Here is a 93,489-nt window from a genome sequence, read left to right on the forward strand (position 1 = left end):
AGCGAGGTGACCGCGGCCGGGATGTCGGCGACCGCCCAGTGCCAGAAGCCGGAGGCGGTCGGCGCGTCCGGATCGAAGACGGTGACCGCGAAACTCTTGGTCTCGGCGGGGAATCCGCTCCACGACAGCTGCGGCGACACATCCTTGCCGCCCGCGCCGAACACCCCGCTGACCTGATCGTTGCCGAACGGCTGGCCGTCGGTCACATCGGAGGAGGTGAGGGTGAAGCCCGGCAGGTCGGGCAGCGGCGCGTAGGGGTTGTAGTCGTAATCGGGCACGGGTGAGTCCTTTCGCGAGTCAGCTGTGCAGCAGGAAGTGTTCCAGCACGCGGGTGCCGAATTCGAGGGATTCCACCGGAACCCGTTCGTCGACACCGTGGAACAGTGCGGTGAAGTCCAGCTCCGGCGGCAACTGCAGCGGTGCGAAGCCGAAGCACCGAATTCCCAAGGTGGCGAACGCTTTCGCGTCGGTGCCACCGGAGAGCATATAGGGCACGGTACGCCCGTTCGGGTCGTGGGCGAGGATGGCGGCGTTCATGGCGTCCACCAGGTGTCCGTCGAATGTCGTTTCGTAGGAGTCGAGCTTGGTGATCCATTCGCGCTCCACATCCGGGCCGATGAGCGCGTCGACCTCGCGCTCGAATTCGGCTTGTCGGCCCGGCACCACCCGGCAGTCCACCACCGCCTCGGCGGTCTGCGGGATCACATTGGCCTTGTAGCCCGCCCGCAGCATGGTCGGGTTGGCGGTATCGCGCAGCGTCGCGCCGATGATGCGGGAGATGGTGCCCAGCTTCGCCAGCTGCCCTTCGATATCCGGGCTGGCCGGATCGAATTCGAGCCCGGACTCCTCGGCGACGGCGGCCAGGAATTCCGCCACCGAATCCGATACCACCAGCGGGAAGGTGTGCGTGCCGAGCCGCGCCACCGCCTGGGCCAGGATGGTGACGGCATTGTCCTCGTGCAGGAAGGAGCCGTGTCCGGCGCGGGCCTTGGCGCGCAAACGCATCCAGCCCAAACCCTTTTCGGCGGTCTCCACCAGGTACAGCCGCCGGTCGGTGCCGTCGGCCTTGGGCACGGTGAGCGAGAAGCCGCCGACCTCGCCGACCGCCTCGGTGACGCCGTCGAACAGGTCGGGCCGGTTGCGCACCAGCCACTGCGACCCCCACTTGCCGCCGTTCTCCTCGTCGGCGAGGAACGCCCACACGATATCGCGCGGCGGTACGGTGCCCGCCATCTTGAACTGGCGGGCGATGGCCAGCATCATGCCGACCATATCCTTCATATCGACCGCGCCGCGGCCCCACACGTAGCCGTCGCGCACCGCGCCGGAGAACGGGTGCACACTCCAGTCGGCGGCCTCCGCGGGCACCACGTCGAGGTGCCCGTGCATCATGAGCGCCCCGCGCGAGGAGTCCGCGCCTTTCAACCGCGCGAACACATTGCCGCGGCCCGGCGCACCCGATTCCACGTACTCGGTGACGTATCCGGCCTGTTGCAGCTGATCGGCCACCCATTGCGCGCATTCACGCTCGCCCTTGGTGGTTTCCAGTTCGCCGGTGTTGGAGGTGTCGAAGCGGATCAGCGTGCTGACCAGATCGACCACTTCGGAGACGGCGCGGGAGGTGCTGGGTTCGACGGTTTCGGACACGTCCCCTTTCCTACCACTCCGGTAGGGGTGGATGCTGCGCGGTGGCCGCGTCCACGGTGAGCCGCCGCGTCAGCGATAGAGCCGCAGCGTGGCGGTGAGCGTGGCCAGCAATGGTTCCAAGCGCTGGTCCTGGATGCGTCGTTCCAGCACCTCGAGATTCAGTCGGGGCGCACGGGCCCAGCGTTGCGCCATCAGGGCTTGGGCGTCGACGTCGGCCCCGGCCAGCACCCACAGCAGCGGCGGCCACAGCCGCGCGGCCTGCGCGATGGTCGGCAGCATGTGCAGGGTCGCCGGATCGAGTTGGGAGAGCCGGGCGCCCGCGTGGCGGCGCACCTCCCCGGGGGTGCGGGCCAGCAGTTCCAGCATGCCCCGCCAGAGTGCCACCTCGGTGCAGCCCTCGCAGGCGGTGACGAGCTGGTCGGCCACGTCGCCGATTCCGGGGTTGAGCGCCAAGCGCAGCAGCGCGGGCGTATGCAGCTGCCCGGTGAAGCGCAGCACGTCGGGCGTGCCGCCGGCGGCGACGACGGTGGTGATCAGGTCCGCGATGGCCGAGGGCGGCGTCGAGGCGAGCAGGATGTCGCCCACGGCCGCGATCACGTCGTCGTCGCAGCGCGCGAAGACCGACAGCGCCGCCAGCCGCAGTTCCTTGGACCCGTCCACGACCGTGCCCAGCATGGCGGGCAGCCGGGTGCCCCCATCCAGCAGTTGCCGCACGACGGCGCTGACCGCCGCACCCGAGTACGCGTAGGCGGCCGAGCGGATGAGGCCCTCGTCGTCGGGCACCCCCTCCTCCACCGCGCGCACCAATTCCGGTGTGGCGTAGGCGAGGAACGGTCCGGCGGTGACGTAGTCGCGGCGCACCAGCATCTCGTTCACGATGCGCACCACCGGTTCCGGCGGTGCGACGTCGGCGAGTTGTCCGACGGTGCGCGGGTCCAGATACGGCGCGCAGTCGGCGGCGTAGGACACCTCGAGCAGCCGCACCGCTTCGGCGGCCTTGCGCGGGTAGCGCACTCCCACCGCGCCCGCCGCCCGTCCGGTCATGACCGGCGGCACCACGTGCTGCACGATCGGAATGGAGATGCGCAGCGGAATGATGGGCACCAGCTTGCTCATGCGGTCGAAGACCGGGTTGTGCTGTTCGAACAGCGTGCGCGAGATGCGATCTTGCAGTTCGTGCAGGCGTTGCGCGCCCAGCTTCTCGAGATGGGCGAGCCGTTCCACGGGGACGTGCAGGGTGCGGGCGAGCAGGATGAGTTGGGCGCGTACCACGAAATCCGTCATAGGCCGAGCCGGGTCGCGCGTCGTCGGTCGAATTCGACTGTGGCGGACATCGTTTCCCCGTCCTCCGACCGTCTGGGTCGGTTCCCGTCGGCAACGGCCCCGATCATAGATCCGCCCGTCGCCGAAAATGCCCAAACCGCCCAGACTTGGCATTCATCACTAACCGCCCGCTCGGTCCCTGGGCGATATGCCGCTGGCGAACCGCCGCCGATCCCGCCCTCCGACCACGCTCAGGAGGCCAGGTGCGGTACGCGCTCCGCGCCGATGCGGTCGATGCGGCGGCGGCCCCAGTCCGCGAGCGGGGCCAGTGCGATGTTGAGCGCGGTGCCTTCGGCGGTGAGGGTGTATTCGACCCGGGGCGGGATCTCCGGATACACCTCGCGGTGGATCAGCCCGTCCGCCTCCATCTCACGCAACTGCTGACCGAGCATCTTCTCCGAGACGCCGGGCAGGCCACGGCGGAGCTCGCCGAAGCGACGGGTGCCGTGCTCGGCGAGCTCCCACAGAATGAGCGATTTCCACTTGCCGCCGACCACGTCCATGGCGGCGTCGATACCGCAGAAATATGGTCCGAATCTCTTCTCGCCCATGCCTACCCTCGCTACCTCGTCACCTACCTCGTGGTAGGTGCCTGACCGAATAGTGCGTTCTTGTGGGCCAACGCGGGCGGGAGCACTCTGGATTCCGGCGCGCCGACAAACCCCACTCGAATCTATTAAGGAGAGCCGCGATGGCGGACAACCAGCATCCCCCGGTCACCGTTCTGGGCCTCGGCGCCATGGGCTCGGTCCTGGCCGAGGCCCTGCTGAAGGGCGGGCGCAGCACCACGGTGTGGAACCGCAGCGCGGGCAAGGCCGCCGACCTGGTGGCCGCGGGAGCGACCGAGGCGGCGTCGGTCGCGGAGGCGGTGCGGGCGGGTGAGGTGATCATCGCGGTCCTGCTCGACCATGCCTCGGTGCACGAACAGCTCGATCCGGTGGCGGCCGAACTGCGCGGCAAGCAGTTGATCAACCTCACCAGCACCGCACCAGCGGAATCGCGGGAGCTGGCGCGGTGGGCGGCCGCGCACGGCATCGACTTCCTCGACGGCGGCATCATGGCGATTCCGCCCATGATCGGCCAGCCGGGGTCGTCGCTGCTCTACAGCGGATCGCAGGCGGTGTTCGACCGTCAGCGCGAGACCTTGGAACTGTTCGGCTCCGTCGAGTACTTCGGCACCGACGCCGGAATGGCAGCGCTGTTCGACTTCGCCCTGCTGGCGAATATGTACGCGATGTTCGGCGGTTTCTTCCACGCCGCGGCCATGGTCGGCTCGGCGGGCGTGTCCGCCGAGGAGTTCGGCCACCGCGCCCAGGCGTGGCTGACGGCCATGGCGCACGGACTGCCGGAGTACGGCCGCACCATCGACTCCGGTGACTTCCGCGCCGACGTCCAGCACCTGGCCTTCCAGAAGGCCGCCGTCGACGCCATCGCCCGCGCCAGCCGGGACGCCGGTGTGGCCTTGGATGTCATCGCGCCGCTGCGCAATCTCATCGACCGCCAGGTCGCCGACGGGCACGGTGCGCTCGCCTTCGAGCACACCGTCACCCAACTGCGCTGAACCCGAAGCGCCCGACGCCGAAGCGCCCGACGCCGAAGTGCCCGCCGGGAGCGTGTCAGCGGCTGTACGGTCCGCACTCGAAAGGGTGCAGACCGCACACACGCATCCGGGCGGTGGCCGACACGGCCGCGCAGGCGGCAAACGATACGGCCACAGCCGACACGGCTGCGGCCACCGTCGTCAGTGCACCAGGTGCAGGGTGGCGGTCAGTGCCGTGAGTTCCTCGTCCAGCTCGTGCTCGCGGATCCGCTGCTCCACCCCGCGGCGTTCCGGTTCCGGCAGCGTCGACCAGGTTTCGCCGATGCGGGACTGCGCGCTGGCCTCGGCGGCGGCCAGCACCCGCAGCAGCGGCGGCCACAGCTCGGTCGCGCCGGTGACGGCCGGGAGCCGCGCGAGCGTCGCGGTGTCGAAGTCGCCGAGTCGGGTGCCGATGCGACGGGCGGTGTCCGGCTCGACGTGTTCGGCCAGCGCCAACAGGCCCCGCCACTGGTCGTGTTCGGCACACCCGTCCAGCACGTCGACGACGGTCGTGACGGTGGCGGTGTCGCGCATGATCGGATTGCCCGCCAGCACCGCCAGCGCCGCGGGGTTCAGGTGGGCGATGAACCGCAGGGTCTCCGGCACCGCCTCGGCCGCCACGAAGGTGGTGACGAGGTCCGCGATCTCCTCGGGCGTGCCGACCTCGAAGAGGATGTCGCCGATGGCGGCGATCACGTCGGAGTCGGTGCGCGCGAACACCGACAGCGCCGCCAGCCGCAGTTCGGCGGGCCCGCTCACGATGGTCTGGATCAGCCGGGGGATGCGCTGTGTCGGGCCGTCCAGCAGATGCCGCACGATGACGCTGATGCTCTCGCCCGAATACGAGTAGGCCGCCGACCGGATGAGCCCCTCGTCGTCGTGCACCCCGTGTTCGACAGCTTCGATCAACTGCGGGGTGGCGTAGGCGAGGAACGGCCCGGCGGTGATGTAGTCGCGCCGCCGCAGGATCTCGTTGACGATGCGCACCACCGGTTGCGGCGGCGCGACATCGGCGAGCCGTCCCACCGTGTGCGGGTCCATGTATGGCGCGCCGTCGGCGGCATAGGCCGGATCGAGGATGTCGAGCGCCTCGACCGCCTTGCGCGGATGGTCCACGCCGATCGCGCCCGCCGCGCGACCGGCCATCACCGGCGGCACCAGCCGCTGCACCAGCGGCAGTGAAATGCTGAGCGGGACAACCGGTACCAGCATGCTCAGCCGCGAGAAGGTGGCATTGTGCCGGTCGAAGATGACGCGCGCCATGCGTTCCTGCAGTTCGTGCAACCCCTGTGCGCCCAGCTTCTCCAGATGGGTCAGTCGTTCCGCGGGTACGTGCAGCGTCCGGGCCAGCAGGATGGTCTGCGCCCGGGTGACCAGATCACTCATCAGCCCAACCGATTCCCGAACATGATCTTCTTGGCCGCGGTCTTCAACGGCCACGGCAGCGCGCTGACGGTCTTGTCGACGGCCTCCACCATGGCGGCCTGTTCGGTCCGCTGCGCCTGCTTGAACAGCTCCAGCAGATCGGCGATCTCCGCCTCCGACAGCGCGTCGAGCGAGGCCAGCGGCCCACCCAATTCCCGCTCGAGTTCGGCTCTGGCACTCATATCATTCCCCGTTCCCCGATGAACCGGATCACTCCGTGCCCCTACTTGATCACAAAACCATCGCGCCGACAATCGCTGCGCACACCGGCGCACACCGGTCGTGGGCGTGATACTGGGTTGCGTCCGAACCGATTTCGCACAGGAGCGCGGCGATGACCACACCGTCCGAGAACCCCTACGGAACGCCGACCACCGACGGCCCGCGGCCGATCGGCAAACGCCAGGACCTCTTCAACAGCGTCGTTCGCGGGCTGCTGCGGGTCCCGCTGCTGTCCGGACTCGTCGGCAAGCGGCTGGCCACCCTGCATGTGAAGGGCCGAAAGTCCGGCAGGGTCTACGACATCCCCATCGCCTACACCCGTCACGACGGGCAACTCCTCGTGGGCACCAATCTGCGGCCCTGGGTCAAGAATCTGCGCGGCAATGTCCCCGTGGAGGTTTCCCGGGGTGGCTCCCCCACGCCGATGATCGCCGACGTCGCCGAGGACGAGCGGTCTGTCATGGAGCTGTTCGAGATCGTCGCCCGCGACAACAAGCAGAACGCCGCCTTCAACGGCATCGGCTACAACCCCGACGGCTCCCCCTGCAAAGCCGACATCTACCAGACCTGGCAACAGGGCGGCGTCGTCATCCGCCTCACCCCGCTGACGTAGCCGGGCACGGTGGACCCGTGCCCGCGCCGGTCATTTGTTGAAGAAGATCCCCGCGATATCGGCGTTCTTGATCGGGGTGTCGGCATTGGCCTGCACCGAGCACAGGGCCTGGACCGCGGCCATGGTGAAGTCGACCGAGGTGCCGGTGGGCTCGTTCTCGGTATTGGTCTGCTGCTTGATGAATTTGGTGACGGTGACGCGTTGGGTGTCGGCGTCCTGCGCGAGATAGTCGCTGCACTTGGTGTCGCCGCCCTTGTTGAGGGCGCGCTCGACGTCGGAGCAGCCGCTGAGCAGGGCGACGCCGAGAACGAGGACCGCCGCGGCGGCCGTCGTCGTGGTCTTCATGTTCGTTCCTCTGGTTCACCGCGCGGCGGTGGGGTCCCGCCGCGATCGCCCGCCAGCGTAAACGCACCGCACCCACGCGTGCGCGCACGCCGCGCGGGGAAGCGGCGGCGACGTGCGAGGACCGCACCATCCGCGCGGCGGTGTGTCGCGGGACCCCGGCCGAACGGCGCGTCGTGGCCGCTACGTCGCCCCGCGCGCGGCGGAGTGTCGGTTCAGGGGCGGTGGCCGGGGGATTCGGCGGCGCAGGCGGCGCGCCAGACGCGGGCTTCGCTGCTGTTGCCCATCCGTTCCAGCACTTCGGCGAGTCCGCTCATGGCGCGGGCGTCGCCGTGGTCGGCGGCCATCCGCCACCAGTGCGCGGCGTCGGCGTACTCGCCGCGGCGGTAGCGAACGACGCCGAGATCCCAGGCGGCTCCGATATGGCCGAATCCGGCGGCCTGGGTCCACAGTTGGCACGCCTGGTCTTCCTCGCCGCGCCCGTGCATGGCCACGCCCAGGTCGTAGAGGGCGTCGCGGTAGCGGCTGGCGTCGGCGGCCGGGCGGGGTTCGGGGAGGGCGGCGGCGGTGCCGGTGCACAGTTCCACGACGAGTTCGGTGAAGTTCGGCGCGCCGACGCCGGTGCTGCACCGCAGCACCGTGGCGGCGGGCGTGCGTTCGACGAGCATGCCGTAGTTGCCGGTCCAGGACACGGTGGTGTCGGTGTCGTCGACCCAGACGGGGGTGAGCGAGAACGATCCCGTGCCGTCGGTGTGGCACAGCCGCAGAGCGACTCCCCCGGTCATGGCGTCGCTCCAGACATCGACGCCGGGCAGCCGCCGCCCGTCCAGTACGACGTGCCCTCCGGTCACGGACAGTCCGACGCCGAGGCTGCGCACGCCCTCCGGCGGTGCGGACGAGCGCAGGGTGAGCGTGACGATGCACGGATCGGTGTCGAGCGGTTCGCTGTGCACCGGGTACACGGTGCGGCCGTTCCATGCCAGGGGTTCGGCGCTGTCGTATCGGTCCGCCAGGGGTGGCGCCGTGCTTCTCCACTCGGCGTACGGATACGACCTGCTCATGCGCCCGCCTTCCACCGGTGCTCGTCGCGATACCGGCACACCGTAGTACCACCGCCCGCCGGTATGTTCCGCATTTGCCAGGAGAGGTCGCCAGCAAACGGCTGGTCGCCTGTCCGCGCAGTCCGAACGGCCGGTCGCGGTCGGGGCGGTGATCAGCGAAAGATCAGTTACCCCTGCACTTTTCGATGATCATGTGGACCCGCCGATTTCCCGTCAACCCCACCTGAAATGCCGTCCCCACCCGCCCCGGCCGCCGCACCCGCACCGACACGCCCATACGAGACTCCCAGGTCCGCGCGGTGTGTCGAACTTGCGCCCGGCCAGTCGTGATGTTGAATCGACGCCGACGTACCAGCGACGAGTGAAAGGGAACTACATATGGCTCTGCCTACCATGACCCCCGAACAACGCTCCGAGGCGCTGGCCAAGGCCGCCGCTGTTCGCAAGGCTCGTTCGGAGCTCATCGCGCAGGTCAAGAAGGGCTCGGTCAGCCTGGCCGAGGTGCTCAAGCGCGCCGATAAGGAAGACCTGGTCAAGAAGACCAAGGTCGCCGCCGTCATCAAGGCGCTGCCGGGCATCGGCCCGGTCAAGGCGGCCAAGCTGATGGACGAGGCCGAGATCCCGGCCGACCGCCGCATCGGTGGTCTGGGCTCGCGCCAGCGCGCCGCGCTGCTGGAGGCGCTCAACAACTGACGCCCGGCGTCAACCGGACGGATGGTGGCGACCCCTCGCCACCAATACCGTCAGCCTCGGGGGGGGCCGCCCGGTCGCCACGCAATCCGACCCGGCGGCAACCACTCCCGACCACCGCTCCACCGGCGCCACACGCACCGCTCGGGGCCGATTTGGTCGATACGGTCCGATCCGATAACCTTGCTGAGCACCACCGGTCCGGGTGGCGGAATGGCAGACGCGCTAGCTTGAGGTGCTAGTGCCCGTATTAGGGCGTGGGGGTTCAAGTCCCCCTCCGGACACAGAGTATATGTAACCTACAATTACACATAAAAGTCCCCGGCTCCGGTCGGGGACTTTCGCGTTCAGCGCTGATCACGACTTCGCGTCAGGCGGCGGAACCGCCTATTTTCTGCGCCGCGATGTCCGGCCGACAACGACGTTCCCTGATCAGCTCGGTGGGCTGGAAGGCGAAGGCATCGCGCATGGTCAACAGAGCGAGCTGTGTCAGCAGGTTGGAGTAGCGCGCCTGGATGTCCTCGGCCGGGCGGAGGGACGTGATCGCTACAGGTCGAACCTGACGGCGAGCACCATCTTGATGAAGTCGAGCACTTCCTGGGTCACCGTTCCGTCGTAGGTCCCGGACTCCAGCACAGCGCGCACGCATGGGATGAACCGGTGCACCGCGAGCACCCGGCCCTCATCCCATCCCACCGAGAAGATCCGCAGCCCCTCCGGCATTTCCCCGGCCGCGACCACCGGCACCGCCACGGCGACATCCCGATGGCGCAGCAGTGCCGGACCATCGACGATCACCACCGTCAGATGGCCGTCACCGGCAGCGATGGTGTAGATGTCGCCCTGGCGCAGCTCCCTCACAGAGGCAAGCCCATGCCGATGCGCAGCAGGTCGGCATCACTGTGCTCCGGCGGGTTCGCCGTCTCGTGGGCGGCGATGCGCCGCATCTCCTTGTCCGCGAGCCGCTGCAGGACGGCCCGGTTGATTTCGGCACTGACGTTGCCCTGCGCGCTCGCGCGCAAGGCCTCGGCGGTCGAGTCCGGGAGGCTGATGTTCAGTTTCGCCATGCCACCACGGTAAAGCGTGGCGCTTTACCGTGGCAACTGGCTGGACGTCGATCTGATATCGGCACCACCCTCAGTCGTGGTCCGGGGAAGCCTTCTCGGCCGCAGGCGGTTCGTCCGCCGACGCTTTCGGTAGCGAGGGGCCGGCAGCGGGTGCGCGGGGGCGCACGTCGACCACATCGACATCCCGTCGCAGGGCGCGCACCAGCGCCCACATCATGAAGAAGGTCAGCACATGGAAGGGCAGACCGGCGATGGTGATGGTCTGCTGGAGCGCCGCCAACCCGCTGGCTCCCACCGTGGCGACCAGCAGCGTGGCCCCGACCACGCCCTCCAGAATCGCCCAGAACACGCGCTGCCGCACCGGGCTCTTCTTCTCCTGCTCGCCCGTGCACAGCATGTCGACGACCAGTGACGCCGAGTCCGAGGAGGTGGTGAAGAAGATGACCACGATCAGGACCGCCAGCGCCACCATGAGAGTGGGTAGCGGGAACTCCTGCAGGAAGGTGAACAGGGCGTACGGCGCACCGCGGCCACCGGATTCGGTATCCATTTCGGCGACCAGTCCACCGGAACCGTTGATCTCGATATCGAAGGCGGACAGTCCGAAGATGGAGAACCACACGACGGTGAAGGCGGTCGGCGCGACCAGCACACCCAGGACGAATTCCCGGATGGTGCGCCCGCGGGAGATGCGGGCGACGAAGATGCCCACGAAGGGCGCCCACGTGATCGTCCACGCCCAGTAGAAGACCGTCCAATCGCCCTGCCAGCCCCAGCTGCGATTCTCCAGCAGGTCGGCGTAGGTGTCGTTCCAGAAGGCGAGTGGGATGACCTCGCTGAGGTAGGTGCCGAAGGTTTGAAAGATGCCGCGGGCCAGGAACAGCGTCGAACCGGCCAGGAAGACGAAGATCATCAGGCCGATGGCCATGCCGATGTTCAGATTGGACAGCCGCTTCACGCCCTTGTCCATCCCCGCGACGATCGAGGCGGTGGCGATGAGGGTCACGACCACGATAATGATGACCTGCTGCGTCTTGCCGATGGGTATGGAATCGCTGAGGTAGTTCAGACCGCTGTTGATCTGCAGGGTGCCCAGGCCGATCGAAGTGGCCACGCCGAACAGCGTGCCGATCACCGCGATGATGTCGATGGCCTTGCCGATCGGCCCGTAGATGCGGTCCCCGATGAGCGGATGGAAGGCCGAGCTCATGCGCATGGGCAGCCCGCGCCGATAGATGAAATAGGCGAACGCGAGCGCCGGCAGGCAGAAGATGGCCCAGGTGTGCAGTCCCAGGTGGTACAGCGCGAATGCCATGGCATCGTCGGCGGCCTCGACCGATTTCGGTTCCACCCCTTCGCGCGGTGGATCGCCGAAATGTGAAATCGGCTCGGCCACGCCCCAGAACATGAGTACGGTGCCGATACCGGCGGCGAACAGCATGGCGAACCAGGACAGGTTGCTGTATTCGGGTTTCGAATCCTGCGCTCCGAGGCGGACATTGCCGTACTTGCTCAGCGCGATCCAGATCAGGAACACCAGCATGGCCGTGACGCTGAAAATGAAGAACCAGCTCAGATTGGTGACGACCCAGTCCTTGGCGGCGGTCGCGCCCCGGTCCAGCTGATCGGTGAACAGGATGGCGAAGATCACGAACCCGATGACGACCCCCGCCGAGACGAAGAAGATCGCGGGGTCGGTCCACAGTCCGAACCGGGTGTACATGCGACGCTGGTGCGGTGGGGTCTCCTTGTTGGTACTCACGACGATCGACCTTCCAGCCGGAGGCGGGGTACAGCCGAGTATGTGCCAAGCGGGCTGAACCCCACGTCGAGCCCACCGACGTCGTTGTGATCCCGTAACCCGGTCGGGACTGGCGCGTTTCCCGCACCGGATCGGACACACTTCCCCACGCGAGGCCGGTGGCGGTGGCAGCATGGCCGCCATGCTGTCCATTCAGGAGATGTCGGACCGGTTGGAAATCCAGGACCTCATGGTCCATTACTCGCACGCCGTGGACACCCGCGACTGGGATCGGCTCGACGAGATTTTCACCGCCGACGCCTTCATCGACTACACGGCCATGGGCGGGCCCGCCGGTGATCTGGCGGCGACCAAGAAGTTCCTCGCCGACGTGATGCCGAATTTCCTTGCCTTCCAACACCTCATCAGCAATTCATCCATCATTGTGGACGGTGATGTGGCGACCGCCCGCACCATGTGCCACAACCCGATGACAGTGGCCGGTGCGGACGGTCGCGAGCAGTTGATGCTGTGCGGGCTGTGGTATCTGGATACCTTCGTCCGGGTCGACGGCCGCTGGAGGATTCAGCGGCGCGTCGAGGAGAAGGGCTACATGTTCGTGGCCGCGCCCGCCTAGCGTCCGCTGGAGAGCAGCTGGTCGAAGAAGGAGCGGTACCCGCGCAGCGCCTGACGCAGTTCCTCGGTATCCCCGGAATCGTCTCGGGACCAGCGGGTTTCGAGGTTCTTGCGGCGGTCGGCGTAGGCGTCGGCCAGCCGCTGGATGGTGCCGCCCACCAGTTCGTCGGCCTGATGCACGGCATCACGCGGATCATCGACGAACATGCCCTGCACCTCACGCCAGCGGATGCGCAGCCGCTCCAGTTCACCGTCGGCGATCAATGGTTCCCCGGCGCTCTCGGTCCGGAGCGGGGCGCGCTGCGCCGAATCGTCCACGGAGGCCCGGGAGTTCGATTCGTCCCCGGGTGCCTGGGTTTCCACCCGCGCGCCGGAGTCGGCGGCGTGCTGCGGTTCGCGGGGTTCGCCCGCCGTGTCACGCTGGTCCTCCCCCGCGGCGTAGGCGGCGCGATCGTCCACCGGCATCCCGGCGTGGCCCACGGGCTGCCGGTCGGGGGCGGGTTCGGCGGTGCCGGTGTGCGCGACGAGCCGCTCGTCGTCGGGGGGTGTTTCCTGCGCGGTCGCTTCATTCTTCTTGTTGCGATCGGATCCGATTCTCATGGCTGCCTCACTGGTTGTGCGCGGTGTCGGTGCCGTGTCCGGCCCCGACGAGCAGGTCCTGGAACAGTTCGCGGTAGTGCACGATGGCGGTGCGCATGTCCTCGGTGGACGCGCGTCCGTCGGCGGCGCGGTCGGCGATGTCGTGTGCCGTGCGGTAGTTGTCCAGGGGCCGTGCGTGTTCCACCGACAGGTCGGCGACCCGCTGCCGGTAGTCCTCGGTCGGATAGCCGCGGTCGGCCATGAGCGCGACGACGAGCCGGTCGGCCGCGCCCAGCGCCTGCGGTGGATCGTCGATGAACCGCTCCTGCACCCGCGCCCATTCCATCTCGTAGCGGCGCTGCTCCTGATCGCTCAGGTCCCGCAATTCCAATTCGGCGTGCCGTTGTTCCCGCTGCGCCAGTTCACGTTCGGCGGCCTTGCGGTCCTCGGCCTGCTGAACCGTCCGGTCGTATTCCGGACCGAATTTGCTGCGTAGTCGCCGTCTGCGCCACATCGGCCGTAGCGCCAGCATCGCCAGCGCCAGCACCACGAGGACGACGGCCACGATCACCACGGTAAGGACTTCACCCGACACCAGAACCTCCTTGTCGAGCCGGTTGTTCTGGTGAGGTAATGCCTCGTCGGCGGCGGGTCAAACGCGGGCGGGACGGTGCGCGCGAAGCCGCCTCGGCCGTTGCGCCCCAGTGTGTTCCGGGTCCCTCTAGTGTCCGTGCGCGCTGGAACCCGGCGGCGCGGGCGGTGGGGTCGGGCGCTGGCCCGGTGCCAGCACCAGGAATTGGCCCATCATGCCCTGGTCCTCGTGCATGAGCAGGTGACAGTGGTACATGTACGGGTAGGTCGGATCGGCGTAGTCGGTGAAGCGCATGGCGAGGGTGTAGGTCGAGCCGGGCCGGGTGTACACGGTGTCCTTCCAGCCGGCCAGTTCCGGTGGCGGCGTCCGGCCGTCGATGTCCAGCACCTGGAATCGGGTGTCGTGGACGTGGAAGTTGTGCGGCCAGTCGTCGACATTGCGCACCGTCCACACCTGGGTGCTGTCCAGCGGCACGGTCAGATCGATGCGGTTCATGTCCATGCGCTGCCGGTTGATCATGAACCATTGCAGGTCGAAATGCCGGTCCGCGGGTGTGCCGGGCGGCACCAGGGCGGCCATGGGTGCCAGTTCGGCGGGCAGCGGCGGCGCGGGCAGCAGGCGGGCGACGGGACGCAGCCACAGGATGTCGAAGGAATCCTCGAATCCGAAGCGCGCCCCGTCGGTGAGGTCGCCGCGCTCGGTCACCGGCAGCGACCGCAGCAGGGCGGCGCGCCCGTCGGCGAAGTCCACCACGATCTCGGCGCGCTCCCCCGGGCTCAGATGCAGGCGGCGCAGCGCCACCGGGGCGGGCAGCAGTCCGCCGTCGGTACCGACCAGGTGGAATTCGCGATCGTCGGCGAAGGCCAGGTGATAGATCCGGCCGGAGGAGCCGTTGAGCACCCGCAGCCGCACCCGCCGGGTGCGGACCGTGAACTCCGCGTCCACGGCCCCATTGGTGACGATGGTGTCGCCGAGCAGCCCGATATCACCGGTGTCGCGTTCGTCGAAGGACCCGTCGGCGGTGAACCGGCGGTCCTGGACGATGAGCGGGATGTCGTCCACGCCGTAGTCGTGCGGCAGGGCGCGCGCCGCCGGGGTGTCGTCGTCCACCAGGAACATGCCCGCCAGCCCGCGGTGCACGTGTTTCTCGGTGGCACCGTGCGGATGCGGGTGGTACCAGAGGGTGGCGGCGGGTTGATCGACGGTCCACGACGGTTCCCAGGTGCCGCCGGGTGCGATCGTCTGATGCGGCCCGCCGTCGCAGCGGGCGGGCACGTGCGCACCGTGCCAGTGCACGGTGGTCGGCTCCGGCAGCCCGTTGCGCACCGTGAACGCCACCGTCTCACCGCGCCGCACCCGAATGGTCGGCCCGAGCATCGGACCGTTGAAACCCCAGGTGGGAGTCAGTGTTCCGGCGATGATCTCGGACCGGCCCGCTCGCGTCTCCAGTCGGAACCGGCGCACCCCGTCCACGGTCTCGGCGGCGGCCAGCGGCGGTATGGGCAGGGCCCGGCCGGGCGGCCGCGACGGCCCGGAGCCGCCGCAGGCGCTCAGTGCCAGCGGTGTCGCGGCCAGCCCGGCGAGGAATCCTCGTCTCGTCAGCAATGCAATCCCTTTCGACCGTCCCAGCATCGATTGCCACGAGTTCGCGCGAATCCGCCCTCCGGGCAGGGAAAAGGCCGCGAGGTTCCTCCGACTGGGCCTTGTGTCGGCGTTCTTTCTTTGCTAAGGGCGGTGCTGACCGGTTGCGGAGGCGACGCTCATCTGGCTTACGGTGAACGGGTGATCGACATGCGCGAGTGGCCCGGACTGTCCGCGGCCGTGCGGCTGCTGCCGCTTGCGGTGGTGCCGCTGCTGTTGCTGGCGAGTACCTTCCCCGGTGAATTCCGGGTGCCGCCGCACTACTGGCTGCTGGCCATGGCGGCGGCGGTGGTGTTCGCGCTCGGTGAGCGGTGGCCGCTGGCGGCCTCGATCATCCTGTCCGCCTTGGCGATTCCGATGTTTCTCACCACCGCGTGGGGGCTGTCGAGTTGGGTGCCCTTTCTGGGTGCGCTGGCGGTGGTCGATGTGGTGCGGCGCACCGACCGGTCGGTGGAGACGATGGTCGCGGTCGGCGGCTGGTCGGTGGCCGTGCTCGTCGGACTGGCGGTCGACCACGCGCCCTTCTGGCGGATGGCCAGCGCGGTGGCCGCCGGGGCGTATATCGGCCTGCCGTTGCTGTCCGGCCTGTACCTGCGCGGGCAGCGTCAGTTGGCCGACTCGCTGCGCGCCCGCGCCGTCGAGGCGGAGACCCGCCGCGCCGTGGCCGAACACCACGCCCGCACCGCCGAGCGCAGCGCCATGGCGCGGGAACTGCACGATGTGATCGCGCACCACATGGCGTCGATTGTGCTGCGCATCGGGGTGGCGCGGCATGTGGTGAGCGCCGACGAGCGGCTCGGCGCGGTGCTCGACGATGTGCACGATACGGCCGCGTCGGCGCTGGCCGACAGTCGGCGGCTGCTGGTCGCCCTGCGCGACCCGGCGCTCGGCCAGGTGGCGCTGGTGGAGCCGGAGGCCGTGCCCGCGGAACTCGACGCCGCGGTGGAGCGGGTGCGGGCCGCCGGATTCCCGGTGACCGCCGAGATCGCGGTGCCACCCGGCCTGGACGCCATCGGCCGCTTGACCCTGCTGCGGCTGGTGCAGGAGTCACTGACCAATGTCATGAAGCACGCCCCGGCCGCCGCCCCGGTGTCGGTATCGGTGCTGCGCTCCGGCGATGCGGTGGCGGTCACCGTGCGCAGTGCGGGAGCCGGCGTCACCACCGATGATGCCGACGGTCAGGGCATTATCGGCATGCGGGAACGAGTGGCCCTCGCCGGTGGCACCCTGGCCGCCGGTCCCGACGCTTCCGGCTGGACCGTATCGGCACTGCTGCCCATCGCCACCGCGGCGGTCCCCCGATGAGCGTGCGGGCGTGCGGTGCCGCGAAATGCGTGGACGGTACCCAGCGGGACGTGAGCGTGGACGGTACCCAGCGGGACGTGTGGGCGGACGGTATCGCGCGGGACGTGAGCGTGGACGGTATCGCGCGGGACGTGAGCGTGGACGGTACCGCGCGGGACGTGAGCGTGGACGGTACCGCGCGGGACGTGAGCGTGGACGGTACCGCGAGGTGCATGGGTGCGGACGCTTCCGCGACGAGTTTGCGGGCGCTGCGCGATGGGCGGGGCCTGTGGTGCTGCGGGGAACCCGCGGGCGAATGGTGTCGCGGTGGGGCGGGCATTGGTACGGCGGGGCACCCGCGGCGTCGCGATGCGGGAGTGGGCGGTGTCGCGATGAATTCGAGAGTGGTTGGTGCCGCGACGAGTACGCGGGCGGGCGGTGTCGCGACGGGCATGTGGGAGGTGGTGTGGTGAGCATTCGGGTGCTGCTGGCCGATGATCAGCGACTGGTGCGTGCGGGGCTGCGCATGCTGTTGGAGTCCACCGCGGACCTGACGGTCGTGGGTGAGGCGGCCGACGGGGCGGAGGCGGTGCGGCTGTGCGCGCGGCTGACTCCGGATCTGGTGCTCATGGATCTGCGCATGCCGGGGGTGGACGGTGTGCGGGCGACCGCGCAGATCACCCGCGCCCATCCGGGCGTCCGCGTCCTGGTGCTGACCACCTTCGACGACGACGATCACCTCTATCCGGCGCTGGCCGCCGGTGCCGCGGGCTACCTGGTGAAGGACACCGCCCCCGCCGACCTGCTGGCGGCCGTCCGCCGCACCGTCGACGGCGATATGCTGTTCTCCCCCACCCTGATCCGGCGGCTGGTCGACCGCGCCCTGTCCGCCGACGCCCCCGATCTCCCGACCGTCGAGCTGACGCCCCGCGAACGTGAGGTGCTGCGCCTGGTGGGTGAGGGCTGGGGCAATCAGGAGATCGCCGACCGGCTGCACCTCGGCGCGACCACGGTCAAAACCCATGTGGCGAACCTGATGTCGAAGACCGGCTGTGACAATCGGGTGCGTCTGGCGGTCTACGCGCACCGCACCGACCCGGACGCCCGTGCGCCCTGGGAGATCACGCGCGGCTAGCGCCGACCGGCCCGGTCGGCACGTCGGAGCCGGATCACGTCCGCCAGTCGAAGCACTGCTCGCAGTCGGATCGCCGGGCGAACCCGATTATTTGTCGGCGCAAGCCGTTTCGTGCACGCTGCGCCAGCGCAACCCATTCCGGGCGGCCGGGTCGGTCAACAGCACCGCCGTCGTCAGCCGCGCGGCGACGGTATCGCCGTGCCGGTGCCGTTCCCGGAAGCGCACCGCCGCGGTCTCCGCCGTGCGCACCAGGATCTCGATATCGTCGATGTCGATCCGCAGCCCCGGCACCGCGCCGCCCGCGCCGCGCAGATGATCGGCCAGCGTCGCGCGGGTGAGGATATCCCCGTCCAGGGTGACCATCGAGAACTCCGCGTGTTGTTGCCCGAGGAACCGCTCCCGCGCCGCATTGTCGGCGCTTCCGAGCCAGCCGCCGAGATCACGGTGTAGTTCCCGCACTTCCCGTACAAGGGCATCTTCGCTCACGGTGTCCGACGGTAGCACCGCCTCGGCCGCTGTCAGCGCAACAGCTCGATGACAGGCGCGAGTTTTTCCATGCTCGGTTCCAGCACGGTGATGTAGGAGAACCCGTACCGCTCGCGGCGTTCGCGCAGGGTGTCGGCGATCTGTTCGGGGGTGCCGACGAGCAGGGTGGGCAGCTCCTCCACGGTGGTGTCCCCCGGCGGCATATGGGGTCGGATGCCCGCGCCGAGGGTGTCGCGGTCCGCCGGTGCCGCGACCTGCTGGACCAGGAGGTTGAACTCGACCTCGTCGGTGCGCGGGCCGAGCAGGCCGCGGACGTGTTCGAGCTTGCGGGTGAAGTCGGCGGGGTCCGCGAGGGTGAGGTGATGTCCGCTGGTGGAGGGTGCGGCCCCGGCGAAGCCGATGATCCGGGCGTGTCGGGCCGCGACGGACAGCACGCGGTCACCCCATCCGGCGATGAGCAGCGGCGGTCCCCCGGCCTGGGCCGGGCGCGGCTGGTACTCGGGGTCGGCGAAGAGATCCCGCAGCGTCGTCACGGTGCGCTCGAGGTGGTCGACCCGCTGCCCGGCGGTCGGGAACGGCAGTGCGGCGGCCTCGAATTCGGCCTGCACGTAGCCCGCGCCGAGGCCCAGTTCGAATCGGCCGCCGCTGAGCGCGTCCAGCCCGGCCACATCGCGAGCCAGCAGCACCGGGTTGTAGAAGGGCGTATTGAGCACGAAGGTGTTCAACCGCACCCGTTCGGTCACCTCGGCGGCCACCGCCAGTGCCGGGAAGGGCGCGGGCAGCCCCAGATGGTCGGGAACGCTGATGACGTCGTAGCCCAGTGCTTCGGCCCGCTGACACCGCGTGACCCATTCGGATCGGGAACCGGGCATGGTCAGATTGACGCCGAAACGGAATGGCTTCTCCATATGCTCCTGTCTACCAGTCGTTTTCGCCCGTCCGCCGGTGCCGTGGACCGACCGGCCGCGCACCGGGCTCTGACAATCCGTGCCGCGGCCGCATCGATCGGGCTCACGTCCCACGCCCGGGGACCATGATGAGGGTGCGCACAGCGGATCAACGAGGAGTTGGCGCATGACAGAGGTGCACACTCTCACGCAGCGGCGAGCGGAGTTGGAGCAGGTCTGGACGCGGTGGGCCGCCGCATCCGGGGCCTCCATCGGTCGAAACACCCTGCTACGCACCGAGGTCGCGCAATCCTGGCAGCGGGTGCGCGGGGCCGTGGACCTGTCCCGCGCCGTCGCTCCGGCGACCGATCGCGACGAGCTGGGCCTGCGCTGGTCCCGCTCCCCGTTGCGGGAGCCCGTCCTCGCGATGGCGGCCGAACTGCGCGGCATCGCCGAGGACGCCGGATTCGTCACCGCGGTCACCGACGCGGACGGCGTGCTGTTGTGGTCCTCGGGCGCGCGCGGTGTCCGGCTGCGCGCCGAGCAGGTGAACTTCGCCCCGGGCGGCGTCTGGGACGAGTTCCACATGGGCACCAACGCGGTGTCGCTGGCGCTGCACAACGACCGGCCGACGACGGTGTTCTCGGCCGAACACCTGGTGGAGGCACTGCACGCCTGGGTCTGCTACTGCGCGCCCATCCACGCCCCGGACGGCCGCATGGTCGGGCTGCTGGATCTGTCCTCGTACTGGGATCGCGCCAACCCGCTGGCCATGTCCACGGTGCGCGCGCTGGTGTGCGCCATCGAATCCCGGTTGCGCGTCGACGCCCCGCGCACCGGACCGGCCATTCGCCTGGAATGTCTGGGCAGGGCGCGCCTGCTGCGCGCGGGCACACCGATCCCGATGCGCCCGCGCCAGCTGGAAATCCTCACCCTGCTGGCCCTGGAGCCGGACGGATTCACGCCGGACCGCCTGCGCGACGCCGTCTACGGCGACCGGCCCGTCGCCGCGTCCACGCTCAAGGCCGACGTCTCCCATCTGCGCCGCGCCATCGACGGCGGTATCGCCGACCGTCGTTACCTGCTCACCCGACCGATCTGCTGCGACGCCGCGGAGGTGCTGGCCGCCATCGAGTCGGGCGACGTCACCACCGCCCTGCGCCGGTATCGGGGTCCGCTGCTACCGCATTCGGAAACCCCGGGCATCGTGCGGTGGCGCGAATACATCGACGTGGTGGTGCGCACCGCCGTGCTGTCGGGCAACCGACCCGAGCACGCCCTGCTCTTCGGCGAGCACCGCCCGGACGATATCGAGGTCCACGAGCACGCGCTCCGTTTGCTGGCTCCCGGCGACAGCCGTCGTGCCCTGGTCACCGCACGTTTGCATACCGCGCTGACGGGTTAGCGGTGACGCCAACCCAGCGCCAACCCGTCCGGTTCATAGTGAGCCCGAATACCCGGAGACATCGCGAGGAGGTCGCGCGTCATGAGTAACGCCCAACCCGGCACCGACGGGCCGGGGACCGACCCGATCACGCCCGCGCCCGACCGGCCGAGCGCCGGTCGCGCCGTACCGCGGGTCGGGTCCCTGTGATGCGCACCGGTGCCGTATCCCGGGTGGGCATCACCGAGGCCGCGGCCGAGGTCCTGCAGGGCCTCATCGACCGGCACGGGCCGGTGGTGTTCCACCAGTCGGGGATGTCCCGCGACAGCGGTTCCCCGCTGTGCTGTCCGCTGAGCGAGTTCCGGGTCGGCGCGGCCGACGTCCTGCTCGGGCGTGTTTTCCCGGACACCCCGTTCTGGATGAGCGCCGACCAGTTCGAGCGGTGGCGGCACAGCCATCTCACCGTGGACGTGGTGCCGGGCCGCCGCGGCGGTTTCTCGCTGGAGGCCCACGAGGGAGTCCGATTCATCATCCGGTCACGCGTGTTCACCGACGCCGAGGCGGCGGTCCTGGAGGCGGCCCCGGCACCGCGACGCGGCGCGGACCTGACCGGATGAGTGGTGGCGCGGCCGGTTTCTCCGGGCCGGCCGCGCCATCGATCACTTGCGACCGGAGCCCAGCCAGGCGGTCGTGGTGAGCGCCTGGTGCGGAGTGTAATTCGCCGCCAGGTGGTCGAGCATGAGCCGGTCCCGCCGCGCCCACTCGTCGGCGTCGACGCTCTGGCGCATGACCTGCAAGGGCGCGCTGCCACGGGCGAACTTGTCCCACATGACCGCCGCGCTCTCGTAGGACAGCGAGATGGTGTGCGCCTGTACGGTCACGTCGGTGAATCCGGCCGCTCGCAGTTCGGCGTCGAACACCTCCGGATTCTCCAGGCTGTCCGGATTCGGCTGCGGCCGCGGCATATCCGGATTCCCGGCGCGCAATACGTCGAACATGAGCGTCATGAGCGAGGATTCCGAGGCCGGTGCCCAGCTCGACACCACGGCGGTGCCGCCCGGCTTCAGCACCCGGTGCAGTTCGGCGAATCCGGCGGCCCGATCCGGGAAGAACATGAGCCCGAACATGGAGAATGCGGCGTCGAATTCGTTGTCGGCGAACGGCAGTCGCTGTCCGTCGCCCACCTGTGCCGCCACATTGTCGAATCCGGCCGCCGCGGTATGCGCGCGTAAGCGGTCGATCATGGTGGGCGAGAAGTCGATCGCGTCCACCCGGTCGACCAGGGCGGCGGCGGGCAGCGTCAACGTCCCCGGCCCGGCCGCGACATCCAGTACGCGCGCGTCGGCGGCCGGATCGGCCTGCGCCAGCGCCAGTACCGCGAACGGCAGCATCATATCGGGGGTCACCTCGTCGTAGCCGTCGGCCACGACATCCCACGGATCCGGGGCGGCGAGCGGATTGCTCATGAAATTCCTTTCGACCGCCCCAGACTAGGGCCACAAGGGATTCCGGCTCAGCGACCCGGCAGGAAGCGCAGCGCGCGAGCCACACCCATGAGGAAGGGCTGCCACCTGTCCTGCGAGACCAGCGGCGGCGGATCGAGATTCAGGAAGCGGGTCACCACCACGGTCTGCGGTTCGGTGAACTTCAGCAGACCGTCGGGGCCGTGGCGGCGGCCGACGCCGGAGATCCCCATACCGCCCATGGGCGCGCCGGTGGTCCCCCAGGCGGGGGCGTACCCCTCGTCGACGCAGACGGTTCCGGCGTGCAGGCGTTCGGCGATCGCCTCACCGGCGGCCTTGGTATCGGCCCAGACGCTGGCATTGAGGCCGTACTCGGTGTCGTTGGCCAGCGCGATGGCCTCGTCCACGGTGTCGAACGGGTAGATGGACACCAGCGGGCCGAAGGTCTCGTCGCGGCCGCACTCCATGGCGTCGGTGACCTCGGTGAGGATGGTCGGCTCGAAGAACAGGGGGCCGATATCGGGGCGGGCGTTGCCGCCCGCCAGCACCTTCGCGCCCTTGGAGGTGGCGTCGGCGACATGCTTCTGCACGGTCTCGAGCTGCGCGGGCGAGATCAGGCTGCCGATGTCGCTGGAGTAGTCGTAGCTCGCCCCGAGCTTGGCGTTGCGCACCGCGGCCACGAACTTCTCGGTGAACTCCGGTGCGACGGCGCGGTCCACGTAGAGCCGCTCGATGGAGATGCACAGCTGCCCGGCATTCGAGAAACACGCGCGCACAGCGGCTTTGGCGGCCTTGTCCAGGTGGGCACCGCGCGTGACGATCATGGGGTTCTTGCCGCCCAGTTCCGCGGAGAAGCCGATCAGCCGCCGCCCGCACTGCTCGGCGAGGGTGCGGCCGGTGTCGGAGGAGCCGGTGAACATGAGGTAGTCGCAGGAGTCGACGATGGCGGTGCCGACCACCGTGCCCGGTCCGGTCACCACCGCGAACAGGTCGCGCGGCAGTCCGGCCCGGTACATGAGCTCGGCATTGGCCAGCGAGGAGTACGGCGTCTGCGAATCGGGCTTGACCACCACGGCATTGCCCGCCAGCAGCGCCGGGATCGAGTCGCCGACCGAGAGCAGCATCGGGTAGTTCCACGGCGCGATCACCCCGACCACGCCCTTGGGCTGGGTGCGGACCTGGGCGCGATTGAGGACGGGGAACGCGCCCGGCACGCTGTAGGGGCTGAGCAGCTTGGGTGCGACCCGGGCGTAGTACCGGGCCGCGAAGATCAGCCCCATGACCTCTTCCTGGGCCGCCCAGCGCGCCTTGCCGGTCTCGGCCTGGATCACGTCCATGAGGTATTCGCGGTTCTCCACCACCAGCGCCCGGTAGCGCTCGAAGACCTCGGCCCGGTCCTTGGGTGGACGGGCGGCCCAGTCCGCTTGTGCGGCGCGCGCTTTGGTGAACGCGGCGGCGACGTCGGCGGCGGTGCCGACGGGAACCGAGCCGAGCGTCGTGCCGGTGAACACCTCGGTGATGGTCCGGGTCCGGTGGTCCCCGGTGGTGTCCACCGCCGCGAACGTCCGCAGACGGTCGAATACTGCGGCTTCCGGCACGGGCATGGTCGGCCTCCTACTTACGAGTAACTCGTGGATACACACAATCTACCCCCAGGTAGGGCCCGATCATGCCCACTCCGCCGCGATGATCCGAATCGGCCGGATTGTCGACCGGCAGCGAGTCGGACCGGCCAGCCGTCGACCGGGGTCGTGGGGCCGATGCTCCGACACGAATAACTCGAGTTGTCCAATCGAGTCCCGGCCACCGGGACATGGGCGGCATATGTGACCTACGTCCCGTTACGTTGCGCAGATGTTCAGAGCGAGGCTCGGCGTCCGAACCCGCATCCTGGCGATCGCGCTCGTTCCGAGCGCGGCGCTGCTCGGGGTGGGAGTGGGAACGGCCGGGTATTTGGTGTCCGCCGGAAACCGCGCCGAGGACTGGGCGGCGCAGATGATCGACGGCATCGAACCGGTGGCGGAGTTGCTCGAGGCCGTGCAGGACGAACGCCGGGCCACCCTGTGGATCTACGCGGGCGAGGAGACCGACCGCACCGCGCTGGCGGGGGCCAGAACCCGCCTCGACAACGCCTTCCGCACCATGACCCCGACCGAGGATCAGGTCAGGAACATGGGGCCCGAGGCACTCCAGGGCGATGTCGGCGACTTCCTGAAGCTCAAGGAGAACCTCACGACCGTGCGCGCGGGCGTGGATTCGGGCATGCTGCCCATCACCGACGCGTACACCTTCTACAGCCGCCTGCCCGACGTGGTGCTCATCGGTACCCGCATCGTGCAGGAGGATTCGCCCAGCGCCGAAATCGCCGCCGAACTCGCCGAATCGGTGCAGGTGCTGTTGGCGCTGGAGTCGCTGACCCGTGCGAACGCGCTCGGGGCCGCACTCGCCAACGACGTCGGTCTGCCCGATGAACTCGCCTCCGAATACATTCGCCTCATCGGCTTCTATCGCATCACCGTGCAAATCCTCACCGGCGACAGCGATCCCGCGCAGGCACAGGTGGCGCAGAACCTGCTCGCCAGCCCCGCCTGGCAGCGACTCGGGGCCATGGAACAGGCGCTCATGCAGCGTGCCTTCCCGCACGAGCACGACACCACCGACTCCCGCACCGGCGCGCAGGTCGAGGACTCCATCCTCACTCCGCTGCCGTTGACCACGGAGGAGTGGCAGGCGGCCGTCGCCGAGGTCTCCGACACCCTGGCGAAGCTGTGGGACGACCAGAACCTGGAGGCGAACAGCATCGCCCGCCAGGACGCCCACGACAACGCGCGCGATTCCCTGCTGGCCGGGTTCGGCGTGCTGCTGCTGTCATCGTCCGCCTTCGTGGTGGCGCTGCTGCTGGCGAACCGGATCATCCGGCGGCTCAAGCGCCTTCGTGACCAGACCTTCGCGCTGGCCGACGAGCGGCTGCCGGAGATCATGCGCAAGCTCAACGAGGGCGAGGAGGTTGACCCCGCCGCCGAGGCGGCCGTCCTGGACTTCGGGCACGACGAGATCGGCCAGGTGGCCAAGGCGTTCACCCATGCGCACGGCGCGGCCGTCTCGGCGGCCGTGACCGAGGCCCGTACTCGGGAGGGCGTGAAGGCGGTCTTCCTCAATATCGCCCACCGCAGCCAGGTGGTGGTGCACCGCCAGCTGGAGATCCTGGACGAAGCCGAAGCGCGCCAGGAGGATCCGGCTCTGCTGGAGACCTTCTTCCGGCTCGACCACCTGGCCACCCGCGAACGCCGCAATGCCGAGAATCTGATCATCCTGGCGGGCGGTCAGCCCGGCCGCCAGTGGCGGCAGCCGGTGCCGCTGGTCGAGGTGGTGCGCTCCGGTGTCGGGGAAGCGCTGGACTACACCCGGGTGAAGATCAACCGGATGCCGGAGATCGCGGTGGCGGGCACCGTCGTCGCCGACCTCGTGCACCTGCTGGCCGAACTCGTCGACAATGCGTCCTCTTTCTCCCCGCCGCAGTCCCAGGTGGAGATTCGCGGCGGCGTGGTCGGCAAGGGGCTGGCGCTGGAGGTGATCGACCAGGGTATGGGCATCCCCGAGTCCGAACAGGCCCGGCTCAACGAGATGCTGCGCAATCCACCGGATTTCGGTGTGTCCACACTGTCGAAGGACTCTCGCCTCGGCCTGTTCGTGGTGGCGCGGCTGGCCATGCGGCACGGTATCTCGGTGCGCCTGACCGAATCCGACTACGGCGGCGTCCGCGCCATCGTGCTGGTGCCCACGAATCTGACCGTCGCCGCCGTCGCCAGCGGCGAGATCCCCGTGGTGGCCCGGGAACCGCTGGCCCAGCGCGTCGCCGCGCTACGCACCGAATCCGAGCTGCCGCGCCTGGAACTCGAATCGCCGGAGTTCCTGCCGCCGCTGGCGCCGCCGGAACAAGCCGAACCGACGCCCGTCCCGCCCGCCGGATCCGCCACCCAGACCGGATCCTTCGAGCCGGTCGCGGCGTTCGAGCCGCCGACCAACCCCACTCGACCACCGGTGTTCCCACCGCGACCCGAGCGTTTCCCGGAGATCGGCCATACCGCCCGCGAGAACGGCCGCTCCCAGTACACTGGCTCCGACACTCGGCCGGCACTCCCGCGTCGGCGTCGACAGGCAAGTCTCGCACCGGAATTGGCGAATGCCCCGGAGGCAGCCGATTCCTCGGTGCCCTCGGAGCGTCCGGCCGCCACCGCCGAGCAGGCCCGAGACCTCATGTCCGCCATCGAGAACGGAACCAGGCAGGGCCGTCGGGCCGGTTTCGATGCGTTCGGGCCTACCTCCACTCCCCCGGACCGACAGGAAGGCGATGGTGACCACCTCCAACGCTGGTGATCTCAACTGGCTACTCGACGATCTGGTCGATCGGCTCGCGGGCGTTCGACACGCGGTGGTGCACTCCACCGACGGCCTGCTGCTGGGTCGCTCCTCGGCCATGAGCCGGGAGGACGCGGAGCATTTCGGCGCCATGTCCTCCACGCTCTACGGTCTGGCGCGCAGCGCGGGCAATCGTTTCGACGGTGGCGGCGTACGCCAGGCGGTCATCGAACTCGACCGGGCCGTACTGTTCGTGACGGCCGCCGGCAGTCACGCCTGCCTGGCGCTACAGGCCACCGAGCAGGCCAACCTGGGCATGGTCGCCTACGAGATGAACCTGACCGTGCAGCGTGTCGGCAGCTACCTGTCCACCACCCCGCGCCAAGGCTTGGCCGGACAGGGCAACCCCCGACTGTCATGATGCCGCGGCCGGGGGAACAATGGTTCGACGACGCGGCTGGTCCGCTGGTGCGCCCGTATGCCCGGACGGGAGGCCGGACCATGGGCGCGGCGCACGACCTGGACATGCTCACCGTGGTGCACGCGCCCTACGGAGCTCCGCCACTGCGGCGCGTCGAACCCGAATACGCGGAAATCGTTCGCCTGTGCCAGCTTCCGCAGTCGGTCGCCGAGGTCTCGGCGACCCTGCGGCTACCGCTGGCGGTTACGAAGATCCTGGTCGGCGACCTCATCTCCGACCGGCTGCTGAACTTCCGGGCTCCGGCCACCTCCGACGCCGGTCCCGGCGACCTCAACGTATTGCGAGCTGTACTCGATGGCATCCGAAAGCTTTGACCCGTCCGTGGAGCGTCAACTGGCGTCCTCGGTCAAGATCCTCATCGCCGGTGGTTTCGGCGTGGGCAAGACGACCATGGTGTCGGCGATCAGTGAGATCACTCCGCTGCGCACCGAAGAGCTGATCACCGAACTCAGTTCCGGCGTGGACGATCTGAGCGGCGTGGAGGCCAAGACCACCACCACGGTGGCCCTGGACTTCGGCCGCATCACCATCGACCCCAGCCTGGTGCTGTACCTGTTCGGCACCCCCGGCCAGGACCGATTCTGGTTCCTGTGGGACGAATTGGCGCGCGGCGCGCTCGGCGCGGTGGTGCTGGCCGACACCCGTCGCCTGGATTCCTCCTTCGCTGCCATCGACTTCTTCGAACGCCGCGGGGTGGCGTTCACGGTGGCGGTCAACTGCTTCGACGGGGCGCCGCGCTACACCGCCGAGGAGGTGCGCGATGCGCTCGACCTGGATCCGCGGCTGCCGGTCATGCTGTGCGACGCCCGGGATCGCACCTCGGCCAAGAACGTGCTCATGACCCTGGTGCAGTACCTCATCGAGCGCGCCAGCACCGCCCGCGTCGGCGGCTGAGGGAGAAGACGACGGTGGCCCCGCCCGGAGTCCGGGCGGGGCCACTGAAGTGCGCGGTGCGCGCCGGGCTCAGCCCAGGTCCACGCCGACCGGATCCACGATCAGCCCAGATCCACGTCGCCGAAGTCGCTGATCCAGCGGTGCGGCGGCCGTGGCGCATGGGGCTCGCCTGGTCGGCTCACGCCCCGCACCGACCATCCGGCGGCCACGGCGGCATCCAACTCGTCCGGATGATCCGACAGGAACAGGATGCGGTGGGCCGGTACCCCGATCGCGCCCGCGATCTTCTCGTACGAGGACGCCTCTCGCTTGGGACCGGCGCTGGACAGGTCGAAGTGTCCGCTGATCAGCGGGGCGAGCGAACCGCCGCGCGCGAACTCGAACCAATCCTTCTGATTGCGCACCGAACCCGACGAGTAGATGTACAGCTCCAGCCCCCTGGCCCGCCATTCCCGCAGCGCCGCTGACACATCCGGAAAGAACTCGCCGTGCAGCGCACCCGACCGGAACCCCTCGGCGCAGATGCTGCCCTGCGCGGCCTTGAGCGGCTCTGCCTTCACATCGGCGTTCAGCCAGCCGATGAGGATCTCGGCCACCTCGGCGGGTCCGGCCTCGGGCCGATCCGCGGACTTCCGGGTGGCCGCGATGATCGGATCGGCCGCGCCGCCCACATTGTCGGCGAGCCAGTCCGGCAGCCGCTCGCGGGTGTAACCGTACAGGTCCTCCCGCACGGAGTCGGTCGGGCTGGTGGTGCCCTCGATGTCGAGGACGACGGTGGTGATCATGCGGTGAGTTCGTCGAGGGTCGGGAAGCCGCTCGAGATCTTGTCGCCGGTGAAATCACCGATCCAGCCGTCCTCCTCCTCGAAGAACCGCACGGCCACGAACTCCGGCCGGGTGCCCATGTCGAACCAGTGCAGGGTGCCCGCCGGAACCGAGACCAGATCGCCCGCGGTGCAGACGGTCGCCAGCACCTCGTCACCCAGATGCAGATAGAAGCAGCCCTGTCCGGCCACGAAGAACCGGACCTCGTCCTCGGCGTGCCGATGCTCGTCGAGGAATTTGGTGCGGGCCGCCTCGGCCTTGGCGGGCCACTCCGGATCGCCGTCATCGGGATGGATGCGCGCCACATCGATGTGCTTGTAGCGGCCGTCGGCATTGAGTTCGGCGATATGACCGGCGTATTCGGCCAGAATGTCGTCGGTCGGCGTGGCGGCGTCCAGCCCGGTCATGAGCGGCCAGCGCTGGAATACGATGCCGCGCTTGCCGAGTTCGGCCGCGATCACGGCATCGTCGTCGGTGCGCAGCGTCACCTCGTCGGCCGCCGCATCGGGCATCACCTGCAGCAGTGTCATGTCGGATCCTCCTCGGAACCATTGTCGCCCACCGGAATCTCCCGGTGACCGGTCAGACTGGCCAATTCGCACACCGCTTCCAGGCATTCGGCGCGGTCGCGAGCCTGCGCCAGGGAGGCGCCCCAGGCGGTGATGCCGTGCCCGGCGATGAACAGCACCGGCGGGGCATCCGGGTGATCGAGCAGATAGCGCTCGATATCGCGCCCGATCCGCGGCACCTCGGCGTGGTTCGGGAAGACCGGAATGTCGATGGTGTGCGGGTTCGTTCCGCCCAGCCCCTTGATGAGCTCGTAGCCGGAGAACCGCACGCTGCCCGCGGCCGCGCCGACCGACAGCGCCGTGGCGTGCGGCGGGTGGACGTGGACCACCGCCGCCGCGGGGGTGGTGCGGTAGACGGCCGTATGGATGGTGGTCTCCGCCGACGGTCGGCGGCGGGAGGGCAGGGCGGGCTCGGAGTCGGCCACGCGGACGGTCACCGTATCGGTGTCGGTGAGTTCGCCCTTGGACAGGCCGCTGGCCGTGATGACGGCCGAAACACCCTGGCGTACCGAGATATTGCCGGCCGTACCGGGCATCCAGCCGCTGGCGTAGAGGCCGCGGGCCAGGGCCGCGATCTCGCGCCCGGCTCCGGGTTCGGCAGGGGTGGCGCGGGTGAGTTCGGTGACCGACCGGGTGAGCGCGGCGAGGTATTCGTCGGTGGCGGCCTCGCCGGGAGACGCTTGCGGACTGGCCGCGGGCGGTTCGGCCGTCTCGGCACGCGATTCGAGGCTCGCCTCGGAGGGAATGCGTTTGGGCAGACCACCTTCGGTGGTCTCGGTGGCGGGCGGGTGGTCGGAGCCCGCCTCGGTGGGCTCGGTCGCCGGGCGCGGGGTCGTCCCGGTGAGCGTCGAACCGCTGTGCCCGCCAGCGCCATTGGTGTCGGCCGGGGCCTGGCGGTACACCTTCTGGGTCTGCGCGTCGGCCGCCGTGCGCACCTCACCCGGGTGCTCGAGCACACCGTATTCGGTGACCACCGCGGTCACCAGTTCCGGCGGCGTCACGTCGAAGGCCGGATTGAAGGTGCGGGTGCCCTCGGGCGCGGTGGGCACCCCGCCGAAGCCGGTCACCTCGGCGGCGGCGCGCTGCTCCACCACGATGTCGCGGCCCGACGCGGTCGCGATATCGCGGGTGGATTCGGGCGCGACCACGATGAACGGGATCCCGTGATGGCGCGCGGCCAGCGCCAGCATGTAGGTGCCGATCTTGTTGGCCACCGCGCCGTCGGCGGTGATCCGGTCCGCGCCCACGATGACGGCGTCGATGCCCTCGGTGGCGATGGCCCAGGCGGCGGCCGAGTCGATGGTGAGCCGGTGCGGAATGCCCGCCTGCGCCAGCTCCCAGGCGGTGAGCCGCGCCCCCTGCAGCAGCGGCCGGGTCTCGTCCACGATCACCTCGGCCAGCGCGCCGCGCTCGTGCAGCACCCGCAGCGCCCCGAGGGCGGTGCCCACCGCGGTGGTGGCGAGGCGGCCGGTATTGCAGTGGGTGAGGATGCGCAGCGGCCGGTTCGGCGACAGTCGCAGCACCAGGTCCGCGGCGTGGGTGGCGGCGGCCTGATTCACCCGGCCGTCCTCGGCCAGCATCTCCAGCGCCTCGTCCAAGACGGCCTGCGCGCCCTCGGCCAGCCTGCTCAGCGCGCGCCGCACACCCCAGGCGAGGTTGACCGCTGTGGGCCGGGCGTCGGCGATGCGCTGCGCCTCCGCTCGCACCCGCTCGACATCCACCACCCCATCGCGGGTGTGCGTGCGCACCGCGATCACCACACCGAACGCACCGGACACCCCGATCGCCGGAGCGCCGCGAATCGCGAGTGTGGTGATGGCGTCGATGAGGTCGTCGACCGTCGTGATCCGCAGCTCCCGCAGTTCCCGCGGCAGCGCGCGCTGATCGACGGTGACGAGCGCACCGTCGATCCACGCGATCGAGCTGTCATCCATCCGTGGCCTTACCTAACTGTCTCGAAACGGGCAGACCCGTGCGATACGGGCCGATCGCAACGGTATCGAATCCCGATCCCCACGCGACCGGCAGGTTTCGCGCGGCGTCGCGTACTCCCCCGACCTCACCTACCCCGGTAGCATCTCGGTATGGCGAGAGAGCGTCGCACCCGCAAGATCACCGTGACGATGCCGGAGGAAATCGCCACCACCCTCGACGACTGGCGGCGCAGCGGCCGGATCGAATCGGTCTCCGCGTTCGTCGCCGAATCCGTGAAGGCCCGGGTGGACCGGGCACAGTCGCTGGCCCGGATCGAAGAGGTATTCGGTGGCCGTCCCCCGCTCGATCTGATCAACAAGGCACGGGCGGTGCAGGGACTGCCGCCCTTATCCGAGGAGGAGGATCCCGGCGATCGCGCCGGTGCCGCGTGACCGCCCCGGCCCAGGGGCCGCTGACCGGTTCCACGCTCGGCGGCATCGTGTTCGATACGGCAGCGCTCACCGCTTGGGCGCATCGCGTGGCCTATGTGCAATCCGTGGTGTGGGCGACCGCGGACGCGGGACATACGATCATCGTCCCGGCCACCGCCCTGGCCGCCGCCCGCGCACTCATCTCGCCGGTGCGGCTCGACATCCTCTCGGTTCTGCTGGATCTCCCCAACACCGTCATCCAGCCGCTGGACCGTCCCGCCAGCGATCACCTCGGCGCGGCGCTGGCGGACCGCCCCGACGCCGATGCGCTCATCCCGGCCGGACACGCCACCCTCGAAGCGGTGAGCCGGGATTGGCCGTGTCTCACCGACCGCCCCGACACCCTGCGCAAACTCGATCCGCGGGTGCAGATCGACACTCTGCCTTAGTCAGCGGCCCACGGCGACGGTGACATTGTGTCCGCCGAAGCCGAAGGAATTGCTCAGCGCGTACTCCGGCCGCTCCTCGCGCGGCTTGTCGGCCACCACATCGAGGTCGAACGCCGGATCCGGATTCTCGTAATTCAATGTGGGCGGGATGATTCCGTCGCGCAGCGTGCGCAGGGTCAGGATCACCTCGAGCGCGCCCGCCGCGCCGATGGAGTGGCCCAGCGCCGACTTGGGGGCGTAGACCGAGGCGTGCGGCGCGACCGCGGCGATGGCATGGGCCTCCGAGGCGTCGCCGATGGGGGTCGAGGTGGCGTGGGCGTTGATATGGGTGATGTCGTCGGGCCGAAGTCCGGCCGAGTGCAGGGCCTTGCGCATGGCGCGCGCCGCGCCGTCGCCGTCGGGCGCGGTGCCGGTGATGTGGTAGCCGTCCGAGCTGATGCCCGCGCCGAGGATGCGGCCGAACACGTGCGCGCCGCGCGCGCGGGCGTGCTCTTCGGCCTCCAGGACGAGCACCGCCCCGGCCTCACCGAAGACGAATCCGTCCCGGTCCCGGTCGAACGGCCTGGAGGCGCGGGCCGGTTCGCCATTGCGGGTGCTCATGGCGCGCATCATGGCGAAGCTGGCGATGGGCACGGCGTCGATATGTCCTTCGACGCCACCGGCCACCATCACGTCGGCCTCGCCGGTGGTGATCAGCCGCCAGGCGTGGGCGATGGCCTCCGCACCCGAGGCGCAGGCCGACACGGGGGCGTACACACCGGCTTTCGCGCCCACCTCCAGGCCGACGGTGGCGGCCGCGCCATTGGGCATGACCATCGGGACGGTCATGGGCGGGACCTTGCGGTAGCCACCCGCCCGCATCCGGTCCACGGCGTCGACCAGGGCGTCGCCGCCGCCCAGTCCGGTGCCGATCGCCACGCCCAGCCGGTCGGCGTCCACCGCGGGCGTACCGGCCTCGGCCCACACCCGTCGTCCCAGCACCAGGGCCAGTTGCTGCACGAAGGAGGTGCGGCGCTGCTCGATGCGGGTCAGCTGGTCGCCCGGCCGTGCCGTGAGCCGTCCGCCGATGCGCACCGGCAGGTCGTACTCGGACACGAAATCGTCGGTGAGCGCGCCGATTCCGCTGTCACCGGCCAGCAGTCGCGCCCAGGTGGTGTCCAGGTCCGCGCCCAGGCAGGTGGTGGCGGCCATGGCGGTCACCACCACGCCGCGGCCACCCGATCGAGTTTCTGAAGCACTTGTTACACCCATGGCTGTCATGGATACCTGTAGCGTCCGCTACAGTCAAACCGTGCCCCGCCCCCTCGACCACGCCCGTCGCGCCGAGCTGCTGTCCGGCGTGATCGCCTATATCGCGGAATACGGACTCATCGAACTGTCGCTGCGCCCGCTGGCCGACTACCTCGGCACCAGCTCGCGCATGCTCATCCACTATTTCGGCAGCAAGGAGGCCATGCTGGTGGCCGCCCTGGAAACCCAGCGGCCCGATATCGGCGCACTGTTCACCGACGTCGACGACGTGGACGCCCTGCGGGACCGCCTCGGCGACGCGTTCACCCTCAACACCAGCGGGGCGGCGGGTACCAGCCTGCGGGTGCTGCTCCAGGTGCTGGGCGCGGCCTGCGTGCCCGACAGTCCCTTCCGCGGCTACGCCGAATCGGCCGTCCGCGTCGTTGTCGACGCCATCGCCGCCGCCCTGCGCCGCGTCGATCCCACCCTGGAGGACCCGGAATCCGCTGCCACCCTGCTGGTTTCCGGCATTCGCGGGCTCATTCAGGACTGGTGGATCACCGGTGACACCGACCGCGTGCACCGCGCCACCCGCCGCCTGATCGCGACCGCCCTCCCATCCGGCGCGCCGCCGACCTCTTGACGAGACGGCCTCGAGAGCGTGCGCTGGGAGCAGACGCGAAGGAGTGTGCGATGGTCCCCCGACTCGCCGGTGTGCACCACCTCAAACTGCCAGTCTCCGACCTGGAGATATCCATCGACTGGTACCGCACCCGCCTGGGCTACGAACTCGACGTCGAATTCGTCGAGAACGGTGTGCTGGCGGGCGTGGGCCTGCGCCACCCCGACGGCGGTCCGCCGCTGGCGCTGCGCCTGGACCCGGAAAAGGCCGCCGCGGCGGCGGGATTCGACTACTTCGCCATCGGCGTATCGGACCGGTTCCGCCTCGACGAGCTGGCCGAACACCTCACCGCCCTCGGCGAGAGCCACGCCGGGGTGCACTTCGCGACCAAGGGCTGGATCCTGCCCCTGCTACACGATCCCGACGGCCACGAGGTGCGGTTCTACACCGTGGACCACCACACCGAAACCGGTGACGAGGTGATGACGGTGCACGACCCCCGGGAGACCGCCGCCGTGCGCGAGGCGGAGTACCGAGCGCCGACCGAGGACTGAACCATCGCTCAGGACGCCGCGGGTGCGATGAGGCGGCGGGCGGCGCGGCCACGCTGTGGGCGGGTCGACGACAGTCCCACCGTCGAACCGGCGCTCACCTGACTGTCGACGATCCCGACCGCCCGGCCCGGCGCAGTTCGACGGCCAACTGCAACAGTTCGGCCATGGGTTCCCCGTCGGTAGCCGCCAGCGTGACGGCCTCGGCTACCGGCAGGGCTCGAACCTCGAGGATCCGTTCGGCGTTATCGGGATTGGTCGGCGCGGTATCGAGGACCACCTCCGCTCCGCACCACAGCCACGCCTTGTGCGGATGCGGCTGCCACGGCCGATACGGCAGCGCCCGGTCACTGGTCGCGTAGTGCGCACCGAGCGGCCACAGCGGCCCGGCGAGCCGAGCCCCCGCCTCCTCACGCAATTCCCTTGTGACACAGCCGAGTACCGACTCCCCCGCCTCGCGGGTCCCGCCCGGCACCAGCCACACGTCCCGATCGTCTCGGCACAGCACGATCCGGTCCCCGACGAAGCAGACCACGTGGATATTGGTCACCAGGTCGTCCGGTGGTGGCTCGGTGGAGAACCGGACATCCAGTCCACCCCACTCCCAGCGGGCCGGTGCGTGCAGGAGGGGGTAACGGTCGGCGAGGGTCACGAATCGACGCTAGCGCCCGTCGCGTGCGCGGGTGAATCGATACCGACGGGTGCGGGTCGTTCGCGGGCGATCAGGTCTGGGATTGTTCCAGGACGGCCAGTGCGCGGTCGCGGAGGTCGGTGGTGGCCCGGGTGGGGTCGCCGGAGTCGAAGGGAGGCTTCGGGTTGTACTCGATGGCGAGTTGGATGGCGCGGGCGGTGTCCTCGTCGGTGAGTAGGGACGCTAGGTAGAGTGCCATGTCCAGGCCGGCGGAAACGCCTGCGGCCGTGATGAATTTGCCGGAGCGGACGTAGCGGTCCCGTAGATAGGTGACCGGGTAAGTGGATTCGAGGTAGGGGGCCGATGCCCAGTAGGTGGCCGCCTCCCGTCCGTCCAGCAGACCGGTCGCGGCGAGAACCACCGAACCGGTGCAGACCGCGGACGTCCAGGTCGTGGTGGCGTCGATCTCCCGAATCCATTGCAGCAGCGCGGAATCGCGGATGGCGGCGGTGGTCCCGCGGTTCCCGGCGCCGGGTATCAGCAGGACGTCCAGCCGATCCACCTCGGCGCGGGCCCGCTCGGCGACCACGGCCACGTCGCCGGTGTCGGTGCGCACCGGCCCGCGCCGCTCGGCGATCATCGTCACCCGAGCGCCCGGGATTCGGGACAACACCTCGGCGGGACCGGTGGGATCGAGGAGGCTGAAGCCGTCGTAGAGCACGATCCCGATCTCCGGCCCGGCACCGTCCGGCCTCGCCTGGGCCGTGGCGGCGAAGGTCGTGGCGAGTCCGGCCGCGGCCAGCGCCGCGCTGCCGCGCAGCACCTGTCGGCGCGTTCGCCGCGGCGGATGCGATGTCGTGGAGAAGGTCGAGTAGTCGGTCACGACACCGGAGTGTCGTCGCCGATGTCGGTGCGGACCACCGGCATGTCCGCCATCTTGCGGATCGTGTCCCCGTTCATGCCGTAGTGCCCGTACAGCGCCGCCCGCAGCGTCTGCGCCGAGGCGAAGCCGCACCGTCGGGCGACGGCCGCCAACGGCAGGTCGCTGTGCCGGACCAGGTGCGCGGCGGCCTCGGCGCGGGCCGCGCGCACCGCCCGCGCCGGGGTGGTCCCCAGATGCGCGAGGAACAACCGGGACAGGTGGCGGGTGCTGACGCCGCCGCGCGCCGCCAGCACGCGCGGTGAAAGATCCTGCGCCAGATTGCTCGCCACGTACCGCATCAGCTCGTCGACCAGCCGGTCCTCGGTCGGCGGCGTGGCGAGGTACATGCTGAGCTGTGCCTGATCGGCCGGACGGTGCACGTAGGTGACCAGCTCCCGGGCGACGGCGCGAGCCAGGGCGGAGCCGTGATCGTCGGCGATGAGCGAGAGTGTCAGATCGAGCGCGCTGGTCACTCCGGCGGAGGTGTAGACGTCGCCGTCGCGCACGTACAGCGGTGCGGTATCCACAGCCACCTCCGGGTAGCGGGCGGTGAGGTCCGCGCCGTAGGCCCAGTGCGTGGTCACCCGCCGCCCATCCAGCAGTCCGGCGGCCGCCAACAGCGATGCCCCCGTGCAGACCGCCGCGATGCGTCGCGACCGGCGCGCCACCCGCCGCACCTGATCGAGGAGTCGACCGTCCGCGGCGGCCGCATCGGCGCCGGGGCCGCCGACGACCATCAGGGTGTCGATCGCACCGCCGACGGTTTCGAGTCGGCCGCTGCCCATGGGAATGCCCGCTGAGGTCCGTACCGCTCCCCCACCCACCGAGACCAGGTCGATCGCGTACCCGGGGTCGGCCCCGAACCGATTCGCCAGATCCCAAGCCCCACACGGGCAGGCGATATCGAGAATCTGCGCGTCGTCATAGGCGATGACGAGCATCCGGCGTACCGCGTCCACTCGGCCACCGTAACGGCGGCCCTGCCGCACCCCGGCCCGGACCCGCGACCACGGGGTGAACATGTTCCAGTTTGTGCGCTAGTGTTCCGACATGCCCTTGGTGATCGACAAGAGCGTCGAGATCGACGCACCCGCCGAACTGGTCTGGCAGGTGCTCACCGACGTGGACCGCTACGGCGAGTGGAACCCCTTCGTCCTCGGCTGTGAGACGACGCTGGAGCCCGGCTCGCCCATCGATATGCGCGTGCGGCTCATCGGCCCGCGTCCGCGCACCCAGCGGGAGTTCATCCGGTCCCACACGCCGGGAAAGGAATTCAGCTACACCATGAAGCCGGTGCCGTTGGGCACCCTGCACAGCGAGCGCTCGCACACCGTCACCGCGCTGGACGCGGACCGCTGCCGCTACGATTCCCACTTCGCCCTCGCCGGGTGGCTCAGTCCGGTGGTCACCGCGATCATGGGCGGTGCGCTGCGGCAGGGATTCGCGGGGATGACCGACGCGGTCAAGCAGCGCGCCGAATCCCTGCGGGGCGCGCTGCGCGACTGATCCGCGGCGGCCGGACGGGCCGCCATCCGCGGTGTTCGCCGGCCGCTACGCGCAGGCGATGCCGTCCCCGTTGCCGTCCAACTGGGGCCGGTAGCCGGGTTCGCCCCGGCGCAGCGGTGCGGCTCCAGCGGCGCGGACCTCGTCGCAATTGGCGTAGTGCACGGTCGATGTCGTGCTCGGTGCGGCGGTGGGGGCGGCCGCCGTACAGGTGGCCAGCACCCGCGCCATGGCGTCACGTTCGTCGCGGGTGACCCACAGGCGGTAGGCGGCCTTCACCTCGATCTGCTGCGCCACGTAGGTGCACCGGTAGTCCTTGCGGGGCGGAAGCCATTGCGAGGCATCGGAGTCGCCCTTGCCCTGGTTGGTGGGGCCGTCCACGGCGATCAGATTGCGCGGGTCGTTGGCGAGGTTGCGCCGCTGTTCGGCGGAGAGTTCCTGCGCACCGGTCAGCCACGCGTTGCTCAATGCGACGATGTGGTCGATCTGTACGGCGGCGCTGGTCTCGCGGCCCTGCTTGAACTTGATGGTCCGCCCGGTGTACGGGTCGGCGAGGGTGCCGCTGAGCACCTTGCAGCCGCCGCTGTCCAGTTTCACGTCGGTGAGGTCGCGGGCCAGGATGTCGTTGCGGGTGTCGCAGCCGTTGCCGCCGCCGTCGATGCTGACGTCATCGGTCCAGGCCGAGCCGAATTTCTCACGGTCGTAACCGTTCTTGGACGCCCAGTCCCGCACCGGCAGCGCGTCGAGCTGACTGCGCGCCGTGGCGACCCGGCCGGCGGGGTCGGTCGTGGTGGGTGCCGGTTCCTCACCCACCACGGTGAGCACGAATGCCAGCAGGACGAGCAGGCCGGTAATGGCCAGGGGCAGGATGAGTTTCCGCGCGCGCGACGACTTCTTCTTCAACATGTTCCGACCACCGTCGCAATCCACCTGACGAAACTTCAAGCCGCACGGTCGGTTCGGAGATGGTTCTCACACTGTGGCGACACACGGGCTGTCTACATCTTGGGGCGCAACGAGATCGAGAGCAAACCGGCGACACCCGCAATCGGGCGTTTCACTCCTGCGCGAGTGCGAGGAGATAGACCGCCTCGACCGCACCCACCAGCACCGCCACCGGAATCGGCCACCACGGTCCGCCGCGGTCGAGCAGGCGCACGGCCAGATGCCGTTGCACGGTGCCGATTCCGGCGAGCAGCGCCACCCACACGGGCAGCAGCGCGATACCCACCGCGGCGTGAACCGCCCATGCGCCCGCGAGCGTGGGCCCGCCCCATGCATCCCCGTACGCACCGCTCGTCACGAGCGGATACGCGAAGCCGCGCACCGTCGTGGCGGTGGCCGGGAGCGCGACGAACCAGGCGAGCAGTCCGATCACCGCGGCCAGCACGGTATGCGTCCGTGCCCGCGGGCCCGACGGTCGAATCTCGATCGCCGACCCGAACGCCCAGCGCGTCAGCCGAACCCGACGGTCGACCGATGCGAAGGCGATCGGCAGCGCTGCGACTGCGTAGCCGGCGGCCCGCAGGGCGCGGTGAACGGTGGACACGGATCGAACGTAACGAGCGAACGCCTCGGACGGCAGGGTGCTGGCCACACCTTCCGTATGGGTGCCACCCGTGCGGAACTCGGCGGTGCGGCGAGCCTCGCTGTGTCCGAGGCGCGCTGGGGTACGTATCAGGCGTTGTTGAGCTTGTTCAGCCGTTCACACGCCTCGAGGTATTCGGCGATGAGGCGCTGCACCACATCGGCGGAGCGCTCGACCTTGTTCATCATGCCGACCACCTGGCCGACCGGATTGAAGTTCACGTCCTTGGCGGCCTCCGGGTAGCGGTGGCCGCGTTTGACGCCGTCGAGCGCCACCATCATCTGCAGCGGCATGGGCAGCGGGTCCGGGTTCTCCGGGTTCTCCCACGCATCGGTCCAGTCGTTGCGCAGCATGCGGCACGGCTTGCCGGTCCACGCCCGCGAGCGCACGGTGTCGTGGCTGCTGGCGTCGATGTAGGTCTGCATCTGGGCGGGCGGCACATTCGCCTCCTCGACCGTCAGCCACAGCGAACCGGTCCACGCGCCCGCCGCACCCATGGCCAGCGCCGCGGCGATCTGGCGGCCGTCGGCGATACCACCGGCGGCCAGCGCGGGCATATCGCCGATGGCGTCGATCACCTGCGGCCACAACACCACCGAGGACACCTCGCCGCAGTGGCCGCCACCCTCGGTGCCCTGCATGACCACGAAGTCCAGTCCGGCGCGCTTGTGGTTGAGCGCGTGCTTGACCGAACCGCACAGCGCGCCGATGAGGCGACCGGAGTCCTGGATCTGCTTGATCACGTCATCGGGCGGGGTGCCCAGCGCGTTGGCGACCAGTTTGGCCTTGGGGTGCTTCAGAATCACCTCGATCTGCGGGGCGACCGTGGTGGCGGTCCAGCCGAGCAGCTGGTTGTGCTTCTCACCGTCGGGCAGATGCGGCACCTGGTGGTCGTCGAGGATCTTCTCGGCGAAATCGCGGTGGCCCTGCGGAACCAGTTCGGCGAGTTTGGCTTCCAGCTCCTCGGGGCTCAGGCCCTCGACGCCCTTGCCCTCGTACTTGGACGGAATCACCAGGTCCACGCCGTAGACGCCGGTGACGTGCTCATCCAGCCAGGCGAGTTCGACCTCGAGCTGTTCGGCGGTGAATCCGACCGCGCCGAGCACGCCGAGTCCGCCGGCATTGCTGACCGCGGCGGCCACGTCGCGGCAGTGGGTGAAGGCGAAGATCGGGACGTCGATGCCCAACCGGTCGCAGATCTCGGTACGCATGGGGTGCTGGACTCCTCTGGTCACTGTCCGGGTACGTAGTCCCCATCACAGTAGAACATGTTCTAGATTCTGACCAGAGTCGCCACCAAGGCCGATGAGTCGGTGTGGACAACCTGTTCTATTGTTCGGTCAGCGGGCGGCGAGCAGGCCGTACCGCACCAGGTCGTCGAAGAGCAGTTGATCCACCGGAGGCACCTCCTCGCGCTGTGCGTAGGTGAACCATGCGATCTCGTCGATCTCACTGCTCGCGGCGACCGTCCCGGTGTATTCGGCGGTATAGCAGGCCATCCGGACCACCACCTCCGGCAGCACCGCCTCGTAGGTGCCGACATGGTCGACGGTGTCCGGCAGCAGCGCGACCGTCAGCTCCTCCTCGATCTCCCGCAGCAGCGTCTGGAGATCGGTTTCCGCGCCCTCGCGCTTGCCGCCGGGGATGTAGAAGACGTCCTTCCCGCGCGGGCGGGCGCACAGGATGCGGCCCCGCTCGATGCGCACCCAGGCCACCGTGTCGATGAGTTTCCGTGCGGGTTCGGTTCGCATTCGCCGCAGCCTACTGCGCGCAACCATGTGCTACACATGCTAGGTAATGTCTCAAACCTGGAGGGTGTCTCCGTGACCGTCGCAGCTCTCATCGCCCAGCGGCACCGCGACGGCAGCCGTCCCGGGGCGCGCACCGACGACGCCCGGCTGGCCCTGGTGATCGAGGGCGGTTCCACGCGCGGCGCGTATTCGCACGGCATGGTGACCGCACTCGAGCAACTGGGCCTGACCGACTGCTTCGACGCGGTCTACGGCGCGTCGGCCGGTGCGCTCAACGGCGCGTGGCTGCTGTGCGGGCGCGCGGCCGACGCCTGGCGCGCCTGGCATCCCACGGTGATCAACCGCGTCATCTCCCCCGCCCGCGCCCTGCGTGGCGGACCGGTGGTCGACACCCGCTTCCTGGTGCACTCGGTGTACGCGCACATCGTGCCCATGGATTTCCCCGCGATCCTGGCCAACCCGATCACCTTCCACCCCATAGCCACCGACACCGCCGACGGCGCGGCCGTCGACCTGCACCCGTATCTCACCGACCCGCCCGCCCTGCAACGTGCTCTCCGAGCCACCACCTGCCTGCCGATCCTGGCGGGCCGCTCGGTCCGCCTCGGCGACCGCAGCTACGTGGACGCCGGGCTCTCCGAATCCGTCCCGGCGCGAACGGCCTTCGCTCGAGGCGCGACCCACGCGCTGGTGCTGCGCACCCGCCGCGCCGATGAACCACCCACCATCCCCTCCCGCCTGGAAACCCGCACGGTCGCCCGCTTCCTGTCCCGCCACGCCCCCGGCACCGTCGACTCCTGGCTGATCCGCGGCGAACTCCAACGGCGCGAGGAATCCGACATAGCAGCGAACCCGGCGGTGCTCCAGATCCGCCCGCCCGCGGGTTCGCCGTCCATCGGTCGCATCGGCCGCGATGCCACCGTCATCCGCCGCGCACTCGACCTCGGTCGCGAGGCGGTCATCGGGGCACTGGCACCCCATCTGCCCGCCCGACTGGCATCCGGTGCGTAAAGGCACGCACCGCGATACCTGTGCCCATCGTTTCCAGTGCGCATCCGCTGGCGACGCAACCGCGGCATAACCTGTTGGCGGACCGCGGCGGCCGCTGCTACGTTTTCGGAGGCCGTGCACGAACGAGGAGGTGGTACCCGTGAACGCAGTATCGACATGGGTGCTCCCCTGCGGGGTCACGGTCGGGCGATAGGGGTCGTCCGGGAGCTCCGTTCATGCACTCCCGAAAGGCACGACCATGCAATTCACCGCTGAACAGCGCTTCGATGACGGCGTCCTCGAACGCGAATTCACCCTCGGCGAGATCCCCGGCATCCTGTGGACGCCCGCATCCGCCGCCCCGCCGACCCCACTGATCCTGCTCGGTCCTCCTCCACTCGGGCTGCGGAAGGTGTACCCGCGACTGCTGGCCAGGGCTCGGAACGCCGTGGCTGGAGGCTACTCCGCGGTCACCATCGAACTCCCCGGCGGCGGTGTTCGACCCCGGAATGTCGTGGTCGAACAGGCCGTCGCCGACCTGCGGCGGGCCCTGGCGGAAGGTGGGCCGGTCACCGACGACATCATCGACCGGCTCGTCCTCCCGCTGCTCGACCCGGCGGTGGCCGAATGGCGGGCCACCCTGGACGCCGTCCTCACCCTGCCCGGTATCCGCGGTCCGGTCGGGTATTCGGGCGGGCTGATCTCCATCGGTACCCGGCTGGCGGTGGCCGAGCCGCGTATCGAGGCCGCCGTGCTGTTCTCCGGAAGCTATGTGCCCCGCACCATCTTCGAAGAGGCCCGGCAGGTCACCATTCCGCTGCATGTTCTGCTGCAATGGGACGACGAAGGAAACGACCGGCAGATGGCCCTGGACCTGTTCGACGCCTTCGGCTCCGAGGAGAAGACATTGCACGCCAATATGGGCGGGCACACCGGCGTCCCGCACTACGCCGGGGACGAGGCGGGCCGGTTCTTCACCCGGCACCTGAGGTGAGCCCGGGCTGTCGGCCGACATGAACGGCTACGACCCGAATTTCGGTCGTCCACAGTCGGCTCGATCGCAGGCTCGAGCCGCTCTACTCTGGTGACTCACCCCGCGCGAATTCGGGTGTGCGCTCCGGGCGAATGCCGATTCCGCCGAAGTACGCGGTGAGCCCGGCCAGGGCGGGAATCCGCTCCAGCAGGCGCAGGGGCGCGGGGAGACCGTCGAGGGTGCCGTCCAGGCAGGGGCGCAGCAGCATGTCGTGTTCGCCGAATTGCTGTCGTTGGACGGCGGCGGTCGGCAGCCAACGCCGCTTCTGCACCTTCGCCAGGTCGGCGGTGGTGAGGGTGCCGGAGCGCAGCGGGGCGGCGAGGATGCGGGCGGCGGCCACGGCGTCCTGGATCGCGAGGTTCACGCCGACGCCGCCGACCGGGGACATGGTGTGCGCGGCATCGCCGAGGCACAGCAGTCCGTCGGTGTACCACCGGGGCAGCCGACCCATGGTGACGCGCAGCAGTTTCACGTCGTCCCAGGATTCGATGGCGGCCACCGTCGCGTCGCCCCAGCCGAACAGTTCGGCCAGTTCGCCGCGCAGCCACTCGATGCCCCGGGCGCGCAGCCGCGCGTCCGCGCCTTTCGGAATCAGATAGGAGGTCTGGTAGTAGTCGCCGCGATCCATGGTCACCGCCGCCCGCCCCGCCTCGAAGCGGGCGAAGACCTGACCGTCGTGCCGGTCCCCCGCGCCCGCCGGAATGCGCAGCCACCAGACGTCCATGGGCACCTCGAAGGTGTCCTGCCGTAGTCCCGCCGCGTCCCGCACCACCGAATCGCGCCCGTCGCAGGCGAGGACGAGATCGGCGCGCAGTTCCGTGGTGGAGCCGTCGGTCTCGCGCAGCCGGACGCCGGCGATCCGGTCGCCTTCGTGCAGCGTTCCCATCACCTGGGTCGCCATGCGAATGGTGAAAGACGGCTCCGCACACGCAGATTCGGCAAGCAGATTGAGGAAGTCCCACTGCGGCACCATGGCGATGTGCCGATGCGGCCCCGGAATCCGGGTGAAGTCGGCGGCCACCACGGTGCGGTCGCCGATGTGCATGCGCATCCGCTCCAGCTTGCGCTGCGGCAGTGTCGCGAACTTCTCCCCCAACCCGAGTTCGTCGAGCAGACGCAACGTCGACGGATGCACGGTGTCACCCCGGAAGTCCCGAAGAAAGTCACCGTGCTTCTCGACGACGGTCACCCGCACCCCGGCCCGCGCCAACAGCAGCCCCGCCATCATCCCCGCCGGTCCGCCACCCACTACACAGCATTGCGCGTATTTCACAGCCGTCCAACCCCTTTGCGATTTCTACTACAATAAGTAGTAGTCCAATCGTCGATGGGGTTCAAGCGATCCGCCGAGCCGGTCGTTGCGGTCTGGCGGCAGGTCAGGATGCCTTGCGGCTGTCGTCGTTCTCGTGGTGGGCGATCACGGCGAGCAGTTCGCGTACCCAGGCGGGCCGCTGTTTGCCGATTCCGGCGGTCGCGATGTCGTTCTCGATCAGCGAGCGGATATACGCCGACTGCGACATGCCCAGCGCCGTGGCTCGGGCCTTGCACGCTCGGTCCAGGTCGTACGGCATCTTGATCGAACGGGGAACGAACACCGGTTCGGCGTCGGGGCCGATGGCGATCCCCAGCTCCTTCTCGGTCACTGTCTCGCCGGTGAGTTCGAGTCGGTCCTTGATCGCCGCCACTTCGGCGGGGCTCATCTCGTGGAACGGGTCAGTCATGGTGGGTCGCCTCCCAGCGTTCGAAGTCGGCGATCTGCTCTTCCGTGAGATAGGTCGCGTCGAAGATGTAGATGTCGCGGCCGGTGTGGCGGGCGTAGGCGGCGATGGCCCGGCCGTTGTCCGCGCGGCCGGAGATGACGAAGGTGCGCAGCCCGGTCGCGGTGTCCGTGGCGAGCTCGAGCCGAACCCGCCGCGTGCCGGTTTGCCAAGCGTTGACCATCTCGAACACCTCGTCGATGTCCACACCGGTCCTCGCCAGCAGCTGCGCCAACGCCCAGTACCACACGATCGCCACATCGGCAGACTACCGACAAGACTACCAGCATGGGCATGGATCGCACTTGCGCGGACTACCGCGGTCGGTAGCGGTGTGTCGTGCGACAGCCCGCGACGGTCGTCCGCGTCAGGGGCACAGGGCGTGCGACAGCAGGCTCATGGTGTCCTGGCGCTCCTCGATGACCTCGGTCATGGTGATGGTGACGGCCCGGCCCTCCGGAGTCGCGCCGGAGACCGTGATGAAGCCGTAGATGCCCCCGGTGTGACCGAAGTACCGTGCGCCGCAGGGTAGTTCGGCGACCCCGATGCCGAGTCCGTACTGGAAGGGATCGTCGGCGGCGCGGGGCAGGCCGTCGAGCATCTCGCGCAGCTGGGCCTCGGCGACGATCTTTCCGGCCAGCAGGGCGGCGTAGAAGCGATTGAGGTCGTTGCCGGTGGAGACCAGGGCTCCGGCCGCCCACGGCACGGACGGCTCGATGCGGGTGACATCGGTGGGCACGCCGTCGACGGGCGCGTATCCGTGTGGATGCGGCCCCCGGATGTCCAATTCGCCGGTGGCGGGCAGATACGTATCGGGGAGCTGCGCGGGGATGGTGATGCGCCGCGCCAGTTCCTCGGCGTAGGGCCTGTCCGTGAGCTTCTCGACGAGCATTCCGGCCACGAGGTAGTTCGTATTGGTGTACTCGTACCGCTCGCCGGGGGCGAACTGCGCCGGATTCCGCAGCGCGATGGCCACCTCCTCGGCGGGGGTGAACGTGCGTCCCTCCAGGCCCGCCCGGTACTCGTCGATCTCCGGTTCGGAGCTGAATTCCGGTAGCCCACTGCGATGTTGGAGCAGCTGGCGAACCGTGATGGCCTTGCCGTCCACGCCGTCGCCCACCAGGAGTCCGGGTAGATACGTGTCGACCGGCTCGTCGAGGCTCATCTGCCCCTCGGCCGCCAATTGCAGGACCAGTGCCGCCACGAAGGTCTTGGCGATACTGCCCACCCGCACCTGCTGCGGCGGCGCGAGCGGTATCGGCTCCCCTGTCTCCCGGTCGGCGACACCGGCGGTGAGGGTCACCGTCTGCCCGTTCTCGGTCAGTGTCGCGATCACCCCGGCGATCCCCGACCGCACCAACGCGTCGATATCGGCGCGCACCTGCTCCACCCGAGCGGGCGACACGGTCGTCGGCGGCCCGGCCACGGTGGGCCCCGCGGCGGAATCGATTGCGGAGCAGGCGGCCACGGGCAGCAGCGCCAGCGCGACAGCGGCGATCGGCACGATCCTCATGCACCGACGGTAGAAAGCCGTACCGCCGCAGCGCATCCGGTATGAACCCTGAGAATTCCCCGATCTTTCACGCGGAACGAATGCGGGTCAGCGGCTGACCGGTGGCCCGAGCGATGTGCGGCAACTCGGCCTTCAGTTCGGGCAGCGGCGCATCGTCGAACATGGCGACCACGAGGTCGTCCGCGTCGGTCTCCCACGTTCCGGCGATGCGGCCGTTCACGAGCACGAGCGGGGCGATCCACCCGGCGGTGCGGCTCACCTTCGCCCGATGATCCCCGGACAGCAGTTCGGTGTCCTTGGTGCCGGGGCCGAGGACGTACTGGTCGAACGCGCCGAGCAGACGAACGGATGCGGCGGGCGCGGTCGCCGCCAGTTCGTCGGCGTGCTCGGTGAGGATGAAGGCATCTCGCCCCTGTACGTCGACCGTGGTGAGGCGGTCACCGAGGTCGGAGAACCATTGCCGCAGAATGCCTTTGCGAATGCTGCCACGGGACAGCCAGGCGTCGAACGCCTCCGGCGTGCTCGGGCCGTACGCGCCGAGATACGCCGCGATGACCTCCGGGGCGGCGGCATCGGGTTCGGGAATGCCGGGCCACTCCGGAATCAGGCTCGCCGGATGGGTGAAGGTGACCGCATTGCCCTGTGCGGGGCCGTGACACAGCGCGCCCTGCCAGGCCAGCGGTTTGAGCAGCGCACCCCATCCCGAGCGCAGCTCGGCCACCATGGACTGGAACCGCCGCTGCGCGGTGAGCGCCGCGACCAGTTCCTCGCGGGTCAGCACCGCCCCGTCGAGAATCCCGGAGACGGCCTCCACCAGCGCCGCCACGTCGTCGGGTGTGGCCCCGAAAGCCTTCTGCCAGGACGCTTTCTCCCAGGTCCGCGCGGACGCCATCAGCGACAGCACGGCCGCCGCCGACCCGGGCGGCAGCGCGTGCAGGGTGCCCCGCATGGCCCACGTCTTCACCAGCGTGCCCTCGTCCAGCGCCCGCACCACCGCGCCCGGCTCCCCCGTCGACCGCCGCACCGCCACCGCGGTCTCGGCCGCGGAGGTGACCTGCGCCTGCACCCCGCACAGCCGCCGCGCGATCTCCACGACCCCGACCTCGCCGCGCGGATCGACGAACTGCCGCCGCATCCGCCACGCGAACACCTGATCCCACGACACCCGCACCGCTCGCCCTCCTACCACCGATGAAGCGGCTCTCACCCTACGGCGATCGACCGACACCCAGATGGACTCCGCTGCGGGAGCGCTCAGAGGCGTTCCACGACGGTGGCGTTGGCCAGCCCGCCCGCCTCGCACATGGTCATCAGGCCGTAGCGACCGCCGGTCTGCTCCAGGTGGTTGAGCATGGTGGCCAGGATCCGGGTGCCGGAGGCGCCCAGCGGGTGCCCGAGCGCGATCGCACCGCCGCGCGGATTCAGCTTGGCCGGGTCCGCGCCCAGTTCGTGCGCCCACACCAGCGGCACCGGCGCGAACGCCTCGTTGACCTCGTAGACGTCGATATCGTCGATGCTCAGGCCCGCCTTGCCGAGCGCCTTGCGGGTGGCGGGCACGACCGCGGTCAGCATGAGCAGCGGATCGTCCCCGGCCACGGCGAAGGAGTGGAAGCGGGCGCGCGGGGTGAGGCCGAGTGTGTTCGCCTTCTCCTCGCTCATGATGAGCGTGGCCGACGCCCCGTCGGTGAGCGGCGACGAATTGCCGGGTGTGATCGACCATTCGATCTCCGGGAACCGCGCCCGATACCGCTCGTCGACGAATGCGGGCCGCAGTCCGGCCAGCCCCTCGGGCGTGGTGGTGGCCCGGATGGTCTCGTCGGCGGTGAGCGTTCCGGCCGCGACGAGTTCCCGGTCGAAGCCGCCGGCGGCGGCGGTCTCGGCGGCCAGCCGGTGTGAGCGGGCGGCGAATTCGTCCAGGGCGGCCCGGTTCAGCTTCCAGCGGGCGGCGATGACCTCGGCCGAAATACCCTGCTGTACGAGCCCTTCCGGATACCGCCCGGCGATGGGCGCGTAGATGTCGACACCCTGGGTATTGGAGAACATTCGCACCCGCGACATGGATTCCACGCCGCAGGCGATGGCGATGTCGTAGGCACCGGCCAGCACGCCCTGGGCGGCGAAATGCGCGGCCTGCTGACTGGACCCGCACTGCCGGTCCACGGTGGTGGCGGGCACCGATTCCGGGAACCCGGCCGCGAGTAGTGCGATGCGGGAGATATTGCCCGCTTGCTCACCCGACTGCGTGACGCAACCGCCGATCACATCGTCGATCAGTGCCGGATCGATTCCGGTGCGCTCGACGAGGCTTTCCAACACGCCCGCCAGCAGGGTGGCCGGGGCGATATCCGAGAGGCCACCACCGGGTTTGCCCTTGCCGGACGGGGTGCGGACAGCGTCGACGATGACGGCCGAGGTCATGACTGCTCCTTCTTCGGTCCTGCCGGGAACAATGAGAATCCCGGTTAACTTCAGTTACTCTACCGCAGAAGGGGCGTGGCTCCCGGTCACAACGGTCTTACAACACAAGGCAACCTCCCCGCCAATGACCTCACCTGTGCTTATTCTGTCGCCATGACAACCAGCAAAGAGGAAGTGTCGGAAGGGCCGCTCACTATGCTGGCCCGCAGTGCCTGGCAGTGGATTCTGGTCACCGGCGTTCTCTCGGTGGCGCTCGGTATCATCATCCTCGTCTGGCCCGGGAAAACCCTGGTGGTCGCGGGTGTCCTCTTCGGTATTTATCTGATCGTCTCCGGTATTTTCCAGCTCATCGCCGCCTTCGGCGGGCATATCAGCACCGGGATGCGCATTCTGGCGTTCATCAGCGCCATTCTGTCGTTCATTCTGGGCTTCTTCTGTTTCCGCGATGAACTGAACGCGATCTGGCTGCTGGCCATCTGGATCGGCATCGGCTGGATATTCCGCGGCGTCACCGTGCTGGTCACGGCGATCGCGGCGGAGGGCATGCCGGGTCGAGGCTGGTCGATCTTCTTCGGCATCCTGCTCGCCATCGCCGGCGGCTGGCTCATCGCGGTGCCGTTCGCGTCGATCAGCGCACTGACGCTGGTGGTGGGCTGCTGGCTCATCGCCATCGGCATCATGGAGATCATCTCCGCGTTCCAGGTGAAGAGCGACGCCAAGGGACTTCCCCGCGAACTCTAGCAATCAGCATTGTCACGTCCATTCCGGCGGCCGTATTCCTCGTGGGACGGCCGCCGGCCGATGTTCGGAGGTGTACGTTGTGATCATTCGACGGCGAGATCTGTTGCGTACCACCGCTGTCGGCGGTGTGAGCCTGGCGCTCGGCAGCGTGCTCGGTGCCACCATCGCGGGGCGGGAGCGCGATGCGGTGCTATTGGCCCCGACCAGAATCACCGACGCCCGGCTGGGTCGGGCGCGGCTGGTGGCGCGGGACATCCTGGGAGTGGACGAGTCGGGCGCGAATCTGCGGACCCGCTACGGTCATCTGCTCCACGGCGGCGGCCCGGAACCGGCAGCGCAGCCCCTCGATATCGCGGTCGTGGGCGCGGGCGTCGCCGGTCTGGCCTCGGCCTGGGTGCTGGCCCAGGCCGGTCACCGGGTCGTGGTGCTGGAGGGTTCGGACCGCATCGGCGGCCGCATCCGCACGCTGCGCGACGAATTCGCCCGCACCGGCGGTCACGCCGAAGCGGGTGCCATGCGCATTCCCACCACGCATGCCCTGACCATCGGCATGCTGCGTCGGCTGGAGTTGCCCACGCGGCCGTTCCTGCTCGGCCACCCCGAGCGCACGGTGCAGGCGGGCGGGCGGCTGTCGACCCGGGCGGAATACGATCGGGATCCCGCCACCATCGCCGCGGTCTTCGGCCTGGACGCGGTCCCCGGACGCGCCCTGCTCGACGACGCGCTGACGGCGGCGCGCATCGACGCCGGATCCGATGTCGAGGACTGGACCCGCTTCCTGGCCCGCTACGACGAACTGTCGCTGCGGGATTGGCTCACCGCGCGGGGGTTGACCGACAACCAGATCGACTACGTGGGATCCACCGAGGGCCTGACCGCGCGCATGGGTCTGAGCCTGACCCACAACATGATGACCGCGACCTATCTGAAGCCGGGCACCGAACTCGTCGAAGTGGTGGACGGCACCGATCGGCTGACCTCGGAGCTGGGTTTCGCGGCGGTGGCGGCCGGGGTGGACCTGCGCACCGGCGCGGAGGTCACCGCCATCGACGGTGGCGACGCCCGCGTGCGCGTGACCCACGGACCGGACGCGGCCGTGCTCGAGGCCGACCGCGTGGTGGTCACCGCACCGTTCTCGCTGCTGCGGCATCTGACCTTCCGTCCGCATCTGTCCTACGGCAAGCAGCGCGCCATCGCCGAACTGCACCACGACGCCGCCACCAAGACCTTCCTGGAGTTCTCCACCCGCTGGTGGGAAGGACACGGCGGGGTGGATGTCACCGATACCGCGCCACGGGTCACGGTGTACCCGTCGCATCCGGTCGGCGACGGCGGCGTCGTCATCGCCTCCTACACCTGGTCCGACGACGCCCGCGCCTGGGACGCGTTGACCCCGCGGCACCGCGCCGCCGAATGTCTGGACCACCTCGTCGAGCGCTACGGCGACCAAGTCCGCGCGGCCTGGACCGGCGGTTACGCCTCGCACTCGTGGGCGCAGGACCGCTGGGCGGGCGGTGAGGCCGCGGTGTACCTGCCCGGTCAGGCCGTGGAGATCGGACCCGACACCCGCACACCGGAAATGGACGGCCGGGTCGTCTTCGCCGGAGACGGCACCTCCACCCGCGGCCGTGCCTGGATCGAGGGTGCGCTGGAGAGCGCGGCCCGCGCCTGCGCGGACCTGGGCGTCACCGTGCGCCAGACCTGACGCACGCCGTGCGATCGTGCATCGAGTGCCGGGACCTACCGGGATCGCTTGGGCCGCTTGTCCATCAGCCGCAGGATGAGCGGGGTGAAGATGAGCTGCATGGCCAGATCCATCTTGCCGCCCGGCACCACGATGCAGTTCGGCCGCGACATGAACGAATCGTGCAGCATGGACAGCAGATACGGGAAGTCGATCACTTTGGGGTCGGCGAAGCGGATCACCACGAAGCTCTCGTCGGCGGTGGGTATCGTGCGCGCGGTGAACGGATTCGAGGTGTCCACGGTCGGCACCCGCTGGAAGTTCACGTAGGTCCGGGAGAACTGGGGACAGATGTACTTCACGTAGTCGGGCATGCGTCGCAGGATGGTGTCGATGATGGCTTCGCTGGAGTACCCGCGTTCGGTCTTGTCGCGGTGCACCTTCTGAATCCATTCCAGATTCACGATGGGCACCACGCCCACCAGCAGGTCCGTGTACCGGGCGACATCGAGGGTGTCGGTGACGGCCGCCCCGTGCAGGCCCTCGTAGAACAGCAGGTCGCTGCCGGGCGACAGTTCCTCCCACGGGGTGAAGGTGCCCGGCGGCTGCCCGTAGGGTTTGGCCTCGTTCTCGTCGTGCAGATAGCGGCGCACCATGCCGACGCCGGTCTCCCCGTAATCGCGGAACAGCGCCTCCAGCTCGGCGAGCAGGTTCGCTTCCGGCCCGAAGTGCGAGAAGGACAGATTCCGCTGCTGTTCGGCCTCGGCCATGGCCATGCGCATCTCGTTGCGGTCGTAGCGGTGGAACGAGTCCCCCTCCACGATCACCGCGTTGATCCCCTCCCGGCGGAATATCTCCTGGAACGTCCGCGTGACGCTGGTCGTCCCGGCACCGGACGACCCGGTGATCGCGACCACGGGATGTTTGACCGACATGGAACCTCCTCGATTGCCGGACAACGGAATTGACCCCGATGGAGCGGCCCGGTCAGCGGCCCGCCGACCGGAACAGCGAGCGTGTGCCGAACAGCGAGGCGTCGAAGGACGGCCCCTCCTCGGGTTCGCGGTGGTAGCGCTCGATGCGCTCGACCTCGTTGCGGGAGCCGAAGATGAACGGGATGCGCTGGTGCAGCTCTTCCGGCCGCACCTCGAGCACCCGTGCATCGCCCGTGGTCGCCCGGCCTCCGGCCTGTTCGACGACGAAAGCGATCGGGTTGGCGCCGTACAGCAGCGAGACCCGCGGCGGCCGCTTGCGGGTGTCGCGCGGGTACAGGTACACCCCGCCGCGGGTGAGGATGTGGAAGATGTCGGCGACCAGTGAGGCCACCCACCGCATATTGAAGTCGCGTCCGCGCGGCCCGTCCACGCCTTCCAGGCATTCGTGCACGTAACGGCGTACCGGCCGCTCCCAGAACCGCTCGTTGGAGGCGTTGATGGCGAATCCGGCGGTGTCGTCGGGAATGCGCATGCGCGGATGGGTGAGCACGAACGCGCCGATCTCCCGGTCCAGGGTGAATCCGTCCACCCCGTCGCCGGTGGTGAGCACCAGCATGGTGGCGGGCCCGTACAGGGTGAACCCGGCGCACACCTGCTGTGCGCCGGGTTGCAGGAAGTCCGCGGCCGTCGGTTCGCGCCCGTCCTCGGGGGCGCGCAGCACGCTGAATATGGTTCCGACGGGCAGGTTCACATCGATATTGCTGGACCCGTCGAGTGGATCGAAGGCCAGCAGGTACTTGCCGCGCCGCACTTCGCTGGGCACCGTGTGCACTCCGCTGAGCTGCTCGGAGACCAGCGCGGCCAGTGGCCCGGTCCACTGCGTCTCGGCCACCATCACGTCGTGGGCGATGGCGTCCATCTTGCGGTGCACCGTGAGCGGCAGATTGTCGGCGTCGGCGGCCCCGAGTGAGCCCACGATGGCACCTCGCGTGACCCGATTGGCGATGATTTTGGTTGCCGTGGCCAGCACATTCACCAGGGCCGAGAATTCCCCGGAGGATCCGGGATGCCGGTGCTCCTGCTCGATGGTGTAGCGGGTGAGGGTTTTCAGTCCTTCGGGCACGGGCCCTCTCATTTCATCACGGGGACGGCCCTTCCTGCGGGGCGTCCGCGAATACACTGCTGCCGTAGACGTCACTGTCGATGAGGGTGATCAGGTCGTCCCGGCCGACCGGACGGTGCAGTTCGACCAGCCGCTTGGCCTGGCGCAGGCGGCAGCGGTCCAGGGCATTGCGCACGCTGCGGGCATTGGCGAAACGCGGGCGCGCCATCCGTAATTCGAGGTAGCGCGAGAACGCGGCCACGGCGAGCTCGTCGAAGCGGAAGTTCTCCTGTCGCACCATGAGCTGGGCGATGCTCAGCAGTTCCGCGTGGGTGTAGTCCGGGAACTCGATGTGGTGGGCCACCCGGGAGGACAGGCCGGGATTGGCGGAGAAGAAGGTCTCCATCCGGTCCGGGTAACCCGCGAAGATGACGACGAGGGTGTTGCGCTCGTTCTCCATCTCCTGCAACAGGATCTCGATGACCTCCTGGCCGTAGTCGCGCTCGTTCTCCGGCCGGAACAGGTAGTACGCCTCGTCGATGAACAGCACGCCCCCGGCGGCCTTGGCGAGCGCCTCCTTGGTCTTGGGCGCGGTGTGCCCGATGAACTGGCCGACCAGATCGTCGCGGGTGACGGTGTGCACCTTGGGTTTCCGGATATAGCCCAGCGCGTGCAACATCTCGGCCATGCGCAGTGCGACGGTGGTCTTACCGGTGCCCGGCCCGCCGGTGAAGCTCATGTGCATGGTGGGCCGGGTCGCCCAGAGGCCGAAGCGCTCACGAGCCCGGTCGATCAGCAGCAGTGACGCGATCTCGCGTACCCGGAGTTTGACATTGGCGAGGCCGATGAGTTCGGCGTCCAGCCGAGCCAGGGTGTCTTCGACGTCCTTGCCCGCGATATCGGTGGACAGGTCGAGCACGGCGTCGTCGGCGAGCAGGTGGTCGGCCGCCGGATCCTCGGATCGAGGATCCGGCGCGGCCGAACCGCGCATCGGGCCGGGGCTCGTGACCCCGGGACGGTGCATCTGAAACCCGGTCGCCGGACGTTCGGATGCAGGCTTCCGAACGGGCGGCGCCGTGTGGCGATCTGTACTCACAATCGGCCTCCCGCAGGGTAGTACGGTCAGTCTCGATACCGGTCACCGGGTGGGACCTCGGTGGCATAGGCATGAAAACCATAGCGCTGCAACCTATCCCGGCCTTCGGCGCGGTCGAGCCGGAATCCCGGCTCGCTGGGCGGGCGCTGCACCAGGAAGCTCAGGGCGGTGGTCTGCCGCCCGTAGCTCGCGTCATAGGCGTTGACCCGGATGTAGTGGCGCGGGAAGGTGGCCCGGCAGGCGTTGATCTCCGCGAGCACTCCGTCGGGTTCGTCGAGATCGAACAGCGGCAGCCCCCACATCTCCCAGTAGCTGTTGCGGGGATGAGGATCGTCGGTGTACTCGATGGATACCGGCCAGTTCTCGAGCAGGGCGTAGCGCACCTGGGCGGCGATATCGGCATCGCTGAGTTCGGGCAGATGGGAGAAGGTGCCCTGACGCAGATACATTGCGACTCCTTGTCGTCGAGCGGTCAGCGGCTGGCCGTGGGCACGGCGTCGGGCGCGTCGGTGGAGGTGTAGTCGAAGGTGACATCACCCCAGGTGGCCAGCGCCACCTCGAGCGGACGGCAGTGCTCGGCCGCCTGGCGCAGCACGTCCGGTCCCTCCTTGAGCAGGTCGCGACCTTCGTTGCGCGCCTTCACGACCGCCTCCAGCGCGACCCGGTTGGCCTCCGCGCCCGCGGCGATGCCGAACGGGTGTCCGATGGTGCCGCCGCCGAACTGGAGGATCACGTCGTCGCCGAACAGGTCCAGCAACTGGTGCATCTGCCCCGCGTGGATGCCGCCGGAGGCCACCGGCATGACGCCGGGCAGGCTGGCCCAATCCTGGTCGAAGAAGATGCCGTTGGTGGGGTTGGCCGGAATGTAGTTGTCGCGCAGGGTGTCGTAGAAGCCCCGCACCGTGTGCGGATCACCCTCGAGCTTGCCGACGACGGTGCCCGCGTGCACATGGTCCACACCGATGAGGCGGCACCACTTGGCCAGCACCCGGAAGCTCACGCCGTGGGTCTTCTGCCTGGTGAACGTGGAGTGTCCGGCGCGGTGCAGGTGCAGCAGCATCCCATTGCGGCGTGCCCATTTGGCCATGGACTGCATGGCGGTGTACCCCACGGTCAGGTCCATCATGATGATCACGCTGCCCAGGGATTTGGCGAACTCGGCCCGCTCGTACATGTCCTCCATGTCCGCGGCGGTCACATTGAGGTAGTGCCCCTTGAGTTCCCCGGTTTCGGCGATGGCGCGGTTGACGCCCTCCATGGCGAACAGATAGCGATCCCGCCACCGCATGAACGGCTGCGAGTTGATGTTCTCGTCGTCCTTGGTGAAATCGAGACCGCCCTTGCATGCCTCGTATACCACACGTCCGTAGTTGCGGGCGGAGAGTCCGAGTTTCGGTTTCACGGTGGCGCCGAGCAGTGGCCGCCCGTATTTGTTGAGATACTCCCGTTCCATAACGATTCCGTGCGCCGGACCCTGAAAGGTCTTGACATAGGCCACCGGAATGCGCATATCCTCCAGCCGCAATGCCTTGAGCGGTTTGAAGCCGAAAACATTGCCGATCACCGAGGAGGTGAGATTGGTGATCGACCCCTCCTCGAAGAGATCGAGATCGTAGGCCACATAGGCGAAGTACTCGCCGGGACGGCCGGGCACCTCGTCGACGCGGTAGCACTTGCCGCGGTACCGGTCGTGCGCGGTCAACCGGTCGGTCCACACCACCGTCCAGGTGGCGGTGGAGGATTCGCCCGCGACGGCGGCGGACGCCTCGACGGGATCGACGCCCTGCTGCGGGGTCACCCGGAAGACGGCCAGCACGTCGGTATCCTTGGGCTGATAGTCGGGAGCGTAGTATCCCATCGACGCATAGGACTGCACGCCCGGATCCCACCGGTCACGTTCTGGTGTGTCAGCCATTGTTCCTCCTGCTCGCGCCGGTGGTCGACTTGCGAATTCCAGGATGACGGCGGCGTTATCGACAAACAATTCGATTGTTTCTCGTCTCGCTCAACTATTTCGTCGAGTTTGCTACCGTCTGACGATGGGTACGGTCAGTGCGGTGCGGATGGAAACCTTTCTGGCCGTTGCGCGGCACAGCAGTATTCGCCGCGCGGCCGCGCAGCTGCACATCACCGAGGCCGCCGCATCGGCCGCCGTCGCGCACATCGAAAAGCAGTTGGGGGCGAAACTCATCGCCAAATCCGGTCGCGGCATCGCCCTCACCGAGGCGGGCCGCATCTACGCCGATTACTGCCGCAGCATTCTGGGCCTGATGAACGAGGCGCATGCGGCGGTGCAGCGAGCCGAGACCGGTCGGCTGCGCATCGGGGTGGTCGCCACCGCCGGGGAGTACGTGCTGCTGCGGCTGCTGGCGTCGTTCCGCACGCGTTATCCGGATGTCGAGGTGGGCTTGTCGATCCACCCGCGCGATGTGCTGTTCCTCGAATTGACCCATCACGAAACGGATCTCGTCATCGCGGGCAGGCCGCCCAGCGACGGCGGGCTGATCACCCGAGCGCTGCGCCCGAGCCGCCTGGTAGTGGTGGGCGCGCCGGGACAGTTCCCCGACCCGGCCACCGCGACCTGGCTGTTGCGCGGCAAGGGATCCGGCACCCGCGACACCACCCTGGCACTGCTGGACCGCCTGGAGATCGCGCCGCCCACCCTCACCCTGGGCACGCACGGCGCGGTGCTGGCGGCGGCACGAGAAGGGTTGGGCATCACCCTGATTCACAGCGATGCCATCGACGGCGACCTGGCCGAGGGCTCACTGCAACTGCTGGCGGTCGAGGGCACTCCCCTCGACCGCCCGTGGCATGCGGTCACCACCCGCACCCCCACCCCCACCGCCCGACTGTTCCTCGGGCACATCACCGATCCGAACGCGGTGGGGGCGGCGGCCTTCCGCCGCTGTCATTCCGAGCGCAGTACCTCCGCGGCCTCCAACCGTCCGGCCCGATAGGCCGGATAGAGGCTGGCCAGGGCCACCAGGGCGAGCACCGCCCCCGCGGTCACGAGCAGCGGTCCGGCGACGACGCCCCAGGCGAGTTGGAAGCCGTAGAACACCGGAGACGCGGTGGCCTGGAGCTGGATCAGGCCCAGCCCCCCGGCGGTGGCGAAGGCGACGGTCAGCCCGGCCAGCAGCGCCGCCTGCGCCAGCACCACGGCGCGCTCGGTGCCCACGGTGCTGCCGATGGCCCGCAGGACCGCGCGCTCGCGTCGCCGCTGCACCAGGGCGAGGACGAACACATTGAGCACGCTGATGCCCGCCGTGATCATCATGACGTAGCCGCTGATGGTGAACGGTTCGAAGAAGCGGGTGATGGCGCGTTCACCGGTTGCGCGCCAGGTGTCGTCGTCGTAGACCGACAGCCCCGCATCCAGTGCGAGGTAGTCCTCGCGGTGGGCGGCCGCGTCGGCGGCGGAGTCGTATCGGACGACCACCTGGTCCCGTACCGCCGCCCAGTCCCGTTCGGCCGTGGCCGCCGAGACCAGCACGATATCGCCGAGTGTGGAGTCGTTGACGACGCGCGGCCGGAACAGTCCCGCCACCCGGAATTCCTTGCGCCCCTGCGGTGTCGGCAGCGTCACGGTGTCGCCGACGCCGACGCCGAGATGTCCGGCCGCTACTTCGCTCAGTCCGATCTCCCCCGCGCCCATGCCACGCCACAGCGCTCGAGCGTCGGTGACGGTGTCGACCGCGGCCTCGGCGTACCAGCCGCCCGGGTCCACCCCGACCACGATGCGCGGTTCGGTGGTGGACGGGATCATGGCCGTCCACCGGGAGGTGGTCTCCCGCCCGCCGGCGGCCCGTTGGATCAGCTCGAAGGTGGCGGGCGCTATGCGTCCGCGCCGCTGGTCCAGGATGGCCTGCGGCGCGATGACGAGGGCGTCGGAAAGCCGCTGCGCCTTCTGCTCGGCCACTTGATCGGCCGCCAGCCGCTGCACGCTGGCGGAGCCGACCGCCAGGCTGGTGCCCACGGTCATGACGGCGACCGTGGTGGCGAACAGGGTGGCGTAGCGGCGGATGTCGGCGGCCACGAGCCGTCCGGTGCGCGGGTGGCGGCGGGCCAGCAGGCCGGTCAGGCCGGTGGCGATGCGCGGTGTGGCCCAGAGGGTGACGGCCGCGACCCCGGCCAGTCCGAGGAACAGCCCGCTGCTGCCCAGATTCAGGTCCACCAGGCCGCGTTGGAAGCGTTCCAGCAGGGCCACCGCACCCGCGATGGTGATCAGGCCGAGGATGAGCACCCACAACCGAATCCGGCGACCGCCGCGCACCACGCCGAAGCTCGACATGGCCGCCAGCGGCCCGTCGCGGACCAGTCGCCAGGCCGGTCCGGCCATGGCCAGCACCCCGCACAGCACGCCCGCGCCGAGGCCGAGGCCGATCAGCCCGAGACTCCATCCGACGGCGATCTCGGCCCCGGAACCGTCGAGCATGGTGCGGCCGAAACGGTCGATGAGGAAGTCGCCCAGCAGATATCCGCTGGGCACGGCCACAAGTCCGCCGATCGCCCCGATGACCGCGCCCTCGCCGAGGAACCCGGCCAGCAGCGAGCGCGGCGTCGCACCGATCGCGCCGATGGTGCCCATCACCGCTCGGCGCTCCTCGATGCTGAGCAGAATCGTATTGACCGCGATGAGGATTCCCACCAGGATCCCGCTCAGCGCCGTGAGGTTCAGGCTCTGCTTCGCGCCCGCGTAGACCACCGGGAGCTGTGGCCGCGGCGGTCCCGCGGTGGCCACGTCCGCCACGATGCGGTCCACGTCGGCGGCGATATCCGCACCCGGCGCGGGCAGCACGAACGCCGCCGTCACGAATCCGCTGCCGCCCAGCAGATCCGCGGCGCTGTCGGTGTCGGGGGCGAAGAGCACATGGCCACCGTTGATGCCCGCCACCCGATCGTATTCGGGAAAGGTCCAGCCCAGGTGTGCGCTCCCCGCGGGCTGGCCGGGAATGCGCACCTCGTCGCCGAGGCGCAGTCCGAGCCGGTCGGCGACCACGGCGGGTATCTCGAACGGCACTCCGGGCCCGTCGGCGGGGCGTTCGGTGCGCGCTCGCTGCTCGCAGTCGAACGGCCCCACCAGCAGCTCGATGGTGCACGGCGCACCCATGACGAAGAATCCGTGCCGCGTACCGCCCACCTCGAGCGGTGCCATGCCCGCGACGAACGGCACCACGGCCTCCGCCTCCGGGATCTCCGAACGCAGCCGCTGCACCACCGCCACCGGCAGCCGCCCGGCGACGGCGGGTGTCACCTGGATGGCGCGATCCCCGGCGTAGGCGGTGAGCGACGGTCCGAAGGCGTCGAAGGGCCGGGTCACTTCACGCTGCAACTGCACCATTCCGAGCACCAGCGTGACCCCGAGCGCCACCCCTATGACGCTGGAAATCGTTCTGCGCCAGTCGAAGAGCAGCGCGGTGAGATGGACCCGGCGGAAGCGGGCCCAGCCCGCCCCGACCCGCCTCACCGGTCCGGCTCCAGCGCCCGCTCGTCGGCCCGCCCGTCCACCAGGCCGATATGGCGGGTGCCGTAGGGCGAGGCCGCCGGATCATGGGTGACCACGATGACGGCGGTGTCGTTCTCCTCGGCGAGTTCGCGCAGCAGCGACAGCACCGCGTCGGAGGATGTGGAGTCGAGATTGCCGGTCGGTTCGTCGGCCAGCAGCAGCGCGGGCCGCGCCACCATGGCCCGCGCCACCGACACCCGCTGCATCTGACCGCCGGACAGCTCACCGGGCCGGTGCCGGGCACGGTCTCCCAGACCCACCCGCTCCAGCAGTTCCCGGGCGCGGGCATCCGCGGTACGCGCCGGGACGCCGTCGAGAACCAGTGGTAGCGAGACGTTCTCGACCGCGTCGAGCATGGGCACCAGATTGAAGAACTGGAAGACGAAGCCGAGGCTGCGGCGGCGGAAGGCCGAGCGCGCGGTGGCGCTCAACGCCCAGATGTCCTCCCCCCGCACGGTGACGGTGCCGCTGTCGGGTGCGTCGAGCCCGCCCGCCACATGCAGCAGCGTGGATTTGCCCGCGCCGGACGGGCCGGTGACGATCACGAACTCCCCCGCCGACACCGTGAGGTCCAGGTCGCGCAGCGCGTGCACCCGCTCCTCACCGCGCAGGTACGACTTCGACACCGCGCTCAGCTCCAGCAGCGCCGTCATGCCGGGGCCGCTTCCGTCGCGGGGCGCACCCGCAGCAGCAGCTGATGTCCGTTGCGAATGGTCTGCACCGGTTCCAGTCCGGCCCCGGCGACCAGCTCCAGCACCTGGTCGGCGGTGAAATTGCTGGTGATGGTGTTGGTTCCGACGAACCGCTCGATGAGCCGGTCCTTCCAGGGCACCCCGGGACTGGTCAGCACCGACAGCGACAGTTCCCCGTCGTCGGCCAGCAGCGCGGCCATATGCTTCAGCGCGAGCTGCGGCTCCGGGAAGACATGCAGCGCACCGTAGCAGCCCAGGGCCCGCACCGAGCCCGGTTCCAACCCGAGCGTGTTCACGTCCTGGATCAGCGACACCGCCCCGGGCACCCGGCGGAAACGTTTGGCGTTCTTGCGCAACATATCCGGGGACAGGTCCACGAACAGCAGCGGCGGCAGCGTGCGCACCTTCGCTGAGCGGATGGCGAAGGTGGTGAGGCTGCCGTCGCCGACGCCGATATCCACGAAGGCCGCGCCCCGCTCGGCGGCGGCCGCCAGCTGTCCGCCGTAGAAGCGCCCGAGTACGCCGAGTTTGCCGCTCCAGACGATCCAGAACACCAGCGTGGCCACGATCGGATACGCCTTGGAGTAAATGCGGTAGGCGAACCGCACCTTCTCACTGGCGATTTCGCGGCCGGTGTAGGTGTCGGCGGTGGCGTCGGCGTAGAGCCGCAGGCGGGTGTCGACCGGGCGCAGGCCGACCTCGCCCGCGGCGGTGACCAGTGCGCCGGTGTCGTCCTCACGCAGCGGTTGCCGGGTGATCGGATGGACGAACGGCGGCAGCGCGGCGATCGCGGAGTGATCGGCACCGGTCCCGGTCAGCCCGTAGTAGTCGCGCACCAGTCGCGCGTACAGGCCCGCGGGCAGCAGTCGGCGCGCCCAGAACGAGGACCGCACGTCCCGGCCCACCCGGTACACGGCGCGCGGGTGCCGCCGGGTCAGGGCGCGCAGCACGGCTGCGGCCACCACCTCCGGATCCTGACCGTTCGCCAAGTGTTCGGCATTGCGGCGGGCCACTTCGGCGCTGACGGCACGGTACACGCTCAACTCGTCACCGCCGCGCCGCGCCGCGGCGAGAATGCCGGTGCGGGTCCATCCGGGAATCAGCGTCACCACCTCGATTCCGAATGGCGCGGCCTCCATGCGCAGTGCCTCGCCGAGTTTCTCCACCGCCGCCTTACTGGCCGAGTACCACCCACCGAACGGCTGCGCGACACCGGCCGCGCCGGAACCCACCACCACGATCCGGCCGCTGCCCTGCCGGCGCAGCGCCGGCAGGACCGCCCGCGCCACCCGCGCGGTGCCGATGGCGTTCACATCCAGCAGGGCCGCGGCCTCGGCCGGGGTGGTCTCCTCCACCGCCCCGGCGAGTCCGTATCCGGCGCAGGTGATCACCGCGCGCACGGTGCGGTGCCGTTCCACGGCGTCGTCCACCCACAGCCGCACCGCCTCCTCGTCGCGCACGTCGACGGCCGCGATCGGGAACGGCGACCGCTCGGGCACCGCGACATCCGCGCCCACGACGCGGAAGCCGCACTCGGACAGCAGTTTCCCGGTGGCCAGGCCGATGCCCGAGCCCGCGCCGGTGATGAGCACCACGCCGGGTTGTTCTTTCATATCGCTCGTACTCCTTCTGTTCGACTGGGCGGCTGTCGAAGCGCCCGCTGGCGACTCCCGTTCAGGCGCACACCAGCAGCGCCCGAGGCAGCACCTCGAGGGTTGCGCCCTCCACGACGGTGATCTCGCCGTCGAGTTCGAGCGGGCTGGGATATTCGGGACGCAGATCCACCCGGGCCGACCGTTCGCAGCGCGCCAGGGCGGAAGCGCGGAAGCGCCCGCGGTACAGACCCGCGATGAGGCGCAGTACGGCGGGCCGGGAGGCCGCCGACCAGATGTTCACGTCGAACCGCCCGTCATCGGCGGTTACGCCTGTGTCGTAGCGCATTCCACCGGCGAAGTGCACGGACTTGAGCACGCTCACGGTGGTGACGGGCGCGTGCTGTCGCCACCCCTCGCCCCGGATATCCACGCGCAGCGGGTCGAAGGTGGCGATCGTACGCAGCGCGGTGTAGGCGATGGCCGCGTCGGTGTTGCGTGGTTTGAGCCACGCGGTGAGCCCGCCCGCCGCATTGAAATGGTGGTTGCCCGCCGCGACCAGGCCCATACTGGCGTTGAGCAGGAAGTAGCGGATCCGGCGGGTGCCGTCCGGCAGCAGCATGGTGGCCTTGCCGACATCCATGCCGCGCGCCCGCCCGAGGTCGGTGCGCGCGGGCACCCCGGCCAGCATCCGGTCCGCGGCGGCGGGTTTGTGAAAATCGTTGGAACTGCCCAACCCGATGGCCCCCAGCGCGATACGGGGATCGCGCGGCCGGTCGACGGCCGGGTCCATGAGCGCGTTGAGCACCAGCCCGACCGTGCCGTCCCCGCCCGCGGCGATCACCGCGTCGTGCCCGGCGTCGACGGCGGCGCGCACCGCCCTCTCCGCCTCGGCCGCCGAATCCGGTGCGGCCATGTCGATATCGGGTCGACGCTCGAGCAGCACCTGGCGCACCTGCGGCCATCGGGTGGCGGCTCCGCCCTTGGCGGTGGGATTCACGACGAGAAACACGAGTCCTCCGGTAGTCCGAGCCAATCGGCGAGACCGTGCCAGTCGCCGCCGGTGACGAGTTCGTTGTCGGTGCCGCCGTGCAGCAGGTACACGGGAATGCCGAGTGCGGTGGCGGGCGGATCCTTGACCGGGTCGTTGCCCACCATGACGCACTGCTCACCGGTGACACCGAGCAGCTCCAGCAGTTCGGCGTAGTACTCGACGCGGGGTTTGGCCCGGCGCATGGTCTCGCCACTGCATATGTGCGTGAAGACGACGGGATCAATTCCGCCCCAGCGCAATCGGTTCTCCGCCGTGCTGCGCGGCCACAGTGGGTTGGTCGCCACCACCTGCGTCACCCCGCGCTCGGCGAGCAGGTCCACCAGTACCCGTGCCGCCGGTACCGGACGGAAGCAGCGCCGCAGCCGGGGCAGCCCGGTGGCGGCCAGGGCACGGAATCGGCGGTCGGCCTCGGGAACCGAGACGGCCGCCCGCTCGGCGAGCAACCGCACCAGCAGCTCGTGGTTGGTGAGCTCACCGTCGTTGCGCCGCACCTGATCCAGGGTGGCGCGCAGCATGGGCAGAAATCGGTGCGGCGGCAGCACATCTCGGAAGGCGGCGGCGGCCACCAACGGCATGAGCACTCCGAAGGTCCGCTGCCGCAGCCCGACCAGGGTGCCGTCCAGATCCCACAGCACCGTGGTCACCCCCGGGCGTCCCGGTAGCGGCATGCTCACTCCTGACTGTCCGCGACCGCCCGCAGCTGTGCGGGGGTCATACCCACCCGAGCGGCGAACGCGGCCAGATCGACGGTGTCGCCGGTGGATCCGCGCACCGTGCGCGCGGCGCTGACCCCGAGATCGGCGACGGTCTTGGCCAGCGCGGCCGGAAACAGCCATCGACCCAGGTCGCGCTGGAACACCCGGGTGAGCCGGTAGGGCGCGGCCACCCGCGCCCCGGCCCGCGACAGCGGGTTGTCGGTGCGCAGCGAACTCATCCGCGCCGCCTCGTCACCGGGCACGAGCAGCAGATTGCGCCACAGCGCCGCGAACCGGGCCACCTTCTCCCCCAGCGCCTGGGTGGCGTTGAACTCCAGATACGCCTTCTCGATGGTGGCGGTGTGCGTGGACCGGCTGCGCAGCAGCGTGTGGATGTCGCGGGTCTTGCGGTCGACGTCGTAGCGGTAGAAGCGGTCGGTGTGCGGGCGCGTCCACGCCACCAGCGCGGCGATCCGCTCGTCCGGCACGAGCCGCTGGGTCAGCGACAGCGCGTGATAGACGAGATTGTGCGATCCGGCGGCGGTGACCGCCGCCCGCACCAGGCCGTAGTCCAGGTTGTCGCCCGCGTGGCGCACCAGATTCCAGATGTCGGCGAGCTCGCGCACCCCGGTCTTGTAGTACGGCAGGTGGACGCACAGGTGGTGCAGATTGTCCTCGTGCGCCATGGCCCAGGCCGGGACACCGTGGAAGTCGATGGGCCGCACCCGCTTCCAGATGGCGGCGTAGTCGATGGCGTACGGCGCGAGCGGCGTGATGAGCCCCCAGTGGGTGCCCACCACCAGCGCGCCGTCGCGGGAGACGAACGACGGCAGATGGTGCGAACGCCGCTCGCGCACCCGGGGTTCCTTGCCCAGCAGTTCCGAGACGCTGAACATGCCGAGATCCCGGTAGATCTCGACGGCGGCGTCGACCTGCTCGATATCGAGCAGAATGTCGATATCGTTCATGCGCTTGTAGTACGGGTCGCCGTAGACCTCGGACGCGAACAGCATGCCCTTGAGCACGACGCAGCGAATACCGGCCGTGTCGAACCGCCGCAGCAGCTCCTTGGCCCCCACCAGCCGCCGTTCGCTGGCCGCCGCGATCTCGTCGGAGATGGCCTGGAACGCACCCGCCAGCGGCACCCGGTCGAACAGGCCCTCGGCGGTGAGCCGACGCTGCACCAGCGGCACGGTCGCATTGCGCCGCGCCAGATGCAGCACCTCCACCCAGTCCATCTCCCCGCGGGCCAGGTCGCGCAACTGGGCGCGCTCGGCATCGGTGGGCGCGGCCAGGGCGGCGAGCACCAGCAGCCGTTCGGCGGGCGTGCCGCCCGCCGCGATGAGGGCGTCGGTCATCGGGAGGCTCCGATCTGGTCGGGGTGGAAGCCGAACCGGCGCGCCACCGCGTCGATCCGGTCGACGGCGACATCCAGGTGCTCGGTGCTCAGCGTGGCCATCATGGAGATCCGCAGCCGTTGCAGATCCCGTGGCACCGCCGGGAATTCGACACCGTTGACGAAGACGCCCGCCCGGTGCAGCGCGGCCACCACCTCGGCGACCGGCACGGTTGCGGGCAGGATGACGGGCACGATCGCCGTCACCGGGTCCACCGCGAACCCGCGCCGCCGCAGCGCCGCCGCGAAGTAGGCGGTATTGGCGTGCAGGGCCGCCACCCGTTCCGGGTGGGCCTCGATGAAGTCGATCCCGGCCAGCACCGAGGCGACCACGGCGGGCGACAGCGACGCGGAGAACATGTAGGAGCGGGCGAAGAAGCGCAGCGAATCCACCAGCGCCCTGCTGCCAGCCACGAAACCGCCGGTGGTGGCGAACACCTTCGAGAAGGTGCCCATGGCGATGTCGACCCCGCCGTCGAGCCCGAAATGTTCGGCCGCGCCGTGCCCGCGGGCGCCGAGCACCCCCGTTCCGTGTGCATCGTCCACGGCCAGCAGTGCGCCGAAATCGTCACAGAGAGAACGGATTTCGGGCAGCGGTGCGATATCGCCGTCCATGGAGTAGACGCCCTCCACGGCGACCACCACATTCGCGCCCGGATTGCGCCAGCGCACCTGCATGAGCCGGTAGCGCAGATGGTCGAGGTCGTTGTGGTCGAAGGCCATCGACCGCACTCGGCCCAGTTGGATGCCGTCGTAGAGGCTGGCGTGGTTCTGCTCGTCGTAGATCAGGATGTCGCCGCTGCGCAGCAGGCCGGTCACCCAGCCGACATTGGCGGCGAATCCGGAGGAGAAGAGCATGGCCGACTCGCAGCCCTTCACCGCCGCGAGCCGCTGCTCGAGCTCGAGATGGAGCGATGTGGTGCCATTGAGCAATGGCGGGCCGCCGCAGCCGATTCCGTACTTCCGGGTGGCGGCCACCGCCGCCTCGATGATCTCCGGTTCGTCGGCCAGGCCCAGATAGTTGTTGGACCCCAGCATGATCACCTCGCGGATGTCCCCCGTCTCCGGGTCCCGCGCCCGCACCACGGGTCCGGCGGGGCCGGTGATCTCGCGCAGGACGAATCCCATGCCGCGCACCCGCTCCACATAGGGGCGGAAGTGTTCGAAACGCTGGTCGAAGGAGTGGGCGTCGGTGTCGAGATAGTGCTCCAGGGTGAAGTTCTCGGCATGTCCGGTGGGGTGGGAGTCGAGCGAGGTCATGCGGAACCCTTTCGTGCGATGAGCGTGACGGTGCCCGCGTGGCCGTCGAGCATCACGGTGTCGCCGTCGGCGATGCGCCGGGTCGCCTGCGGCACGCCGACCACGGTGGGGATGCCGAGTTCGCGGCCGATGATGGCGGTGTGCGAGAGCAGGCTGCCCTTCTCACTGACCAGCCCGCCCGCGGCCACCATGAGGAACACCCAGCCCGGGTCGGTGGTGGCGGCCACCAGCACTCGGCCGTCGGTGACGGCGGCGGTGTCGGGTTCGGGCAGCACCAGCGCCGGTGCCTGGACCCGGCCCGGCGCGCAGCCGATTCCGGTGAGGACGGCCGCGTCGTCGAAGGCCAGGAATTCCGGTTCGGGCGTGTGCGCGGCCGCGATTCCGGCGGTGACGATGCGCGAGGGAGCCGCCTGCGCCCGCCAGATCTCGTGGTCGCGTGTGCGGGCGGCCACCAGGTCGCGGGGCTGGGCGGTGACGGAGGTGCCGCGGGTGAGGGCGGCGATCTCCTCGTAGGTGAGATAGAAGACATCGCGCGGTTCGTCGAGCAGCCCGGCCTCGTGCAGCTGTGTCCCCAATACGCGGAACACCCGCTTGACCATGCCGAAGCAGCGGCTGCGCCCCAGGCGCATATTCTCGCGCTGCTTCACCGTGGCGCGGGCCTGGGCCAGCACCAGGCGCACGAGCAGCCACCGCAGGGGTCGGCCGCGCAGGGCGCGGCGCAGCCGCACCTCCGCCTCCCGGCGGATGCGCCGTTCCTCGGCGGTCATGGTCCGGAAGTCGATATCGCGGCGAATATAGTTGCGCAGCACCGGAATCAGCTTCTCCGGATGCTGTTCCAGCGAGTCCGTCTCCAATTTCAGTTCGTCCACGGTGCGGTCGCCGTAGGCCGCCAGATGCGCACGGTAGGCGGCCAGGAACTCGGTGTGGGCGTCGTCGTGCAGCTCCGCCCACACCCGCGCCGGGTCCCGATCGCTGTCGATCAGCGCGCGCAGGGCGGGATCGGCGGCCGCGCGGGTGGCCAGCGCCAGTGCCGAGCGCACCGGTTCGACGCTGTCCACGCCCTCCTCGCCGCAGAACAGTTCGTTGCGCAGGGTGTCCGGATTGTCGACACCACTGTCCTGCAACAGTTTTCCGAGCGCGTGGAACAGTTGCTGGGCGATGAAGTCGTTGAAGATCTGCACCGCGTAGGCGGGAACCAGATCACTGATCACGCGGTCGAGCCAGGTCAGCAGTGCGTGCGGGGTGCGCTCCCGATCCGGGGTGGCCGGGTCGAGGCGGTGGTCGAGATCGGCGCGGAACCGGTCGAGTTCGGTGAAGAAGTGCGCCAGTCGGCGCGGCAGCCGGAACCAGCCGAGCAGCAGTATCAGCACGACTCGCGCACGCAGCAGCAGGGTGCGGGCGCGAGCCCAGGCGCCCGCCGGTGGTGCGGGCCGCCGGTAGCGGTTCTCGATGCCGAGCGCGGCCTCCCAGCCCTCGATGGCGAAGTCCAGGCCGGGAATCCGGAGGAACAGCCGATACCAGTTGCTGATGTTGTAGTAGATCCGGCCGTGCCAGGTGCCCACCAGATACGGGTAGAGATCGGCGGCACCGGCGCGCACGGTCGCGCGTCGTGCGCCGAAATCCCGGTGGCAGACCCGGAACACCTGCTCGTAGGCCAGCCGCACGATCGAGAAGGTCAGTGGACTGGATACGCCCGGATAGGACTCGGCCACATTGACGTTGTCGAAGATGGTCTCCTGCGCGCCGGTCGCGGTGACCGGCCGCGTTTGCAGCAGGTGGATTCGGCCCGCGCGGTCGATGGCCCATTCCACGTCCTGCGGGGCGTCCAACCGCTCGGCCAGCTCCACCGCCAGCCCGGTGAGTTCGAGCACCTGGGCGTCGGTGAGGGCCGGTGCGTCGACCGGCGGCACGGCGGTGACCGCGGTGCCGTCCGCCGTCGGCAGGACCGCGCTGGACTTCTCGCCGATGCTGCGGGCGGTGACGGTGCGGGAGCGGGTGTCGACGAAGTAGGTGTCGCAGTCCACGGTTCCGGAGACCACGCCCTCCCCCAGCCCCAGGCCCGCTGAGACCACGGCCTCGCCTGGATCGCCATTGCGCGGATTGCAGCTGAACACCACTCCGGCGGTGGCGCTGTCCACCAGTGTCTGCACGATGACCGCCGTGTCGGCGATGGCATTGCCCAATCCGCGCCGCACGCGATAGAACAGCGCCCGCTGTGAGTACGCCGACGCCAGACAGGCCAGCACGGCATCCGGTACCGCCTCGGGCGCGACATTGAGCAGGGTGTCGAGCTGTCCGGCGAAGGAGTCGATGGCCGAATCCTCGCCCCGCGCCGACGACCGCACCGCCAGCCGACCCGCCCCCTCGAGCTCGGTGAGCCGCCGGTGCAGGTCGGCGGCGAGATCGTCGGGCAGCGACAGCGCGGTCACCAGCTCCGCGATAGCATCGGCGGTGTCGCGCAACGACTTCGGATCCTCGGCATCGAGCGCACCGAGCAGCGCGTCGAGCTCGTCGCGCACCGGTTCGAGAATGCGGGCGCAGGCCGCGGTGGTGAGCACACAGAAGGCCGGTACCCGATACCCGTGCCGGTGCAGCCAGGCCAGGTTGGCGGCCTTGTGCCCGATGAGGGCCGGGTCCAGTCGGGCGGCGGCGGTCGCGTCGGCGACGGCGGCCAGTTCGGCGGCGGTCACAGGTCACCTCCGGTGGTGCGGCGGCGCAGGCGCACCAGCACGGGATCGGGAAGATTGGAGATCTGCGGGTTCTCCCGCACCCGCAGTCCGCCCGCGAGTTCGATGTCGTAGCGGGACAGCAGCATGGCCAGCCCCGCCCGGGCCTCGACCAGCGCCAGATGCCGCCCCACGCACAGGTGCGGGCCCCAGCCGAACGGGAAGTAGTGGAACGGCGAGCGGTCCCGGGCGGCCGCCGGGAGGAAGCGGTCGGGATCGAAAACCAGTGGCGCGGACCAGAACTGCGGTAGGCGCTGATTCACGAACGGGCTGATCACGACGATCGATCCGGCGGGCAGGTCGAAGCGGTCGAAGCTGTCGGCCGCCACGGGGGTGCGGCTGAAGGCCCAGGCGGGCGGATGCAGCCGCATGGCCTCGTCGAGGGCGCGGCCGGTCAGATCGAGGGCGGTGAGGGCGTCGGCGGTCGGCGGGCCGCCCGCCAGTCGCCCGTCGATCTCGTCCACCACATCGCGCAGCACCGTGCGATTGCGGCACAGCTCGTACACGGCCCAGGCGATGGCCCCGCCGGTGGTTTCGTGCCCGGCGAGCAGGAAGGTCAGCACCTCGTGGCGCAGCTGGGTGTCGTCCATGGCGTGCCCGTCGTCGTCCCGCGCGCTCGACAGCCGATCCAGCAGGCTGCCGGAGCCGGTGCGGTGTCCGGCGATGACCTCGTCCACCACCCGGTGCAGCCGCGAAAGCACTTGCCCGAACGCGCGATTGGCCGGGGTCGGCACCGACGGCGGCAGCGGAACGGGTGCCGCCATGTGTCGCATGACCCAGTCCACGCCGTGGCGCACATCGTCCTCGATCTGCGGCAGCACATCGTCCACGTCCGCGCCGAGCACCGCACGGCACACCACGTCGGCGGCGAAGCCGAGCACCTCCGGCACCAGGTCCACGATCTCGCCGGTATCGGCGTGGCGGTCCAGCCGCGCGGCCATGCGCTGTCCGCACTCCACCATGAGCGGCACCTCGTCGAGAACGTGCCGGCGGTGGAAGACCGGTTTGATGAGCGCTCGCTGCCGCTGCCACAGCTCGCCCTCGCTCACCAGCAGGCCGGGGCCGAGCAGATGGTGCAGGCTCGTATAGCTGATGCCTTTGCGGTAGTTGTCGGCATTGGTCATCATGACCTGCCGAATGTGGTCGGGGTCCACCAGCAGATACAGCTGTTCGTGGGCGAGCCGGATGCGCACGCTGCCGCCGTGCGCGTACGCCTGCTCGTAGAACAGCGTCAACGGGTCGCGCCGATAGTCGAGATACGCACCCAGCGGATGGCGGTAGGACGGTCCGGGCAGGCGGCGGCCGGTGTCCCGGGCGAGCAGCGCGGTCACGGTGTCTCCTTGGTGGCGACGAACCGCGCGCGGGCCGCCGCGCGCTGGATCTTGCCGCTGGTGGTCTTGGGCAGAGCGCGCGGCGGCACCAGATGCACCGCGTCGGCCAGCACGCCGGTGCGGGAGCTGACGGCGGATCGGATCGCCAGCCGCAGCGCGTCCTGCTCGGCAGTGTCCACGTCGGTTTCCACGATCAGATGCAGACCTTCGGAATGCGCGTCGGCCGTGCGGTATCCGACCGCCGCCACCCCGCCCAGCCGGACACCGGGCACGGTCTGCGCGGCCTGTTCGAAATCGGAGGGGAAGTAGTTGGCCCCGCGGATGATGATCAGGTCCTTGCGGCGGCCGGTGATCCGCAGCCCGCCGTCCCGCAGATAGCCGAGATCGCCGGTGTCCCACCAGCTCCCGTCGACCACGCAGGCCGCCGTGGCGTCGGGCAGCTGGAAATAGCCCGGCGTGCGGGACGGCCCGCGGAACTGCACCGCGCCGAGCACATTGTCGGCGCAGGGCCGTCCCCGCTCGTCCACGACGCGGATCTCGGTGCCGGGCACCGCCGGACCGCAGTCCACCACCCGCACCGCATCGGGGGCGTCCGCGGGCACGTCGACCACGCGGGCCTCGATCGCCAGCCGGTCCCGGGAGACGGTGTCCACGCGCAAGGTCGCGCGCGGCCGGTTCACGGTGATCGCCAGTGACGCCTCGGCCATGCCGTAACAGGGCACCACCGCGTCGCGCGGTAGTCCCCAGGCCGCGAAGCGGTCGGTGAACAGGCGCAGCGTGTCGGCCTGGATCGGCTCGGCCCCGCAGAACAGGAACCGCCACCGCGACAGGTCGACCCCGTCGAGATCTTCGTCGCGCACTCGCAGCGCGGCGTAGCCGTACCCGAAATTCGGTGCGGCGGCGACGGTTCCGCCGTAGTCGCTGACATTGCGCAGCCACTCGGCCGGTGCCCGCAGAAAGCGGTTGGGCGGCATGAGTACCGCGCCCGCTCCCGCGAACAGCGGGGTCAGGGTGCCGCCGATGAGTCCCATATCGTGGTTGAGCGGCAGCCAGCCCGCCCAGTTGTCCCCGGGTCCCAGTCCGCACACGCGGGTGATCTGCTCACAGTTGGCGGCGAGATTGGCGTGGGTGATCACCACGCCCTTCGGGATGCCGGTGGAGCCCGAGGTGCATTGGATGAATGCCGGATCGGAGCCGTCGGGCAGCCGGGGCTCGGCCTCCGGCGCGCCCGCGGTCACCGCACGCGCGTGCAGGTCCACACCGTTCGCCACGATCGTTCCGGTGGGCCGGTGCGCGCCGAGCGCGTCGAGCACATCGGGGGCGGCCACCAGCGCGGCGGGAGCCAGATACGCGACCAGCCGGGCGAACTTGTCCGCGAACAGCCCGCGGCCGCCGAAACCGCTCGGCGGCGCGACCGCCACCGGGATCGCGCCCAGCAGCTGCGCGCCGAAGAACGCGGTGATGAACTCGGTGCCGGTGGGCAGGCACAGCATGACCCGATCACCCGGGCGCACGCCGTAGTCCGCCAGGGCGGCGGCGCTGCGCCGGGCCGCACGGGCCAGGGCGGCATAGTCCAGTACCTCGGATTCGCCCGGTGCCGCGACGAAAACCACTCGGGCCGTGTGTGATTCGTCAGCCGCAGGCGACTCGTCGGTGAGATGGTCGAGCAGTGCGTGCACGATACTCGGATGTCGGGGCCGCAGGGCGGCGGGTGCGGCGGCGGTGCGGGTCATCGGATGGTCTCCCGGACGTGCTCGGCGATGCGGTCCACCGTGTCCAGCCGGGCCGCCACGGCATCGGGAATGGTGATCCCGAAGGCGTCCTCGAGCCGCATGGTGAGGTCGATGGAGGTCGGCGAGTCCAATCCGTAGTCGACGAGCGGTGTGCCGCCCTCCAGATCGTCGGCCGCGACCCAGAGCGCCTCGGCCACGATGGCGCGTACCCGGGCCGCGACCGAATCCTGTGTCGATGTCATGCGAACAGCCGTCCTTCCTCGACGCAGCGGCGCACGGATTCCTCGAGGTCCACGCCGTCGGCGGTGTCGATGCGGTGGAAACGCAGGTCCGGAAAGGCCGCGGGGAGGAGCTGCTGCGCGCGCTGGTAGCCCTTGCGCAGTTCCGCCAGCAGTTCCGGCGTCTCGTGGGATTCCCGCGTGCCCCCGCCCACCCGGGCGGCGCAGCGGGCGGCGGCCTGCTCGGGCGGCACGTCGAGCCACAGCACCGCATCCGGCAGGCTGGTTCGGCACCGCCGCGCGAACGCCGGTACCGCCGCATCCGGTTCCAGCTGAACGAGTGTGGACACCTCACCGAGCAGGTTCCAGATATCGGGGTCGGTGCCCAGGCGCGCCGCCTCGCCCGCGTACCAGGCGAGGATGTCGTCGAGGGTGCCGGGCGCGTGCCGATCCAGCACGTCGCGCACCTGCGCCTCGCGAGCGCGCGGATCGGTGTCCAGATCGGCGAGCAGTACGTAGAACGGCCCGTAGACCAGTGTTTCGACGAGCGGATGCCGCTCGCACACCAGCACGTCCGGTGCGAAGGTGTCCACGAAGAACCGTTCGACCGGCCCGAACAGGGTCATCTGGAGATACAGCGCGATGGCCTTGCACTCCAGGCTGCCGATCTCGTCGCAGCCGTCGCTGAACGCCTTGAGCTGCTGCGAGAGTCGATGCAGCGGGGCATTCGCGGTGGTGTGGAAGTCCGGGCAGGTCATACTGCCGAAGCCGCGGTCGCGCGGGGCCAGCTCGCGCAGGCGCGCCAGCACCGAGGATTTGCCGCAGCCGTCGATGCCGACCAGGGCGATGCGGCGGGTGGGGTTGTCGTTCACTGCTCCGTGCTCCGCAACTGCTCGAGAATGGTGGTGGTGATGTCACCGGCCGGGGCGGTGCCGTCCAGTTCGGTCCAGCCCAGTTCGGCCGACAGCCCCGCGAGGGCATCGTGGCTGCGCTGCTGGAACTCGAGGAATTCGTGCTCGTCGCCGTAGCCGCTCTCGTAGTCGCTGCGTTTACGCTTGCGCGCCAACGCGTCCCGCGGGCTGATGCGCAGGTGGAAGGTGAGGTCGGGCTCCGGGAAACCGGATGCCAGCGCGCGCAGGACCGCCGGATCGCCGCCGTGCGCCACCTCGGTGGCGAAGTACTTGTACCAGTACGAGTTCATGAGCACGACGTCCGGACCGCGCCGCGCGGCGAGATCGAGCGCCAATTGCATGGCGTGATAGAGGAAATGGGTCCGGCTGAGCGGGGTGAGCACCTTCAGGTAGCCGTAGATGGCGTCGGGTCGGTCGAACGGCAGTTTGGCCGACACCGCGGGGTCCAGGAAGGCATCCCAGATGGTCACCGCCGCCACCGTCTGCCCCTGTGATTCGAAGACGCTCGCCAGCCGCGCCACCTGGGTGGTCTTTCCGGAGCCGTCGCCGCCGGCGATGCAGATCATCCGTTTGCGCGGCGACAGCGTCCGGACCGCCGGGCGGTCGGGGTGGGTTCGATCGGTCATGAGAGCGCCTCCTGATCGTGCGCGAGACGTAGTGGGTGTCGACCCCGGATCGGGTAGCGCCGCTACCGGACGTGGGGTGGCGGGCGCGGTATCCGCGACCCGCTCGGGCGGGGCGGTGTCGAGCAGGGTGACGGTGCCCGCGCCGCCGTCGATCCGGAGCCGCTGTCCGGAGCGAATGGCGGAGGTGGCGCCGGGAACATTGAGCACGGCCGGGATGCCGTACTCGCGGCCGATGACGGCGGCATGCGAGAGCAGTCCGCCGACCTCGGTCACGACGCCGGTCACCAGGCCCAGCGCCGGGGTCCAGCCGGGATCGGTGAACCGGGTGACGAGAATGTCGCCGGGGCGCAGGTCGGCGATCTCGGCGAGTGATGCGATGACCCGCGCGGGGCCTTCCACCACGCCCGCGCTGCACCCCAGCCCGGTGAGCACGCCGTCGCCGGCTTCGGTGTGCGAGACCGTCACGCCGGGGCCGAGTTCGTGCGGCGGCACCAGGTCCCGGTAGCCGTCGTACATGGCCCGCCGGTACCGGATCGCCGCCGCCAGCTCGTGACCGCCGCGGAAACCCTGTGCCAGATCGGCGATCTCGTGGATGTCGAGCATGTACACATCGGCCGGGTCGGCGAGGGCTCCGGCGGCGTGCAGCCGTGTCCCGGCCTCGACCACGTAGGCGCGCACGATGGCGTAGCAGCGGGAGGAGAAGTCCCGCATCAGCTCCCGCGCCACCAGGTACCGGCGGGCCAGCGCCAGCTGCCGGTCCAGGCTGCGCGCGAAGCGAACCCGGGTGCGCGGATCTGCGCGCACTCGCGCCCGCACGGCCGCCGCCTCGGCGTCGAAGCGGGCCCGCTGCTCGGTGAGCGACCGCTCCGGATCGGCGGGCGGGGTCCCGGCCGCGAGCATCGACGCGATCATGTCCCGAACTCGTGCGGGCTCCTCCGACCAGCGCGGGCAGGTGATATCCAATTCCCTATCGGCGTGGAAGCCGTGTTCGTCCAGGAACTCCCGCAACGCCCGCCGCCCCGCCTCACCGTCCAGGCCCTCGGCGTCCGCCACCCGGTACAGCCCGACAATGCCGCGCTGCATGGCCATATGGCTCACCTCGGCCAGCCCGCCGATGAGCGCCAGCACCTGGGTGCTGCCGCCGGTGGCGGCGTCGACCTTGGCGAGCAGCGTCTTGAAATCCGATTGGACGGTGGTGTTGTGGTAGATCGTGGTGAAGTAGGCGCGTTCGGTGGTGGCGTGGAACGACAGCAGACAGTCCACCAGTTCCGCGGTGAAGGTCGCGGTGTCCACGCTCGGCAGTCGCGCCGCCCGCTCCCGCCAGCGCGCGTACTTGGCCTCCCAGCCGGCGGCGAACCGCTCCACCTCCGTCAGTTGCCCGGTGGTGAACCGCCGCAGTGCCAGCGCGGTCGGTACCGCGCGGGCCACCGTCAGCGCGTTCGTGGGCGTGCGGTCCGGCCCGTCCGGCCCGTAGTCCACGTTCACGCCCAGATCGGCGTCGAAGATGCGCTCGTCGTAGCCGGGCACGCCCGCGTAGGCCCGCTTCACCGCCGCCACGTTCCAGTAGGCGCGGCCGTAGTGCATGGCCATCCAGGCGGGTTCGTCGTCGAGCAGTCCCAGCCGGGTGAAGAATCGCTGCATGGACGCCTGGAAGGCGTTCTCGTACAGCGAGAACATGAGCGGGGTGCAGACGCGGGCGGAGACGCCGCCGTCACGGAAGTCGGCATCGGTGAGCTGTTCGATATCGGTGCGCCAGGCGATGGCGGTGACGGCTCGCGATTGCAGCAGCCACAGCCGTCCGTCCGTTCCGACGGCCCATTCCACATCCTGCGGTCGATGCCGGAATGCCTGGACCCGCACCAGCATTCGGGTCAGTTCGGCGATCTCGGCGCCATCCAGTAGCACCGGTTCGTCGCCCTCGCTGCGCTGCACCACCGTGCCGTCGACCAGCCGGACCGTGAGCCGCAGCGGTGTCACGTGTCCGGACACCAAGCGCTCCCCCAGCCCGGCGCAGCACTCCACGACCGCGTGTTCCTCCCTGCCCGTGATCGGGTCGATGGTGAAGCCCACACCGGCGGTGCGGGATTCGACCATGCGCTGCACCAGCACCGCCACCCGCGCCCGGGCCGGATCGAAACCGCGGCGTTCCAGGTAGCCGCGCACCCGGTCGTTGTGCGCCGAGGCCCGGCAGTCGGCGATGCGGCGGCGCAGCGCGTCCCGATCGCCGATCTCGAGGTAGGTCTCGTACTGTCCGGCGAAGCTGGCGTCGTCGAGGTCCTCGAGCACCCCGCTGGAGCGCACGGCCACCGGGTAGCCGCCGACGGCCGCGATGAGCGCATCCAGTTCGGCATCGGTCAGCAGGTCCGGATCGGTGTCGCCGGGAATCACGAAGCCCGGCGGCACCGGGAATCCGGCGGCGGTGAGTTCGTGCAGGGTGGCCGCCTTGCCGCCCGCGGCCTCGATCCGGAAGTCGGGTGCGCCCAACAGCATGGGAACGGTCATGGTGACTCCTCGCGGTGCGAGCGGTGCGGGCACGATCCGCTGCCGCCGCGCCAGCTCGGCCGCGGCCCGCACCCCGGCGACGGTCAGCGCGCCGTAGGACGGGCTCGGCGTGTCCGGTTCGAAGCCGAGGGCGATGGTCTCGGCCATACAGGCGTAGAGGGTGCCCGGCGGCAGCTTGGCGCCCGGGAAATCGGGGACCTGATCGTCCGGCAGGCGCATGCGGCCACCGGACAGCACGGTGACCCCGGGCAGCGCGGCGGCACCGGGATCCACATCGCCCGGGACCGCGAGGTCGTAGACGAGGACGGGGTGGTCGGTGGGCAGCTGGTCGGCCGTGAGCACCGGGGTGGCCGCATTGGTGGCGGTGACGATCAAGCGGCAGTCGCGCAGCGCGGTCATATCCTCGCGCACCGCGACCCGGTCCGGATCGCCGAGCCGCTCGGCCACGGCCCGCAGCCGTCGCGCGGAACCGCGCCGACCCACCAGCAGTAGCGAATCGACGTGCGGGAGTAGTAGTTCCGCCATGACCGCCCCGATATTGCCGATGGCTCCGACCACGGCGACGCGGCGCTCCCCGGCGGGCAGCGCCGCCAGCTCCCGGCGCATGAGCTCGTAGGCGCACGCGGCGGTGAGCGAGTTGCCGGAGGTGATGCGGGCGGTGTCCTCCACCACGGCGCGGGCGGCGTCGGTGACGATCGAGGTGTAGCCGCCCAGACCGATCACACCGGCCCCCGCGCCGATCGCGAGATCCACCGCGTCGAACACCACATCCCGCAGCCATGCGCCCTCGCCGTCGCGCTGGATGGTGACGGCCTGCTGTGCCGAGAACGGCACGGCGATCATGGCGACCTCGACTTCGGCCCCCGATACCGACCGGATGCGTTGCCGGGTGACCTCGAAGGGCCGCAGCACGCCGCGCAGCCGCTCCATCAGGGCCTCACACTGATGGTCGGACCACGCGGCCAACTCCGGTGCCAGCAGCCGCAGATCCCCCGGGCGTTCCAGATTGGCGAGGAAGGCGACGCGCGGCGGGCCGTCGAGTGCGGTGGCGGGCTCGGGGCAGCGGCGCTCGGGATCGGGTGTGTGCGCGGGCAGCGGGGTCGGATGCGCGGCGGGCCGGGTGAGATGGTCGAGCAGGGCCGCGTAGTCCGCGCGGTGCAGCAGGTCGGCCACGGCCTCGAAGGCCGTCGCGATGCGGTCGATATCGGCGACGCCGAGGTACGCCGACGGCTGCACCCGCAGCGTGGCGGGGGCGGACAGGGTCGGCAGCACCCGGATGCCGTGCCGGTGCAGGAGATGTCCGGCGACCAGATACCCGAACCATTCCTCGTCCAGGAACTCGCGCAGTATGGGCGATGCCGGTCGGGGCGGGCGCAGTTCCACCGCCAGCAGCAGCCCGCGCCCGCGCACCCCGGTGATGACATCCGGTCGGCGGTCGGCCACCGCGCGCAGCCGATCGCGCAGCCGGGTACCGGTGGCGGCGATGCGCGGCAGCAGTTCGGGTATCAGATCCAGTGCCGTACAGGCGATCTCGGACGAGTAGTCGTCCTCGGCGAAGGTGGAGGTGTGCTGTCTGCCGAACTCGGGCAGATACCGATCGCGCTGGACCAGCAGCGCCGAAAGCTTGGCCAGACCGCCGCCCAGCGCCTTGGACAACAGGTAGTAGTCCGCGGGCACACCCGAGGGCTCGGCGGCCAGGAAGGTGCCGGTACGGCCCATGCCGCTCTGGATCTCGTCGAAGACCAGGGCGGCCCGGTGACGATCGGCCAGGGCGCGGACGGCGCGCAGCACGTCGTCGGGCAGCTCGTACACGCCGCCCTCGCCCTGCACGGGTTCGACGAAACACGCCGCCAGCCGGGACGCGTGCCGGACGGTCGGCACCGGCGCACCGGATGGGCCGAAAGATATGTCGCAGAAGGTGATTCGTTCGCCATCCAGAGACAGTTCGAGGGTGCTCGGCGCGGTGGCGTCCAACCGGACCACCTCGGGTCCGAACAGCGGGCGGCCGTCGTCGGCGGCCCGGTCGGTGAGCACCGCCGCCGCGGCGGTCTTCCCGTGGAAGGATCGCGTCAGCGCCACGAACAACGGTGCGCGTTCCCGCAGTGCTGTCACGTCGCTGATCGATTGGGCGAGAAGGGATTCCACCGATGCATCCCACGGAGCGGGCAGCGGTTGCCCGGCCAGACCGTCACGTCGGGCGCGGCGCAGGGTCCGCTCCAGGTCCGCCCGCACGGCCGACAGGTACCGCGACCGTTCCAGCGCGGCGTGCTTGACGGCGGCCTCCACCGCCTCGGCTCCCGTGGACGCCAGTGTGACCACGTACTCGGCCCCCGTCGATGCCCCGACCAGGGCGGACAGGCGCGCACTCAGCCGGGCGGCGCCGGCGCGCACACTGCCCTGCACCGCGAACGGCCGCCGTGCCTGCAATGCCGTCTCCGCCGCGCGGATCAGGGCGGGATGGTTGTGGCCGAACAGTCCGGCCCCGTGTCCGCCCACGAGATCGAGTACCGCGCGGGCGGCAACGCCGCCGCCACCATCCAGCGTGGCGGGGACCAGCGTGTCGTACTCGGCCGCGCGGTAGTCGGCGTCGAGATGGAAGGCCCGGAGCAGCCGGGTTATCTCGGGCCGGGCGTAGCGGCCGTACACATCACTCGGATCGGCCATGTCAGCTCGCTTTGCGCAGCTCGACCGCGACGTATTCGGCCACCTGGCGGGTGGTGCGCAAGGCGGCGGCATCCGCATCGGGTATGTCGATGCCGAACAGCTGCTCGAGTTCGATCACCAACTCGGCCGAACGGACCGAATCGAGGCCGTACTCGAGCAGGGGCCGGTCCAGTTCCAGCGCGGGCGCGTTCAAGCGCCCCCGGAACAGCTCCCGGACTCGCTCCAATACCGTCGGGTCCACACTCATCGAGATCTATCCCCACGTGAAAAACGGTGCACGACAGCACAATCGATGTATCGATGGCTCGATGCATGCGACTGCCACGGCACACTTTGCGTACCTCGGCTCCATTGCCCGGCGTCCGTAGCGCGAAGCGCCGCCTCGTGAGCGCGCATCAGCGGAATCCGGTGCGGTCAGACGTGTGACGGCACCGAGAATGCTTGCGGCATAAGGGGACTAGTCACCCCAGCCCGGTTCTTCATCGAACCCGTGATGGAAAAGCGGGCGTGAGCCCCACGCCCGTCGGGTACCCTGCTCTCCCGATCGTTCACCGGTAACCGACCAGGTGTAGCGCGTTCGAAAAGCGTTACACCACAGTTAATCTCCGGCGATAGCCCGATAGTACCCACGAGTAGCGCGGGGTGCCACGACGAATCACGTCGATCACGTGAACTGTACTGACGCGCAATGTAAATCAGCACACACATACGCGGCAAAACGCGGGTGCGGACTCAGTGCGGTGTCAGTCGCGTCACAGTGCCCAGATAGCTGGTGACGTACAGTGAGTTGGGGTCCCAACCGGGGCCGGAGCCGAACCGGGCGCTCGTCGACAGCGGCAGACCGTCCGCCACGGTGCACCAGCGGGCGTGGTCGGGATCCACCCGGATCACTTTGCCGCCCAGACTGTAAGTGACATAGACGAATCCGTCCGGCCCCACCGTCACCCCATCGGCGGCGTTGAGCGGACCCGGCCCGGGCAGTTCGATGATGGTCGCCGCCTCCGGGCGATCCGGGTCCACCATCGCGATCACGGTGACCGGGTCGAAGGTGCTGGATACGAACAGCCGATGCCGCCGCGGATCGTAGGCCAGGCCGTTGGTGGAGGTGACCGCCGAGGAGAACGGGCCCGCGTCCGCCCCGGCGCGCACCAGCGTCATGCGGGTGTCGGCTCCCATATCGCTGGTGACCACGAAGTCGCCGCCGGGCAGCAGCGCCAGCCCGTTCGGCATATCGAGTCCGGCCGCGACGCTGCGGCGCGCGCCGGTGTGCAGATCCACCGACTCGATCCCGCCGGGTTCGGCGGCGAACTTGGATTGCAGGCTCAGCCCGGTCGTGTAGTAGAGCGTGTCACCGACGATGCTCAACTCTCCGACCCCGTCGATATCGTCGACCAGGGTTCCGCGCTGCCCATCGGCGGCGATTTCGCGCACCGCGCCGCCGGTCCCGGTGGCCGACTGTTCCGAGAGCAGCAGCCCGCCGCGCCCGTCGAAAGCGAGGCTCTCCAGCATGCCGTACCCCGACGCCACGGTGCTGGCCGTCCATCTGCCGCAGTGGTCCGCCGTGGCGGGCGCGGCCCCCGCCGGTCCGGGCGGGGCGAACGGGGCGAGGGCCACCCCGACCGACGCGGACAGCAACGTTCGTATGGCGGATTTCCGGAACCTCATCAACTGGTACTTCCCGTGGGTGCCTGCGGCCTGCGCGGGCGGCCCTGCCAGCCCGCCACGCGGTCGACCTCTGTAGGGCGGCACGCTAGCCGCGGCGGCAGCTGTCTGGGGAAGCTTTGGTCTCGAATTGTCAGATAGCCCAGGCCGTCTGAGTCGATCCAGACATTCCGACAAGTCGTTACCGACAGTCGCGGCCGTCGGCCGCCGCGAGACCGTCGGTCCATGAGACGGGGAGCCCGAAGCGTGGAAAGACGTCCTCGGGTGGGAAATGAGTGAGTGCGGCAATGCCGTTCGCCGCGAGGGCGAGTACCAGCATTCCGGTCGCCCGAAACTCCGACGCTCCTGGAAGCAGGGAATAGCACGCGACGGCGGGCTGCGTATTGGCCCGGACGGCGACCAGGCGTATCGGGTGCTCGTGCCGGAACGCCGGGACGTACCGGAGGAATTCGGCGATCGCCGCACGCCCTCCATAGGCATGCGGCCAGGGCGGCATGGTCAGCCAGGCGTCGTCGGTCAGCAGTTCGACGACGGCATCGACATCGCGATCGGTGAAGGCGTCGGCGAAGCGCCGGGTCAAGGCCCGCTCGGCCGCCGAACCGGGCGCGGGAGCCGGTCCCGCGGGGCCGCGCCGCACCGACTCCAGAGTTTCCCGGGCACGCTGCAAAGCCGCCTTCACCGCCGTCGGACTGGTGCCGAGGAGTTCGGCCGCCTCCGCACCGGAGAACTCCAGCACCTCGCGCAGCACCAGGACGGCCGCCTGCCGGGGCGGCAGCTGCTGGAGTGCGGCGATGAAGGCGAGTTCCACCGATTCGCGGTGCTGATAGCGCAGTGCCGGATCGCCGTCGAGCAGGGTGTCCGGGTAGGGCTGCAACCAGCCGACGGCATCGTGCGCGGGTGGCTCGGGCACCTCGAAGGGCAGTGGTTCGACCGGATGCCGCCGTGCGGTGCGCAGCGTGTTCAGGCACCTGTTGGTGGCGATCCGGTAGAGCCAGGTGCGCACCGAGGACCGCTGTTCGAACTCCCCCAGCCCGCGCCACGCCGCCACCAGGGTCTCCTGAAGGGCGTCCTCGGCGTCCTGGAACGAACCGAGCAGGCGGTAGCAGTGCAGCTGCAATTCGCGCCGATACGGTTCGGTCAGTTCGCGAAACGCCCGCTGGTCGCCGGAGCGGGCTGCCGTGAGGGCCTCGGTCACGTCGCCATTCTGGCACCGGTCCGTTTCGTCGGTGGCCGGTGTCCATTCCAGCGACAGTTCCCATTCGACCACGAGGTGACCGATATGAACCAGCACACCAGCCCCGCCCTCGACCTGGCCCGCGCCTACTTCGACGCCTGGACCGGGCACGATATGGACAAGGCCATGACCTACATCGCGGCCGACATCGTCTGCGACACGCCCGCGGGCCGAATTCGGGGCGCGGACGCCTTCCGGGCGTTCCTCGAACCATTCGCCGATACCGTCACCAGTGTGCGACCGCTGGCCGCCTTCGGTGACGAGACGACCGCGCTGATCATGTACGACACCGCCTCGGTTCCGGTGCCCTCGGCTCCCGGCGCGGAGCTGATCCGGGTGGAGAACGGGCGAATCACACAGAGCCGCTTCATCTTCGATCGCCTGCCCTTCTATCTCGCGGAGACCGCCGCGACGCCGGGCTGAGTTCGCCGGCGCGCGGTCTGGGTTAGTATCGCTGCCGTTCGGATCCGCAACCTCGCAGTAGGCGCAAGATCACCGTTGATATGCGACAGAGGTATCAGCCATGAGCGGAATCGGTTACGAGCCCGGACGATTGCATCTGCTGACCGTCGGGGCCGCACGCAAGAACGAGGGCTGCAGCCCCTACGGAATCATCGCACGCAGTCTCGCGCGGCAACTGCTCGACGCCGGTGAGCGCGTCCGCATCGTCGCCGAGTCCGACCAATTGCACGATTGGCCGCACCCGGTCGAGCTGATCTCCGGATCGATCACCCGACCGCTGGAGATCTGGGACGCGTTCACCGGCGTCGACGCCGTCTTCCTCACCGGAGCCGATCCGGCCACCCTCGACGACGCGCTCGCTCTCGCCCGCACCGCGCACGTCGGCCAGATCGTGCTGCTGTCCTCGCACGGACCCGAGTACGAGGCGGCCTATCCGCGCGAGACCTGGTTCTGGCTGGCCATCGAGAAGGCCGTCGAACGTTCCGGCATCGGCTGGACCCATATCCGGCCTTCGGCCGTCATGGGCTCGGTCCTGGAAGGCACCTATCCCGCCACGGGTTCGGACTGGGCCGACACCATCCGCGCGGAAGGCGTTGTGCGCGAAGCATTCCTGAACACGGGTCACTACCCGTTCATCCACGAGGACGACCTCGCCGCCGTCGCGGCCGCGGCCTTGCGCAGCGACGACTACCTGGGGATGACCCTCGAGGCCGTGGGCATGCCCATCAGCACCCTGTCCCGAATCCGCTTCATCGCCAACGCCCTCGGCCGCGACATCACCACCGTCGAACTCACCCCCGACGAAAGCCGTGCCGTCTGGCGCGACCGCGGCTGGCCCGACGGCGCCATCGACGTCACCCTCTACGCCCTCGAGGAATACGCCACCCACCTCGAGGAACTCATCGCCTGGACCCTGGACCAGTCCCCGTCGGTCTCGGAGATCATCGGCCGCCACCCGCTCAGCTACGCGGAATGGGCCCTCGAACACGCGAAATTCTTCCGCTGAACCGGGCCGCCTCCCGACCCCGGAGCCGAGCCCAAGCAGCTGTCGGAATCGCTTGTCTGCACGAGGAGCCCCCTTGTGCGGTGCTATCCGTGGGGCATGGCCGGACCGCGCGGTTCGACCCGCGTTCAAGTCCCTGACCTGTACACCGATACCCCCGTCACGCTGGACAAAGCCGGATTCGCCGCGGCGGTCCAGGTCGCCGAGGTGCTGACCACGGTGCTGCTCGCCGCACTGCGCGCACCCCGGCCCGACCTGCTCGGTGTCGCGGGATTCTCGCCCGCGGCCGCGCTCGCCGCGGTCGGCAACGGCGCGGGACTGGGCACCTGGTGGGAATCGGCGGTATCGACGCGCGAGATCCACCAGGCCACCGGATGGTCGCGGTGCAATTGGGGGTCGCATCACCGCGCCGCACAAACCCGACGCCGAACCCTCCGACCAGGGTGGCGCGGGCTAGCCGCACGGGCCGCCACGGCACAGCGGCACTGTCTCGGCATGTACTGTCTCGGCCATGTACAGACCGACGGTCGGTCGGTAGAGTGCGGGGCGGGAGGCGTGATGCGACAGGTGAAGAAGCCCGAGGTGCGCAAGGCGGAGATCGTGGACGCGGCGATTCGCGGTTTCGCCGAGCGCGGCTACGCCGCCACCACCGTGGATGCGATCGTCGGCGAGCTCGGGGTGGCGAAGGGGTGCTTCTACCACCACTTCGGGTCGAAGGATCAGCTGTTCGCCGAGGTGGTCGAGGTGTACGCGGAGCGGCTGTGCGCGCGGCACCTCGAGATCCTGCGGGACGCGACGCTGTCGCCACGGGATCGGCTGGTGGCCTACATCGACCACAGCTACGCCGTGGCCGCGCGCGATGCGGTCCCCGGTGTGGTCGACATGCTGCACGGGGAGCGGTTCCGGGACATGCACCACCGGGTCGTGAACCATGCGGTGAACGTGCTGCGTCCGGCCGTGCGGGAATTGCTCGCCGAGGCTGTGTCCGCCGGTGAATTCCGGCTGACCGACCCGGAATTCACCGGTGTCGCGCTGCTCGGCGCGTTGCGGGAACTGCACGAGTACTACGCCGATCGGACCGGTGTGGATCTGGTGGCGCATCGCGCCGCGGTCCTGGAACTGCTGGCGCGCCTCCTGGATGCCGACATCGCCTGACAGCGGGAGACAATGATGAAAACGACTGCGGTGACCTTCGATTCGTCCGGCACCGAATGCTCCGGGGCGCTGTACACCGACGCCGAGACGGGCGTGGCGTCCGCGGTGGTGCTGTGCCCGGGTTTCAGCGGTACCCAGGACACTCCGGCGCTGGTGGCCGCCGCCCGCGCCTTCGCGAACGCCGGATACGCGGCCATGACCTTCGACTATCGGCGCTTCGGCACCAGCGCGGGCGAACCCAGGCAGGTAGCCGATCTCGAGGAACAACTCGACGACATCCGCGCTGCCGTCGCCTTCGCCCGCGCACACCCGGGCATCGACCCCGACCGGATCGTGCTCTGGGGCACTTCCCTGGGCGGCGGTCACGTCGTGACCGTGGCCGCCGGGGACGCACGGATCGCGGCCGTGGTGGCCCAGGTGCCGTTCAACGGATTCCCGCGCCGGGCCGAGGGACGTTCCACGCGCGCCACCCTGGCGCTGCTCGCGGTCATGGTATCCGATTGGCTCCGTGGCACTTTCGGCCTGCGCCCGCGCTACATCCCCGCCGTCGGGCTGCCGGGAGAACTCGCGGTCATGACCGGGCCGCAGGCACACGGCACCATCGCCGCCATGGACAGCAAGACCTGGCGCAACAGCATCGCCCCGCGCGTGCTGCTTCAGATGATGCGCTACCGGCCCGGCCGCCACGCGCCGGACCTGCGGATGCCGCTGCTGGTCTGTATCGCCGAGCACGATCGCGAGACGGTCGCCTCCGGCACCACCGAACTCGCCGATCGCGCACCGCACGCGGAGCTGCGCAGTTATCCCCTCAGCCACTTCGAGATCTACCAACCCGAGCATCGCGACGAGATTCTCGCCGACCAGGTCGACTTCCTGAAGCGGGTGCTCGTCACGAGCTGACCCGACATCGCACTCCGAATTAGGCAACCCTAAGTTATTGTGGTGCGATGGGTGAACAGGTGACCCTGGGCGAGATCCAGGAAACGCTGCTGATTCCGCTGTACGGACGCGCCTGCGATGCGGTGCGGAACCCCTCGGTCCTCGCGGACGGCAAGGCCGTCGAACTCGTGGCGTCGATCGACTACGACTTCACCAAGTTCCGCGGACCGTCGCTGTTCGGGTCGGTGCTGCGGGCGTCGATCTTCGACGAGTACGTGCGGGCGTTCCTGCACGAGCATCCGCACGGCACGGTGGTGGATCTGGGCTGCGGCCTGTCCACCCGCTTCGACCGACTCGACAACGGCACCGTCCGCTGGTTCGACCTCGACCTCGACGACACGATGGCGTTGCGGCGCAAGTTTTTCGACGACCGCGACCGCTACACCATGCTCTCCGGATCCATCTTCGACACCGACTGGTATGAGCAGGTTCGCGCGGACGGCGGGCCGGTCTTCCTGCTCAGCGAGGCGGTGCTGCTCTACTTCGACGCCGAACGCGTGCACGCCCTGCTGCGGCGGTTCGCCGAGGCGTTCCCGGACACTCCGCTCGCCTTCGACACCGGCGGCCCGGCCATGATGAAGACTCAGGACCGCAACCCCGTATTCCGGGCCGTCTCCGCCCGCATGCGATGGACCTGCGACGACCCCGCCATCCTGGAACGCCACGGCCTGCGACTGCGCGAATCCCGCACGCTGGCCACCCCGCAGCCCGCCGTCGCCCGCACCTGGCCCGCGCGATACCGCTACGGTCTCAAAGCATTCGGCTGGACCCCGCCGATCACCACCTACAAACTCAACCTGTTCACCACGCGGTGACCGCGCCGCCGCCTCGCGGCCTGCGCGCCGTCCTCCCCGGCGCCCCGATTATGATGATCAGTGATTTCGCCGTCCTACCGAGGAGGCCGCGCTGTCCGAGCGCTCCAGTGCCGATGTCGTCACCCCCGACCTGAGCGAGGCCGCCGACCTCTATCTGACCATCGGCCGCTTGCTCCGCATGCTGCGCCAGTCCGGCGACTCCGGCGCGCTCTCCCCCGGCGCAGCCTCCGCTCTCGCCTCGCTGGCCCGCTCCGGCCCCCTGCGCCTGGGCGACCTGGCCGCCGTCGAACGCGTCAGCGCCCCCACCATGTCGCGCATAGTCACCGGCCTCGAACGCGCCGGCTACCTCGAACGCGCCGCCGACCCCGGCGACGGCCGCGCCCAACTCCTCACCGCCACCCCCACCGGCCACAACCTCGTCAACGGTCTCACCTCGGCCCGCATCCAACGCTTCGCCGCCGCCATGGAACGCCTCGACCGCGAGCAGAGAGACGCCCTGACAACAGCTTTGAACGTCCTCGTCGACGAACTAGCCCGCTGACCGCACACCACCGCCCGGCCATAGAGTCGAGAAACCTGTTCTGTCCAGGCGTTTTGGTAACTCCGCATACTGTCTGTAAGGTTGTATTCACCCGACGCGGGGTGGAGCAGCTCGGTAGCTCGCTGGGCTCATAACCCAGAGGTCGCAGGTTCAAATCCTGTCCCCGCTACTAGGGAAGCGGCCCGGAACCAGCAGGTTCCGGGCCGCTTCGCGTTCGCTGGCATCATTGGCCATGTTCGGTTGCGGTTGAACGAGATTGAATGGACGGCGTTTGTGGCCGGGGCGACGGATGGCGAATTCGACTTCGAGCATGTGAGCTGAACTGTTCAGGATCTCTGCCTTGTCGCGAGCATCCGCTGGCCAACGACTGACCACCCGCTGGACAGCTATGGGCGGGCGAACTGCACAATAGCCCGGTGGCCGTCAATGAGGACGTGACGAATCGCGTCGAATGGCGAGAGCTGCCGCCGATGGTGCGGAAGGGCATCGAGCAGCGCCTCGGCCTGCGGGTGACATCGGCGACCAACCAAGTCGGCGGGTTCAGTCATGGCCTGGCCGCGTGCGTGCGCTTGGAGGACGGGACGGCTGCTTTTATCAAGGCTGTCAGTGTCCATGACGGTCTCGTGGAGCGGTACCGGGCTGAAGCCGCTACTGCCGCGGAGCTTTCAGCGCGCATCCCCACCCCCGAGGTCCGGTTCACCGTCGAAGCAGCTGGATGGTTCGCGGTGGCCTTCGAGTTCATCGAGGGACACCATCCGCAGCTCGATCAGCAGGATGAGCTGAACAGCGTCCTCCGGATGCTGGACGAGCTTGCTGAAAAGCTGACTCCGAGCCCCATTCCCGGGGCACCGGCGATCAGCGATGTCTATGGGCCGAAGTTGATCTGCTGGAGGCAGTTCGCCGAGCGGGGCGCACCCGCTGATATGGACGAGTGGGCGTCACGAAATCTCCACCGGCTGGCTCAGCTGGAGTCCACCTGGCCCGAGTGCGCGGTCGGCGATTCCCTGCTGCACACTGACCTTCGTCCGGACAACATGCTGATACGAGGCGACGGCTCGCCGTTCATCGTCGACTGGGCCTGGCCCTGTCGAGGTGCCGCATGGATCGACCTCGCGTCGCTGGTGCCCTCGATCGCGGGTAAAGGGCTGGATCCTGACCCGATCCTCGCCTCGCACCGTGTAACCCGGGACATCGATCCGGCCGCTATCGACGCGTTCCTGTGCGGTCTGGCCGGTTACTGGGCCTATCACAGCCGCCAACCGGCACCACGGCGTGTGCCGAACCTGCGCCGGTATCAGGCACGGTCGGCCCGGATCACGCAGGAGTGGCTGAGTCGCCGGTTGGCGTGGGCCTAGCTGTGCTGGTCGAGGGCAGCTGATGAGCTCGATGCCGAAACGTGGCGTTCGATCGTCTCGAAGATCTCGATATCGGTCTTCTGCTGCCATTCGGGCAACTCATGCCACGGTGCGACGTACCCGGGCTTGGGGTCGGGGATGTGTGCGTAGATCTGTCCGATCCAGCAGATAGCGACGAACTGGCCCTTCGCCTCAGCGGTCAGACGACTCGCGGCGCCGCCGGTGACTTCGAGGAAGTTGACGACCTGGTCATACACCGCCGCCGCGCTGGCGCGCTCCCAGTCGGGGGTGTTCTCCCACGGTGCGATATAGCTGTCCTTGGGCGTTCCCGGGTAGTGGGTGGTGACTCCAGCGATCCAGGCGCTGCGGAAGACCTTGCCACCGTGGTCGTGATCGTCGTGCACTGTTCTCCTCGGGTCAGCGGGTGGGCTTGATGAGAGTAGCGATTTGGCTGTCGAGATGGGCGACGTGCCGGTCGCCTCGGAATGGATCGAGATCGCGTCGCAGGTGCCCAAGGCGCTGCGCGATGTAGCCGGACTGGGTGTGTCGTCCGATGTCGACTGCCGCTCCGCCGAAACAGACTGTCTGCACGGGGTCACCGCGCAGCATGCCCGCCGCGGCGAGGTCGACCAGAACGCTCGCGCGTCGGCGTGCCGAGAGCGGTCCGTTGAGCAGGGGAACAAGGAGCTGTTCGGCCTTTTCGGGGCAGCCCAGCTTGATATAGCAGCCCGCATTCTCCTCATCGATGCGGTCACCTGTAAACCGTAGCCAGCCGACCGGGGAAGCCTCGGCCAGCGCGCTGACGTCCCGTGCGCGATCGAAGGCTCTCTCGCAGCCATGGATGTCACCCAGCCCCGCCAGGGCCTGGGCACGGACACTGGCAACCCAGAAGCGGGTGGGCAGGCTGCTGTCGCCCCGGCGGGACAGGTGTGCGGCTTGGTCGACAAGCGGTAGCGCGTCGGCGTGGCGATCCTCCACGAGTCCGATGTACGCATGGCGGGTCAGCGCGCACGCCCACAGGTCGAACGCGTCGGCTTCAGCGGCGAAGTTGCCGGCAAGGGTGTAGCAGTGCGCCGCTTCTGTGTAGTGGTTGCCGTCGAAAAGGATCTCACCGGTGAGTTGCAACGAGTCAGCTACGAGTTCACGTAGACGGCATTCGAGTTCCTGGCCGCAGGTGTTGCTAAACGTATCCATCAGCCCGCTGAGATGGGCTCGCGCATCGTCGAATACGGTCGCCTTGGTTTCGGCGTCTGCATAGTGCTGCCACAGCAGTCGGTTGAGTTTGGCGAGTTCATCGACAACTGCGAGGTCGACGGACCTTGACGTCATCGCGTGCTGCAGTCGATCCCAGTCGATCGGTGTCACCAGCGTGGTCGTGGCGATGTTCAAGAATCGCAGCAGCTCGCGACGCTTCATCTCGGTGATCTCCGTCAGGTGCTCGCCGCGGGGCGCGGTTGGGCGGACTCGGTGTTCGCTGTCGAGCTTAGTTCCGAATTCGACGTCGACCGGCTCGCCTGCCCCGTGGCGACGGACCTCCGCCGTGAAACGGACGGTTTGCACTGCGGACAGACCGGCCAGAAGATCGTCGAGCTTCGCCGCGTAGTAGCCGTTGACGACGAAGCCGCCCTTCGCGTGCTCCCAGTTCCGCACCGTGCGGTCGGTGATCTCCAGCTCCTCGGCGAACCTCTCCTGACTCCAGCGCAACGCGGCGGTGCGCAGGGCCTTGACTTCAATCCCAGTCCATGTGGTTGCGATCATGGCCGCTCCAGAAGGCGACGAGGGGCAGTTCCGGTTGGTTCCGCCCCAGCTTACGGCCAATTTTCCGGCTCCGTTCCTGGTTCGACGGGTACCACGGTGCGACCCTTGGAACGGATCTCACCTACTAGAAATCCTTGCGAGACAGTTGGTTTCGCATTCCGTCCAGGGAGTCTCTTCTATGACAACAGTATTCGTCGCTGGGCTGATCGACCAGATCGCCAGCATCGGCAGTGTCGACATGGGGATGCTCGATAGGCTCCACCACGAAGCGCTGACAATTCCTATGCACGAGGACTGGGTGGCCGAGTACGGGCCGTATCAGTCCGGGAGTTGGTTCACCACATCGTTGATGAACGACTCCGGAGTACCGCGCGATGTCCGCATCGCGGATTGCACACCGAAGGCGACGAGTCTCCTCGATCGCATGCCTGCCACCCGCGCCTACCTCCAGTCGCTGGGCCTGCGCTACATGTGGGTGCGCCTCGCACGGCTCGGACCGAACGGATTCCTCTGGGAGCACCGCGATTACGACGACCTCGAGAAGGTCGAGAGGTTCCGTCTGCATGTGCCTCTGGTGACCAACTCCAGCGCTGCGCTCATACTCGGCGGGGCACGGATTCACCTGCGGCCCGGCCGGGTCTGGAGACTGGCACCAACCCATGTGCACGGCGCATGCAACCTGCTCGGCCCGGATCGACTGCACCTGATTCTGGACTGCTACCGCGATATCGCGTTCGATGCGCTGACCGCTGATTCCTCGCTGGAAGCCGATGTCCTTCAGCTGCCGGAGCCTGACGCGCGGGAGATTGATTCCCATAGCGAGCGGGCGCGTTCGCTCATCCGGCTGGGCTACCTCGACGCGGCGGAGAAACACCTACTGCGGCTCTTCTATCGGTACACCCTGCCGGAAGGCACGGTGTACGACCTCATCGCCTCCGCGTACGAAGAAGTCGGCCGGCCGGATAAGGCTCGGGCATGGCGCAAGGACAAAGTCACTCTCCTCGGCCTCAGCCGCTGAACAGTAGGAAGGAACCAGCTCGTGATGGAGACCTTGCTCGATGACCTGGCCATGATGAATCGGCCAGACCAGTTCGGCCTGCTGGAGCGCGCGACCGACGTGTTCGCCGCCAGCCCGGCCGTGACCCGGCTGCTCGTGCGAGGCTCACTCGCCGCGGGTACCGCCGACCGCCTTTCCGACGTCGATTTCGTGATCGGTGTGGAGGACCGCTGGTATGGCGACTTCGTCACCGCGCTTGATGACCTGATGGCCTGTGAAATGGCCGCGATCCTGCCCGGATGGCGGGACACCATCGTCGCGAACATGGGCGGACTGGGCTACGTGTATCTCGTCGTGCACAACGGCACGCTGCGCCAACTCGATCTGTACGTCACCCCGGTCAGTCGACTCGACTCGGTGCACACGGGAACCCGGGCACAGCCCCTGTATATCCGTACCAGCGCCGTGCCGCTGACAGCGACGTCGGCCTCGACCGCTTCCACAGCGGCCGATTTCATCGCACGCACGGCCACCGCACCACGCAGTTGCGCAGATCTGCTGGTCGAGCTGCTTGTGCTCGGATGCTTGATCCAGAAGCGGATCACTCGCGGCCAGACCTTCATCGCCTACGACGAATCCCACCTCTTCGCCACCGCTGCGAAGGATTTCGTCAAGGCCGCGCTGGCACCCGGGACGCGCTACTACGGCTGGTATCACCTGCAGCACGAAGTCGGTGCCACACCCCTCGGTCGTCGCTGTCTCGCAATGCTCGACGCGTTGATCCACAGCCCCTCGGTGCCGTCTCACGACACGTTGACGGCGAATCTGGACCGGGTCCTCGCGATCGCCGACCAGATCGCACCGGAGGTCCTGACCGCGCTGCGGCCGGCGATCGACGCTTACCGCTACTACCTGGAGCTTTCATGACCACCGTGACCTTTTTCGGAGGCGTGCGTGCCGAGGACGACGCCGACCGGGTTCTGGCTTACGAAATCGGCTGCGCGATAGGCCAAGCGGGCGCGACCATCCAGCACGGCGGATACAACGGCCTGATGGAGGCGGCGGCACGCGGAGCCGCCACTACGGGCGGCCGAATCGTCGCGGTCACGCTCGAGAATACGAAGTGGGGCGAGTTCAATCCCCACGTCACGCACGCGATTCACCTTCCGCGCCTGGGTGATCGTCTGCACCGCTTCCTCGACACCACCGACCTGGTGATAGCGATGGGTGGAGGGATCGGCACGTTGCACGAGCTCTCGGCCGCGCTCTGGTACGCCAGTAACATCCGACCTGTCCCGGTGTGGCTCGTCGGCAGCACTGCCACGCACCTGGCGGCCTTCCTGCGCAAGGAACAGTGGCTGTACGAGACGCCGACCCGCCCGATGGGGTTCCTCCGCGAAATCACCCACATCGAGGCGTTTCGGTGTGCCTTCGACGACCTGGTGACACGAACACGGAGCCGTAGCGGCGACTCCGAGCTCGCCGACCGCATCCGTCAGAGCGCACTGCGGCGGGGCTGTCACCGGCTCGCCGACTGCGAGGTGATCGAAGAATACTTCGACCAGTACAGCCTGGCCGCCGACCCGGAACTGTTGCGCGACGTCACAACCGCAATGGCTCAGATGATGCCCGCCGACACCGATATCGTCGCCGGACTCGAACTCGGCGGCGTACCGCTGGCCGCAGCAATCTCGATCAACACCGGTGCCTCGCTGGCATGCATCCGCCGCGCCGCCAAACCGTACGGGACCGGTCGCCGCATCGAAGGCGGCGTCCTCACCGAACGCGACATCACCATCGTCGATGACGTCGCTCGCACCGGATCTCAACTACTCGAAGCAGCAACGGCATTGCGCGACATCGGAGCCCGGGTCACCACGGCCGTCTGCATCGTCGACCGCAACCTCGACGCTCGCCTCCGGCTGGCCGATCACGGCATCCGATTACGGACGCTCGTCGTGGAGCCGGTAGCCACCCCCGCACGCACAACGTCGGCGAGGCGAGTATGAACACCGCCGTGCTGTTCGACCTCGACGGCGTGATCATCGACTCGCGTGCGGCGATACGAGAAGCCCTCCACACCATCACGTTCCGGGTATTCGGTCGCGAAATCCAGCCACATCTCCTCGACGCGCAGGTAGGGGTACCACCCGTACAAGCGCTGTGCCTGTTGGGTGTACCCGATCCCGAGGACGCCTACGAGAGGATGTTCGACGCCGCATTGTTCGACGCAGCGCACCACATCCGCGTGATACCGGCCGTCGTCGCAGGTATCACGGCTCTCGCGCAATCCGGCGTGAAGATCGGCATAGTCACCACCCAAGCGCGGCGACGGTTGTACTTTCTGGTTCCCCCAGTGGTCGGCATGGTCGCCTCGGTCGTGATCGCCTGGGAGGACGCCGAACCCAAACCAGCGCCGGACGGGATCACCCTCGCCTGCTCCCGGCTGGGGGTCGCAGCCGAATCGGCGCTGTTCGTCGGCGACACCGTTTCCGACCTGGCCGCAGGTCGCGCTGCGGGCGTCAAAACAGTGTCGGTGGCATGGGGATTCACCGATCCCAATGCTTTGGCGCGGGCAGGCGCAGAGATCGTTCTCGACGAGCCACGGCAGATCGGGCCAGAGCTACTCGAGTTCTTGCCGAACCCTGAGGCCGGAACATCCATCGCCTGACGTGGCGACAACGGTCCGCGCCCCTCCCGGGGGGTGCGGACCGTTGTCGTGATCGTTTCTGTTGATGATCGTGGGTGCCCCGGTTATCCCGAGTGCTGGCTCATCCGTGTGCGTACGGCAGCGAGCCCGACGTCGATTCCGGACGGATCGGTGCCCGCGCCGTAGGCGATATCCGCCTTCCCGCCGCCGCGTCCGGCGATGCT

The 93,489-nt window shown here is 69.2% G+C and carries 93 protein-coding genes and 2 tRNA genes (1 of these 95 running past the window's edge); 37 read left to right on the plus strand and 58 right to left on the minus strand.

Annotated elements, in window-relative coordinates:
- The 4 genes from QJS31_RS21395 to QJS31_RS21410 form a co-directional block, all read right to left on the minus strand.
- A protein-coding gene (locus QJS31_RS21395; RefSeq protein WP_282783656.1) for a YbhB/YbcL family Raf kinase inhibitor-like protein crosses the window boundary here: on the minus strand, positions 1-278 show its 5' portion. 259 nt of this gene lie to the left of the window's left edge; only the first 278 of its 537 coding nucleotides appear in the window; it begins with the start codon at positions 276-278; the stop codon falls past the left edge of the window.
- A 19-nt stretch (positions 279-297) separates the two neighbouring features.
- Positions 298-1,647, minus strand: a complete 1,350-nt coding sequence (locus QJS31_RS21400; protein ID WP_282783658.1) for a M20/M25/M40 family metallo-hydrolase — start codon at positions 1,645-1,647, stop codon at positions 298-300.
- 69 nt (positions 1,648-1,716) lie between these two features.
- Positions 1,717-2,931, minus strand: a complete 1,215-nt coding sequence (locus QJS31_RS21405) for a hypothetical protein (RefSeq protein ID WP_282783660.1) — start codon at positions 2,929-2,931, stop codon at positions 1,717-1,719.
- A gap of 230 nt (positions 2,932-3,161) precedes the next feature.
- Complete coding sequence (locus tag QJS31_RS21410; RefSeq protein WP_282783661.1) at positions 3,162-3,521, minus strand: helix-turn-helix domain-containing protein; 360 nt, start codon at positions 3,519-3,521, stop codon at positions 3,162-3,164.
- A 140-nt stretch (positions 3,522-3,661) separates the two neighbouring features.
- On the opposite strand from QJS31_RS21410, the gene QJS31_RS21415 reads away from it, so the two are divergent.
- Positions 3,662-4,531 carry an NAD(P)-dependent oxidoreductase gene (locus tag QJS31_RS21415; RefSeq protein WP_282783663.1) on the plus strand — a complete coding sequence of 290 codons (870 nt, stop codon included), beginning with the start codon at positions 3,662-3,664 and terminating at the stop codon, positions 4,529-4,531.
- A 180-nt stretch (positions 4,532-4,711) separates the two neighbouring features.
- On the opposite strand, the gene QJS31_RS21420 is transcribed toward QJS31_RS21415, so the two are convergent.
- Complete coding sequence (locus QJS31_RS21420; protein WP_306357524.1) at positions 4,712-5,935, minus strand: hypothetical protein; 1,224 nt, start codon at positions 5,933-5,935, stop codon at positions 4,712-4,714.
- Positions 5,935-6,156, minus strand: a complete 222-nt coding sequence (locus QJS31_RS21425; protein ID WP_282783666.1) for a hypothetical protein — start codon at positions 6,154-6,156, stop codon at positions 5,935-5,937. The genes QJS31_RS21420 and QJS31_RS21425 overlap by 1 nt, the downstream gene beginning before the upstream one ends.
- 152 nt (positions 6,157-6,308) lie before the next feature.
- On the opposite strand from QJS31_RS21425, the gene QJS31_RS21430 reads away from it, so the two are divergent.
- Positions 6,309-6,809 carry a nitroreductase/quinone reductase family protein gene (locus tag QJS31_RS21430; protein ID WP_282783667.1) on the plus strand — a complete coding sequence of 167 codons (501 nt, stop codon included), beginning with the start codon at positions 6,309-6,311 and terminating at the stop codon, positions 6,807-6,809.
- A gap of 30 nt (positions 6,810-6,839) precedes the next feature.
- Here QJS31_RS21430 and QJS31_RS21435 read toward each other — a convergent pair whose 3' ends face one another.
- A complete protein-coding gene (locus tag QJS31_RS21435; protein WP_282783669.1) occupies positions 6,840-7,154 on the minus strand; it encodes a hypothetical protein in 315 nt (104 codons plus the stop codon).
- 212 nt (positions 7,155-7,366) lie between these two features.
- Positions 7,367-8,212, minus strand: a complete 846-nt coding sequence (locus tag QJS31_RS21440; RefSeq protein ID WP_306357525.1) for a tetratricopeptide repeat protein — start codon at positions 8,210-8,212, stop codon at positions 7,367-7,369.
- A gap of 378 nt (positions 8,213-8,590) precedes the next feature.
- Between QJS31_RS21440 and mihF the strand changes: the two genes are divergently transcribed.
- Both mihF and QJS31_RS21450 read left to right on the plus strand, forming a co-directional pair.
- Complete coding sequence (mihF, locus tag QJS31_RS21445) at positions 8,591-8,905, plus strand: integration host factor, actinobacterial type (RefSeq protein WP_029927743.1); 315 nt, start codon at positions 8,591-8,593, stop codon at positions 8,903-8,905.
- A gap of 196 nt (positions 8,906-9,101) precedes the next feature.
- A tRNA-Leu gene (locus QJS31_RS21450) sits at positions 9,102-9,186 on the plus strand.
- Positions 9,187-9,448: 262 nt separating this feature from the next.
- Here QJS31_RS21450 and QJS31_RS21455 read toward each other — a convergent pair.
- The 3 genes from QJS31_RS21455 to QJS31_RS21465 all read right to left on the minus strand — a co-directional run bounded on the left by QJS31_RS21455 (position 9,449) and on the right by QJS31_RS21465 (position 11,731).
- Positions 9,449-9,763, minus strand: a complete 315-nt coding sequence (locus QJS31_RS21455) for a hypothetical protein (protein WP_306357526.1) — start codon at positions 9,761-9,763, stop codon at positions 9,449-9,451.
- The gene (locus QJS31_RS21460) at positions 9,760-9,969 is read right to left on the minus strand and encodes a hypothetical protein (protein ID WP_282783675.1); all 210 of its coding nucleotides are present in this window, start codon (positions 9,967-9,969) and stop codon (positions 9,760-9,762) included. The genes QJS31_RS21455 and QJS31_RS21460 overlap by 4 nt, the downstream gene beginning before the upstream one ends.
- Positions 9,970-10,039: 70 nt before the next feature.
- Entirely contained in the window at positions 10,040-11,731 is a 1,692-nt protein-coding gene (locus QJS31_RS21465; protein WP_306357527.1) for a BCCT family transporter, read from the minus strand.
- Between the two features lie 181 nt (positions 11,732-11,912).
- On the opposite strand from QJS31_RS21465, the gene QJS31_RS21470 reads away from it, so the two are divergent.
- Complete coding sequence (locus tag QJS31_RS21470; RefSeq protein ID WP_282785868.1) at positions 11,913-12,347, plus strand: nuclear transport factor 2 family protein; 435 nt, start codon at positions 11,913-11,915, stop codon at positions 12,345-12,347.
- Here the strand turns inward: QJS31_RS21470 and QJS31_RS21475 are convergent.
- From QJS31_RS21475 to QJS31_RS21485, 3 genes are all read right to left on the minus strand, one after another.
- Complete coding sequence (locus tag QJS31_RS21475; RefSeq protein ID WP_282785865.1) at positions 12,344-12,946, minus strand: hypothetical protein; 603 nt, start codon at positions 12,944-12,946, stop codon at positions 12,344-12,346. The genes QJS31_RS21470 and QJS31_RS21475 overlap by 4 nt on opposite strands.
- Positions 12,947-12,953: 7 nt before the next feature.
- The gene (locus tag QJS31_RS21480) at positions 12,954-13,520 is read right to left on the minus strand and encodes a hypothetical protein (protein WP_306357528.1); all 567 of its coding nucleotides are present in this window, start codon (positions 13,518-13,520) and stop codon (positions 12,954-12,956) included.
- Positions 13,521-13,646: 126 nt separating this feature from the next.
- Positions 13,647-15,128, minus strand: coding sequence for a multicopper oxidase family protein (locus tag QJS31_RS21485; protein WP_282785867.1), 1,482 nt, complete (start codon positions 15,126-15,128; stop codon positions 13,647-13,649).
- 180 nt (positions 15,129-15,308) lie between these two features.
- Here QJS31_RS21485 and QJS31_RS21490 point away from each other — a divergent pair, with 180 nt between their 5' ends.
- From QJS31_RS21490 to QJS31_RS21500, 3 genes are read left to right on the plus strand one after another with little or no spacing between them, the layout of a single operon-like run.
- Complete coding sequence (locus QJS31_RS21490; protein ID WP_306357579.1) at positions 15,309-16,463, plus strand: sensor histidine kinase; 1,155 nt, start codon at positions 15,309-15,311, stop codon at positions 16,461-16,463.
- A gap of 50 nt (positions 16,464-16,513) precedes the next feature.
- Positions 16,514-16,915 (plus strand): hypothetical protein, encoded by a 402-nt coding sequence (locus QJS31_RS21495; RefSeq protein ID WP_306357529.1) that lies wholly within the window; start codon positions 16,514-16,516, stop codon positions 16,913-16,915.
- The gene (locus tag QJS31_RS21500; protein ID WP_282783505.1) at positions 16,912-17,577 is read left to right on the plus strand and encodes a response regulator transcription factor; all 666 of its coding nucleotides are present in this window, start codon (positions 16,912-16,914) and stop codon (positions 17,575-17,577) included. The genes QJS31_RS21495 and QJS31_RS21500 overlap by 4 nt, the downstream gene beginning before the upstream one ends.
- Before the next feature lie 87 nt (positions 17,578-17,664).
- Here the strand turns inward: QJS31_RS21500 and QJS31_RS21505 are convergent, their stop codons facing one another.
- Positions 17,665-18,063: a hypothetical protein gene (locus QJS31_RS21505; RefSeq protein ID WP_306357530.1), complete on the minus strand. Its 399-nt coding sequence runs from the start codon at positions 18,061-18,063 to the stop codon at positions 17,665-17,667.
- Between the two features lie 32 nt (positions 18,064-18,095).
- Entirely contained in the window at positions 18,096-18,971 is an 876-nt protein-coding gene (locus QJS31_RS21510; RefSeq protein WP_306357531.1) for an LLM class F420-dependent oxidoreductase, read from the minus strand.
- 166 nt (positions 18,972-19,137) lie between these two features.
- Between QJS31_RS21510 and QJS31_RS21515 the strand changes: the two genes are divergently transcribed.
- Both QJS31_RS21515 and QJS31_RS21520 read left to right on the plus strand, forming a co-directional pair.
- Positions 19,138-20,355, plus strand: a complete 1,218-nt coding sequence (locus QJS31_RS21515) for a helix-turn-helix domain-containing protein (protein WP_306357532.1) — start codon at positions 19,138-19,140, stop codon at positions 20,353-20,355.
- Positions 20,356-20,543: 188 nt separating this feature from the next.
- Positions 20,544-20,951, plus strand: coding sequence for a DUF779 domain-containing protein (locus tag QJS31_RS21520; protein WP_043599955.1), 408 nt, complete (start codon positions 20,544-20,546; stop codon positions 20,949-20,951).
- Positions 20,952-20,993: 42 nt separating this feature from the next.
- On the opposite strand, the gene QJS31_RS21525 is transcribed toward QJS31_RS21520, so the two are convergent.
- A complete protein-coding gene (locus tag QJS31_RS21525) occupies positions 20,994-21,800 on the minus strand; it encodes a class I SAM-dependent methyltransferase (RefSeq protein WP_306357533.1) in 807 nt (268 codons plus the stop codon).
- Between the two features lie 47 nt (positions 21,801-21,847).
- Positions 21,848-23,401, minus strand: a complete 1,554-nt coding sequence (locus QJS31_RS21530) for a succinic semialdehyde dehydrogenase (protein WP_282783493.1) — start codon at positions 23,399-23,401, stop codon at positions 21,848-21,850.
- A gap of 250 nt (positions 23,402-23,651) precedes the next feature.
- Between QJS31_RS21530 and QJS31_RS21535 the strand changes: the two genes are divergently transcribed.
- The 4 genes from QJS31_RS21535 to QJS31_RS21550 are packed head-to-tail and all read left to right on the plus strand — an operon-like array spanning position 23,652 to position 27,531.
- Positions 23,652-26,174, plus strand: coding sequence for a nitrate- and nitrite sensing domain-containing protein (locus tag QJS31_RS21535; protein ID WP_306357534.1), 2,523 nt, complete (start codon positions 23,652-23,654; stop codon positions 26,172-26,174).
- Positions 26,149-26,577, plus strand: coding sequence for a roadblock/LC7 domain-containing protein (locus QJS31_RS21540; RefSeq protein ID WP_228807646.1), 429 nt, complete (start codon positions 26,149-26,151; stop codon positions 26,575-26,577). Before QJS31_RS21535 ends, QJS31_RS21540 begins: the two co-directional genes overlap by 26 nt.
- On the plus strand, positions 26,577-26,951 hold the full coding sequence (locus QJS31_RS21545; RefSeq protein WP_029927698.1) for a DUF742 domain-containing protein: 375 nt from the start codon (positions 26,577-26,579) through the stop codon (positions 26,949-26,951). The genes QJS31_RS21540 and QJS31_RS21545 overlap by 1 nt, the downstream gene beginning before the upstream one ends.
- Entirely contained in the window at positions 26,932-27,531 is a 600-nt protein-coding gene (locus QJS31_RS21550; protein ID WP_282783488.1) for an ATP/GTP-binding protein, read from the plus strand. The genes QJS31_RS21545 and QJS31_RS21550 overlap by 20 nt, the downstream gene beginning before the upstream one ends.
- Positions 27,532-27,632: 101 nt before the next feature.
- On the opposite strand, the gene mtnC is transcribed toward QJS31_RS21550, so the two are convergent.
- The 3 genes from mtnC to mtnA are packed head-to-tail and all read right to left on the minus strand — an operon-like array spanning position 27,633 to position 30,858.
- The gene (mtnC, locus tag QJS31_RS21555) at positions 27,633-28,316 is read right to left on the minus strand and encodes an acireductone synthase (protein WP_306357535.1); all 684 of its coding nucleotides are present in this window, start codon (positions 28,314-28,316) and stop codon (positions 27,633-27,635) included.
- Positions 28,313-28,885, minus strand: a complete 573-nt coding sequence (locus QJS31_RS21560) for an acireductone dioxygenase (RefSeq protein ID WP_306357536.1) — start codon at positions 28,883-28,885, stop codon at positions 28,313-28,315. The genes mtnC and QJS31_RS21560 overlap by 4 nt, the downstream gene beginning before the upstream one ends.
- Entirely contained in the window at positions 28,882-30,858 is a 1,977-nt protein-coding gene (mtnA, locus tag QJS31_RS21565) for an S-methyl-5-thioribose-1-phosphate isomerase (RefSeq protein ID WP_306357537.1), read from the minus strand. Before mtnA ends, QJS31_RS21560 begins: the two co-directional genes overlap by 4 nt.
- Positions 30,859-31,008: 150 nt before the next feature.
- On the opposite strand from mtnA, the gene QJS31_RS21570 reads away from it, so the two are divergent.
- Entirely contained in the window at positions 31,009-31,290 is a 282-nt protein-coding gene (locus QJS31_RS21570; protein WP_051037283.1) for a hypothetical protein, read from the plus strand.
- Positions 31,287-31,718, plus strand: a complete 432-nt coding sequence (locus tag QJS31_RS21575) for a hypothetical protein (RefSeq protein ID WP_051037282.1) — start codon at positions 31,287-31,289, stop codon at positions 31,716-31,718. Before QJS31_RS21570 ends, QJS31_RS21575 begins: the two co-directional genes overlap by 4 nt.
- Here QJS31_RS21575 and QJS31_RS21580 read toward each other — a convergent pair whose 3' ends face one another.
- Positions 31,719-32,969, minus strand: a complete 1,251-nt coding sequence (locus QJS31_RS21580; RefSeq protein ID WP_306357538.1) for a KasA/KasB family beta-ketoacyl-ACP synthase — start codon at positions 32,967-32,969, stop codon at positions 31,719-31,721.
- Between the two features lie 40 nt (positions 32,970-33,009).
- Between QJS31_RS21580 and QJS31_RS21585 the strand changes: the two genes are divergently transcribed.
- Positions 33,010-33,591 (plus strand): TetR/AcrR family transcriptional regulator, encoded by a 582-nt coding sequence (locus QJS31_RS21585; RefSeq protein ID WP_306357539.1) that lies wholly within the window; start codon positions 33,010-33,012, stop codon positions 33,589-33,591.
- A 50-nt stretch (positions 33,592-33,641) separates the two neighbouring features.
- The gene (locus tag QJS31_RS21590; protein WP_306357540.1) at positions 33,642-34,124 is read left to right on the plus strand and encodes a VOC family protein; all 483 of its coding nucleotides are present in this window, start codon (positions 33,642-33,644) and stop codon (positions 34,122-34,124) included.
- 94 nt (positions 34,125-34,218) lie between these two features.
- Here the strand turns inward: QJS31_RS21590 and QJS31_RS21595 are convergent, their stop codons facing one another.
- The 3 genes from QJS31_RS21595 to QJS31_RS21605 all read right to left on the minus strand — a co-directional run bounded on the left by QJS31_RS21595 (position 34,219) and on the right by QJS31_RS21605 (position 36,696).
- The gene (locus tag QJS31_RS21595) at positions 34,219-34,773 is read right to left on the minus strand and encodes an NUDIX domain-containing protein (RefSeq protein ID WP_306357541.1); all 555 of its coding nucleotides are present in this window, start codon (positions 34,771-34,773) and stop codon (positions 34,219-34,221) included.
- Between the two features lie 70 nt (positions 34,774-34,843).
- A complete protein-coding gene (locus QJS31_RS21600) occupies positions 34,844-35,635 on the minus strand; it encodes a DJ-1/PfpI family protein (RefSeq protein ID WP_306357542.1) in 792 nt (263 codons plus the stop codon).
- Positions 35,632-36,696, minus strand: a complete 1,065-nt coding sequence (locus tag QJS31_RS21605; protein ID WP_306357543.1) for a GlxA family transcriptional regulator — start codon at positions 36,694-36,696, stop codon at positions 35,632-35,634. Before QJS31_RS21605 ends, QJS31_RS21600 begins: the two co-directional genes overlap by 4 nt.
- 28 nt (positions 36,697-36,724) lie before the next feature.
- Here QJS31_RS21605 and QJS31_RS21610 point away from each other — a divergent pair, with 28 nt between their 5' ends.
- On the plus strand, positions 36,725-37,180 hold the full coding sequence (locus QJS31_RS21610) for an SRPBCC domain-containing protein (protein ID WP_282785523.1): 456 nt from the start codon (positions 36,725-36,727) through the stop codon (positions 37,178-37,180).
- Positions 37,181-37,225: 45 nt separating this feature from the next.
- On the opposite strand, the gene QJS31_RS21615 is transcribed toward QJS31_RS21610, so the two are convergent.
- The 4 genes from QJS31_RS21615 to QJS31_RS21630 all read right to left on the minus strand — a co-directional run bounded on the left by QJS31_RS21615 (position 37,226) and on the right by QJS31_RS21630 (position 40,516).
- Positions 37,226-38,083, minus strand: coding sequence for a DUF1524 domain-containing protein (locus QJS31_RS21615; RefSeq protein ID WP_306357544.1), 858 nt, complete (start codon positions 38,081-38,083; stop codon positions 37,226-37,228).
- 151 nt (positions 38,084-38,234) lie between these two features.
- On the minus strand, positions 38,235-38,726 hold the full coding sequence (locus QJS31_RS21620) for a hypothetical protein (protein ID WP_306357545.1): 492 nt from the start codon (positions 38,724-38,726) through the stop codon (positions 38,235-38,237).
- Between the two features lie 128 nt (positions 38,727-38,854).
- Positions 38,855-39,976, minus strand: coding sequence for a nitronate monooxygenase family protein (locus QJS31_RS21625; RefSeq protein WP_306357546.1), 1,122 nt, complete (start codon positions 39,974-39,976; stop codon positions 38,855-38,857).
- A 129-nt stretch (positions 39,977-40,105) separates the two neighbouring features.
- Positions 40,106-40,516, minus strand: a complete 411-nt coding sequence (locus QJS31_RS21630) for an NUDIX domain-containing protein (protein ID WP_282785527.1) — start codon at positions 40,514-40,516, stop codon at positions 40,106-40,108.
- A 72-nt stretch (positions 40,517-40,588) separates the two neighbouring features.
- Here QJS31_RS21630 and QJS31_RS21635 point away from each other — a divergent pair, with 72 nt between their 5' ends.
- Both QJS31_RS21635 and QJS31_RS21640 read left to right on the plus strand, forming a co-directional pair.
- Positions 40,589-41,527, plus strand: coding sequence for a patatin family protein (locus QJS31_RS21635; RefSeq protein WP_306357547.1), 939 nt, complete (start codon positions 40,589-40,591; stop codon positions 41,525-41,527).
- A gap of 238 nt (positions 41,528-41,765) precedes the next feature.
- On the plus strand, positions 41,766-42,500 hold the full coding sequence (locus QJS31_RS21640; protein ID WP_306357548.1) for an alpha/beta hydrolase: 735 nt from the start codon (positions 41,766-41,768) through the stop codon (positions 42,498-42,500).
- A gap of 82 nt (positions 42,501-42,582) precedes the next feature.
- On the opposite strand, the gene QJS31_RS21645 is transcribed toward QJS31_RS21640, so the two are convergent.
- The 6 genes from QJS31_RS21645 to QJS31_RS21670 all read right to left on the minus strand — a co-directional run bounded on the left by QJS31_RS21645 (position 42,583) and on the right by QJS31_RS21670 (position 48,227).
- Positions 42,583-43,812 (minus strand): FAD-dependent oxidoreductase, encoded by a 1,230-nt coding sequence (locus tag QJS31_RS21645; RefSeq protein WP_306357549.1) that lies wholly within the window; start codon positions 43,810-43,812, stop codon positions 42,583-42,585.
- A gap of 103 nt (positions 43,813-43,915) precedes the next feature.
- Positions 43,916-44,260, minus strand: a complete 345-nt coding sequence (locus QJS31_RS21650) for a hypothetical protein (protein ID WP_282786157.1) — start codon at positions 44,258-44,260, stop codon at positions 43,916-43,918.
- Positions 44,253-44,555, minus strand: a complete 303-nt coding sequence (locus QJS31_RS21655; protein WP_282786156.1) for a hypothetical protein — start codon at positions 44,553-44,555, stop codon at positions 44,253-44,255. The genes QJS31_RS21650 and QJS31_RS21655 overlap by 8 nt, the downstream gene beginning before the upstream one ends.
- A 108-nt stretch (positions 44,556-44,663) precedes the next feature.
- Positions 44,664-45,809, minus strand: a complete 1,146-nt coding sequence (locus QJS31_RS21660) for a serine hydrolase (protein ID WP_282786155.1) — start codon at positions 45,807-45,809, stop codon at positions 44,664-44,666.
- Between the two features lie 67 nt (positions 45,810-45,876).
- Complete coding sequence (locus tag QJS31_RS21665; RefSeq protein WP_306357550.1) at positions 45,877-46,980, minus strand: winged helix DNA-binding domain-containing protein; 1,104 nt, start codon at positions 46,978-46,980, stop codon at positions 45,877-45,879.
- Between the two features lie 83 nt (positions 46,981-47,063).
- Positions 47,064-48,227, minus strand: a complete 1,164-nt coding sequence (locus tag QJS31_RS21670) for a thiolase family protein (protein WP_282778559.1) — start codon at positions 48,225-48,227, stop codon at positions 47,064-47,066.
- Between the two features lie 75 nt (positions 48,228-48,302).
- On the opposite strand from QJS31_RS21670, the gene QJS31_RS21675 reads away from it, so the two are divergent.
- Positions 48,303-48,968 (plus strand): HdeD family acid-resistance protein, encoded by a 666-nt coding sequence (locus QJS31_RS21675; protein WP_306357551.1) that lies wholly within the window; start codon positions 48,303-48,305, stop codon positions 48,966-48,968.
- A 79-nt stretch (positions 48,969-49,047) separates the two neighbouring features.
- Positions 49,048-50,673, plus strand: a complete 1,626-nt coding sequence (locus QJS31_RS21680) for a flavin monoamine oxidase family protein (protein ID WP_282778555.1) — start codon at positions 49,048-49,050, stop codon at positions 50,671-50,673.
- Positions 50,674-50,708: 35 nt separating this feature from the next.
- Here the strand turns inward: QJS31_RS21680 and QJS31_RS21685 are convergent, their stop codons facing one another.
- From QJS31_RS21685 to QJS31_RS21705, 5 genes are all read right to left on the minus strand, one after another.
- Complete coding sequence (locus QJS31_RS21685) at positions 50,709-51,587, minus strand: phosphoribulokinase (RefSeq protein WP_282778553.1); 879 nt, start codon at positions 51,585-51,587, stop codon at positions 50,709-50,711.
- A 52-nt stretch (positions 51,588-51,639) separates the two neighbouring features.
- Complete coding sequence (locus tag QJS31_RS21690; protein ID WP_282778551.1) at positions 51,640-52,710, minus strand: class 1 fructose-bisphosphatase; 1,071 nt, start codon at positions 52,708-52,710, stop codon at positions 51,640-51,642.
- 16 nt (positions 52,711-52,726) lie between these two features.
- Positions 52,727-53,680, minus strand: coding sequence for an AAA family ATPase (locus QJS31_RS21695; RefSeq protein ID WP_306357552.1), 954 nt, complete (start codon positions 53,678-53,680; stop codon positions 52,727-52,729).
- Between the two features lie 131 nt (positions 53,681-53,811).
- A complete protein-coding gene (locus QJS31_RS21700) occupies positions 53,812-54,234 on the minus strand; it encodes a ribulose bisphosphate carboxylase small subunit (protein ID WP_282778547.1) in 423 nt (140 codons plus the stop codon).
- Positions 54,235-54,257: 23 nt separating this feature from the next.
- On the minus strand, positions 54,258-55,700 hold the full coding sequence (locus QJS31_RS21705; RefSeq protein WP_029927633.1) for a form I ribulose bisphosphate carboxylase large subunit: 1,443 nt from the start codon (positions 55,698-55,700) through the stop codon (positions 54,258-54,260).
- Positions 55,701-55,824: 124 nt separating this feature from the next.
- On the opposite strand from QJS31_RS21705, the gene QJS31_RS21710 reads away from it, so the two are divergent.
- Complete coding sequence (locus tag QJS31_RS21710) at positions 55,825-56,745, plus strand: LysR family transcriptional regulator (RefSeq protein WP_282778544.1); 921 nt, start codon at positions 55,825-55,827, stop codon at positions 56,743-56,745.
- On the opposite strand, the gene QJS31_RS21715 is transcribed toward QJS31_RS21710, so the two are convergent.
- The 15 genes from QJS31_RS21715 to QJS31_RS21785 form a co-directional block, all read right to left on the minus strand.
- The gene (locus tag QJS31_RS21715) at positions 56,697-59,255 is read right to left on the minus strand and encodes an FtsX-like permease family protein (protein WP_306357553.1); all 2,559 of its coding nucleotides are present in this window, start codon (positions 59,253-59,255) and stop codon (positions 56,697-56,699) included. The two genes, QJS31_RS21710 and QJS31_RS21715, sit on opposite strands and share 49 nt — an antisense overlap.
- Positions 59,252-59,947, minus strand: a complete 696-nt coding sequence (locus tag QJS31_RS21720) for an ABC transporter ATP-binding protein (RefSeq protein WP_280357252.1) — start codon at positions 59,945-59,947, stop codon at positions 59,252-59,254. Before QJS31_RS21720 ends, QJS31_RS21715 begins: the two co-directional genes overlap by 4 nt.
- The gene (locus tag QJS31_RS21725) at positions 59,944-61,599 is read right to left on the minus strand and encodes a class I SAM-dependent methyltransferase (protein ID WP_282778540.1); all 1,656 of its coding nucleotides are present in this window, start codon (positions 61,597-61,599) and stop codon (positions 59,944-59,946) included. The genes QJS31_RS21720 and QJS31_RS21725 overlap by 4 nt, the downstream gene beginning before the upstream one ends.
- Positions 61,600-61,660: 61 nt before the next feature.
- The gene (locus QJS31_RS21730) at positions 61,661-62,590 is read right to left on the minus strand and encodes a diacylglycerol kinase family protein (protein ID WP_282778539.1); all 930 of its coding nucleotides are present in this window, start codon (positions 62,588-62,590) and stop codon (positions 61,661-61,663) included.
- Entirely contained in the window at positions 62,575-63,300 is a 726-nt protein-coding gene (locus QJS31_RS21735) for an HAD family hydrolase (protein ID WP_306357554.1), read from the minus strand. The genes QJS31_RS21730 and QJS31_RS21735 overlap by 16 nt, the downstream gene beginning before the upstream one ends.
- A gap of 2 nt (positions 63,301-63,302) precedes the next feature.
- Complete coding sequence (locus QJS31_RS21740; RefSeq protein WP_306357555.1) at positions 63,303-64,685, minus strand: nucleotidyltransferase family protein; 1,383 nt, start codon at positions 64,683-64,685, stop codon at positions 63,303-63,305.
- The gene (locus QJS31_RS21745) at positions 64,682-65,983 is read right to left on the minus strand and encodes a pyridoxal phosphate-dependent aminotransferase family protein (RefSeq protein ID WP_306357556.1); all 1,302 of its coding nucleotides are present in this window, start codon (positions 65,981-65,983) and stop codon (positions 64,682-64,684) included. Before QJS31_RS21745 ends, QJS31_RS21740 begins: the two co-directional genes overlap by 4 nt.
- Positions 65,980-68,673 carry a PEP/pyruvate-binding domain-containing protein gene (locus QJS31_RS21750; protein WP_306357557.1) on the minus strand — a complete coding sequence of 898 codons (2,694 nt, stop codon included), beginning with the start codon at positions 68,671-68,673 and terminating at the stop codon, positions 65,980-65,982. Before QJS31_RS21750 ends, QJS31_RS21745 begins: the two co-directional genes overlap by 4 nt.
- The gene (locus tag QJS31_RS21755) at positions 68,670-70,040 is read right to left on the minus strand and encodes a cytochrome P450 (protein WP_306357558.1); all 1,371 of its coding nucleotides are present in this window, start codon (positions 70,038-70,040) and stop codon (positions 68,670-68,672) included. The genes QJS31_RS21750 and QJS31_RS21755 overlap by 4 nt, the downstream gene beginning before the upstream one ends.
- Positions 70,037-71,773: a fatty acyl-AMP ligase gene (locus tag QJS31_RS21760; RefSeq protein ID WP_306357559.1), complete on the minus strand. Its 1,737-nt coding sequence runs from the start codon at positions 71,771-71,773 to the stop codon at positions 70,037-70,039. The genes QJS31_RS21755 and QJS31_RS21760 overlap by 4 nt, the downstream gene beginning before the upstream one ends.
- Positions 71,770-72,015, minus strand: coding sequence for an acyl carrier protein (locus QJS31_RS21765; RefSeq protein WP_282778527.1), 246 nt, complete (start codon positions 72,013-72,015; stop codon positions 71,770-71,772). Before QJS31_RS21765 ends, QJS31_RS21760 begins: the two co-directional genes overlap by 4 nt.
- Positions 72,012-72,863 (minus strand): hypothetical protein, encoded by an 852-nt coding sequence (locus QJS31_RS21770; RefSeq protein ID WP_306357560.1) that lies wholly within the window; start codon positions 72,861-72,863, stop codon positions 72,012-72,014. Before QJS31_RS21770 ends, QJS31_RS21765 begins: the two co-directional genes overlap by 4 nt.
- A complete protein-coding gene (locus QJS31_RS21775) occupies positions 72,860-78,694 on the minus strand; it encodes an aminotransferase class III-fold pyridoxal phosphate-dependent enzyme (RefSeq protein WP_306357561.1) in 5,835 nt (1,944 codons plus the stop codon). The genes QJS31_RS21770 and QJS31_RS21775 overlap by 4 nt, the downstream gene beginning before the upstream one ends.
- Position 78,695: 1 nt before the next feature.
- Entirely contained in the window at positions 78,696-78,941 is a 246-nt protein-coding gene (locus QJS31_RS21780) for an acyl carrier protein (protein ID WP_039814248.1), read from the minus strand.
- Positions 78,942-79,426: 485 nt separating this feature from the next.
- Positions 79,427-80,203 carry an SMP-30/gluconolactonase/LRE family protein gene (locus QJS31_RS21785; RefSeq protein WP_306357562.1) on the minus strand — a complete coding sequence of 259 codons (777 nt, stop codon included), beginning with the start codon at positions 80,201-80,203 and terminating at the stop codon, positions 79,427-79,429.
- Between QJS31_RS21785 and QJS31_RS21790 the strand changes: the two genes are divergently transcribed.
- Positions 80,202-80,435, plus strand: coding sequence for a hypothetical protein (locus tag QJS31_RS21790; RefSeq protein ID WP_282785412.1), 234 nt, complete (start codon positions 80,202-80,204; stop codon positions 80,433-80,435). The two genes, QJS31_RS21785 and QJS31_RS21790, sit on opposite strands and share 2 nt — an antisense overlap.
- Positions 80,436-80,537: 102 nt before the next feature.
- Here the strand turns inward: QJS31_RS21790 and QJS31_RS21795 are convergent, their stop codons facing one another.
- Positions 80,538-81,551 carry an RNA polymerase subunit sigma-70 gene (locus QJS31_RS21795; protein ID WP_282785413.1) on the minus strand — a complete coding sequence of 338 codons (1,014 nt, stop codon included), beginning with the start codon at positions 81,549-81,551 and terminating at the stop codon, positions 80,538-80,540.
- A gap of 84 nt (positions 81,552-81,635) precedes the next feature.
- Here QJS31_RS21795 and QJS31_RS21800 point away from each other — a divergent pair, with 84 nt between their 5' ends.
- The 8 genes from QJS31_RS21800 to QJS31_RS21835 all read left to right on the plus strand — a co-directional run bounded on the left by QJS31_RS21800 (position 81,636) and on the right by QJS31_RS21835 (position 87,860).
- Positions 81,636-82,013, plus strand: a complete 378-nt coding sequence (locus tag QJS31_RS21800) for a nuclear transport factor 2 family protein (RefSeq protein WP_282785414.1) — start codon at positions 81,636-81,638, stop codon at positions 82,011-82,013.
- 100 nt (positions 82,014-82,113) lie between these two features.
- Positions 82,114-83,058, plus strand: a complete 945-nt coding sequence (locus QJS31_RS21805) for an SDR family oxidoreductase (protein ID WP_282785415.1) — start codon at positions 82,114-82,116, stop codon at positions 83,056-83,058.
- A 75-nt stretch (positions 83,059-83,133) separates the two neighbouring features.
- Entirely contained in the window at positions 83,134-84,210 is a 1,077-nt protein-coding gene (locus tag QJS31_RS21810) for a TetR/AcrR family transcriptional regulator (protein WP_306357563.1), read from the plus strand.
- Positions 84,211-84,222: 12 nt separating this feature from the next.
- Entirely contained in the window at positions 84,223-85,110 is an 888-nt protein-coding gene (locus QJS31_RS21815; RefSeq protein WP_306357564.1) for an alpha/beta hydrolase, read from the plus strand.
- 47 nt (positions 85,111-85,157) lie between these two features.
- Positions 85,158-85,964, plus strand: a complete 807-nt coding sequence (locus QJS31_RS21820; RefSeq protein WP_282785418.1) for a class I SAM-dependent methyltransferase — start codon at positions 85,158-85,160, stop codon at positions 85,962-85,964.
- A gap of 178 nt (positions 85,965-86,142) precedes the next feature.
- Positions 86,143-86,505, plus strand: coding sequence for a MarR family winged helix-turn-helix transcriptional regulator (locus QJS31_RS21825; protein WP_051037269.1), 363 nt, complete (start codon positions 86,143-86,145; stop codon positions 86,503-86,505).
- Positions 86,506-86,600: 95 nt separating this feature from the next.
- Positions 86,601-86,674: transfer RNA gene (locus QJS31_RS21830), tRNA-Met, on the plus strand.
- 247 nt (positions 86,675-86,921) lie between these two features.
- Entirely contained in the window at positions 86,922-87,860 is a 939-nt protein-coding gene (locus tag QJS31_RS21835) for a phosphotransferase enzyme family protein (RefSeq protein ID WP_282786674.1), read from the plus strand.
- Here the strand turns inward: QJS31_RS21835 and QJS31_RS21840 are convergent.
- Positions 87,857-88,264, minus strand: a complete 408-nt coding sequence (locus tag QJS31_RS21840) for a hypothetical protein (protein WP_306357565.1) — start codon at positions 88,262-88,264, stop codon at positions 87,857-87,859. The genes QJS31_RS21835 and QJS31_RS21840 overlap by 4 nt on opposite strands.
- Positions 88,265-88,277: 13 nt before the next feature.
- Positions 88,278-89,618, minus strand: coding sequence for a DNA-binding transcriptional regulator (locus QJS31_RS21845; RefSeq protein WP_306357566.1), 1,341 nt, complete (start codon positions 89,616-89,618; stop codon positions 88,278-88,280).
- 178 nt (positions 89,619-89,796) lie between these two features.
- Here QJS31_RS21845 and QJS31_RS21850 point away from each other — a divergent pair, with 178 nt between their 5' ends.
- The 4 genes from QJS31_RS21850 to QJS31_RS21865 are packed head-to-tail and all read left to right on the plus strand — an operon-like array spanning position 89,797 to position 93,286.
- The gene (locus tag QJS31_RS21850) at positions 89,797-90,636 is read left to right on the plus strand and encodes an aspartyl/asparaginyl beta-hydroxylase domain-containing protein (protein WP_306357567.1); all 840 of its coding nucleotides are present in this window, start codon (positions 89,797-89,799) and stop codon (positions 90,634-90,636) included.
- 21 nt (positions 90,637-90,657) lie between these two features.
- Complete coding sequence (locus QJS31_RS21855; protein ID WP_306357568.1) at positions 90,658-91,542, plus strand: hypothetical protein; 885 nt, start codon at positions 90,658-90,660, stop codon at positions 91,540-91,542.
- A complete protein-coding gene (locus QJS31_RS21860; protein WP_306357569.1) occupies positions 91,539-92,624 on the plus strand; it encodes an LOG family protein in 1,086 nt (361 codons plus the stop codon). Before QJS31_RS21855 ends, QJS31_RS21860 begins: the two co-directional genes overlap by 4 nt.
- Positions 92,621-93,286 carry an HAD family hydrolase gene (locus QJS31_RS21865; protein WP_306357570.1) on the plus strand — a complete coding sequence of 222 codons (666 nt, stop codon included), beginning with the start codon at positions 92,621-92,623 and terminating at the stop codon, positions 93,284-93,286. The genes QJS31_RS21860 and QJS31_RS21865 overlap by 4 nt, the downstream gene beginning before the upstream one ends.
- Positions 93,287-93,489 lie beyond the last annotated feature (203 nt).

This window comes from Nocardia sp. CC213A (assembly GCF_030766805.1).
GTDB lineage: Bacteria > Actinomycetota > Actinomycetes > Mycobacteriales > Mycobacteriaceae > Nocardia > Nocardia otitidiscaviarum.

What these genes read in the sequence shown, in the direction of transcription:
- QJS31_RS21405 (WP_282783660.1), bottom strand. Translation starts at nt 2,931, where the DNA reads ATGACGGATTTCGTGGTACGCGCCCAACTCATCCTGCTCGCCCGCACC.
- QJS31_RS21410 (WP_282783661.1), bottom strand. Translation starts at nt 3,521, where the DNA reads ATGGGCGAGAAGAGATTCGGACCATATTTCTGCGGTATCGACGCCGCC.
- QJS31_RS21415 (WP_282783663.1), top strand. Translation starts at nt 3,662, where the DNA reads ATGGCGGACAACCAGCATCCCCCGGTCACCGTTCTGGGCCTCGGCGCC.
- QJS31_RS21420 (WP_306357524.1), bottom strand. Translation starts at nt 5,935, where the DNA reads ATGAGTGATCTGGTCACCCGGGCGCAGACCATCCTGCTGGCCCGGACG.
- QJS31_RS21425 (WP_282783666.1), bottom strand. Translation starts at nt 6,156, where the DNA reads ATGAGTGCCAGAGCCGAACTCGAGCGGGAATTGGGTGGGCCGCTGGCC.
- QJS31_RS21430 (WP_282783667.1), top strand. Translation starts at nt 6,309, where the DNA reads ATGACCACACCGTCCGAGAACCCCTACGGAACGCCGACCACCGACGGC.
- QJS31_RS21435 (WP_282783669.1), bottom strand. Translation starts at nt 7,154, where the DNA reads ATGAAGACCACGACGACGGCCGCCGCGGCGGTCCTCGTTCTCGGCGTC.
- QJS31_RS21440 (WP_306357525.1), bottom strand. Translation starts at nt 8,212, where the DNA reads ATGAGCAGGTCGTATCCGTACGCCGAGTGGAGAAGCACGGCGCCACCC.
- mihF (WP_029927743.1), top strand. Translation starts at nt 8,591, where the DNA reads ATGGCTCTGCCTACCATGACCCCCGAACAACGCTCCGAGGCGCTGGCC.
- QJS31_RS21460 (WP_282783675.1), bottom strand. Translation starts at nt 9,969, where the DNA reads ATGGCGAAACTGAACATCAGCCTCCCGGACTCGACCGCCGAGGCCTTG.
- QJS31_RS21470 (WP_282785868.1), top strand. Translation starts at nt 11,913, where the DNA reads ATGCTGTCCATTCAGGAGATGTCGGACCGGTTGGAAATCCAGGACCTC.
- QJS31_RS21475 (WP_282785865.1), bottom strand. Translation starts at nt 12,946, where the DNA reads ATGAGAATCGGATCCGATCGCAACAAGAAGAATGAAGCGACCGCGCAG.
- QJS31_RS21490 (WP_306357579.1), top strand. Translation starts at nt 15,309, where the DNA reads ATGCGCGAGTGGCCCGGACTGTCCGCGGCCGTGCGGCTGCTGCCGCTT.
- QJS31_RS21510 (WP_306357531.1), bottom strand. Translation starts at nt 18,971, where the DNA reads ATGGAGAAGCCATTCCGTTTCGGCGTCAATCTGACCATGCCCGGTTCC.
- QJS31_RS21515 (WP_306357532.1), top strand. Translation starts at nt 19,138, where the DNA reads ATGACAGAGGTGCACACTCTCACGCAGCGGCGAGCGGAGTTGGAGCAG.
- QJS31_RS21520 (WP_043599955.1), top strand. Translation starts at nt 20,544, where the DNA reads ATGCGCACCGGTGCCGTATCCCGGGTGGGCATCACCGAGGCCGCGGCC.
- QJS31_RS21525 (WP_306357533.1), bottom strand. Translation starts at nt 21,800, where the DNA reads ATGAGCAATCCGCTCGCCGCCCCGGATCCGTGGGATGTCGTGGCCGAC.
- QJS31_RS21530 (WP_282783493.1), bottom strand. Translation starts at nt 23,401, where the DNA reads ATGCCCGTGCCGGAAGCCGCAGTATTCGACCGTCTGCGGACGTTCGCG.
- QJS31_RS21535 (WP_306357534.1), top strand. Translation starts at nt 23,652, where the DNA reads ATGTTCAGAGCGAGGCTCGGCGTCCGAACCCGCATCCTGGCGATCGCG.
- QJS31_RS21540 (WP_228807646.1), top strand. Translation starts at nt 26,149, where the DNA reads ATGGTGACCACCTCCAACGCTGGTGATCTCAACTGGCTACTCGACGAT.
- QJS31_RS21545 (WP_029927698.1), top strand. Translation starts at nt 26,577, where the DNA reads ATGCCGCGGCCGGGGGAACAATGGTTCGACGACGCGGCTGGTCCGCTG.
- QJS31_RS21550 (WP_282783488.1), top strand. Translation starts at nt 26,932, where the DNA reads ATGGCATCCGAAAGCTTTGACCCGTCCGTGGAGCGTCAACTGGCGTCC.
- mtnC (WP_306357535.1), bottom strand. Translation starts at nt 28,316, where the DNA reads ATGATCACCACCGTCGTCCTCGACATCGAGGGCACCACCAGCCCGACC.
- QJS31_RS21560 (WP_306357536.1), bottom strand. Translation starts at nt 28,885, where the DNA reads ATGACACTGCTGCAGGTGATGCCCGATGCGGCGGCCGACGAGGTGACG.
- mtnA (WP_306357537.1), bottom strand. Translation starts at nt 30,858, where the DNA reads ATGGATGACAGCTCGATCGCGTGGATCGACGGTGCGCTCGTCACCGTC.
- QJS31_RS21570 (WP_051037283.1), top strand. Translation starts at nt 31,009, where the DNA reads ATGGCGAGAGAGCGTCGCACCCGCAAGATCACCGTGACGATGCCGGAG.
- QJS31_RS21580 (WP_306357538.1), bottom strand. Translation starts at nt 32,969, where the DNA reads ATGGGTGTAACAAGTGCTTCAGAAACTCGATCGGGTGGCCGCGGCGTG.
- QJS31_RS21590 (WP_306357540.1), top strand. Translation starts at nt 33,642, where the DNA reads ATGGTCCCCCGACTCGCCGGTGTGCACCACCTCAAACTGCCAGTCTCC.
- QJS31_RS21605 (WP_306357543.1), bottom strand. Translation starts at nt 36,696, where the DNA reads ATGTTCACCCCGTGGTCGCGGGTCCGGGCCGGGGTGCGGCAGGGCCGC.
- QJS31_RS21610 (WP_282785523.1), top strand. Translation starts at nt 36,725, where the DNA reads ATGCCCTTGGTGATCGACAAGAGCGTCGAGATCGACGCACCCGCCGAA.
- QJS31_RS21615 (WP_306357544.1), bottom strand. Translation starts at nt 38,083, where the DNA reads ATGTTGAAGAAGAAGTCGTCGCGCGCGCGGAAACTCATCCTGCCCCTG.
- QJS31_RS21625 (WP_306357546.1), bottom strand. Translation starts at nt 39,976, where the DNA reads ATGCGTACCGAGATCTGCGACCGGTTGGGCATCGACGTCCCGATCTTC.
- QJS31_RS21630 (WP_282785527.1), bottom strand. Translation starts at nt 40,516, where the DNA reads ATGCGAACCGAACCCGCACGGAAACTCATCGACACGGTGGCCTGGGTG.
- QJS31_RS21640 (WP_306357548.1), top strand. Translation starts at nt 41,766, where the DNA reads ATGCAATTCACCGCTGAACAGCGCTTCGATGACGGCGTCCTCGAACGC.
- QJS31_RS21650 (WP_282786157.1), bottom strand. Translation starts at nt 44,260, where the DNA reads ATGACTGACCCGTTCCACGAGATGAGCCCCGCCGAAGTGGCGGCGATC.
- QJS31_RS21660 (WP_282786155.1), bottom strand. Translation starts at nt 45,809, where the DNA reads ATGAGGATCGTGCCGATCGCCGCTGTCGCGCTGGCGCTGCTGCCCGTG.
- QJS31_RS21670 (WP_282778559.1), bottom strand. Translation starts at nt 48,227, where the DNA reads ATGACCTCGGCCGTCATCGTCGACGCTGTCCGCACCCCGTCCGGCAAG.
- QJS31_RS21685 (WP_282778553.1), bottom strand. Translation starts at nt 51,587, where the DNA reads ATGTCGGTCAAACATCCCGTGGTCGCGATCACCGGGTCGTCCGGTGCC.
- QJS31_RS21695 (WP_306357552.1), bottom strand. Translation starts at nt 53,680, where the DNA reads ATGCGCGGTTCGGCCGCGCCGGATCCTCGATCCGAGGATCCGGCGGCC.
- QJS31_RS21700 (WP_282778547.1), bottom strand. Translation starts at nt 54,234, where the DNA reads ATGTATCTGCGTCAGGGCACCTTCTCCCATCTGCCCGAACTCAGCGAT.
- QJS31_RS21705 (WP_029927633.1), bottom strand. Translation starts at nt 55,700, where the DNA reads ATGGCTGACACACCAGAACGTGACCGGTGGGATCCGGGCGTGCAGTCC.
- QJS31_RS21710 (WP_282778544.1), top strand. Translation starts at nt 55,825, where the DNA reads ATGGGTACGGTCAGTGCGGTGCGGATGGAAACCTTTCTGGCCGTTGCG.
- QJS31_RS21720 (WP_280357252.1), bottom strand. Translation starts at nt 59,947, where the DNA reads ATGACGGCGCTGCTGGAGCTGAGCGCGGTGTCGAAGTCGTACCTGCGC.
- QJS31_RS21725 (WP_282778540.1), bottom strand. Translation starts at nt 61,599, where the DNA reads ATGAAAGAACAACCCGGCGTGGTGCTCATCACCGGCGCGGGCTCGGGC.
- QJS31_RS21735 (WP_306357554.1), bottom strand. Translation starts at nt 63,300, where the DNA reads ATGCCGCTACCGGGACGCCCGGGGGTGACCACGGTGCTGTGGGATCTG.
- QJS31_RS21740 (WP_306357555.1), bottom strand. Translation starts at nt 64,685, where the DNA reads ATGACCGACGCCCTCATCGCGGCGGGCGGCACGCCCGCCGAACGGCTG.
- QJS31_RS21745 (WP_306357556.1), bottom strand. Translation starts at nt 65,983, where the DNA reads ATGACCTCGCTCGACTCCCACCCCACCGGACATGCCGAGAACTTCACC.
- QJS31_RS21760 (WP_306357559.1), bottom strand. Translation starts at nt 71,773, where the DNA reads ATGACCCGCACCGCCGCCGCACCCGCCGCCCTGCGGCCCCGACATCCG.
- QJS31_RS21765 (WP_282778527.1), bottom strand. Translation starts at nt 72,015, where the DNA reads ATGACATCGACACAGGATTCGGTCGCGGCCCGGGTACGCGCCATCGTG.
- QJS31_RS21775 (WP_306357561.1), bottom strand. Translation starts at nt 78,694, where the DNA reads ATGGCCGATCCGAGTGATGTGTACGGCCGCTACGCCCGGCCCGAGATA.
- QJS31_RS21780 (WP_039814248.1), bottom strand. Translation starts at nt 78,941, where the DNA reads ATGAGTGTGGACCCGACGGTATTGGAGCGAGTCCGGGAGCTGTTCCGG.
- QJS31_RS21790 (WP_282785412.1), top strand. Translation starts at nt 80,202, where the DNA reads ATGCCGTACCCCGACGCCACGGTGCTGGCCGTCCATCTGCCGCAGTGG.
- QJS31_RS21785 (WP_306357562.1), bottom strand. Translation starts at nt 80,203, where the DNA reads ATGCTGGAGAGCCTCGCTTTCGACGGGCGCGGCGGGCTGCTGCTCTCG.
- QJS31_RS21800 (WP_282785414.1), top strand. Translation starts at nt 81,636, where the DNA reads ATGAACCAGCACACCAGCCCCGCCCTCGACCTGGCCCGCGCCTACTTC.
- QJS31_RS21805 (WP_282785415.1), top strand. Translation starts at nt 82,114, where the DNA reads ATGAGCGGAATCGGTTACGAGCCCGGACGATTGCATCTGCTGACCGTC.
- QJS31_RS21815 (WP_306357564.1), top strand. Translation starts at nt 84,223, where the DNA reads ATGATGAAAACGACTGCGGTGACCTTCGATTCGTCCGGCACCGAATGC.
- QJS31_RS21820 (WP_282785418.1), top strand. Translation starts at nt 85,158, where the DNA reads ATGGGTGAACAGGTGACCCTGGGCGAGATCCAGGAAACGCTGCTGATT.
- QJS31_RS21825 (WP_051037269.1), top strand. Translation starts at nt 86,143, where the DNA reads ATGCTGCGCCAGTCCGGCGACTCCGGCGCGCTCTCCCCCGGCGCAGCC.
- QJS31_RS21845 (WP_306357566.1), bottom strand. Translation starts at nt 89,618, where the DNA reads ATGATCGCAACCACATGGACTGGGATTGAAGTCAAGGCCCTGCGCACC.
- QJS31_RS21850 (WP_306357567.1), top strand. Translation starts at nt 89,797, where the DNA reads ATGACAACAGTATTCGTCGCTGGGCTGATCGACCAGATCGCCAGCATC.
- QJS31_RS21860 (WP_306357569.1), top strand. Translation starts at nt 91,539, where the DNA reads ATGACCACCGTGACCTTTTTCGGAGGCGTGCGTGCCGAGGACGACGCC.
- QJS31_RS21865 (WP_306357570.1), top strand. Translation starts at nt 92,621, where the DNA reads ATGAACACCGCCGTGCTGTTCGACCTCGACGGCGTGATCATCGACTCG.